The organism is Polaribacter litoreus (assembly GCF_054584775.1).
In genome coordinates this window covers 173,015-288,357 of record NZ_JBTLRD010000003.1, presented here as the reverse complement: position 1 = coordinate 288,357, position 115,343 = coordinate 173,015, and the positions used below count along the sequence as shown (strand labels likewise).

The following is a 115,343-nucleotide window of genomic DNA, read 5'->3' as shown; positions in this document are numbered from 1 at the left end:
TATATATTTTATTGCATTTACCAAATGAATGATTCCTTTTTGTCTTGTTATTCTACCTACAAAAAGTACATAAGGTTTGGTTTTGTCTATGCTATACTCATCTAAAGTATCTGTTTCTGAAGTGGTATTATATTGTTGAAGGTTTATACCATTGTAAATAACTTGCACCTTATTTTGATCAACATTAAAATGTTTTAAAACGTCTTCTTTGGTTTCTTCTGATACTGCAATTAGAGCATCTGCCATTTCAATAGCGGTTTTTTCAATCCAAGAAGAGGCATCATAACCACGGCCTAATTGTTCTCTTTTCCAGGGTCTTAAAGGTTCTAAAGAGTGGGTTGTGATTACTAAAGGAATACCATAGCATAATTTTGCAATAATACCTGCAAAATGTGCATACCAAGTATGGCAATGTACAACATCAGCATCTATAGCATCAGCATTCATATGAAGTCCTGTGCTTAAGGTTTTAAATACTGCTTTTAATTTATCATCTGCATTATTAAAAACAGGATTCTCGTAAGGAAAGCCTTTAACAGTTAAATTTCGTTGTTTTGAATCTTGGTCTCCAAAACAACGCACATCTATATCAATTAATTTAGATAATTCGTCTGCTAGATATTCTACATGAACTCCTGCACCACCATAAACATAAGGTGGGAATTCTCTAGTATAAAAAAGGGCCTTCATAAAATTTTAAAGTTTAGATTACTTGTTTTTTTAAAAACTAAAAGATAAGAAAATCCTATTAAAATTATAAAAAAGAAAGATTATTTATTTTTTAAGTATAAAATTTATGAAACTGATAATAATAAACTTACATCTAAATGTTTTTTATAAAATTATCACTCATATTGAAAATATGTAGTGAATATATTAACTGCCAATACATAAAAATTAACTATTTCTTGATTTATTAATTTCGTCTTGTAGTTGTCTTCTTAATTTTTGTTCTCTTTCTAATGATTTTTTTCTGTGTTGTTCAAATTCTTGCTCAACATCTAATAAATTATTTTTTGCTTCTTTGGTGAGTACATTACTTCTAAAAAATTTAAAAATAAAATAGAAGAGCAATAAAAGTGATATGACAATAATACTCCAAAGTAACAAGTTGTATTTTATTTTACTCAGTTGAATGCCAAATAAAGAAATTGAGTTTTCTTTTTTGTTAGATGCTACTAAATCTGCTTGAGTTTTAGAAAGTAGTTCATTGGTGTTTTTTACTTTCTCTCTTTCAGATTTTAATAAATTTTCTTTTTCAGTGATTTGAGTTTTTAGGTTTTTTATAGTGTCTAAAACATTTCTTTTTAAAATTTGATATTTATCTTTACTAATAACCTTGTAAACTTGGTAAGTGGTGGAAATTCTATAAATCTCATCAAATTGACCTTGAATAGAAGTGTCTTCCTTAACATCTTCTGTTTCTTGACTTAGAACAGAAAAACTAAAGGATATAAAAAAAATAAATATAAATTTTAATTTCATTATTGTAAATTTTGCAATGTAAATTTAAGAAAAAAACCCAAATGAAAACATTTAGTTTTCAACTAAAAAACAATTATTTAAAACTTTTTTTATTAAGAATTTTTAAACAATTTAGAGGTTGTAAGCTTTACTTTATTTCATTTTCAGTTGAGGTTTTTTATATTTTGATGAAATAAAGGTTTTGATGGGATATTTAGAGCAGTGTAGTAATAAGAAGTAGATTTAACTTTTTTAAGCTTATACAAAACCTAGGATTATTATTTAACAAAAAACCCAAACAAAAAGTTTGGGTTTTAAAAAATAAGCAAGTATTAATATTTATTTTATTTTGTCTACAACTGCCTTAAAAGCTTCTGGGTTGTTTACTGCTAAATCTGCTAAAACCTTACGGTTTAATTCGATATTATTAGCTTTAACTTTACCCATAAACTGAGAGTAAGACATTCCGTTTAAACGAGCTGCTGCGTTAATACGCGTAATCCATAAAGAACGGAAGTTTCTCTTATTGTTTTTTCGGTCTCTGTATGCGTATAGCATACCTTTTTCAACCGCATTTTTTGCTACTGTGTAAACGTTTTTTCTACGTCCAAAGTAACCTTTTGCTGCCTTCAAGATTTTTTTTCTTCTATTTCTTGAAGCTACTGAATTTACTGATCTTGGCATAATTCAAATTGTTTTTTGTAGTAGGCGACTATAAAATTACGAATGACTAATTACGAATTGAATAATTCTTAATTGAAAATTCATAATTCATAATTCTTTTTTTGCCTAACTCCATGGTTAATAATTAAATTCCCTTATTAAACTTATTGTAAGTTTAATTGTTGTTTAATGTTAGCTTCATCAGACTTGTGTACTAAAGTGTGGTGAGTTAACTTTAATTTACGTTTTTTAGACTTCTTTGTTAAGATGTGACTTTTAAACGCGTGCTTTCTTTTTAATTTACCAGTACCCGTAACTTTAAATCGTTTTTTGGCACTAGATTTTGTTTTTAATTTAGGCATTTCTCCTTCGTTTTAACTTGCTTATGTTATGCTGAACGTGGTTCAGTATTTTTTAATTAATTATTATCTTCTTTAAAAAAATATCTTAATTTTTTATTTCGTTTTTTTCGGAGCTATAAACATAATCATACGTTTACCTTCTAGTTTGGGTAGTTGTTCAACTTTACCATAATCTTCTAGTTCTTGAGCTAGTTTTAACAGTAAAATTTGCCCCTGTTCCTTAAAGATAATCGATCGTCCTTTAAAGAATACAAATGCTTTTAATTTAGCACCGTCTTGTAAAAACTTAATGGCATGTTTCTTTTTGAATTCATAATCATGCTCATCGGTTTGAGGTCCAAAACGAATTTCTTTGATAGTAACTTTAGTGGCTTTTGCTTTTAAAGCTTTTTCTCGTTTTTTCTGCTCATACAAGAATTTCTTGTAATCAATTATTTTACAAACAGGAGGTTTCGCTTTTGGAGAAATTTCTACCAAATCTAACTCTTGTTCTTTAGCCATCTGTTTAGCTTTCGCTAAAGGATATACACCTACCTCAACGTTATCGCCAACTACACGAACTTCATCAACATACTTTATTTTGTCGTTAATTCTGTGTTGATCTTCTTTGATTACTCTTAATGGTCTTCTAGACCTACTTCTTCTAATTGCTATGACTTATGATTTTTAAATTTAACTTAATGTTTTTTCTTAAACTCTAATATAATTAAAATTTTCGTAAAGTTTTACTTTCTTCGGCTTTTATTAAAGATTTAAATTCATTAATAGTAAAAGTTCCAATATCTCCTTCTCCGTGTTTTCTAACAGAAACTGTACCATTTTGCTCTTCTTTTTCACCAACTATCACCATAAATGGAATTTTACTAACCTCAGCATCACGAATCTTTCGTCCTGTTTTCTCACTTCTATTATCTACCAAAGCGCGAATTTCGGAATTTTCTAACGATTCTAAAACTTTTTCTGTATATTTTTGATATTTCTCACTGATTGGCAGTATAATAACTTGCTCTGGAGTTAACCAAAGTGGAAAGTTACCACCTGTATGTTCTAACAAAACAGCAATAAATCGTTCCATAGAGCCAAATGGTGCTCTGTGAATCATTACTGGTCTGTGAGATTGGTTATCTGAGCCTGTGTAACTTAAATCAAAACGTTTTGGTAAATTGTAGTCTACTTGAATTGTACCTAACTGCCAACTTCTTCCTAAAGCATCCTTTACCATAAAGTCTAACTTAGGGCCATAAAAAGCAGCTTCACCTTCTTCAATAACGTAATCTAAACCTTTATCTTGTGCTGCAGAAATGATTGCATTTTCTGCAATTTCCCAAGTTTCCACATCACCTATATATTTATCAGGATTATTCTTGTCTCTTATAGAAACTTGTGCTGTAAAATCTTCAAATCCTAAAGATCCAAAAACATATAGAACTAAATCGATAACATTTTTAAATTCTTGATCTAATTGCTCTGGTGTACAGAAAATATGTGCATCATCTTGCGTAAAACCTCTAACACGTGTTAATCCATGCAATTCTCCACTTTGTTCATATCTATACACTGTACCAAATTCTGCAAAACGTTTTGGTAAATCTTTGTATGAATAAGGTTTAAAGTTGTAAACTTCGCAATGATGTGGGCAGTTCATTGGTTTTAATAAAAACTCTTCATCCATTTTCGGAGTTTTTATAGGCTGGAAGCTGTCTTCGCCATATTTTTCATAATGCCCAGAAGTAACATAGAGTTCTTTTTGGCCAATATGTGGTGTCATTACCATTTCGTAGCCCGCTTTTTTTTGTGCAGCTTTTAAGAAATTTTCTAAGCGAGCTCTTAATGCTGCGCCTTTTGGCAACCATAAAGGTAAACCAGCACCAACTTTTTGAGAAAAGGTAAATAATTCTAATTCTTTACCCAATTTTCTATGATCACGTTTTTTAGCTTCTTCTAAAAGTTCTAGGTACTCTTTAAGCATTTTTTGCTTCGGAAAAGAAATGCCGTAAACACGCGTTAATTGATTGTTTTTTTCATCACCCCTCCAATATGCACCAGCTACATTCATAATTTTTACAGCTTTTATGATTCCTGTATTTGGGATGTGGCCTCCTCTACATAAATCTGTAAAATTACTATGATCACAAAAGGTAATATCTCCATCAGTTAAGTTTTCGATTAACTCAACTTTGTATTGGTTGTTTTCGTTTTTATATTTAGTTAAAGCATCCGCTTTAGAAACTTCACGCATATTAAATTCGTGTTTTCCACGAGCAATTTCTAAAAACTTCTTTTCAATGGCTGCAAAATCTTTTTCAGAAATGGTTTCATCACCCAAATCTAAATCGTAATAAAATCCATTATCTATAGCAGGACCAATGGTTAATTTTGCATTTGGGTGAAAGCTTAAAATTGCTTCTGCTAAAACATGGGCAGATGAATGCCAAAACGCTTTTTTACCAGCAACATCATTAAATGTATGTAAAACCAAAGATCCATCAGTAGTTAATGGGGTTTTGGTTTCAACAGTAGTACCGTTAAAACTTGCAGAAATAACGTTTCTGGCTAAACCCTCGCTGATGCTTTTAGCAACATCAATAGGAGTACTATTTGAAGCAAACTCCTTAACACTTCCATCTGGTAAAGTAATTTTTATCATTTAATGAGAACTATTTTAAGCCTGCAAAGATATTAAAAACAATATTTCAAACAATGGTTTAATCAATTAATAATAAACATTGTATTAGGTAGTTTTTTGTAACTGATTGAAGTTTGTGTAAAGATATTTAAAAGAATTTATAAAGCAATTTTTCCTGTAAAAACAAATTCAGCAGGCCCAGTCAAAAATACATTGGTATAAATACCCTTGTTTTCAGTAAACGAAACTTCTAAAAACCCACCTTCAACAGGTAAAGATACGGAGTTGCTTTTTGTTCTTTTAGTTTTATGCATAGCAATGGCAACAGCAGTTACTCCAGTACCACATGCTAAGGTTTCATCTTCCACACCTTTTTCGTAGGTGCGTACTCGAAAAGTGTTTTCATTAATTTGTTGCACAAAATTTACATTAGCACCAGGGCTATTATAACTATTCCTAATTTTTTTCCCGTTTACAAACACAGGATAATTTTCTAATTCATTAACCAATTCTACATGATGTTGAGTGCCTGTATAAGCGAAAACAGAATTTTTATTCACTTTTATTTCATCAACATCTATCATTTGTAAAGAAACCATATCATTATTAATTTCAGCAAAATGAGGGCCGTCAACTGCAGTAAAATTTGTTTTTTCTTTAATAATACCTAATTGTTTTGCAAAAGCTACTGCGCATCTTGCTCCATTACCACAGAAAGTTTGGCTACCATCTGCATTGTAATAAATCATTTTAAAATCAAAGGTTGTATCATTTTCAATTAAAATCAACCCGTCTGCTCCAATACCAAAATGTCTGTCACAAATTTCTGAAATTTTGTCAGTTTTACTTTTTGGAAAGATTTTTGTTCTGTTATCAACCATCACAAAATCGTTTCCAGTTCCTTGATATTTATAAAACGTTAAATTCATGCAACAAAGGTAACGATTTGTATGGTAAAAAGGGTCTGTTAAAACGTGGTTAAAAACCGTTAAAACCAAGTTAAACAGATTTTTTAAAAATGTTAAAATTGTATATTTGATTAAATAAAAATTAGAATTATGAAGAAATTTTTTGGTTTAGTAGGAATGGCAATTTTAGGTGGTGCTCTTACCTTAGGAGGCTACAAATTGCTTTTTAATGAAACTGTTGTGGTAAATAATAAAGCAGCAGATACTACAGGAATTATACAAACAAATTACACGCCCACTTTTGATACAAAATCTACTGCAGTTGATGCGGCTTCTATAGATTTTACACTAGCAGCAGAACGAACAGTACATTCTGTAGTTCACGTTAAAAACACTTCAATCAGAACGCAAAGCAATCCTTTTGCTATTATTTTTGGTAGTGGAAATGGTGAAAGGCAGTTTGAGCAAGTTGGCACAGGTAGTGGGGTAATTATCTCTGCAGATGGTTATATTGTTACTAACAATCATGTTATCAATAATGCAACATCCATAGAAATTACTTTAAACAATAAGAAAAAGTATGAGGCAGAAATTATTGGAACTGATAAAAATAATGATATTGCGCTGTTAAAAATTGATGCAGAGGTAGATTTGCCATATACGCCTTTTGCTAATTCAGATACCATTAAAATAGGAGAGTGGGTTTTGGCAGTAGGTAATCCGTATAACTTAACATCAACAGTTACAGCAGGTATTGTAAGCGCAAAAGGTAGAGATTTAGAAGGGAATAGAAATATTGAATCGTTTATTCAAACTGATGCAGCTGTAAATCCAGGAAACAGTGGTGGAGCCTTGGTTAATACTAGAGGTGAATTGGTTGGAATTAATACTGCAATTACATCTAAAACAGGTTCTTTTATTGGATACTCTTTTGCAGTACCCTCTAACATCGCTAAAAAAATTGTAGATGATTTGTTGGAGTTTGGGGCTGTACAAGAGGCAATTTTAGGTGTGGGTATAGATAGAGAATATGATGATGAGGGTGTAAAAATTGGTGAAGTTTATTATGATGAAAGTGCGAATAATGCACAACTGAAAAAAGGGGATATCATCAAAAAAATAAACAACGTTAAAATTTCTAAATTCTCTGAGTTAAAAGGACAATTAACAGCGAAAAGACCTGGTGATTATGTAGATGTGCTTATTGAAAGAGATGGCGAATTGATCAACAAAAAAATAGTTCTAAATAAAAGAGATACTTTTATTTCGAGAGTTTTAGGCGTTTCTTTAAAAGATTTATCCGAAAAAGAAAAGAAGAAATATAACTTAAAAGGTGGCGCAAAAATTATTGAAAATGCTAACAGAAGTTTAAGTTATTATGGTGTTGAAGAAGGTTATATTATTACGCAAGTTAATAAAAAGCCAGTATTATCTGCAGCTGAAGCTAAAAGTATGATTGATGATAGCGATTTTGGAAGTGGAAGACCTTTGTTTTTAGAGGTGATTAATTTAGAAGGTGAAATCGAAAGATATGCGCTAAAATAAAAAAGATAACATCCTACGTATGAAATCCTGATAGAAATATCAGGATTTTTTTTGGTTAAAATTTTTAACGAAATCGATTTCGTATTCTCAAAAAAAGAAATACTTTTGTGCAAACCTTAAATTAGTTATTAGCTATGTCAACAACCCAAAATTACGAGAAACAAGTTGTTTCTCAAGCACAAACCAGCAGAGCCACAGTAGAATTTATTAATATTGTTTACGATTTATGGTACGATAAATCTATTGAATTGGTGCTTTTTAGAAATCCTTTAATAGATAAAAGAGCAGGAGAGGTGCTAAATTTAATTCGTTATGCAAAAGAGTTTGTAAATAAAAAAATCTCTATTGAAGATGTGCTGAGTATTGCAAAGGCCATTCAACAAATCGATTTGCCATCTTCTAAATTAGACATTGGTAAATTGGCCTACGAGTGTTATTTAAACCCAAAAAGATGTGAAGATAAAGTTGCCTTTGTACAAAAACAACTTAAAGACGCTAAAGAGGCCAAAAACATAGTTCCTAAAGATGTGGTTTTGTACGGTTTTGGTAGAATTGGGCGTTTGTTAGCCAGAGAGTTGATGACTAAAATGGGTACAGGAGCTCAATTACGATTAAGAGCTATTGTAACACGTGGAGAAATTACACAATCTGTTTTAGAAAAAAGAGCTTCACTATTACAAGTAGATTCGGTTCATGGCGATTTTTTAGGTACTGTACATACTGATATAGAACACAAAGCGCTAATTATAAACGGTACAACAGTACACGTAATTTCTGCCAACAATCCTGAAGATATTGATTATACACAATATGGAATTAAAGATGCTTTAATTATTGATAATACTGGTGCTTTTAGAGATGATGTAGAGTTAAGTAGGCATTTAAAAGCAAAAGGTGCAAGTAAAGTATTGTTAACTGCCCCTGGTAAAGGAATACCAAATATTGTGCATGGTGTGAATCATAAAAAATACAATCCAGATAACACCGATATTTTTTCGGCAGCATCTTGTACAACCAATGCTATTACGCCTGTTTTAAAAGTTTTAGAAGATAATTTTGGAATTAAAAAAGGACACATAGAAACCATTCATGCTTACACAAACGACCAAAACTTGGTAGACAACATGCACAGCAAATACAGAAGAGGTAGAGCTGCAGCATTAAATATGGTGATTACAGAAACTGGTGCTGGAGAGGCTGTTGCCAAAGCCATACCTGTTTTAAAAGACAAATTAACCTCTAATGCAATTCGAGTTCCTGTACCAAATGGATCTTTAGCAATTTTAAGCTTACAATTAAGAAGACCCGTAAATACAGAAGCTGTAAACGCCATTTTAAAACATAATGCCTTAGAAGGTGATTTGGTAGAACAAATAAAATATTCGTTAGATAACGAAATGGTTTCTTCAGATATTATTGGCTCAACAGCACCTTCAATTTTTGATAGTAAAGCCACAATTACAGACAAAGAAACTATTGTTGTTTATGTTTGGTATGATAATGAATATGGCTATTCTCATCAAGTAATGCGTTTAGCAAAACATATTTCAAAAGTTAGAAGATATACATATTATTAAAATATTAATGTTGATGATAAAAAACAAAACTTTTAAAATATTTATGTTGATGAATACCTTGTAAAAAATAAAATAGCTCTCCAATTTTTGAGAGCTATTTTAATTTTTCTTTTTTTTTAGAGGATACAAAAGCTACTTTTTAGGAAGGTATAATTTCATTTCGCCAATTTCCAATTCGTCTAAATGCCCCATTTTTGTTTCATCCTTAGTAATTAAATGCATGTGTACAAATGAGTCGTGATGTGTAAAAACACCTTGATGCTCTGTTGAGAAAAAACCAATTATTTCGCAGTTTGTATTAGTTATGGTAAAATTTGTCTGTCCTTGATGTGCTTCATCAGGAGAGCTTACTTTGCTGCCTTGTGGTAAATTTTGAATATGAACAACTGCTTTAGAAACTTGTCCTATTAATTTAAAAGCAAAAGGTTTTTTGAAGTTTGTAGCTTGGTTTTTAGTAAATTTTTCAACGTCTTTAATTGTTTTTACATTAGTGGGTAGTTTTATTTCATGCCAGTTGTTGATGTTGCTGTAAACAAAAAAAGGTGCAGAAATATCAAAAGATTTTTCAACGATCATTGTGGTGTCGTTAATTACTTTTGATACGTAACTTTTACCGTTATTAATCAGCAATTCACCAGTTAAATAACTCACAGGTCCAAGGCCATAAAGTCCTTTTTTATCAGCAATAGTATCCAGGTTTATACTACTACCTAATTTTCCTTTCCACATTACGTTTTTCATGGCACCAACAATGTTTACATTTTGTTTTTCTTGGACTTTTGAAGTGCAACGAACGAATACTAAAAGCGTAAAAAGGAATACAATTTTTTTCATCGTTTTTTTCTAATTATTTGAGTAATGTTTCTAAAATAGTCTCAGAAAATTAACAATTGCTAATTTTGTAAATATCAAGAGCTGAATATCACTATTTTTTGATAAAATTATCATTTTTTGATGAAATAAAACAGTTATAAATTTAAAAAAAAGCTGTCTGAAAAGTAGATCTGTATGTCATTTTAGCGAAATTGAAAAATCGAACTATTTGATGATTAAAAAATAAGATTTCTCCATTTCAGTCCAAATGACAGGGATTTTATACTTTTCAGACAGCCTCTTTATATAACTATCAGCAAACATATTCTACATATAATCTTCAATAGGATTACAAGAGCAAATTAAGTTTCTATCACCAAAAGCATCATCAACTCTTCTTACTGTTGGCCAAAATTTATTGTCAGCAATATACGCTAAAGGAAAAGCGGCTTGTTTTCTACTGTATGGAAAATTCCATTCATCTGCAGTTAGCATTTGTTGAGTGTGAGGTGCATTTTTTAAAGGATTATTTGCATCCTCTTTCGTTGCATTTTTAATTTCTTCACGAATGGCAATCATAGCATCACAAAAACGATCAAGTTCAGCAATAGACTCAGATTCTGTAGGTTCAATCATCATGGTTCCACCTACAGGAAAAGAAACTGTTGGAGCATGGAAACCATAATCGATTAAACGCTTGGCAATATCTACCACTTCAATCCCTTTTTGTTTAAAGTCTCTACAATCAATAATCATTTCATGAGCTGCACGTCCTTTTTCGCCTGTAAATAAAGTCTCATAATGCCCTTGCAAACGTTCTTTAATATAGTTGGCATTTAAAATGGCATTTTTTGTTGAGTTGGTTAATCCTCTAAAACCCAGCATTTTTATGTATCCGTAAGAAATTAAACACACTAAAGCAGAACCCCAAGGAGCAGATGAAATGGCTGTAATTGCATTTTCTCCACCAGTTTCAATAACAGGATTTGTAGGTAAAAAAGGTACTAGTTGAGGTGCAACACAAATTGGCCCAACTCCAGGGCCACCTCCTCCATGAGGAATGGCAAAAGTTTTGTGTAAATTTAAATGACAAACATCTGCGCCAATTGTTGCAGGATTCGTCAATCCAACTTGAGCATTCATATTTGCACCATCCATATACACTTGCCCTCCATTATCGTGAATAATTTTGGTGATTTCTTTAATTTCACTTTCAAAAACTCCATGAGTAGAAGGATAAGTAACCATTAACGCAGCCAAATTATCGGAATGCAATTCTGCTTTTTCACGTAAATCAGCAACATCAATATTTCCATTTTCGGCAGTTTTGGTTACAATCACTTTCATACCAGCCATAACAGCAGAAGCAGGGTTTGTACCATGAGCAGAAGCAGGAATAATACAAATATTTCTATGTGATTCGTTTCTAGATTGATGATAAGCTCTAATCGTCATTAAACCAGCAAACTCACCTTGAGCACCAGAATTTGGCTGTAAAGAAGTACCTGCAAAACCCGTAATAATATTTAGTTGATGTTCTAATTTTTTAAGAACTTCTTGATATCCTTGTGCTTGATTTAAAGGCACAAAAGGATGAATATTTCCCCAATTAGGATTGCTTAAAGGCAACATTTCTGAGGCAGCATTTAATTTCATGGTACAAGATCCTAAAGAAATCATAGAATGATTTAAAGCCAAATCTTTACGTTCTAGTTTCTTTATATAACGCATCATATCTGTTTCTGAATGATACGTGTTAAAAATCTCGTTTTCTAAAAATGATGTATTTCTTGAAACAGCATCTTCAATAACTTCAAAATCCGAATGAAAAGGTTCTTGAGTTAAAATTTGAGAAAAGGTATCGTAATTTTCTTCTTTTACAGGATTTGGACGTTTTTTTAATTGTCCAAAAATGGTAAACAAAGTCATTAAATCTTTTTGAGTTGTTGCTTCGTTTAAAGAAATAGAAACCAAATTATCAGAAACATAATTAAAGTTTACCTCAAAAGATTCTGCAATTGGTTTTAATCTGATAGCATCAATTTCTACTAAAAGTGTATCAAAATAAGAAGAGTTTAGTTGTTTAAAACCAGCCTTTTCTAAAAAATCTGCAACTAATTTTGTTTTATTGTGCACTGTATCAGCAATATAATGCAAACCGTCTTTTCCATGATACACTGCATACATTCCAGCCATAACAGCTAATAAAACTTGCGCAGTACAAATATTACTAGTAGCTCTTTCACGCTTAATATGTTGTTCTCTAGTTTGTAATGCCATACGCAAAGCACGTTTACCATTCATGTCTTTGGTTACTCCAATTATACGTCCAGGAATACTTCTTTTGTATTTTTCTTTGGTAGCAAAATACGCTGCATGAGGCCCTCCATAACCTAAAGGAATTCCAAAACGTTGCGTGGTTCCTACAACTACAGAAGCACCAAATTCACCAGGAGCTTTTAATTTTACAAGGGATAAGATATCAGCAGCCACTGCTACTTTAATATCATTATCATTGGCTTTGGCAACAAAACTTTCATAATCATAAATCTGACCAAATTTACCTGGATATTGTAAAATTGCACCAAAAAAATCATCATCAAAATTAAATGCTTCGTGGTTACCAATTACTAACTCAATACCAATAGGAGTAGCGCGTGTTTGTAATAAAGATAAGGTTTGTGGCAGAATTTCATCAGAAACAAAAAACTTATTGGCACCCGCTTTTTTCTTAGCACGTTCTCTAACATCAAACAACAAAGCCATGGCTTCTGCAGCAGCTGTAGATTCGTCTAATAAAGAAGCATTTGCTAGTTCCATTCCTGTTAAATCACAAACCATAGTTTGGAAATTTAACAAGGCTTCTAGACGACCTTGAGCAATTTCTGCTTGGTAAGGTGTGTATGCTGTATACCAACCTGGATTTTCTAAAATATTTCGCTGAATAACACTTGGTACAATCGCTTCATGATACCCTAAACCAATATAGCTTTTAAACACTTTGTTTTTATTGGCAAGTGTATTTATGTGTTGTAAATATTCATATTCGCTCATTGCTGGCGCTAAATCTAAATCTTCTTTTAAAAGAATGTTGTCTGGTACAGTTTCAGTAATCAACTGTTCTAAACTATCAGCTTTTATAGTTTTTAGCATCTTTTTTTGCTCCACTTTATTTGGGCCAATATGTCTTAATTGAAACGAATTTGTGTTCATTAAATAGAGTTTTTTTAGACTTTTTTTAATAGATTTAAGTCGGCTTGTACCGCAAACCTAACAATCTGTAATTTAATTTTGCAAAAATACGTATTCTTTGTTTTAATTTTGATGATAATGCCCTCGCAAAACATTTAATTATTAACTAAATAGAATAATTATAAACAATAAGTTACTTTTGTGTAATGAACATTTTTAAGTCCGTTTTTAACTTTTACATCAATGCAAGTATTCATGTAGCTTTAGCAGTATATGCGTTACTTAGAATTACAGAAATGTATTTTGATTTGCCTTACAATCAAAATTTGTATTATTTTATTTTTTTCGGAACTATAACAGGCTACAATTTTGTAAAATATGCGGGTGTTGCTAAGCTGCATCATAGAAGTTTGACAGATAGTTTAAAAGTGATTCAAATTTTCTCTTTTTTTTGTTTTTTAGCCATGTGCTATTTTGCTTATCAATTGCAATTATCAACATTGTATTATAGTATTCCTTTTGTAGTGCTAACCATTTTATATGGAGTTCCTTTTCTAAGTGGTTTTGATAAAAATTTACGAGAGGTCAGTTATTTAAAAATTGCTGTGGTAGCTTTAGTTTGGGCAGGATTTACAGTGTTAATTCCTATTGTAGATGCTAACGCACACATTACTTATACAACCTATGTATTGCTATTGCAACGGTTTTTAATTGTAGTTGTATTAATATTGCCTTTTGATATTAGAGATGTGCAGTACGATGCTATTTCATTGCAAACCATCCCCAGAAAAATTGGCATAGAAAAAACCAAACGATTAGGGTTGATATTAATGATTTTTTGTTTGATTTTAGAGTATTTGGCTTCCACCTCAAATACAATGCAAACTCCGTTTATGGTATTCTTTTTTATTGTGATTATACTCTTAATGAGAGCAAAAACAAAACAGTCTAAGTATTACAGCTCTTTTTGGGTAGAATCGTTACCTATAGTTTGGTGGTTGATTCATTTAGGATTTCATAATTTTTAGGATCTAATACTGGTTTTATTATCAACTTTTTGAAGAATATGAACAAATAAAACAGATATCGTAAAACTCTAAAAAGGCTTCTTAAATGGCTACTATATTTGTAGATTTACCCACTTAAATTCAACCAAGATTTAAAGAAAATGATTACCACAAAAAGAAATTATATTTTCGATTTTGACAGTACACTAACTCGTGTAGAAGCTTTGGATGTTTTGGCAGAAATTACCTTAAAAAACAATCCAAAGAAAGATGAAATTATTCAAGAAATCATTGACATTACCAATTTAGGGATTGATGGAGAAATTTCATTCACAGAATCTTTAGAGCGTAGAATTCAATTATTAGAAGCCAATGCATCTGATTTAGAAGCTTTAGTTGCCGCATTAAAAAAGCAAGTATCAAAATCTATTGAAAGCAATAAAGAGTTTTTTGAAAAATTTGCAGATGATATTTATGTAATTTCTTGTGGTTTTAAAGAATTTATAGATCCTATTGTAGCAGCATACAATATTCCATCAGAAAGGGTATATGCCAATACTTTTGAATTTGATGCGAACGGAAAAATTGTAAGTTTTGATAGTGCAAACCCACTATCACAACACAATGGAAAAATCAAGTGTTTACGAGATATGAACCTTGAGGGAGAAATACAAGTTATTGGTGATGGTTATAGTGATTATGTAACTCGAGAAGCTGGTGTAGCAGACAAGTTTTTTGCGTATACAGAAAATGTTTCTAGAGATAAAACCACAGAAAACGCAGACCATATTGCACCGAATTTAGATGAATTTTTATACGTTAACAAGTTGCCAAGAAATATAAGTTACCCAAAGAACCGAATTAAGATTTTATTATTAGAAAATATACATCCAGATGCTTTTACAAAGTTATCTTCAGATGGGTTTTCTGTAGAAACAATTTCTAAAAGTTTGTCAGAAGATGAATTGATAGAAAAAATTAAAGATGTACACGTTTTAGGAATCCGTTCTAAAACTAACGTTACCCAAAAAGTAGTAGATGCCGCAGAAAAGTTAATGGTGGTAAGTGCATTTTGCATTGGTACCAAACAAATTGATTTAGACGCTTGTAAAGAAAAAGGGATTGTGGTGTTTAACGCACCTTACAGCAACACTCGTTCTGTGGTTGAGTTGGCAATTGGCGAAATTATTATGTTATTGCGTTCGGTTTTTCAACGAAGTACAGAAATTCATAATGGTCAGTGGCAAAAAACAGCAGCAGGTTCTAGAGAGGTTCGTGGTAAAAAACTAGGAATTGTAGGCTATGGTAATATTGGTAAGCAATTATCGGTTTTGGCAGAAGCTTTAGGTATGCACGTGTATTATTATGATGTGGAAGACAAGCTGGCTTTAGGAAATGCTACAAAAGTGAGTACTTTAAAAGAACTGTTAGCAATTTCTGATGCCGTAAGTTTACATGTAGATGATAATGCTGCCAATAAAAATTTCTTTGGTGCAGAAGAAATTTCACAAATGAAAGATGGTGCTGTTTTGGTAAATTTAGCACGTGGTTTTGTAGTTGATATTCCTGCACTAGTTGCCGCTTTAAAAAGTAAAAAACTATCAGGAGCAGCTATAGATGTGTATCCTTCTGAGCCAAGAAAAAACGGAGAGTTCAAAACAGAATTACAAGGTTTAGACAATGTAATATTAACCCCTCATGTTGGTGGAAGTACAGAAGAAGCACAAAGAGATATTGCCGATTTTGTACCAAGTAAAATTATGGCATACATCAATTCTGGAAATACGGTAGATGCTGTAAATTTCCCAAATATTCGTTTACCAAGACAAACAAACGCACATCGTTTTTTACATATTCATAAAAATGTGCCTGGTGTTATGGCTAAAATTAATAAAATTTTGGCTAAATACGATTTAAATATCAATGGCCAATTTTTATCTACAGATCCAAAAGTTGGGTACGTAATTACAGATTTAGATAAAGAATACAACAAACAAGTAATTGATGAGTTGAGAGCTGTAGAAGGTACAATTAAGTTTAGAGTTTTATATTAGCATTTTATCAGCTTTATAATATTTTAAACCCCACAGTTACTAAAATTGTGGGGTTTTTTTGTTGAAATTTGTTTTAGGTTATCAAAAAATGTATTTAAAAATCTCAAGCGATACTTTTATAAAGGATGGGTATCAATCTATTTTTGGTCAAATACACTAAAATACAAAGTAGGTATTTAGTTAGTATACCTTTTCACCATTTAAATAAGTGGCAATTACTTTTGTATTTGGAATTTTGTCTCCAGAAATAGTCATAATATCTTGATTTAAAATTACAAAATCAGCAAATTTACCTATTTCTATAGTACCTTTTTCTTCTTCTTCAAAATTAGAATAGGCAGCCCAAATAGTCATTCCTTTTAGGGTTTGATTTCTGTTTAAAGCATTATTCATTTGAAAACCATCTTTTGGAAATCCTTCTAAATCTTTACGAAAAGTAGACGCATAAAAAGTTAAAAAAGGATTTACTTTTTCTACAGGAAAATCTGTACCTAGGGCAATTTTTCCATACCTATTTAATAAATCTTTAAAAGCATACGCACCTTTCATTCGTTTTTTTCCAATTCTTTCTTCTGCCCAATACATATCTGATGTGGCGTGTGTAGGTTGTACAGAGGGCATAATATTGTTAAAACTTTTAAAATCTTCAGAAGATATTATTTGAGCATGTTCAATTCTCCATCTTCTATTTTCTTCATTTTTTAGAACCTCGTTGTAGGTTTTTAACATCCAAGTATTAGCAGAATCACCAATGGCATGTGTGTTCATTTGAAATTCTGAGGCAGCAATTTGCTTTGCAATTTCTCTGTAACGTTCAGCAGGATAAATTAAAGCACCAAAATGATTTTCTCTATCTGAATATGGTTTACGCATGGCTGCACCTCTAGAGCCTAAAGCGCCATCACCATAAACTTTAAATGAACGCACGTTTAATTTATCCGTTTTATAAATTCCTTTATTGATGTAATAATCAATTTGCTCTTGTTTATCACCAGACACCATGGCGTAAATTCGCATTTTTAATTGATTTTTTTGCTGTAATTCATCAATTAATTCTATAGTACTTCTATCTAAACCAGCATCATCAACCGTTGTTAAACCATAAGAAAAACATATTTTTTGAGCATCTAATAAACCTTGAATAGCTTCTTGTTTAGTGGGGTCAGGTATTTTTATAAAATCCATAGCAGCATCAATTAACACACCAGTCATTTCGCCGTTTTTGGTGATGATTTCTCCACCAGAAACAGGAGTGTTTTTAGTGATTCCTGCTAAATCAATAGCAGCTTGGTTAACTAATAATGCATGGCCATCTACGCGTCTTACAGCAACAGGAGTTGTTGGGAATAAAGAATCTAACTTATCTTTTGTGGGAAACTCTTTTATGGGCCAATCGTTTTGATCCCATCCACGACCTGTAATAAAATTGGTGTTTTTTACGTTTTGAAAAGAATCTATTCTTTTAATAACATCATCATAGCTTTTTGTACCTTCTAAAGATACTTTTTGCTGCTGTAAGCCCATTCTGTAAAAATGGCAATGTGCATCAATTAAACCAGGAACAATGGTTTTACCATGGGCATTAATGGTGTCTAAAGCGCTGTACGAATTAAAAATTTGTTCATTTGTGCCTATTGCAACAAACTTACCATCTTTAATAGCAAAGGCCTCTGCTTTTTGAAAGAGGTTATTTACGGTATAAACATTTGCATTATAAACAAGGATATCCACTTTTTTTTGTCCGCAAGAAAATAAAGAGAGGAAAACAATAAATTGTAATAGATTTTTTTTCATTTTTTAAATGGTATTGGTGTAAACAAAATATACTCCGTACATAAGTACAAACTGAAATGGGATTCTAATAATGGCTATTTTTTTTGAACCTATAGCAGGCCTTTTTTTAGTTACATCCCAAATATGAATGGGCAAAAGTAATAGTAGTAGAATAAAAATGCCTATTGAAGCTTCTTTTGTTGTTTTAGAAACAAACATACCAAACCCTAATATAAATTCTATAAAACCAACGATGTAGTTTACCAGTTTTTTATTTAAAAAATGAGGTATAAAATGCTTAAAGAGGTCCATTTTTATAAAATGCATTATTCCTGCAAAGCAGAAAAATGCACCATAAATTATTCGTAAAATTAGTGCAAAATCTTTCAAAATGTTAAGGTTTTATAGGAGTGTCTGCATATAAATATTTATCCATTAAGTAAATAATACTAGCCATAGATGCACTGCCCAATTCTAATTCGCGTTTGTTTACTTTATCAAAGGTATCTCTACTTGTGTGATGATAATCGAAGTAACGTTGAGAGTCTGGTCTGTAGCCAACTAGAGTTACGTTTTCGCCTTTTAACGGACTAATATCTGCTCCAGATCCACCTTTATCTAAGTCATGTAAACCATAAGGAGATAATAGCTTTTTCCAGCTTTGTAAAAGTTGAGTATTTACTGTATTTGCATCAATAGAAAAACCTCTAGGCGTATGACCACCAGCATCAGATTCTAAACCACCAATATGATTTTCTTTGTTCAATTTTGCCAACTCAGCATATTTTTTTGCACCTCTTGTTCCGTTTTCTTCATTCATAAAAAACACAATTCTAATGGTGTTTTTTGGTTTGATATTGTTTTTCTTAAAAAGATAAGCTACTTCTAAAGATTGCACTATCCCAGTACCATCATCATGAGCACCTTCACCCAAATCCCAAGAATCTAAATGTCCGCCAACTACAAAAATATTTTTTGGGTTTTCAGTACCTTTAATTTCGCCAACAACGTTAAAAGAAGGGGCGTCTGGTAAGGTTTTACAACTTTGTTTAAAGTAGAATTTTAAATCAGGATTTTTTTGTAAATCGGCACTTAACATTTCAGCAGCTTTACTGCTAATAGCTGCAGCAGGAATGTATTTTTCTTTTGGTAAATTTCCATAACTCATGGTTCCTGTGTGAGGGTAATCGTCTATTGCGTTTGTCATAGAACGTACAATTACGCCTTTTGCTCCAAACGCTCCACAAACTGTAGCGCCTCTTACACGTTGATCTACACAACCTCCATAGGCTTTAAAAGTATTAATGAGTGTATCATCGAAAGGACGGTTAAAAAAAACAATTTTTCCTTGCATTTTGCTGCCTAATGCTTTGGCTTCTTCCAAACTTTTTACTTCAATTACTTCTGCTAAAATACCTTCATTTGGTGTAGCAATAGAGAAACCTAAGGCACAAATAGCTACATTTTTTGTTGTTCCATTTATAGTATAACTGGCTGTTTCTTTTTTACCACGAATCCAATGTGGTACCATTACTGGTTGTAACCAAACAGAATCTAAACCTACATCTTTCATTAATTGCTCTCCCCATTCTACCGCTTTTTGAGCTTCTGGAGAACCAGATAAACGACCACCAATATTTTGTGTTAAATCTCTTAACCATTCATAAGATTTACCATCAGTTAATGCCGAATTAAAGATGGTTTTTATATAAGTAGAATCTGTTTTTTCTTGTGTAGAAAGTGTATTTAATGTTTCTTTTTTTGTAGCTTTTTGATTACAAGAAATCATCATGGTTATCATAAAGACTAGCAGTAATAGTTTTTTCATGGTTTTGTTGTTTATTTTGATAAAATTACAAAAACGAGATGACAATTTACTGTATTGAAAATGAATATGTTCATCATGCCTTGCAGCTTGGCATCCTTTACACCTTAGTTAAGGAGGTATTGATCTGAAATTTTCTTTTTAATGAGGTTTAACAAAAACTTTATACTTAGTTCTGTTTGCTTGTACAATTTCAATAAGTCTTTTTGTTGCTTTTGTAAATGTTGGTTGGATGTAATTTGTTTTTTGGGTTTTCAGAAACATCATAACCACTATTTGAAGGTTTTAGGTTAGTTACTTAAATGTATGTTTTTAGCTTTATAAATAAATGACAGATCAATTTTTTTACATCACTATAACTGAGTTGCCATTACTACTAAAAAACTTTGTAAACTAAATGATTTGTGATGACTCTGTAATTACAAATATAAAGTTATGGAAATAGCAATTATAAAAATCGGAAATTTTAAAGGTCTGCGTTTAAGCAAAACTGTTTTGGAAAAGTATAACATAAAAGACAAAGTCGAAATGATTTAGAAAAAAGTACAAATAATCCTTAAACCAATTAGTAGTCTGAGGAAAAACTGGGGAAAGCATTTGAGGAAATGCGTGAGAATAATGATGACCGATTATTATTTAATGATGTATTCGAGGACGAAAATTTTGAGGAACGGAATTAGAACAATATACAATTATACTCGTAAATCTTGACCCAACAATAGGTAGTGAAATTAAAAAAACGAGATCTTGTGTAATTGTTTCACCAAACGAAATTAATACGTTTTTAAGGAAAATCGTAGTTGCACCAATAACAACGAGCTTGAAAAACGATCTGACTAGAATTAAAGTAAAACATAACGAAAAAAAGGGAATGATGGCAATCGACCAAATTCGAACAATTGACAAGTCTTGACTATTAAAAACGTTGGACAAATTATCCAAATCTGAAATACAGAATTGTAAAGAAATTATAAGAGAAACTTTTGTAGCGACATAGATTAAAATATGATGCTTTTGTCAATAATACAATTACATCGATATAAATTATTCCACCAAATTGGGGCAAATTTTTAGGAATATCATAATAAAAAGCGTTGGGTAACTTTTTTAAAACTAAATGTTACGCATAAGCAACTTAGATTCTTTATAAATATATTTATATTTTCTTTGATTGGTTTCAATCATATTGTTAATCTCACTAATCACATCGTTTAAAACCGTTTTTGCAGCCTCTTTTTGATCTGTTCTAATTAAAAATCGCGATAGTTCAAGGCGTTCAGGGTAATTAGAATATCTTATATTTAACTTTTTAAAGTGAATTTCGGCTTCATCTAAAAAATCACATTTTTCTAAAGCAATGGCATAAAAACATAATGAATCTTTAAATGTTTTTTCGATATCAATTTTTCTAGCATATTGAATTACTTTTTTAAAGTTTTCAATTTTAAAATAACATTTTAACGCTTTATTTATGGTGTATGGATGTTTAACGTATTTGCCTTGTAAAGCCTTTTCATAAAATTCAATGGCTTTTTCGAAATTACTGTTGTCTAAATGTGCATCTGCAAGATTAATTTTATTCTGAAAACTTTCAGAAAAAGCAAGTTTTTGTTCTAAAGCTTTAATTTTTTTAGAGGGGTTTACAACAGTAGTAATGGATTCTATTGTATTGTTAATATTATTTTTATTTAATATTTGAGTAAATAAATACACTGCTCCTCCAATAATTGGTACAAAAAATATGACAAAATACCAGTAATAATCATTTTTGGTTTTGTATACATGAAATATACAAAAAGCCTGAAAAGCAATTAACAAATAATACAACATAGATTGTAAATATATGAAAAATGTGATTTTAAGTGGGTGGTTTTTAGATAATATGAAGATATTATATCGTTAAATGACTCGTTTTAAAAGTCAAATTTATACGTTATGCCTCCTAAAACTTGAAAACCTTGCACATTAAAGTTGGCAAAGCGTTGGTAATCTGTATTTAAAATATTATTTAGTCGTAAAAATGCTGAAAATTTATCGTTAAAATGATAACCACCATTGGCATTAATATCTACAAAAGCATCTAAGGTTTCAGTACTATTTATATTAGAAGGAAAAGTATTTGCGTATAACACGTCTTTTCGTTCGCCCACATAAAAAACACTTGTAGTTGCATACCATTTATTGCTTTTGTATTTGCCTGTAAAACCAGCTTGAATTGTAGGTAAATTCCAAGCTTCTTTTTGGGTTTGCATGGTAAAACTATTAAACTGAAAATTGGTGGTTAATACAATTTTTTTTGTTAAATCGTAAGCTAATTCTGCAGTAACGGATGTTGTTTTAACATCATCATAAATCACTGAAAATGAATTTCCATATTCATAGCCTTTTAAAGCAATTCCGTTAATGTTATTGTTTACTCCACTAGATTTTGAATTGTTTCTAACAAACAACGCTTTATCTTCTTCCTCTTTTAGGCTGGCAGAAACATTAAAACTAAAATCATTAAACATAACTCCGTTAAAACCTAAAAACACATTATATTTTTCTGCAGTTTGTGTAATAAATTGTGTGGGAGAAATAAACTGATTATCTTCAGTAAAATTTTTATAAGTATTGGTATGAAAATCACCAAAAATACCTGTGTAAATATTTAGTTTTTCTGGTAGTATAGATTGCTGTAATTGAATATCTGGATATACTAAAAAGTGATTTGTACTATTTTCTGCATCAAAAGAAGCAATTATTTTAGCACCAAGATGTGCTGTGAAACCGCCAAAAGTATCTTTATACTGTGGATTGATGTTTGCCGTAAAAATAGAATAATTCAATTCGTTATTATTACTGTAATTTGTAGCAAAATTACCAACTAAATACTCTACCCCTGTTTTTACTTTTAGGTTGTTTAAACGTCTGCTAATAAAATCTATAGGAAAATCAAAATTGGTATTTAAGTTGATGAGAAATTCGCTACTGCTATAATCATCTGTAAAATAAGAAAGTGATAACACACTTTGATCTAAATAAGCATCAAGAAAATCAATTTCTCCTGTAGCATTAAAATAACTGTATTTTTGATTTTCTTCAATATTATCAATAATATTTGGTACAAAGGTGTTTTCTTCTAAACCATACCAATTATAATTATTTTGTTCTGTATTTAGTGTTATTTTCCAATCAAAATAACGTTCTTCTCTCTTGTAAAAAACAGTGGCTAAAAAATTCGAAAAATCGCTATTTAACAAAGTGTTATTAATGTTATTTTGAGAAGTTTGGTATTTTGATGATATTCCATATTCACTCTGAAAACGAGTGTAATTATGAATATAAATTTCTGCAAAAGTAGATTTATAGTTGCCAAAGCCAAGTGCAGCGTAATTATCATAAATACGTTCTTTTACGCCTACATCTATACCTTTTACAACCCCGCTTTTGGGAATAAATGTAGAGGCAACAGGAGCCGAAAAAATAGCATAGTTTAATGTTTTCTTTTTGTTTTTATCAGATAGTTGAATTACCGGATTTTTTTTAATTTTATTTGCATCAGCAATTTCAGGGTTGTAAGCAGTAATTACTTCTACAACCTCTGTTTTTACTGTGTCTTTTACACTAACAGGTTTTTTTTCTTGAGCAATACTACTCATACAACCAAAGAAAATTACACATATAAGAACACCTTTTTTCATTAATTTTTATTTTGAGGAGTTACAGAATTATTGGTTTTGGCTTCGTTGGTTTTTATGGTATTAAGTTCTATTTCAGCTTCTTTTATAATATCATCAAACTGGGTAAAATTTTTAATAACATTTTCTAAAATAAAAGTAGCCTGATAAGCGTCTTGTAAACTGTAGTAATTTTTAGCCATAATTACATAGCTTTTTACACCCCAATATTTATAAGCAGAATAATTGGCAATTAATTCTTGAACTACTTTTGTAGAAGCCTCATACTCTTTATTTACATTTTTAAAGTAAGCACTGTAGTATAAAGCCTCTGCTTTTAATTCTCCTGTAGCTTCTTCTTCAACTTCGGCGTAAAAAGCTTCTGCTACATCAAATTCTTTAGTTTTAAAAGAACTCCTAGCCATGGTTTTTTTAGCATCTAAACGCAAGCTTTCGTCTAATTTGTTTTTTTCTAAAATCTTTTTAGCATATTCCATAGATGCATTAAAAGCTTCTGTAATAGTATATGCTTTCATTAAATTACTTTGAGCAAACAAAATGTTTTCTTTAGAGTAAGCTTCTTTTTCTAATTTTAGTAAAAAAGGTATTGCTTTTGCAAACGATTCTTCTTGTAGATAAATTTGAGATAATTTTGCAAGAGAGTCTTCGCTAAATTCACTTTGTCCAGCATCTAAAACGTTCTTGTAATAAGCTACAGCTTGTGTAAATAACTTTTCTTTAAATAAAATATCAGCCAGATAATAATTTGCTTTTAAACTGTTTTTGCCATCAGGAAAACTTTTCAAGTACTTTTTTAAACTTAATATCGCACTACTATTTTTACCATCAAAGTATTTACGTTGTGCAATAGAAAAAGTAGAGCTTTCTAGTTCACTATCAGAAACATTTACAAATTTTAAGGTTTTGGTCCAAGCTACATACTCATTTAAGTTATCTTCATCAATATATATGTTTTTGGCATTTCTAACGGCCTCTATAGCATCAGAAGAATTTGGGAATTTTTGTACAGTTAGTTTAAATTTTTCTAAAGCCTTTTTGTTTTTATTTTCATTATAATACAATAGTCCCTGACGCACTAAAGCTCTTGGTAAAAAAACACTTCTTTGGTGTTTGCTGAGTAAACGATCATAAGCTTGATGTGCTTTTTGATTGTTTTTAATTTTTGTGTATGTATTTGCTAATTGATATAAAGCATCATCTTTTAGTGTTGAATTGTTATAATCATTCAACACTTTAGTTAGAGCTTTAATTTTAGCTTTGCTATCATTTCTAAACCCAAAACTCATACCTACTTGATATTGTGCATAGTCGGCTTCAGCACCATTATTAGCAATTACAATTGTGTAGTTTTTAATGGCTTTATCATAGTTTCTCGTTGCAAAATAACTATCTGCTAAACGAATATAAGCATCGTTTTTAATACTATTAGCAACATTTTTTTTCGCTAAGAAAACGGCAAATGTTTGTGCTGCTTTCTGATAGTTTTTCAATTTAAAATGAGTGTAACCGATATTGTATTCTAATAAAGGAAAATCGTTTTTATTTCTAGTTCTTAAGGCATTATTTAAATTGATGAATTTTGTTAAAGCATCATTATAATTTTCTAATCTATATAAAGTTTCTGCCTCCCAATATTTCCCCTTTAATACTATTGCTGTTTCTTGAGAAGATTGAGAAGTACGAAAATAAGAAAGTGATTCTGAGTATTTTTGCTTATTGAATAACTGCATTGCCCTGTATAAGGCAACCTCAAAAGTTAATGCCGAGTTTTCTGGTGATTTTTTCTTTTTTAAATAGTCTAAAGCTCCTTGATAATCTTGTTGATGTATAAAAGAAGAGACCACTAATTCGTTAATTTCGCTATATGCGCTAGAGTTTGGATAGTTCTTTAAGTAGTTTTGCAGTACATCAGAAACATTTTCAAACGGGTTGCCCTCTTCGTAACTCAATTTAGCATAATTTAAAGCGGCATCTTCTTGAATTTTACTGTTAAAAGACATAGCACTAGCAGTTTTAAATGCGTTTAAAGCTTCACTTTTTTTATTGGTATTTAAATAACATTCTGCTAGGTGATAATAGGCATTTTGAGAAACTTCGTTTTTCTGAGAGATAATTTTGTTAAAATAACTAATGGCGTTTTCAAAATCGTTTTGCTTAAAATAAGCGTATCCTAACTGATAATAATCTGTGTTATTCCATTTTTTTCGTTTGCCTTGATACGCTTTTAAAAACGGTATTGCATCTTCATATTTTTTTAAGTTAAAATAACTTTCGCCTACAATTTTAGAAATTTCAGAAACATCTTTTTTCTTAGCAGTTTTTAATAATTCTTGCCCAACTGTTATACAACGCTCAAATTGACCAGATTTAAAACTAATATCTAGCAAGTAATAAGAAATTTCTGTTTTGTAAGATGTATTGTCGGCAATTTCTTTTAGCGTAGTTGCTGCAATGCCATAATCTTCTAATTTATAAGAAATATAACCATAATAATATCTAGAGTCATTGCCATATTTTGCATCATTAATTAAAGGTAAAAATTTGTCTTTTGCCAAATCTAGGCGTTTGGCTACTAAAAAACCATAACCCATTTTAAAATTAAGTTCTTTTCTGTTTTCTTCTGATATTAAATCGGTATTCACTTTTTGATACCATTTTAATGCGTATGCAGCCTTTTTATTTGCAAAATAATAATTTCCAACGTTAAAAAAAGCCTTGTTTTTTTTGTTGCTAGTTGGGTTTTCTTCAACAAACGTTAGCACCTTTTCATCAGCATTGGTTTGGTTTAGCTTTACAGCACACATGGCATCGTAATAAGATGCATCTGCTTTTAAAGCAGTGTTTTGTAAGGATTCTTTTTTTACTTTTTCAAATGTTTTTTGCGCTGCTCTATAGGCTTTAGTGTTGTATAATTTTAAGGCATTGTTAAAATCAGTTCTCATGTTTACATCAACAATAGATTGCTGCGCAAAAGCAGTGTAGCAAATTATTGTAAAAGCAAATGATAAAATATGTTTTTTGCAAAAACGAAATTTCATATCATAGTATTTATTATATTCTAATTAACGAATATTTTTTGAATTTGTTGGATAAAGACACAAAAATAAATGAAAATAATTACGATTAAACTTAAGAATTATTTAAATTTTGTATGTTAAAATCGTTAGAAACTAATAAGTTTGTAAAAACGACTATTTTTATGGAAAAACCAGTTTTGTATTTAGAGCATGCAGATATTTATCAGAGAGATAATTTGGTGTTATCTAATGTTAATTTAACCATTGAAAAAGGAGGGTTTTATTATTTAATTGGTAAAACAGGTAGTGGTAAAAGTAGTTTAATGAAAACTTTGTATGGCGATTTACACTTGCAAAAAGGCTCAGGAAACATTGTAGGCTTTGATTTAAAAAAACTCAAAGAAAAAGATATACCGTTTTTAAGAAGAAAAATTGGTATTGTTTTTCAAGATTTTAAATTATTAAATGATAGAACTATTTTTGGAAACCTAGAATTTGTTTTAAAAGCTACAGGTTGGAAAAACAAAGAAGAAATTAAAAATAAAATTAACGAGGTTTTAGAAAAAGTAGGAATGCAATCTCAATACTACAAAAAAACATTTGAACTTTCTGGTGGCGAACAGCAAAGAGTTGCTATTGCAAGGGCGCTGCTTAATGACCCAGAATTAATATTAGCAGATGAGCCTACAGGTAACTTAGACCCAAAAACCTCTTTAGAGGTAATGCAACTTCTAAATAAAATCCATAAAAGCGGAAAAACAATTTTAATGGCAACACACGATTATCAACTAATTGTAAAGTTCAGACAAAAAACGTTAAAAGTAGAGGCAGGTGAGCTTTTTGAAGTTGCGCAACAAAAAACAATATAGTGCTTTCTGTTCTTATACCTACATACAATTATAATGCTTTACACCTTGTTAAAGTTATTCATAAACAACTGATGAATGCAAAAATTGATTTTGAAATTATTTGCTTTGATGATGGCTCAAAATCAGAAATAAACATTCAGAATAATAAAATAAATACTTTAGATCACTCCAAATTTATAGCATTAGATAAAAATATTGGCAGAAGTGCCATTCGAAATTTACTGGTTAAAAACGCAAATTTTAATTGGTTACTTTTTTTAGATGCCGATGTTTTGCCTAAAAACAATCATTTTATTACGAATTATGTAGCTTTTTTAAATCAAAAAAATAAAATTGTTTGCGGCGGATTATTATATGAAAATATAAAGCAAAATAAAGGTTTTTTAAGATATAAATTCGGAAAAAAGAGCGAAGAAATCGCTGTTGAAATACGAAAGAAACATCCTAATAAATATTTTTTTACTTCCAATTTTTTAATCGAAAAAAGTGTTTTTAATGAGGTAAATTTCGAAGAAGAATTAAAAAATTATGGTCGTGAAGATTTATTGTTTTCCATACAGTTGCACCAAAAAGGATATCGTATTTCTCATATCGAAAACGAAGTGTATCATTTAGGCATAGATGACAATAAAGTTTTTATTTCTAAGACAAAGAAAGCAATTGAAAATTTGTTTTTTTTACAAAAAAGCAATCTAATTACAGATAATGACACTTATTTACTAAAAACAACAGAAAGGCTATCAAAATTTAAACTTTTAAAATTAGTCGGATTTTTTTACCCTTTCTTTGAGTATTTGACATCTAAATTTGTTTCGGTTTTTGCTCTAAACCTTTTAAAAGTAAGCTATATATGTCACTTAAAATCAACAGATAATAAGTGGTTTTTGTTAAAATAATTTTTATGGCTTATAAAAAGCATTATGCTTTAAAAATACGAAGTAGTTTTTCTTCTTGGTGTTCCCAAATTAATACAGATTTTGCTGTTTTGAGTTGAGTAGAAAAGTCTTTTTGAAGCATATTCTTTAATTGATTTGCTATTTGTTCTGGTTTTCTACTAGTTAAAACTTCTCCGACATTAAATTCATTGACAACCTGTTTCATTTCAGGTAGATTCGATACCAAAATAGGCACTTCTGCTTGAATATAATCGAAAATTTTATTGGGTAACGCAAATCTATAATTTAAGCCTAAATCTTCTTCAAAGCTAATGCCAACGTTAGCATTGGGTGTAATTGTAGCAAGTTTTTTAGGTGCTATTTTTCCCATAAAAATCACTTTTTTTTCTAAGGATAACTCTTGTGCTTTATGTTTTAGTTGATGAGAAATATCACCATCACCAATAATTACAAGTAAAGTATCATCCATATATGTCATCGTTTCTATCATCAAATCTAAACCTCTGCCTACATTTAAAGCACCTTGATAAATAATTGTATTTTTACCTTTTGTTTGTAACAGTTCGTTTTCTGGTTGAATACTTTTTTGTAATGGTAAGTTTTTTATTGTGATAAAGTTTGTTTTGTATTTTTTATTGTAATAATTTTTAATGCTATCGCAAACGGTATATGAGTTTTTAATTTTAGGTAGTAAAAAAGATTCTAACTTTTCCCAAGTTTTTTTTACAAGAGGACGATTTACCAATTCTGGTACTTCTGGGAATAATTCGTGACTGTCGTAAACAATTTTTTTACGCTGTATTTTACTCACTAAAAAATTTGGCAGTAAAGTATCTAAATCATTAGATAATAAAATATGTTTCTTTTTAAAGATTAGCACAAAGAATAATCTCAGATTAAATTCAGCATAGAACAGAAAGCCTTTAGTAAAAAGTAATTGCAGTCTTAGGGTGTTGTAGCTTCTTTTTAGGGCAACACTATTTTTTAGTTGACGGCCAATCAGTAAAACATCAAACCCATTATTATGTAAAGTAGTACAAACTTTATGTACTCTTTGATCGGTAGTTAAGTCGTTTGTGACTGAAACAATTATTTTCAAACCATAACTTTTGTTGCAATATAAAACAAAAACCCACTTCTTAGATAAGAAGTGGGAAAAATTGCTATGAAAAAGAATGATAAGTAAAAACTCATCACTTTATGTTAGACGTTGTATTTTTAATAAGCTTGCAAAAAAAAATCATTTTAACAAATAATTAAGAAGTACGGTTTCATTTACTTTAAAAAACACAAAAATAATTTCCGTAATTTTTTGTAAAAACTCCAGCATCACTAAAAAAAAATACTAGCCATATTTCTATTCTGATTTTAATAGCGTTAATTCTAAACGTGTTTTTTTATGCAGATACCATTAATTAAATTTGTGTTTTTATGAATTATGATAAATTATAAAAAGCTGCTTTTTTAGAACTAAAAAAAATAAATGAAACAATAGGATGCTGATATTTATATGTTTACTTAACGCTGTGTAGAAAAGTGTTTTTTATAGTATTTGCAGTATTTTTAAAGATTATCTTATGACTTAATTTATTAATCAAATTAGACCTCATTACTTTGTACTTATTATCATTTTTTTAGTGTACTATTTTGAAATGTTAAATATCAGATTTTGTTGAAGTTAGGACCTTTATTTGTTGCAAAGAAACAGAATTGATTTCATCAAACTATTTCAAAAGGTTAAGTTTAAATAGTGATTTCAAAACACAGTTGTTCTGGGAATACTTTATTATTTTGTAGTATCAAAATTGTACTTTTACAAAAAATATATTAAGAATGAATGAAAAGTTGGTTTTTTCAGGTCATGAGACTTTTCACTGCAAAAGTATGTGGTTGAAAAAAGGATATGATTTTGTAGAGAATGATGGAAAGTTTATAGATGAAGCTTGTATTGATTTAGGAGTTGGTAGAAATATGGTGAGTTCTATTAGGTTTTGGCTAAAGGCTTTTGGAATTATTGACTTAAAGACAGAAAAGACGACTGAATTTGCTAACTTTCTATTTGATGAAAATGTAGGGTATGATAAATATTTGGAAGATGAAACTTCTTTATGGCTTTTACATTATTATCTAATAGTTACAAACTATTCGTCTGTCTATTCAATTATCTTTAACAGTTTTAGAAAACTAAAACCTGAGTTTGATAAAAGTAATTTCATAACTTATATTGAAGAATTAGATTCATCAATAAATCAAAATACATTATCTAAAGATTATTCGGTGTTTTTAAGAACCTATCATTCAAAAGATAGTAAGAATAAAGAAGATAGTTTTTCTGGGATTTTTTCTGATTTAGAATTAATACACGAGGTAAAAAAGAAAGAAGGAACATCAAAGTTTTCTATATCTAATAATAAAAATATAGCGATAGAATTAATCCTATTCATTATTTTAGAGAATAAGAATTACGGACTGTCAATTAGCTTTAAAGACTTATATAGTGATTTTAATAGTGTGGGTAATATTTTTGCATTTAATAATAACCAACTTGAAAAGAAGTTAATTGAGATATCAGAAAAATACCCATACATAATATATTCAAATGAAGCAGGTATAAAAGAATTACAATTCAAAAAAGAGAAACCTAATTCTTTTCAAATATTAAAAGAATATTATGAATAAGCTAAAGCAATCAACATCTATTAATATTTTAAGAGATCAAGATAAAACTTTTGATTATATAGCTAGTGATAATACTACAAGGATTGCAAATTTTATAGTAAACGAATTTAAAAAAGGGATACACAGTTTTAACTTAATTGGTTCTTATGGAACAGGTAAATCTTCTTTTTTATGGGCTTTTAATAAAAGTATATCAAGTGCAGAAAATCTAAACTATTTTAATTTCCCTAGTAAACAATTTAGTCAAACTGAATTTATAAATATCGTTGGTGAATTTAATTCACTTATTGATTTTTTTAAAAATTACTTTTTAATCAAAAATAATTTAAAAGGAAATCAAGAAATTTTTGATTGTATTTATCAGAAATATGAAACAATTAAAGATAATGAAGGAGTATTAGTTATTTGTATCGATGAATTTGGTAAGTTTTTAGAATATGCATCTAAATATAATCCTGAAAAGGAGATGTATTTTATTCAGCAACTTGCAGAATTTGTAAATGATGCTAATCGAAACATTATACTTATAACTTCTGTACATCAAGCTATTGATGCTTACTCACTTCATTTAAGTATTTCTCAAAGGAATGAATGGAAAAAGGTTAAAGGTAGATTTAACGAAATTACTTTTAATGAGCCTGTAGAGCAATTATTATTATTAGCATCAAAATTTCTTAGAGAAAAATATGTAAGTATAGAGAAAAACAACGTTTATTTAAAAAACTTAATTTCTTTAAATGAAAAACATCATTGTTTCTCTTTAGATAAAAACTATTTAAAAAAAATAGGTAATAACTTATTCCCTTTAGATGTTTTCTCTGCTGCAATTTTAACCAAATCATTACAAAAATATGGACAGAATGAAAGGTCTTTATTTACCTTTTTACAGGCCTCAGATCATTTAGGTTTAGACAGCATAAAAAAGAATGAATTATTTGATGTAGCAAAAGTATACGATTATTTATTTGTGAATATGTATGCCAATTTGGTTAGCAAACGTAATCCAGATTATTCTCAATGGGCGCTAATAAGAGACGCTATTGAAAGAGCAGAGTCTATTTCAGACTCTAATCAGGTAATGGTCATAAAAATAATCAAAACAGTTGGTTTAATTAATTTATTTGCAAGTAAAGGAGCTAGTATTAATGATGATTTTTTGATAGCTTATTTTTCTTTAGAATATAATGCCAAAGAAGTAAGAAAGGGAATTGATTTTCTAGATAAATTTAGAATTATAAGGTTTAATCAATTCAATAAATCCTATAAACTTTTAGGAGGTACAGATTTAGATATTGAAGATGCCATTTCAAAAATAGAAAGTTCAATAGATACTTCTATAGATATAGTTCCTAGGTTAAAAGAAGCTTTTGAGTTTCCTATTATTACAGCAAAAAAAGCTTTTTATGAAACTGGAACTCCACGTTTGTTTGAATTTGTAATTTCAGAAAAACCTACTTTTCAAAAGCCAGTTAATGAAATAGATGGCTTTATTAATTTGGTTTTTAATGAAAATATTACAATTAAAAACCTCGAAGAGCAAACTTCAGGTAAAAACGTTGCAATACTATATGGGTTGTATAAAAATACATCAACCATAAGAAAAACATTAGTTGATATCATAAAAACAGAACAAGTTTTAGCTACTATTGAAAATGATGATAAGTTTGCGAAAGAGGAATTAAACACTATTATCAATAGTCAAAAGGCACTTTTAAATCATTATGTGTTAAATTCATTATACTCTGATAAGATTCAATGGTTTTTTGATGGTAAAAAAATAAAACTAAACAGTAAAAAGAAATTAAATAAGTTTCTTTCCGAAATTTGTTTTAGAATTTATCCTTTAACTCCAAATATTAATATGGAGTTGATAAATAAGCATAAAGTCTCAGGTGCTATTAACAGTGCCAGAAAATCCTATTTAAATAGATTAGTTAATAATTGGTCAGAAAAAGACTTTGGATATCCAAGTGATAAATTCCCGTCTGATAAAACTATTTATTGGAGCTTGATAAAAAATAAAGGAATTCATCATTTACAAGATGGTAATTATGTATTGACCAAACCAAATGCAGAAAATGAAAATTTTTTAAAAGTTTGGGAGGCTTGTGAGTTGTTTCTAGAAAGTGCAAAAACAGAAACAAAAACTATTACAGAACTTATTAATATTTTAAGTGAGAAGCCTTTTAAATTAAAGCAAGGTGTTATAGGTTTTTTAATTCCTACATTTCTATTTGCTAAAAAAGGAGATTTTGCTTTGTATGATGAAAGAGGTGGGTACATTCCTTATTTAAATGAGACTGTTCTGTATTTAATGAATAGAAACCCGAAGCAGTATTCTGTTAAATCATTTGAATTGAATAATCTGCGATTGAATATGTTCAATAAATATCGTAGTTATCTGAATCAAGAAAATAAAACTAGTTTTTCCAATGAATCTTTTATTGAAAGTATTAGACCATTTTTAGTACTTTATAAAGGATTAACACCATATTCTCAGAAAACAGAAAAATTAAGTAAGGAAGCTTTAAATTTAAGAGAAGCCATTTCTCAGGCAAAAGATCCTGAAAAAATATTCTTTGAGGAATTCCCAAAAGCATTGGGTTATGAAATTAAAAATTTAATTGAAAGTGAACAGCTTTTCGATGAATATATTTTAAACTTCCAAAAGACCATTTTAGAAATTAAAAATTCTTTTGATGAGTTGTTAAATCGTTTTGAAAAATATTTAACACAAGAAGTCTTAGGAGTAAAAGCTCAATTCCCAGAATATAAAACTATGCTACAAAAACGTTTCTCTGCTTTAAAAGAACATCAGTTTTTGCCAAGTCAAAAAACATTTATGCTTCGTGTCAATTCTAATTTAGATGATAGAAACAGTTGGTTAATTTCAATTTGTTTTGCTATATTGGGTAAATCTTTAAATAACATTACAGATAAAGAAGAAAAAATACTAAAAGATAAGCTAAGTCATCTGGTTAATGAATTAGATAATTTTTCTGAAATAAATAATGTTATATTTGATGAAGGAAAAGAAGAAGTTTATAAAGTAGATTTTACTTCGCAAAAAAATGGATTGCAAAAACACTTAATTCGTATTTCTAAACAACAAAATACTAAAATTGAAAAATCAATTTTAGAGATAGAAAATACGTTAACTGATGATAAAAAGTTAAGAATTGTAGCTTAAAAAAGTTTTTAAGAAAAGAGTTAGACCGTGAGTAACATAAAACACGTTTTGGGAATTTCTGGAGGTAAAGATAGTGCTGCATTGGCAATTTACCTGAAAGACAAGCATCCAAATATGGAGTTTGATTACTATTTTACAGATACAGGTAAAGAGTTAGATGAAACCTACCAATTAATAGAAAATTTAGAAAGTTATCTTGGCGTTAAAGTAAATCGTTTAGAGGATGAGAAAATAGAAAGCACCAATGAAGATCCTTTTGATTTTCATTTTAAATCTTTTAGAGGATACTTGCCTTCTCCACAAGCAAGGTGGTGTACATCTTTAATGAAATTAAAGCCTTTTGAGAATTTTGTGGGCGATAGCCCAACTGCTTCTTATGTTGGTATTAGAGGAGATGAACAACGTGAAGGTTATATATCAAAGAAAGACACCATTCAATCTATTTTTCCTTTTAGAAAAAACATTTGGAGTCAGGATGTATTATACAAAATATTTCACCCAGAAAATCAAGCCCAATTATTAGACTATTACAGCCAATATTTTAATGGTAATACATTAGATAAAATTAATAGTATTTTTTCTAGTCCAATTTCTTTTAACAGAAATTATCGATTAGAAAAAGAAAGAATTGTTAAAGAAAAATTAGACGGTTTATTAAAATTCGGAATTACTGAGTACAATAAAATTGTGTTCCAATATTTAAAAACAACGAGTTATCCTTTGTCTTTTGAAGAAAATTTCCCTTTACTAGAAAATGAAGACAATTTGGTAAGAGACGATATCTTTAGAATTTTACGAGAAAGTGGTGTTGGAGTTCCTGAATATTACAATAAAGTTGAATATGAAGTTGATGGGCAAAAGGGCGAATATGCTAGAAGTAGATCTGGTTGTTATTTCTGTTTTTTTCAACAAAAGATAGAATGGGTTTGGTTGTATGAACAACATCCTGAAAAGTTTAAAGAAGCTATGACGTATGAAAACGAAAAGGAAATGTTTACTTGGATTCCTAACGAATCTTTAAAAGAACTAATGCAACCTGAAAGAATAAAAGAAATTAAATTAAATCATTTAAAGCGTTTAAACAGAGAAAAATCTAAAGATTCTAAATTTTTATTAGATATTTTAGATGACACTGAAAGTGATGCTTGTACTGCTTGTTTTGTTTAATTATCTTAAAAAATGTTTTAAAAATCATTATTTGATTTTACCAATATTAAATTCTATAATATTCTTTATTATGCCAATCTAAAGAAATTGGTGAGGGATAATATTTATCATTTTCTGGGAGAATTATCTGCTTTCCATCAAATTGTGAAATTGAATATGGACTTTTATTTTCTATAATAATTGGAGAAACTCGTACAATATAATTCTTATTTATAGTTATAAGTCCTCTATCAAAAGCTCGATGCAAATTAGGAGATAATGACAAACCATTTGTAATTGTATCGTCTTTTGAAATACTAAAAGGGATTATATGACAAGCGTCTACCATTTGAATATTTGATAAGGATTCAATTCTCATTTCTGATATACAGCAAGTATAATTGTATAATTTAGGTATTGTTCTTTTAAATAAACCACCTCTAACGAATATTTCTTCTTCATATTCATCGTCAGAAAGGTTGAACTTTAACTCAGTAATTAATTTTTGATAAGTTTCACCATCCTCTTTTAATATTTGATTTTGAATATTACTTTCTATATCATTACCCTCGTTTAAAAGAAAATTAGATTTTTGATTAGGAAAATATAAATCCACTAATAATTCTATAAAAAACGCTAAAGACTTTTCATCACTTAAGAGTTGAAATAATTCTTTATCGATTTCAGCAAAAGCAACTGTTTCATTTAAGCTTTTAAAACTTTTGACACTATTAGAACTTGTCAATTCAAGCGACTTGCCATTTTTTGATACTAAAAACCAGAATGGTTCACTTCTCAAATGAAAAAAAGGTAGATAAAATTTACAGGTATGTTTTGTTTCTACTAATTTATTCCAGTTATTTTTAAAAGATAAAAGTAAATCAGCATTGATATAAATTCTGTTGCTTGTTATAAAGCCTTTTTTTATTAGCAACATTATTGACAATAATAAAATGGGTTTATGTGGTGCTTTTCCCAAAAGTTTATTGCTACTTCTCCTTAAATTTTTAAAATAATCAACATATTTATAAATTATTTTTTCATCCATAATTTTCACTTATTAAGCTACATTTTTTCCGTAATCGTTATTTTTTGTAAAGTAATCATTCTCATAATTGGTGTTAAAACGTATTGTTTTTTCTACATTTAAAGGAATTTTCGCAACTTCTGTATCCCCTTTAGCTTTTGAGTTTATTTTAAATTGAGAAGGGTAACGTTGAGGTACGAAGGGAATCTCTTCTTTTTTATGCTCAGATTTTTTACTGCCTTTTGTATCCTTTTTCTCTTTTTTCAAATCGAGTTTAAAAGTATCGCCTAACAACTTCATTAAATCAGAATTTAAAGGTAAATTCTTTGTGAAATTTTTGAGTAGTTGATTTGTGTTTGTTGAAGTGTCAATATTAACAGCTTGTTTTCTAAACTTTTGAATTTCACTTAACCTTCCATCTTTAGCACTTAATTTGGTTGCTAAATAACGCCTTAATTGTTGGGTTTCTTCTCCATCTTTTAATCGATCTCTAGAAGCCATAAATAATTCTTTACGGAACTCATACTTCATATCAGTACAATCTACGTGAATTAATAAATGATTCTTAAGTAGGTTAAGTTTTAGAGACCTTGTAATAAACTCAGAAGTATAAAAACCGTGAACTTGTCCGTTCATAGAAAACATTACATTCATTCCATTTTTAAAGTATCTTCTTCCTATTTCGTCCTTTGTTTTCTTTAAATCAAAGTCTTTTACTTTTACCTTAAATACAAAGCAAGAAACTTTCATTTTACCAAACAGTTCATCATTATAATTTTCAGAAAATTGTTGGTCAATATAAGTATCTTCTTCTTTGAGTAATCTTCTTTTCAATCCAAAGAGATCATTTGATATCACTTTATTGTTAGGATACCTTTCTTTAGTATCTTTGGTCAACATTGGTAATGCAGGACTGAATAGAAACTCATTAATACTTTGGTTTAAATCTTGTGCAAAACCAGAATATCCTTTAGGAAACTGATAAGAGTACATTTTAATTACTGTTCCTGTTTTAAATTGTCTATTTTCTAAGCCTAAATCAAGAGTTTCTATAGGAAAGGATGGTATTTTACCATCTATTAATAAATACTCATACCAAGTTTCTTTAGCTTGGTCATTTTCTGTTTTTGGGTGTTCTCTTATAAGTGTAAATCCAAAATCTCCTGTATTATCAAATCTTTTAGATGCAATGAGTTGATATCTTTTTTTTCCACAAAAAACGATAGCACCACTTCCTCCCATATTGTATTTACCTTGTACAAAATGAACATTATTTTTATTCCCTCTAAGAAGCGATAAAAATGTGTCTTCAAAATTTTCTGGGTGTTGACCTTCTCCATTATCATAAATAATTACAGAAGTTGGATATTGTTTTTTTTGATTTCTTGGACCTTTTCCATCAGCAATAATTTGAATTTCTTCGGCTTGTGCTTTTCTAAATTCTCTTAAATCCCAATTATTATTAGGGTAAAAAGTTTCAATGGCTTCATCCATTGATTTCGGTGCAATATCAGATTTAGGATCAATACCTAATTCCCAACATTTTTTAGTTAATAAAGCATCTATCGAGTTCGTTGTTTTTTCAATAAGTGCAGCTATGGGATTAGATTGTTGATTTTTGACAACACCATAATTGCTTTTGTTGTTTCCAAGTGGTTTCCAGTTTTGGTTTTCGAAAATATTATGATTATAATCAATAATAACTTGAAGTTCATTTTCGTCTTTTGAATTAAAAATAGCGAAGAATAATTCTGATAGTTTTTCTTTATTCATAAATTAGCAATGTTTACACACAAATTTAATGAAATAATTATTGATTTTGGGTTTCTAATACTTTCAAAATAATGATTAGAATATTTTATAGGTGATTCATGATCTTGATTAAAAGTTTAAATGCATGTTTCTGTATTCATAGGTATAAAAGAGAAGAACTCGCTATATATTAAAAATTAAAACATCTATAGTCCAAGTATAAGAAGAAAGTAGTGGATGTATATATGAAAATGAGAGGCAACTACTCACATTTTCACGGCTAAAGCCTTTAAAATGAGTGGTTTTATTAATAAAATTTGCAGAAGTTATTCACTTTTTATTGTTGATATTTCTTTAAGGTGCTAAAAATCAATAAATTGTGGTTTGCTGTGAATAACTGTAGGCCAAAACTGCCAAAATATAAAATTTAAAAATCTTATATTTACATACGTAAAAAGTCTTATCAGCTGTGGCTTTTAAGACTTTTATAATTGGTAACACTATAAGAAAAGTGTTGTTTAAATGTGGTGTTTAAAATTACAATACTTCTTATAGCTTACCAAACAAAAAATGTTAATTTTTAAAGCAGTACCACAGACTGCGTTTGGGTAAGTATGATTTAAGTTTTCTTTTTGCAACTCCTTTAAAAAAATGTCTATTATTTTAAAGTAATCTCCTTTCAAGTCGTTTAGGGTATTGGCAACGCTTTGCTGAGTTTTTTAGAAACGCAAAAGAGGTTTTCTTATAAACCGCTTAAAAATTTTATAAGAAGTATTTTTTTAAATTTTAAATTTTTTAACGATGATATCATTAGTTTCAATAGAGCGTCCTAATCCGCAAAACAGATTAGAAGAGAATAAATTTTATGCAAAAGCCGTAGCAAATGGCAAAACAGATCTAGAAAGATTAGCGTTTTTGGTGTCTAACCAAAGTACGGTAAGAGAAGGAGATTGTTATGCTGTAATACTTTCTTTATTACACAATATTTTAGACGAACTAAAACAAGGTAAAATTGTAAAATTAGACAAGTTGGGTTCTTTTCAAATTGGGGTAACTTCAGAAGGTGTAGCAACGCCAGAAGAGTTTAATCCTAGTATTGTTAAAAATGTGCATATTAATTTTAGACCCGATAAAAGGGTTAAAAATGCCATTAATATTAAAACTTTAGGCTTTACTACCGTATAAATTTTTAATAGTTGTTTTTACAAAACCTCAATAGCTTGGCTATTGAGGTTTTTTTATGGGCAAACCGAAAAAAAGAAAGGTTTCTTTTTGTAAAAGTATGGTAACTTTCACCTAAAAGTAACGTTTCTTTTTACCAAAAGTATGGTAACTTCTATCTAAAAGTATGGTAACTTTTTAAAAAAGTAACTAATAAATTTTATAAGGTTACTTTTAAAAGGACATTTGTAAAGATTTACCCAAAATTGAACTATATTTACTAGTGATTATTCGAAAAATTATGGTAATCAGGCGCTCAATGGACTAAAAATATGTAATAATTTACAATAAAATACTGTGTTTTTATTTCGGATATATTTACAAACTATCAGTTCTCTCTTAAAAACAAGTGTTTAGAGATAATGCTGCTTTCTTTTACTATTATAATGTTGTAAATATAAGATCTACTTTAGAAACTCATCTTTTAAATACTTATGAATTCATTTTTAACCGCAGTGTAGGTATTGATTCGAAAAAGTTTACAGTTTTTAATAAAACTTTCTGCGCACTATTTTTTTTAAGATTGATAAAATAAATGGATGTATATCAATTCTTTAAGAATCGGATAGCGTCAGGAGTTTTTCTGTTTACAAAATAGATGATCCTACTTTTTGATCTTTTATTGCCATTGCTTTTTTAAAAATGATGCTTAGCGAAGCTGTTTATTTATTCGTCTAAACTTTAGCCGCTTTAATCGAACTTATTCTGTTGCACGCCATAAAACTTTTAAATTTGTAGTGTTCTTAAATAATTAATACCCTAGATATGAAGTCAATACAAAAAACAGCAGCCCTAGCCATCCTTTTAATCGCAATTTTTTCTTTTGCTAAATTAAAAAGTAAAACAGTAAAATCAGCTGTGAACTTAGCAGAAATAAATGTGGTAGCCTTGCTCTCAAAACAAGAATTAGGTTGCAGACCATCTAATGCAGTACTGTTTTATGTAGATACAGAAATTATAAAAAAGTACCGTGGTTTTTCTGAAATTAAAGCTGAGGTATTTATGGTAGATCGAGTTTCTGGAGCAAAAAAGGCATTAACCAATGGTCATATTTTAGTACCACATCATAAAGACGCCATGATTAAAAGCCATGGAGAAATTGCTAATAATAAATGGATAGCACTAAAAAATGGAGATAAAATAAAGGAAAGTGCAAATTCATCTTCTTATGATTTTACAAAATTGATAAAATACGAAGTAATTTATAACAGCTACATTAGAGCTACCAATAAATTATTAAAAATAAATAGAGTTTAAAATTCAATAGTAAGTTAGTTGTTTGGTTAAGTTAAAAAGAGGTTGTCAGAAAAGTATCAAAACCTGTCATTTCTATTGTAGTAGAAAAATCGTATTTGTAAGTAATCAATTATATATATTTCAACTTTATGACCTATAAATCTACTTTTCAGAGGCCTCTTTTTTTATTTTTTAGGATTTTAAACTCCATCATTCATTGGTGTATTAAGTAGTGAGATTTCAGGTAAAAATGTAATCGCAAAAAAAAAGAATACTTTCTGACGCTTTAACTGCTATGCCCTTTTTTACTTGTTTATCTTTTCTTTCCTTTTGATGTAGTGCTTTTGTTTGGTAGAAAATTAGGAGATTTTATAAAATTGGCAGCTCATTGAATAGGTCTAATCAATTGATGTACCGAGTTTTTTTAAGTTAAAGAGGATTTTAAAATAATCAAAAAAATCATCAGTATTGATGTTGGATTATAAATAGATATAAAATTTAGAATTTTGTTTACAAAAAACATTAATAACAACATACAATATAAAGCTTTGAACAGTAGGTGTAAAAAAAACTCAAGTCAATATATAGTTTACTATAGAACATAAAATTATAATAGAAACCAGACAAAAGTGAAGTATATCATAGATTGGTTGAGTGTTGATTTTTAAAAATTTTGAGATCAAAGCAAACTTTTGGTTGTGTGCCTTAAAAAAGTATCAACCCTTTTCACATTCACCATTAGCTAGCATCCATTTATCGACAACAAAAATGAAGTCACCTATTTTTTAATTTATGACTTCTGTATGCACTTATATTTGTATTGTATTATAGATGAAAGAAATACACAACAATCTCAGAAACACATTTTCGAAGAGCATTGTTAATAATAACCTAATATTTTGTAAATTACGATGAATTTAACTCATAAAAGTCCCCAAAATATGAATCCCTCACTATCCTCTCTTTTGAGATACGCCTTTATTTTATTGTTATTAAACAGCTGTGGTTTCGATGAACCTGAAGTATCAGATGATATTTTAGAAGAAGAACTAGGAGAAGTACTATCTATACCAGATGGTTTTGATTTTAGCACCGCTCATGATGTTAAAATTAATATAACTGATAATGGAAATTATGCAAAGTATGATATTTATGCATACACAGATGAATTGTATGATGCAGGTTTAGAAACCTATGAAAATGAATATGGAGAAACTGTTACAGAAACGGTTTATAAGTCAGATGTATTAGAAAAGTTAATTTTCTCTGGTGTAGCAAAAAATGGTTCTTTAGAGCAAACAATAAATCTGCCTAAGTTTTACAATAAAGTTTTAATTCGTAGAAATGAGAACTTGCAATTTACTTCTAGTATAAAAGATATTATAAACCAAGAGGTAAATTTTAATGCTGCTGAAGCTAAAAAATCAGTAAAATCGAGTGAATTAAAAAGTACAACAGATTATTTATATTGTGTAAATGGTTCTGCTCAATTATTTCAAGTAGATCCTGTAACAGGTTTACTTACTGATTTATCTCAAATGCCAATGGGTAGCTATACTTGCGCTATTGATCAAGAAAATAAAGTATTATATTCTATTGGAAGATCGAACCCTTTTCCTTTAATGAAATATTCAATTGAAAATGATAGCTGGGAAACTGTGGCAAATTTAGGAATAGGAGGTCCTAGATTAGATTATAATACCAATGACGGATTGCTTTATTTTTCTAAAAACGGCAAGTTGTATACTTTTAATCCTGCAACTGGAGCAAAGTTAAATACATGGAATATTGAAGGTTTAGATAGTACTGCAGGAGGCGATTTAGCTTTTGCCGAAGATGGTACCTTATTTTTATGTACTTTTTCAGGATTATATCGTTTAGAATTGGATGCCAATAATACATATCAAAGTACAAGAATAAGTGCAGACAGCTTGCCTTTTTCACCAACCTCAATGACTTTTGATTCAAACCAAGAGTTATGGCTTGCAAATAATGGGTCTAGCAGTAATTTAATTATAATGGATACACAAACTGGTGGCTGGGCATATAAATATGGGCCTAATGCAAATAACGATTCAGATTTTGGAAGAACAATTAACGATTTAACTACTTTTCGTGTAATATCTGATGATGTAAATGATACAGATACAGATGGAGATGGTATTCCAGATGTAGATGATGCGTACCCTGAAGATGAAGAAATTGCATTCGAGTATTTTACACCTAGTAAATACGGTCAAGGTACAATTGCTTTTGAAGATTTATGGCCAACAACTGGAGATTACGATTTTAACGATGCAGCTTTAACTTATCAAGCAATTGCTAAATTAAATTCAGATAATATGGCTGTTGAATTAGAATTTACATGTAATATTAAAGCTAATGGAGCAGGTTTTACAAATGGTATAGGGTTTCAAATCGATAACTTATCACCTTCTGATATAGAGAGTGTAACTGGTTCAGTTTTATCGCAAAACTTTATAAGCTTAAACCAAAATGGTACTGAAGCAAACCAAGATAAAGCTGTAATTATTTTAGCTGATGATGTTGATAATATTTTAAATGAAACTAAAATAATCATAAGATTTACAGCACCAATAAGCACAGAAAAATTAGGAGTTGCACCTTTTAATCCTTTCTTAATTGTAAACATGGAAAGAGAAAAAGAAATTCATTTACCTTATATGAGCGCTACAAGTTTAGGTGATAAAAGCACTACTTTTAGTGGAACAAATAGAGATGCAGATGGCAACTATATTTCAGATACAGGATATCCTTGGGCAATAAGTATCATTCACGATTTTAAAGTACCAAAAGAAAAAGTAGCAGTTACAGAGGCTTATAATTACTTTAGTCTTTGGGCAGAATCTGGAGGGACAGATTATAAAGATTGGTACAAAGATTCAGCAGGAAATAGAAATGAAGAACTTATTGATAAATAATTTTAACAAATAAGTAGATTATATTTTATTAAATAAAAGAAAAGATTCTGAAGATATTTCTTCAGAATCTTTTCTTTTTAAGTTTTAAAAAAATAACATAATTTACAATTAGTTATTTTATATAAATATTAAAACCCTGTAAATGAAATATTTACAGGGTTAAAAGTGGAGACGCCGAGAATCGAACTCGGGTCCAAACAAGCAGCCAAAAAGCTTTCTACATATTTAGTTCTTAGTTGATTTTCGTTTAAAAGCTGATTAAGAACAACCCACTTTTAACTTAGCTTTTTTAGTTTCGAAAACTTACCAAAGCGTTAAGTTTTCTATGTTTATTTTTACGATGCCCAAAAATGAAACGCCATAAACCAAGGCTTTTCGTGGACATAAAGCTTGCTCACCTTGTGAGCCGAGGCTTAATCTTACTATAATTCAGATTAGGCAGCTAAAGCGTAGTTATCTTCGCCGTTTATAAAGTTGAAATTAGGTTTAACGAGTGTTATTTCATAACTCGATATGCTTACCAATTCACTGACCTTGCTGTCAAAACCAGTCGTCCCCTTAATGAGATAGCTAAACTTGTTTAGCGTAATCAAATTAACCCTGAACTTGTTTCAGAGTCTCAAATCTCATTCTATTTTTTCAAAGAACTATATCATCATTTTAAAAATGATATAAATTTGGGCGTTACTTTTCGCCAAAAGCATTTGGCGATAAAGTCAGGCTTTCACTACTCGTTTTTTATTCCATTATCATTACATAAAAGAACTCAAACAAATCATTCAATCCTTAACGCGATTTGCAAAAGTATAAAAAATACAATTGCTAATCTCTTTAAAATCTAATATCTTCGAACAAATATTATACCATCTTTTACAACAGTAGTTTCAGTAACCTTTAAAAACATTTATTATGAAGTTTGGCATCATTAAAGAACGTAAAAATCCACCTGATAGAAGAGTCGTGTTTTCACCAGAGAAGTTGCAAGAATTTAAAAATCAGTTTGCTACAGCAGAAATTAAAGTAGAATCTTCTAATATTCGAGTTTTTTCTGATGAAGCATACAAAAATGTAGGAGTAGAAGTAACTGATAATATGTCAGATTGTGATGTTTTATTAGGAGTAAAAGAAGTGCCTATTGATGCTTTAATTCCGAATAAAAAATATTTTTTCTTTAGTCATACCATCAAAAAACAACCTTACAATAGAGATTTGCTCAAAGCAATTTTAGAAAAAAACATAGAATTGTACGATCATGAAACGATTGTAAAAGAAAACGGAATGCGTTTAATTGGTTTCGGACGTTATGCAGGTATTGTTGGTGCTTACAATGGTTTTAGAGCAATTGGTTTAAAAAATAAAACTTTTAATTTGCCAAAGGCAGAAACTTTAGATTCTCAAAAAGAATTGATTTCTGAATTAAAAAAAATAACACTACCTAAAAATTTTAAAATTCTTTTAACGGGTAATGGAAAAGTGGCTTATGGAGCCAAAGAAATGTTGGATGCAATACATATTATAGAGGTTTCTGTTAACGAGTATTTAGAAAACACCTATGATGAACCTGTGTATTGTTTGGCTGATGTTTTAGATTACAATAAAAGAAAAGACGGAAAAGTAATTGATAATTTCGATTTTTACAATCATCCAGAAAATTACGAATCAGATTTTATGCGTTTTGCAAAAGTGTCAGATTTCTTTATTGCTGGTCATTTTTATGGTAATGGAGCTCCTTATTTGTTTACCAGAGAAGATGCAAAATCGAAAGGTTTTAATATAAAATTTGTAGCAGATATTTCTTGTGATGTTGATGGTCCTGTTGCATCAACCCTAAGAGCATCAACTATAGCAAACCCAATTTATGGTTATAATCCAGCCACTGAATCTGAAATAGATTATACAGATGAAAACGCAATTGTAGTTATGGCTGTAGATAATTTACCTTGCGAATTGCCAAAAGACGCAAGTGAAGGTTTTGGAGAAATGTTTCTGAAAAATGTAATTCCTGCTTTTTTAAATAATGATAAAGATGGAGTTTTAGCAAGAGCAAAAATGACAGAAAACGGAAAACTAACCCAACGATTTTCTTATTTACAAGATTATGTTGATGGAAGAGAATAATTTTCAGAATCAGCAATTCTTATTAGATTTAGCTAAAGCGAAAATGCCTTTTGGTCAGTTTAAAAATCGATATTTAATAGATTTACCCGAACATTATTTGGTTTGGTTTAAGAATCAAGGCTTTCCTAAAGGTAAATTAGGCTTACAAATGGCAAGTATTTATGAAGTAAAATTAAATGGATTAGAAGATATCATCAGAAAAATAAAAAATGATAATACTTGATTTTTTATATAAGTAGCTAAATTTTAGTGATGTATAAAAGTTTGAAATTTAGTCTTTAACCACCAAACCATAAGTTATATGGGCAATTCCTAAAATTAAGAGTGATGAATACCAATAATTAGGAATTAAGAAACAAATTATTGCTAAAAACAAAGAAACACCTGCTAAAATAAAAAGATTTTTACTGTTTTTAAGTTTTAAAAAGAGTAGGGTTACAGCATATAATAACAAGAAAAAGGGTGCTAAATAATCACTGTAATTAAAGAATATTAGATAAGAAAGTACTAAGAAAATAACAATAAAACTCAACAGATATTTCCATAAAATAGTCTTTGTTGTAGCATTCCATAGTTTATATTCTAATTTTTTTGATTTTGATTTTCCGTTGAAAAATAGGGTTACAGAAGAGAAAATAAAAGTTATAAAGATTATGGTAAGAATAAGAATTTCTATAATTTGAGGAGATAAAGCACCTAAAGGATTCCCATCAACTAAAAAGCCCATTATTAATTTTTTTATTAAAAATGTAGCGCACAAAAAATAGATGCCTATTAAAATACTTGAATAACCTTGTAAAGAAAAATTTGGCTGAATATGATTTTGTTTCTCCATAAATATTTAAATTGGGCAAATATACAACAAAATGAAACCTGCAGAAGAATACATTTTAAATCAGCCAGAACCCTTCAAATCTATGTTAATGCATTTGCAGATTTTAATTGAAGGTTCTTTTCCTGAAGTAGACTTGCAATTTAAATGGAAAATTCCCTTTTATTATTTAAATGATAGACCTTTTTGCTATTTAAATCCGTCTAAAAAGAAAGGTTATGTAGATGTAGTTTTTTGGGTTTCTGCACACTTAACAAAGTATAATGAGTACTTAATTTCGGAAAACAGAAAAGTAGTAAAATCGTTAAGATATTTTAAGCTAGAAGATATCAATGAAGAAATTTTACGAACAGTTCTAGACGAAGCGCATCAACTAAAAGACAAAGGATTTTATAAAAGAACTTAGAAAATATTTTAATATAATTTACCTTTCAGGTTTTTAAAACCTGAAAGGTTTTGTTTAAAACAAGTAGTGTAAATCAAGCAATATTATTGTACCCTAACCTTAAAATGCAAAGCATCTTCTTTGTTGATGAACAAAACCAAATCTGTATTTCTATTTGGGTTTTTTAAAGTTAGTGTAGTTATTCCGTTTGTTGTCTGTATAGTGGGTTTTTGCGCATATTTATGCCCTTTAAAATTGTAAATAATCAGTGAGGTTGTATCTAGATTTTTAAATTTTAACGTGATGTTTTCTGATGATTTTAAGTTGATAATTCCTGTTTTTGGTGCAATTAATTCAGCTTGTAAACTCAAAAAAGTCTGACTATAAATTGGTTGATTATAAAACTCTTGAATGCTCATTCTACCAAAACGCAATACCCAAAGATTGTTATCAGGATAATGTGTTTTAAACATTTTTTGCTTTGGCATATTAAAAAAGTAGTTGTTAAATTTTCGTATCCATTTGCCATTATATTCGTAACCAGCAGCCCAAGTTGCATCTAAAATAATCCAATTACCATTAAGTTTTACAGCATTCCAAGCGTGATTTGTGGAGTTTTGTACTTTGCCAATTTCTCTGGCATCACTTTTAACATTGCCTTTTATTACGGCTGCTTCAATATTTAATAAATCGCATATTTTTTTAAACGATTGCGCATATTCTTCGCAAACTCCAGTTTTATTTCTGAATGCATCTGCAATTAATTTGTCTTTAACCGCTTGTAATTTTTGTTGTTTTTCGGTTTCAGTTGTATAACTAAAACGATAATAACGTTGCCTAGGATTGTAATATTCTTTTAAATTATATCTAATGTTTTTTGCTAACCAAAAAAAAGCGGCTCTTACTTTATCAACATCCGAAGAAAAATCGCTTTCAATTTTATTGGCTAAATCATCAACCTTAGAAAATCGTGGATATTGTAAAACTTTGGCATCAACTTTTTCAAAATCTTGAGAAAAAGTAGCTGCAGACATTAAAAGAAAAAATAGTAATTGTTTCATTATAAATGATTAAACAATTTTGTAAACCAAATATTGTGCCTTTTCTGCAAGGTTTCCAAAATCTTAAAGGTATTTATTCTTAAAAACAGAAAACCTACAAGGTTTTGGAAACCTTGCAGGATATATATTTCTGTTTTGTGGAATTGAGTGAGCGCGTTAAGGATTGAGCGGTCTGTTTGAGCTCTTTTTTCTTTTTCAGAAAAAAAGCGAGTAGCGAAAGCCTGTTAAAACGCCCAAAAACTATTTTAAAATAAATTGTATTTATAAATTATTAATCGTTTTTCGAATGGCAACCAAATTACTTAGAAGACCTTCTAAATTGTCTAAATGTAACATATTTGCACCATCAGATTTTGCGTTTGCAGGGTCAAAATGGGTTTCTATAAATAAACCATCAACATTATTTACCACTCCAGCTCTTGCAATAGTTTCTATCATTTCTGGTCTTCCACCTGTAACACCTGCAGTTTGATTTGGTTGTTGTAAAGAATGGGTTACATCTAAAACAGTAGGTGCAAATTCGCGCATTTCAGGAATTCCTCTAAAATCTACAATCATATCTTGGTAACCAAACATGGTACCTCTATCAGTAATCCAAGCTTTGTGGTTACCAGCATCTTTTACTTTTTGCACAGCGTGTTTCATGGCTGCAGGACTCATAAATTGTCCTTTTTTTAAGTTGACCACTTTTCCTGTTTTTGCAGCAGCAACTACCAAATCTGTTTGGCGTACTAAAAACGCAGGAATTTGCAAAACATCTACATATTCTGCAGCCTTTGCAGCATCAGTAACTTCGTGAATATCTGTAACTGTAGGTACATTAAAAGTTTCTGAAACTTTACGTAAAATCTTTAATGCTTTTTCATCTCCAATTCCTGTAAAACTATCAATTCTACTTCGGTTTGCTTTTTTAAAACTCCCTTTAAAAATGTAAGGTATTTCTAATTTATCAGTAATTGTAATTACTTTTTCAGCAATTCTTAACGCCATTTCTTCGCCTTCAATGGCACAAGGACCACAAAGCAAAAAGAAATTATTTGCAGTTGTATGTTTTATATTCGGAATTTCAGATAATATCATTGGTAAAATTTGCACAAAAATAAGAAATTAATTTACCTAACAGTAAATACTAGTAATTTATAAAACACGCAGTTTAGTTTAATTATTTAAAGGGTTTTGATTAGCTATTAAATTAAAAATGAATAATTTTTACTTGAATTAAGTATTTGTTTTAAAACCATAAAAAAGACATCTAAAAAAAATGAATTTTTCAAAAATAAGTGACTATAAGTTAATATAGTGTTTAAAAAAGGTAATATTGTCTATGTATTGAAAATAAATGTCTATTCATTCAGTAACAGAAAGTAGTAGTTTTAACAAACTTTTAAAATTTATTATAATGATGAAAAAAACTATGTTTTTCTTATTTATGTACTGTTCTTTATACATGTATAGTCAAACTGACATAAATAATTTTGAACCAGGGGATGAAGCTGTTACAATACAAGGTGGTAACTTAACATTATCAACAGAAGCAAATCCAAGTATTTCTGGGTTAAATACCTCTGCTAATAGTCTTAAAATAGGTAGAGCATCTGGTTCCACAGCTTGGTGGGCTTTTGCAACTATCGATGTGGTTCCAGACATAGCAATTGCAGCAGCACCAACAGATACTAAATATTTAAGTATGCTAGTCTACTATGCAGCTCAACCAGATATTGGAGTAAGAACTTCAGCTGGAGAAAGTGATAATGGGGGAAATGCTATGATTACTAGAGCTTTAAACGAGTATAATGCAAGTGAGTCGAATACTTGGCAAAGAATTGTTTTTGAAGTGAAAACAGATGGTGATGGGGTGCATAGTTTTACAACGGGTACCATGTATAAGATTTTATTTCATCCAGACATGGGGTTTAACAACACACCTTCAGGTCAATTGTTAAGTACTTCTGCTTTTGGATACATAGACAATATTGTACTACATGATACGAATCCTTTAATTAACACTTGGATAGGAACTACTTCTGATTGGAATACAGCATCTAATTGGTCTAGAGGAACTGTACCTTTAATTAATGACTTTGTTACAATTCCTTCAGGAACATCTAATAATCCAGTTATAAGTAGTACATCAGGTGTAGTTATAGAGAGGTTAACTGTAGATTCTGGAGCTTCTTTAATTATAGAAGATGGTGGTTCTTTAATTGTTCACGGTACTTCTACTGGTAATATAACGTATAAGAGAACACTAACAAAAGATGCAGATTTAAGCAATGCTTGGTATTCTGTTTCAGCTCCTGTTGCAGGAGCAACTGTTACAACTCTGCAAGCAGAAAATAATTTTGCAGCCGGTTCTGGAGGAGATAGAATTGGTTTGGCTACATATGCAAATGATGGTTCTGCTTGGAATTACTTTACAACCTCTAGTAGTGACGTCATAGCTTCCGGTACAGGTTTAATTGCTAAAATAAATAATGGAGCAGCAAATAGTAATTTGTTAATGACAGGGACTTATGTAGGAACAAATGTAGAGCCAACAATAAGTCAAAGCACAAATAACTTTAACTTTGTTGGAAATCCTTTTACTGCGTATTTAAATTTAGGTACTTTTTTTACTGATAACAATGCAGCTGATAGGTTAACAGAAGAAACGATTTGGATTTGGGATGAAAACAAAAACGGAGTAGATATGGGAGGATATGTTTCAAAAACTTCTGCATTAGACGGATCTTTTGAAATAGCACCTGGTCAAGGATTTTTTGTGAGTTCTGGAAATGCTGCAGATAATAAAGTTACTTTTAATGTAGCCAATCGAAGTCATAAATCAGATTCTTTCTTAAAAAATGCAAATGATAGAATAGAAATAAGTTTATCAATTATGCAAAATAATAAAGCCTTTAGTACAGATTTATATTACTTAGATGGAGCTTCAGTAAATTTTGATAATGGTTTTGATGCATCTATGTTTACGGGGGTAACCTATGATTTAGAAATTTATTCGAATTTAGTTTCAGGAGATAATAAATCTAAAATTGAAAGACAGTCTTTGCCAAAAGCTAATTTTGAAGATATAGTTGTCCCTTTAGGTATTAAAGCATCAAAAGGAGTAATTGAAATCGCTGCAATTAGTAAAAATTTACCAAAAGGAATTAGCGTTTTCTTAGAAGATAGACTTACAAACACATTTACAAATGTAACAGAGTCAAGTTTTAAAGTAAAATTATCTGAAAATGTTGATAATTCAGGAAGATTTTTTCTAAGAACCTCTTCGCAAAATGTATTATCTACAAATAACTCTAAATTAACAGGTGCTAGAGTTTTTCTAAATAATCGAAGTCTTACGGTTACAGGTATAAATCAATCTACAGGTTCTGTATCTATTTACAATATGCTAGGAAAGCAAATTATAACTAAGAGGTTTACTTCTAGTAATGGTTTTAATGTTGGGGTACCTGTTTTATCATCAGGTATTTACATTGTTAAGTTAAATACTTCAGAGGGATCATCAAATAAAAAAATAATTTTAGAATAATTTCTAATATGTAAACATAAAAATATATAATGAACACAGATATGCATAAAGACAAAGATATAACACGCAAAGATGCCTTAAAAAAAATAGGTAATTACAGTAAATATGCAGCACTTACTGCATTAGGAACTTATACGATTTTGAATCCGCAAAAATCACAAGCACAGAGTCCTGTAGCACCAGGTACAGGATTCTAATTTAAATTTTGTGTTTAATACAAAAGGCTATTTGAAAAGGTAGCCTTTTTATTTTTTGTGAAATTCACTAAAATTGATAACATCTCCGTAAATTCTTGTATCAATAGTAAAACCGATGCAGCTATTAACATCAGTATATCAATTAAATTGTTAGTTCATTGGTAAAACATAAATCAACTTCTTATTTATCAGTAATTGTAATTACTTTTTCAGCAATTCTTAACGCCATTTCTTCGCTTTCAATGGCACAAGGACCACAAAGTAAAAAGAAGTTATTTGCAGTTGTACGTTTTATATTCGGAATTTCAGATAATATCATTGGAAAAATTTTACATAAAAATAAGCATTTAAATTAGTTATATTTATGCATTAAAATTTGATAAATATTATGACCAAAACATTTAAAATAATAGTTGTATTAGGATTGTTTATATTGGGTAGCTGTAAAGTAGCTGTTAAAGGAAATAACGGTAAAGATGGAGTAGATGGAACATCACCTTCTAAAAGTGAGGAGGTTAACAAATTAGTTTTGCCTTTTTTTATAGATTCTACAACCGTTAAAAAACATTTGTATACCCTAGCTTCTGATGATATGCAAGGTAGAAAAGCGGGTACAGCAGGTATAGAAAAGGCGGCAAAATATATAGAAAATGAGTATAAAAAAATAGGATTAACTACTTTTAACGGATTAGATTCTTATAGACAAACGTTTAATTTTACGCCAAGAAGAGCTAAAGAAGAAATTACAAGTGCAAATATTATTGGAGTTTTAGAAGGTAAAAGTAAAAAGGACGAATATGTAATAATTTCCGCACATTATGATCATTTAGGAATTAGAAATAAAGAGGGCGAATTAGATAGTATTTATAATGGTGCAAATGATGATGCTTCTGGTGTAACAGGTGTTTTGGCTTTGGCAGAATATTTTAAGAAAGTGGGTAATGAAAGAACCATTATTTTTGCTGCTTTTACTGCAGAAGAAATGGGTTTGGTGGGTTCTACTCATTTTGGTAAAGGTATTGACGCTAGTAAATTTGTTGCAGGAATCAATTTAGAAATGATTGGAAAAATTCCAAGTTTTGGACCTAATACAGCTTGGTTAACTGGTTTTGAACGTTCTGATTTTGGGAAAATTGTGCAAAAGAATTTAGAAGGTTCAGGGTATCAATTATTTCCAGATCCTTACAAGAAGTTTAATCTGTTTTTTAGATCAGACAATGCGTCTTTAGCAAGATTAGGTGTGCCTTCGCATACATTTTCTACAACTGCAATAGATGTAGATAAAGATTATCACAAAGCTTCTGACGAAGCAGAATCTTTAAATATGACTGTAATTACACAAACCATTCAGGCAGTTGCAAAAGGTACAGCAAGTATTATTAACGGAAAAGATACACCTACAAGAGTAGTTTTAGAAGAAGTTAAAAAATAATGATAATGAAACAAATTCAGTTTCTTTTTTTGTTTTTATTGATGAGTTGCTCATCATCTAAAGTGATAGCAGATTACGACTCAAAAATCGATTTTAACAATTTTAAAACCTATCATTTTTTTGAAGATATAGGTAAAGGTTTAAATGATTTTGATGTAAAAAGAGTACTATCAATCTTAAATTTAGAGCTACAACAAAAAGGATTAGAGCAAAATGATAATCCTGATTTTTACATTAATGCAATTGCCAATTATTCAGAAGCACGGAATTCGAATTCTATAGGAATTGGTATTGGTTCTGGAAATAGAAATGGCGGTTTTGGAATTTCTGGAGGAATACCTATAGGAAGTAAAAAATTAAATGAAGAATTTACTATTGAGTTTGTAAATGCTAAAACAAATGAAATTTTTTGGGAAGGAATTTTAAATTCTACCATTAAAGAAAAACGAGAGCCAGAAGACAAGGAAAATCATTTTCAGGAAATTATTAAAAGAATTTTAGAAAAATACCCACCTCATTAAATGAGTTAGATCTCACTAGTTCTATATGATACAGGTTAATTTATTAAAAAATTACTGTGTAATGATGTTGTTAAGGTATAGAAACCTCAACTTTAAGCTAAGATTTTTTCATTTTAATAGCAATTGCATTCTTATCGAACACTAAAAAGGAGTTAATTGTTCATCAATGGTTTTTGTTGCATTTTAATCAGTATAAGACAGACAAAATCCAATTCAAAATATAGAATGCTTCAACTATAATTCACTTTTTAAACAACCGATATTTAATTAACACTAAACGTCCATACACGACCAATAGATTTTGCCCCATGTTGATCTTTTACATCAACTCGCCAAGAATAAGTTTTACCCGATGCTACTGAAACTGAATATGATTTTACAGCCACATTATCATCTTGTAAAGATAAGTTATTAGCTTCACCAAAGTATACTTCATAAGTTAGTGTATCATTTGAATTTACGTCTGCAGCATCCCAAGTTAAATTTACGGAACCCGAATTAATTTGGCTGTTGTTTTCTGGTGTTAATGGTGCTGATGTAAATGGTGCGTAGTTTGTAACAATATCACCCTGAGTAAAAAAAGCGTAGGTTTCAGATGCTGTGCCTTGATTATTGTTTACGTCTAAAGCATCAACTTTCCAATAATACGCGGTTTCTTGCTCTAAATTTATAGTAACTTGAGTATTAGATATTATTCTATTTTCAATAACATTTGTTAAAGCCCTATCTTTTGCAATGATGATATTGTACTCAACTTCGTCATCTTCAGGATCAATAGCTGTGCTCCAATTAAAAGCAATGGTATTATCAATACATAGCAAATTTTCACTTGGATATATGAGTGATACTGCTGTTGGAGCTTGATTAGTTGCCTTTTTTGAACATTGAAATGCTATTAAACAAAAGCAAATTAAAAGTAAGGTGTTTAATTGCTTCATTGTTTTAAAATTTTAATTGGTTTAGCATCTTTAAGAGATAGTTTTAAAATATAGATTCCTTTGGCAAAAGTATTGAACGGAATTTTTATGATATCTGATGTTGTTTTATGATTTTGATGATAAATAAGTTTACCTGTGATATCAAAAATATTTGTTTCAATATTTGGATTGTTGATGTTAGAAGATAAGCGCAGTTCAATAAAATCTTTTACAGGATTTTTGATAACAATAACTTGAGGTGTACTATTATTACTAGACAATAAATCGTTAATATTTTTTTCAAAAACACCCTCACATGCTATGGCTGTTTTTACAGTTAATATTCCTGATTCGTTGATATTCAAATCAAAATTTTTGCTACTCGAAAGTCCAATTAACTCATTATTTAAAAACACTTCAAATGGTGGTGTACCTTTTAAAATTTCAAAAGAATACGTGTTAGATTCGTTTTTAGCAGCTACTTTTAAGTCTATTTGTTGAGCTTCTTCGACAATAACTTCATAGCAATGGTTAGTATTTAGCGCTACAGTTTCTATACATATTTGATAATTACCAGGGGCTAAATTAGCAAGTTCAAAACCTGAGCTAGGTATGTTTTCTTCGATATTTGTGTTAGTGCCCAAAATTGTTAAGGTATAGCTATGCGTTGCATCTAAAATATTTACAGTAATTATTCCGTCATTTAAGTCTTGACAAGACTCAGCAGTTGTTTTTATAACAAAGTTGTTATCGCCAATAGCTTCAACAATAGTTATGGTATAATCTTCGGTTTCTCCCCATTCTGTAAGATGATCAGCATCGCAAGCACCTTCACCAAATCCGTTTGAGGGATCATCATATTCTAAAACAACTCTCATTCTTGTTTCGCCAACCCTAGCATTGTTAGGTACAGTTATACTTAATAAAGCAGTAGCAATATCTTCGGTTCTTGTACCTAAATTATATCGTTCTGTATCAATATCAAATTCAAAATCTTGATTCCAATCTATAAAAACGTAGCAATGGTCTTGATAACCAGCAGTATCAAAAGTAACACTAATTTGTGTTTCTTTGCCTTTAACCAGTACAGTATTTATTGCTGTAAAATCTTGATAACCATCTTCTGTATCGTTACCAGAGTTATTATTAATATTACCAAAAGTAACGTTAGATATGTATTCAGATCCACCAGCTTCATCTGTAAAAGTAGATGAACAGTACACGCCTAGTTTTGTGGTGAAGTTAAACGTGTCAGAAAAAACACCTTCACCACATTTATTTTTGGGTTTTACTCTCCAAAAATATTGCGTAACACTAGAAATATTATTGGGCGTATAAGTGTTGGTAGCAACAGTTGCAGCTGAAATAATATTAGAAAATGAAGCATCTGTAGCCACTTCAACCTCATAAGAAGTAGCATTGTTATCTAAGGTCCACATTAATGTTTCATTTAAATTTGTTGCAGTTGCACCATTAGAAGGCGATGTTAGCGTTAAGGGGTTGAATTCAGGAGAAATCAGTTTAAAATTAACATTTAATGGCTGTGTTACAGATGCTGATGTACCAATAACGTTTATTTCATAATCACCCACTGTTTTTTCGTCAAGGTTAGAAACTATCATGCTGATATTACCATCTGCACTAATTGTAGAAGAACTGAAAGTTACGTTAGCACCTTCTGGTTGTCCTGTTGCAGTAAGTGTAACTACTTCAGAAAAACTATTTATAAAATCGAAACTTAAAGTATACGTCACACTTTCATTACCAGTATTACAAGCGCTTTGAAATCCTGTTGTATTATTCATTACAAAAGTTGGAGCAGTAGATCTTATGGTAAAATCTATTGCATTTACATTGTAAAAAATATTATCAGCAGCTTCTATCATTATTCTTGCTGAGTCTGTGGCATTGTTTGGTATTAATACTTCTTCTGTACCATCGTTTGGAGAGTTGGATTTTAAAGTGATTGGAAATGTTACACCTCCATCAACAGAGAGTTTAATATTTACTAAAGAACAATTAATAGGTGAGGTATCAGTTTCACCTTTATTCCAAGTTATGGTTTGTGTAGAACCTGTATTCCAAGTTACAGCAGTAGTAGGAGCAGTAACCGAAAAAGGAGTTGCATCTACAACCTCAATTTTTACATCATCTCTAGCAGTGTTTCCTCCTCTAGAATCATTGTCTCTAACCGTAAACGCAAAATCAAGTTGTCTAGCCACGGAAGGCAAAACCTCCCAAGTAGTAGAGGTGTTTCCTGCAACGATAGTAGCTAAATCAGGAAAATACCTAACAGGAACATCTTTTGAGGGTAGTGACCTAAAAAGTGGTCCTACTGCATTTGTTGCCACTGGAGGCATTGTAGCAGATTCATTATCTATTTGTTCCCAATTGTAGGTTAAAGAACTTGTACCATCAACATCTGTTGCTGTACCTGTTAATTTAAACGGAGTTGATTTGGGAATTGAAAAATCAGCCCCTGCATTTGCAGTTGGAGCTGTATTATTGGTTGTTGTTACTGTAGCACAACTCGCAGAAGTGTTTAAGAGATTTAAAATTTGTGCAATACTTACTGCGTGAAAATAATCATCACTATTACCATTTGAATTTCCTGATTTTACATCTGGCGAACAAATTCCTGCATATCCCATAATAGTTGAACCACTACCAGGCTCTACAGCTGTTGCATCTGTTCTGTTACAATCGTTATTTTGAGTGTGAGTAGCACCAAATTGATGTCCTAATTCATGTATTACTAAATCTATATCATAAGCATCACCAACAGGAGCACCCAAACCAGTTACACCTCTTGCTTTTTGGTTGCTTATGCAAGCACTACCTAAAATTGCAGCACCGTCTAAAGAACCACCACCAGTACTAAACACATGGCCTACATCATAATTAGCATCACCAACATTCGAGTCTATAATAGCTTGTATCTCATTAATAAGTGTACCTGTAGATTCATCTGTCATCCCATCAGTTTCAGCATCTAAAAAAATAATTGCATCATTATTGGCTACTAACTCTAATTTTATGGCAATTTCTCTTCCTAAAACGCCATTAATTCTTGTCATAGAAGTATTCATAGCAGATAAAACTGCGGCTTTTTTTTCTTGATCTGTAGCTGAATCTGAAATATTCTGTTGAGTTGGCCCTAAATGAAATTGTGCATATTCACCAGTACAGGCTAACGCCATTCTAAACGTTCTAAATGTACCATCGTTTGTTTTTTGTTGATTGTTTGATGAAAATGCTGTTTTAGTATGAGATTCTACCAAGCATTTAAAATCTTCATCTGCTTTTGGTAAATTTATGCTTTGATAAACAATATAATTTTTATTGTTTTTTGTATAAGGATCGATGTATAAATTCGGTTTAGTCTTAGAAAATACAACCCCATGAAATCCATCTGTACCCCAGCTAATTTTAGCAATTGTATTCGGATTTGTAATACTTTGAGCAGTATAAGAGGTTATATTTGGATATTTTTGTTGTAAGATAATATCAAAATTAGAATCTTCTTGAATGCTAAAAAGTGCTAAATTACCATTAGCATCCGGTAATTCTATAAATTTTTCTTTTGATGATTTATTACGAATACTATTCTCAAAAATTTCTTTATTGAAACTTACTATTTCGTATTTCGTAGGAAAGTTTTTTTTGTGATAAATTTCTTTTTTAGAAAGTGTAAAACTTGCTTTTTTTTGTTTTGTCCATAATTTTTGGGCTAAAATTACGTGTTGACCTAAAAATATGAATCCTAAAAAAAGAAAAAGGGGTAATCTATTTTTCATAAAAGTGTATTTAACATACATTATAGTTTCAAATATAATGAAATATTTACCTTTGTAATTACTATTATGGCTAGAAATATACTGTTAAAAGACTTGTCTTTTAAAGATTTTAAAGAAACTTGGGATTATCAAACTGAACTTTTACAAGAAATTGTAGATGTTAAGATTTCTAATCGTAGAAATGACTTGCAAAAAACTACTAAAAATCACTTTTTGTTTGTTGAGCATCCGCATGTGTACACCTTAGGCAAAAGTGGTGATATGAGTAATTTACTGTTGAATGAAAATCAACTTAAAGAAAAAGGAGCTACTTTTTACAAAATTAACAGAGGTGGAGATGTTACTTATCATGGCCCAGGACAAATTGTAGGTTACCCAATTTTAGATTTAGAAAATTTCTTTACAGATATTCATAAATACCTGCGTTTATTAGAAGAAACCATTATTTTAACCATTGCAGAATATGGAATAAAAGGCACAAGAAGCGAAGGTGAAACAGGTGTTTGGCTTGATGTTGGTACCCCTTTTGCTCGTAAAATTTGTGCTATGGGGATTCGTTCTTCTAGGTGGGTAACTATGCATGGTTTTGCTTTAAATGCAAATGTGAATTTAGGCTATTTTGACAATATTATTCCTTGTGGAATTAAAGGTAAAGCAGTTACTTCTATGGAAGCTGAATTGAATAGAAAGGTTGATTTAGAAGAAGTAAAAACTAAAATTTTAAAGCATTTTAAAACACTTTTTGAGGTTGATGAGTTTTTGGTTGATAGTTAATGGTTAGTGGTTGATGGAATTATATGATTTTCCTTAACTAACAACTAACAACTAACAACTAACAACTAACAAACAAACCTATTTCTCTTCGTTAAAATACACTTTGTAATATTTCATTTTCTTCTCTTCATCATAACCTCTTTCTAAATATTCTGAGGCTGCATCTGGTGCATCTACATCTAATTTTATACTGATATTTGTATCTAACTTTATTTCTGTTTTTAACTTGCTTTTTTCTTTCTTTAAAACAACTCCAGAAACATCAAAATTATTACGGATTAAAACATCATTTAAATCTTCATAGTGTTTTTTATAATCTTCGAACAAATCTTTGTGTTTGTCTTCTTCAAAAATTTCGTCTTTAAATTCGTGATAATCTACAGCTTCATGCTCTTTAAAATAATCTACTGTATTTGCTAAGAAATTACCTTGTTCGTGTTTCCCAAATTCTGGTTTTATAACCTCTTCAGAAAACTCTTTACACAACTCTAAATAGTTCTGAGTATGTGAGTTATAATCATCTGCTAATTTTACAGATAAGAAGTTTTTAATCCAATATTGGGCATCGTAATTGTTGTTATCTACAGAAAAAACAACTGTACCTTCTGTATCTGATGTATTTAAAATTAAACAACCTTTGTCTATTCTTTTGGTTGATATTCCTTTTTGAACCACAACATCAAAACTATCATTATCATCTAAATAGGTCTGAAAAAAATCGACCTTATTTTCGATTTTAAAAACTCCAATTGCCTCTGTTAAAACATCTTTATACTCTAAACCTTCTATAAAAACTACAATTACATCTCCTGTTTTAATTTGAGCAGAATTCGATTGTTCGTACAAATGATTCACAATGTTTTTAGAGTATTCTATAAACGTATTTTCGTCTTTAAAAACTTCTGATGCATAATTATTTAACTCATTTAAACGCACATCTGCATGATGAGAAAAACGATAACTTTGTGTTAAACTACCAAATGGTTTTAATAAAAAACTCTTCATTAAATCGTAACCTTCTTGATCGAAACGAATTAAATCTTCTGAAAGCACATTTTGACCGCTATTGAATTTATTAGCGACTTTGTGTAAAATGCATTTGGTGATTTCGGCTCTTGTTTTTTTAATCATCATCTAGAAATTTGGAGCGTAAAAATAGTTGAACTTTTTTAAATAATTTGAAGTTATTTACTAAAGTTTGCAAACAAGTTTAGCCCTGATTGAACGACTTGTTTGAGCTCTTTTTTGCTTTTTGGAGCAAAAAAAGCGAGTAGTGAAAGCAGGAAATAGCTTCTAAAAAAAATTATAACTTCAACTTTAATTGTTCTGGCAACAACTTAAATGTTTTTCTATGGTATTTTGTGGCACCAAATTCACGAATGGCATTTCTGTGTTCTTTGGTTGGGTAACCTTTGTTTTTTTGCCAATTGTACATGGGTAATTCTTGATGAATTTTAGCCATATACTCATCTCTATAGGTTTTTGCCAACACAGATGCTGCTGCAATACTTAGATATTTTGAATCGCCTTTTACAATAGTTTTGTGTGGAATGTCTTTATAATTACGAAACTTATTGCCATCTATAATGATAAATTCTGGCGTAATTTTTAGTTGATCTAAAGACCTGTGCATACCTGTAATTGAAGCTTGAAGTACGTTTATTTTATCAACTTCTTCTTGCCAAATAAAAGAAACCCCAAAAGCCAAAGCATTTTGTTCTATAAAAGGTCTTAATTCGTCTCTCTTTTTTTCTGACAATTGCTTGGAATCATTTAAAAATGGATGTGTAAAATCTTTAGGCAAAATAACAGCTGCAGCCACAACAGGACCAGACAAACAGCCTCTACCAGCTTCGTCTGTACCTGCTTCTAAAGTAAAACCACTAAAATTTGATTGTAACATTTTACAAAGAAAAGAAAGTTTTGTAAAGGTTTGTTTTTTTTGATAAAAATTCTGTAAAGAATTAACAGATTTCATTAAATTTATTAACGAATCTTTTCGTTTTATTATTTTACATTTGCTACGCAGATTTTTACTATGTTAAGACACTCTTTTTTATTTTTTTTATTAGTTGTTATTGTAAATCATGCGCTGTGCGCTCAACAAATTAGAGGTGCTAGTGGAGGTGGTTTCTCTTCTAATCAAAAAACGGATAGCCTTTCTTTAGAAACTAAAGTAGTTTTATCGGGTAAAACAAAATATACCGATTATAAAATTATTTCTCATAATAGAGATACATCTTATGTAGACACCACGCTTACTCTACAAAAAGAATATAAGTTTAATTATTTAAGAAAAGATAATTTTGAGTTTTTAGAATTCCATAATCAAGGACAAACACACAATAAATTAGGCTATACTTTTAATGATTTAAATAAGTTGCCAGATATTGGATATACTGCAAAACAAGTTAGTTATTTAGAGGTTGATGATATTAAATATTTTAAAGTACCCACACCAACCACAGAAATTTTATACAGAACAGGTTTACAGCAAGGGCAGGTAGTTGATGCAATTTTTACCGTAAATTTTTCAAGAAGATTAAACTTTTCTATGTCTTATAAGGGATTACGATCTCAAGGAGCTTATAGAAGAACTTTGGTTAGTAATGGAAATTTTAGAGGAACTTTTAACTATAGAACAGAGAATAATCAATACGAAGTTAGGGGGCATTATGCTTCTCAAGATTTTTTTCATCAAGAAAATGGTGGGCTAACTCCAGAAATGCTAGAAAATTTTATTAATGAGGATGAAAATTTTGATCAACGTTCTCGATTAGATGTAAACTTAACAGATGCCGAAAGTCAGTTTGATAGTAATCGAATATATTTAGAACATAGTTACAAGTTAATTGCTAATAAAGATACCATTAACGATAAAGATTTTAGCAACTTAAAAGTAGGGCATGTTTTTACAAATGAAAATAAAAGTTTTCGTTTTGACCAATCTACTACTACAACTGCCATTTTTGGCTCTGCTAATGCCATAAGTGAGGTTGATAAAACTGCTAAAAGTAAAATTACTAACAATGAATTGAATCTAGAATTCAATTCGAAATATGTCTTAGGTAAATTTAAAGCTAAAGCTAACTTAACTAGTTATTCTTATGGATATGATACTATTTTAAATAGCAGCGAAAAAATAGATAAGTTAAAATTAGAAGGCAATGCTATTTCTTTTGGGGCAGACTGGAAAGCCAAAATTAAAAACTTTCAGTTAAATGCAGATGCGTCTATAACTCCTGGTTTAGGTAGGTTGTCTGGTAATTATGTTAGGGGAGAGGCTGTTTATAATAAAGATAGCATTTTTGCTGTAAAAGCAAGCATTTTGTTGAATTCTAAATCGCCAAATTTTAATACGCTTTTGCATCAAAGTGGTTATGATGATTACAACTGGCTAAACGATACGTTTAGCAATGTAAATACAAGAAATTTAGGGTTTGCTTTTACCTCTAAATGGTTAAATGCTGATGTAAACTTTACCAACATAGATAATTTTACTTTTTTTAATGCAAATAATACTCCTCAACAATTTGAAAACCAGATTGTATATTTAAAAGCAAAGGTAAATCGCGAGTTTAAATTTTGGAAATTAGCTTTAGACAATACTGTAATGTATCAAAATGTTAGTAGCGGAAGTTCTGTTTTTAGAGTTCCAGAATTGGTAACAAGAAATACCTTTTACTATGCTGATGATTGGTTCGAAGGCAAGCCAATGTTGGTAAATATTGGAATCACCTTTAAATATTTTACCAAGTACTTTGCAAATGCTTACAATCCGTTATTAGGTGAATTTACTTTACAAAATTCAGAAGAAATTGGTTTTCCTACATTTGATGTTTTTTTTAATGCAAGAGTTCGTAGAACACGCTTGTATTTAAAAGTAGATAATGTAACCTCATCCTTTTCTAAAAAGAACTATTTTTCAGCGCCAAACTATCCTTATAGAGATTTTACAGTACGTTTTGGCTTGGTTTGGAATTGGTTTATTTAATAACTGGAGCTTACTTTTAGAATATTCATAAAACAAAACAGCCTTTTTTAAATTTTAAAAAAGGCTGTTTTTATGTCTTAAATGAAAATGTTACCCATTCATAGAAATTAAAAACTCATCGTTGTTTTTAGAGAATTTAATTCTATCGTTAATAAATTCCATTGCTTCTATAGGGTTCATATCTGCCAAATATTTACGCAACACCCACATTCTTTGTACGGTTTTATCATCTAACAATAAATCATCACGTCTTGTAGAAGATTTAATTAAATCGATAGCAGGATAAATACGTCTATTAGAAATATTACGATCTAACTGTAGTTCCATATTACCAGTTCCTTTAAACTCTTCAAAAATAACTTCATCCATTTTAGAACCAGTTTCTGTAAGTGCAGTGGCAATAATTGTTAAAGATCCACCACCTTCTATATTTCTTGCAGCACCAAAGAAACGTTTTGGTTTGTGTAATGCATTAGCATCTATACCCCCAGAAAGTATTTTTCCTGATGCAGGAGCAACAGTGTTGTAGGCTCTTGCTAAACGTGTAATAGAATCTAAAAGAATTACCACATCATGCCCACATTCTACCAAACGTTTTGCTTTTTCTAAAACAATATTTGCTACACGAACGTGTTTATCTGCAGGTTCATCAAAAGTAGAAGCAACAACTTCTCCACGAACACTTCTTTGCATATCTGTAACCTCTTCAGGTCTTTCATCAATTAACAAAACAATTTGATAAACTTCTGGATGATTCTTAGCAATTGCATTTGCAACATCTTTTAAAAGCATTGTTTTACCCGTTTTTGGTTGGGCAACAATCATACCTCTTTGTCCTTTTCCTATTGGCGAAAATAAATCGATAATTCTTGTTGATAAAGAACTACCTCTTTCTGCCAAATCGAACTTTTCTTGCGGAAACAAAGGTGTTAAATGCTCAAAAGAAACACGATCTCTAACAATGTTAGGGTTTAATCCGTTAATTTTTGAAACTCTAATTAAAGGGAAATATTTTTCGCCTTCTTTTGGCGGACGAACATTACCTCTAACAGTATCTCCAGTTTTTAAACCAAATAATTTAATTTGAGATTGAGACACGTAAATATCATCTGGTGATGATAAATAATTATAATCAGAAGAACGTAAAAAACCATAACCATCAGGCATCATTTCTAAAACACCTTCACTTTCTATAATACCATCAAACTCAAAATCAGGATCTTTATACCTATTGTTAGATTTATTACCTCTACTAGCTACAGTTTTTTTATCTCTACTATTGTCTTTAGATCTTGGTTTGTTATTTTGTTGAGAATTATTTTTATGTTGACTATTGTTTCTAGATGTATTCTTACTGTTATTATTGCGTTGTTGGTTGTTTTTTTGAACTGGATTTTGTTCTTTAACCTCTTTAACGTCAGTATTTTTTTCAGTTTCGGTTGCTGCTTTTTGTTCTTGAACAACCTCTTTTTTAGGTGTTCTTTTTGGTGCAGGTTTTTTGGTTGTTTTAGTTGCTTCTGATGAAGTTTCTTTAACAGACTTTACTTCATTGGCAGTTGCTTTCTTAACAACTCTTTTTCTTTTCGGCTTTTCTGCCTTTGGCTTTTCTACCTTTGGCTTTTCTTCAGTAGCTGCAGTTTTTTGTGCAGCTGCAGGATCAGCAGCTTGTTTATCTAATATTTGATACACCAAATCTAACTTTTTTAATTGGCTTGTTTTGGTAAGGCCAATAGATTTTGCAATTACTTGTAATTCAGTAAGTTTTTTTGCTTTTAGTTCAGAAATTTCGAACATTTATATATTAATTAAGTTATAGTAAGTCTTATACACTTAAGACGTTTAACAATTCTTTGTTTGAGTTTATAGTATTGTATATAGCACTATACAATATTTTTGTGCGGTTATTATGTGACAAATATATACTTTTTTTTTCACTTTTAACTTTTCTTTTTTTGAAAAAGAAATTCTACTTTTGTTTTATAATACATATATATGATTCAAAGAATACAAACCATTTATTTATTATTAGCTTCAATAGTTTCTGGAGGTTTAATTTTTGTATTTAATTTATGGAATACAACTAAAGAAAAAATATTTGTTGTAAATTTGTTTTCGAAAGAGGATGTTATGTTAAAAATAATTCCTTTTACGTTCATCATGTCTGCTATTTTATCAATTGTAACTGTTTTTCTATACAAAGACAGGAAATTACAATTTGTTATAGGACGTATTATTATATTGATAAACCTTTTTTTATTAGGATTATTGATTTATTTGTCTCTAAATTTATCTGGAGAAACCGCAGTTTCAGAGAAAGGTATTGGGATGTTTCTACCAATTGTAGCTATTTTGCTTATTGTTTTGGCAAACAAAGCTATTAAGAAGGATGAAGATCTTGTAAAATCTGTAGACAGATTGAGATAAAACTAACAAATAGTATATTTAGTGCGAAAAAAACCGAGATATTTCTCGGTTTTTTGCGTTTTTAAAAATAGCAGTTTTTACAAAATCTATAAAAAGCACCAAAATCTATAAAATTTGCTGTTTTTTAAAGTGCTGATAAATAGCTATTTAAAAGAGTGCTCTCCCCATAAATGGGGAGGCGCCTCCCCATTTATGGGGAGAGAAAAATTTCACCATAAATGGGGATTGTGTAATCTAAATTAGTAGTATAAATTTGTAGTGTAACAATGAAAGAAAAGATTTACGTTCACGTAGCTGATGATCACAAGATAGTAATTGATGGTATCAAAGCTGTACTAAATACTGATAAGGATATAGAGTTTAATGGATACTCTTTAACTGGCAAGCAAGTATTAAATTGGTTCGATAATCCAGAAAATAAGGCAGACGTTTTAGTATTAGATATTACAATGCCTATTATAGACGGAATTGGAGTTTTAAAACACTTTAAAGATAATAACATCAGTCAAAATGTTGTAATCGTGTCGAGTTATGATGATATTAAGATTGTACAAGAAATGTTAAATCTTGGTTGCAATGCTTACATCACCAAAAATAACGCTGGAGAATTTATTATTGATGCCATAAAAGCGGTAGTAAGAGGAGAACAGTTTTTTACGCCAAGTATTCAAAAAGAACTAATAAAAGCCTTATCAGGGCAAAAAGTATCAGATCGCGATTTACCAGATAAGTATTTGATAGAAAGCTTAAGCGATAGAGAATTAGAAGTATTAAAATTAATAACAGAGCAGTACAGTACTCCAGAAATTGCAGAAATGCTTAGTCTAGGTATTAGTACTATAGATTCACACAGAAAAAATTTATTAAAAAAATTAAAAGTAAAAAACTCAGTAGGTTTAGCAATGTATGCGGTAAAACATAAAATCGTCTAAATTATTATTTCAAATTTTTGACTAAGATTTTAGTTAACCCCTAAAAAATTTGAAAGGTTTTCCCCAATATTATTTACCTTTTATTGTATGCATTGTAGAACCTGCCTGTAGTTACGTAGTTAAAATAGTCTAAATTTAAAATTAAAACCATGAAAAAAAATTGTGTATTAGCATTAGCAGTAGCCGTTAGTGTAGCATTTTCTTCTTGTTCTAACGAAGAAACAACTAGCTTAGAAAACAACTCGTCGGGTTTGTTAAAAACCTATCAAATTAAAAGGGATGCAACAGGAGCTTATTCCGTTGATTTTGATGTAGAAGATTATACCAAAGTAGATAAGTTTACAGAGGGTAATAATAATGAATTTTTACTATCACCAGCAAAAGTAGCACAAACAGCTAAAAGTATCTCTCAAGAATTAGTTATAGATAATAGTAACTTAAAAGTTAGTTTTGTAGATGCAAACTCAGATAAAAGTGCATACATTTCTATTACTGATGATAATATAAGTCTTCAAAGAAAAGAAAATGGAATTAAACTAGCATCTTACAGTGTAGAAGGAAACCAAGATGGTACATATGATTTATTTTTCGATGTAAAAAATGATGTAGATGTTTCTTTTGTGTATAATGAATCAATTAGTACTTATGAGGTGCATTTGAAAGATGGTGCTGGAAGTGAAACTAGTTTTTCTAGAACTTTAGAAAAAGAAGAAGGGAAACCATTAAAAATTGATTTTGTAAATTATATTAGTAATCCAAACGCAAAATCTTCTGATTTTTTAATGGTAACAAGAAAACCTGAGGTTATAATTAATTAAAAAAAATATTAATTGATAACATTTAAAAGTATACTTCTATCAATTACTATTCTTTTTCAAGCTTTACCTAGTTTAAAATCTTATAAAGGATTAGCATCTTCGTATAAAATTTTAAATAAAAAACAAGATAGTGTTACATATAAAAAATTAGTTGAAATTGATAGTATCTATAAGGAAAAACAATTTGATTTAGCTCTAAAAAAAGCTTTTCAAATTCTAGATTCTGTTGGTCAGGACGAAATAGATATTAACCTAAAGACTAATTTTTTAATAGGTAATATATTTTATGAAACGCTAAGTTTTAAGAATGGAATAAAGTATTTCAAGAAAAATGTTAACTTAATTTTAAAAGATTCTTTATTAAAAGAAGATGATAATTTTAGTAATAAATACAATCTTCATTTGGTAGAGAATCTTCTTAGATTGGGTAGTTCCTATCACAAATTAAAAGAGAGAGATTCATTACAGGTTTATAAAGATAGTACTCTATTTTTTTATAAAAAGGTTATAAGTTTTGATGAATATAATCCGTTAGTGTTAGATACGAAAGCTATTGCGTACAGTAACTTATCTGCACTATATATCAATGATAGTTTGTATGATAAAGCTGAAATTTATGCTAATAAATCAATAGAAATTCATAAATCTAGAAATGATAATGTTAACCATGCAGCTGCTCTCGGAAACTTAGCAAGTATTTATTTAATTCAAAAAAAATACAACACAGCTAAAGATTATTATCTAAAAGCCCTTGATTTAATAAAAAATAACGAGAGTTCTAAATCAATAAGATTCAAATCAAGTTTATATTTTAATTTGGCTTGGGCTTTAAGAAATTTAAAAGATTACAAGGCATATGATTTTCAAGAAATTTCCTATGAAATAAGAGATGAGCTAAGAGATAATGAATTTAGAAGTGCAATAAAAAAAATAAATGCTGAATATAATGTTGATGTCGCAAAAAAAATAGTAAGACAAGAAGAAGAAAATAAAAGATTAAAGCAACAACGTACCTTTTGGATTTTAGGCGTTGTAGCTTTATTAATTATTTCATCCTTAACCTATATCATCAATTTAAATAAATTAAAACAGAAAAATTTGGCATTAAGTTTTTCACAAAAAGAACTACTTAAAAACAAAGAAATTGAAAAAATTAAAGCAGAATCTCAAGCAAGAATTTTAAACGCAACTATAGATGGTAAAGAGTCTGAGAGAAAACAAATTGCAGAAATTTTACATGATAGTGTAAGTGCCTTGTTATCTTCAGCAAATTTACATTTACAAGCTACAAGAAAACAATTTAATGGTAAAACCCCTGTAGAAATTGATAAAACTCAACGAATAATTGAAGAAGCATCAGATAAAGTAAGAGGCTTGTCTCATAATTTGGTGTCCTCCGTTTTATTAAAATTTGGTTTAATGTTTGCAATAAGAGATCTCGCAGATAAATTCTCTAATTCAGAATTAACCTTAGATACGGATATTAGTGAAATTAGAAGGTATTCGCAAAATTTTGAAATTAAAGTCCACAATATAATTTTAGAATTTGTAAACAATGTAATAAAACATAGCAAAGCAAACAACGCACTCATACAATTAAAAGAAGAAAATAAGGTTCTTTATCTTAAAATTTCTGATGATGGCATAGGTTTCGATAAAAATAAAATCGATGTAAAAGATGGTTTAGGAATCAATCAAATTAAAGCTAGAATACGAATGATGAAAGGTAAATTTCATATCAAGTCCTCAAACAACAACGGAACACAAATATCAGTAGAACTTCCTGTTTTAGAAATCGAAGAATTTAACCACGTTTAGCCAATTCTATAATTTCTAAATTTTTTATTTCTCCTTTTTGCAGTTCAAAACGAAGCATAGTTCTTATTTTATGAAAACCATGATTGCCTGCAGCTCCAGGATTTAAGTGTAATACATTTAGTTTTTTATCAAATTGTACTTTTAAAATATGAGAATGTCCAGCAATAAATATTTTTGGAGGATTTTTACTGAGCTCTTCACGAATTCTTAAATTATATTTATTAGGATATCCACCTATATGAGTCATCCAAACAGAAACATTTTCAATATTAAATTTGTTGTCTAAAGGAAATTCAGCCCTAGCATCTTTATCATCAATATTGCCATAAACTGCACGTAAAGGTTTTATTTTTTTTATAGCATCAGTAACCTTTAAATTCCCAATATCGCCTGCATGCCAAACTTCATCCGCTTGTTTTACAAACTTTAAAATTTGATCATCAATATAACTATGTGTGTCAGATAATAATAAGATTTTTTTCACATTTCAAAAGTAATCATAACAAAATAAATTATGTAATTTTGGTCTCTTCAAAAACACATTTTCTTGAGATATTTTATAGAGCTTTCTTACAATGGAAAAAATTATCATGGTTGGCAAATTCAGCCAGATGTTATTTCTGTGCAAGAAAAATTAAATAATGCACTAAGTACAATTTATCAAGAAAAAATAGAAGTTGTGGGTGCAGGAAGAACAGATACAGGTGTGCATGCAACACAAATGTTTGCTCATTTTAATATTGATACCCCATTAAAAGATAAAATTGTATTTAAATTAAATTCAATTTTACCAAACGATATTTCTGTACAGCAGGTTTTTTTGGTTGATGATGAAAAACACGCAAGATTCGATGCTAAATCTAGAAGTTACGAATATAAAATTTGGTTAGGTAGAAATCCGTTTTTGTTAGATTTTTCTTGGCAGATTCATTCTCAAAAACCAAATGTAACTTTAATGAATGAAGCCGCAAAATTACTTTTAGAATACACAAATTTCCAAACTTTTTCTAAAGTAAAAACTGAAGTGTACACTTTTAATTGCGATGTTACAGAGGCTTTTTGGCAACAAAAAGGAGACGAACTAACGTTCCATATTTCTGCAAATCGTTTTTTAAGAAATATGGTAAGAGCAATTGTTGGTACTTTAATTGATGTTGGTTTAGGTAAATTATCTGTAGATGATTTTAGAAAAATAATAGAAAGTAGAAATAGAGGAAATGCAGGATTGTCAGTTCCTGCAAAAGGATTATTTTTAACAAAAATAAAATATTAAGTTTTGGCAGAAAAAACAGGGAATGCTTTTGATATGCAAATTTTTTCGAGACTAATGTCTTTTGCAAAACGCTATCGTTTGTATTTTTTTATTGCATCTTCATCAACTATATTATTAGCCTTATTTTCGGTTTTATCACCTTTGGTTTTAATAAATACGGTTAACGATTATATTTTATCTAATGATAAAGTTGGTTTGCGTAATTATGCCTTAATCATGTTGGTTATTTTGTTGATAGAAGTTTCGCTTCAGTTTTCATTCATTTATTTTGCAAATTGGGTTGGGCAACATATTATTAGAGATATAAGAGCAAAAATATTCAGACATATTTTACAGTTTAAAATGTCTTATTTCGATAATAATTCTGTGGGTAAATTAGTAACAAGAGTTGTTTCTGATATCGAAACCATAGCTGCTTTTTTTAGCAATGGTGTGTTTACCATTTTAAGTGATATTCTAAAAATGTTAGCAGTAACTGTAGTAATGTTAGTGTTAAATTGGAAATTAGCATTAATCACTTTATCAATTTTACCCATTTTAATTTATGCTACAAAATTGTTTCAAGTGGCAATTAAAGCTACTTTTCAAGAAGTTAGAAATCAAGTTGCCAATTTAAACGGATTTGTTCAAGAGCGAGTAACAGGTATGAAAATTGTACAATTGTTTAATCGTGAAAACATTGAATATCAGAATTTTAAAGAAATTAACGATAAGCACAAAAAAGCAAATATTAAAACCATTTGGTATTTTTCAATCTTTTTTCCGATTGCAGAAATTTTATCATCCATAGGTATTGGACTAATTGTTTGGTTTGGTGGTGGACAAGTTGTGCAAGATTCTGGTATTTCTATTGGTATGATAATGGGTTTTATACAATTTGCACAAATGTTATTTAGACCTTTACGCCAAATTGCAGATAAATTTAATCAATTACAAATGGGTATTGTTGCTGGCGAACGTGTTTTTAAAGTGATAGATACTGATAGCAGCATCACCAAAAACGGAACAATTAAAGCTGAAAAATTAAAAGGTGATATCAGTTTAGATGATGTTAAATTTAGTTATGTTAAAGACGAACTTGTTCTAAAAGGGGTTTCTTTAGAAGTTAAATCTGGACAAACTATTGCCATTGTTGGTGCAACTGGAGCAGGAAAATCGACCATTATTAATTTGATAAATCGCTTTTACGAAATAGATGGTGGTAGTATAAAAATAGACGGAATTTCTGTAGACGATTATACTTTAGAAAGTTTAAGAAATCAAGTTGCCATTGTATTACAAGATGTTTTTTTATTTTCAGATTCTATTCTGAATAACATCACTTTAAAAGATGAAAACATCACTTTAAAAGAAGTTGAAAAAGCCGCAAAACAAATTGGTATTCACGATTTTATAATGACACTTCCTGGAGGTTATCATTATAATGTAAAAGAACGTGGAGCAATGTTATCTTCAGGACAAAGACAATTAATTGCTTTTTTAAGAGCTTATGTTAGCAAACCAAGTATCTTAATTTTAGACGAAGCTACTTCTTCTGTAGATGCTCATGCAGAACAAATGATTCAATTTGCAACAGAAACCATTACCAAAGACAGAACATCAATTGTAATTGCACACAGATTAGCAACCATACAAAAAGCAGATCAAATTGTTGTAATGGATAAAGGATTGATCGTAGAACAAGGTTCGCATCAAGAGTTGTTAGAAAAAGAAAATGGCTACTATAAAAATTTGTACGACAAGCAGTTTAGTTTAGATGTAGCTTCTTAAAATACTTCGCAAAACCATCAATTTAAACACAATTACTTTTTAAACGAGTTAAAAAAAGATTTTTTAGAGATAAAAAACAGTTTATCATACCTCTATTTTTGTATCGTAATAAATTATTAATCAATACAAAAACATAAATTATGAAAAAACTAGGAATATCAATATTGGTAATTGCAGCTTTAGTAATCACATCTTGTAAAAACGAAACCAAAAAAGAAATTAATGAAGAGACTACTGAAATAGGAAACGAAATTAATGAAGGATTAGAAGAAGCTGGAGACGAGTTAAATGAATTTGGAAATGATGTAAAATCTGCTTTCGATGATATTTCAATTCCAGAATTTGATGATGAAAAAGCAGAAGCGCATTTAAAATCTTACGCTGCTTATGTAAAAACACAAATGGATAAAGGCGCAGAAAATATTAAAAACTCTGAGTTTGCAAAAGAAACTGAAGAGTTTGCTGAGAAAAGCGAAATGTACATTAAAAATTTAAGTGCAGAAGCCAAAGCCTCTTTTAAAGCTACAATGGATAAAATTGATGCAAAAGTAAAAGAAATTGAAAATGATATGGAATCCTAATTGGATATCATTAAAAAAATATAAAATTAAAAAGCTCTCAAATTTTGAGAGCTTTTTTTTATTTTAAATACTGTCTTTTTTTATTTTTTCTATCAATTCATCTTGGGTGGTGTACAAAACAAATTCACCATCTTTAATGTAAGAAATTTCGCCTGTTTCTTCAGAAACCAATAAACAAATAGCATCTGTTTTTTCGGTTACGCCAATTGCAGCTCTGTGTCTTAAACCAAATCTTGCTGGTATTTTTGTGCTATCAGAAATAGGTAAAACCACTCTTGTAGCCACAACATAATTATCTCTAATAATGGTGGCACCATCGTGCAAAGGACTGTTTTTAAAAAATATACTTTCTAAGATCACCTCATTTACTAAAGCATTCATTTGGTCTCCAGTATTCACTAAAAAGTCTAAACTATTGGTGCGTTCAATAACAATTAAAGCACCAGTTTTGTTTTTAGACATGTTGTTGCAAGCTCTTACAATTTTTTCAGCTTCAATTTCAGAACCAATTTCGGTTTGTAAAAACTTAAGTTGCTTTAAAAAACTTTTTTTGTTAGAGAAGTTTGTCGTACCAATCATCAGCAAAAATTTACGTATTTCTTGCTGAAAAACTATAATTAAAGCAATAACACCACCAGAAAGTAAGTAGCCTAAAATACCACTTAGCATTTCCATTTTTAAGGCTTGTGTTATTTTCCAGATTAAGAAAATTAATGCAATACCAATAAAAATATTAATGGCAACAGTACCTTTTAATAATTTATAAATATAGTAGAGTAGTATTGCTACTAGCAAAATATCTAAAATATCTAAAAAAGAAAATTCAATAAAATCTAACACGTAAAAGATACATTTTAGGTAAAAGTACTAATAAATTCTGTGAGTACCATATCAGTTTTTTATATCTGCATCAGATAATAAAAGCGGATATTTTTCTCGAATTAATTTAATTTTCGATTCAAGTAATTTATCTTGATGATTCGTTTTTTTATAATCTTCTAATAAGCTTACATAATTTCTGTTGTACAATTTTACCGCCAATTTATTTCTTAAATGTGTGTAAGCCGCATTTAAATGATCTATTGTTAAAATATAAGTTTCGTAATTGGTGTTTCTATCTGTTTTTACAGAGATAAAAGCTTTTGTTGGATGATCTGATGAGGTTGATAATTGTTGTCCTTGGCACCAATCACAGGGTTTGTTTTGGGTATCTAAACCACCACCATTATCTATAAAATCGATAGCAATTTGTTTTAAAGTTTTTGGTGATACAATTTCACCTTCTACAAAAATTTCGTTTTTAAGGTTGATGTTTACCTCTAAAATGTTCTTGTCTTTAATGGTTAATGCCGCTGCTGATGGATCTTTCTTCGGAATTTTTCTGTTAATTCCTGCATCAACATTCATAGTTGTTGTTACCAAAAAGAAGATTAATAATAAAAATGCGATGTCTGCCATAGACCCTGCATTAATTTCTGGAGATTCTTTTCTACTCATAATACCTAGTTTTTAAAAGTTAATAAATTTGATTTTTTTTCCTCTTGATAAATTCAAGAAGCTTATTAAAGTTTAGGTAAGTTGAGTTAACATTTTTTTAACAAAAAGAGTGCCAAAGAATTAATTACTAGAATAGTTCTATTTTGATATTTAGAAAATTATAATAATAACCAAAATTCATTTTAACAATGGTTTCTTTTCCAAACTCTTTTTGTTTTGTAAATTTATAACAACAAATCAAACACCATTATGAAAACAAAATTACTAGTATTCTTTTGCAGCATTTTTATTTTTATTTCTTGTAATTCATCCTTAGAAAAGGAAGAGAAAAAAGAGAATTATGTAGCAGACAATTACACCAAAAAAGAAGTAGATATTACAATGCGAGATGGCATAAAACTGCATACTACAATCTATTCGCCTAAAGATACTTCTAAAAAATATCCAATTTTAATGCAAAGAACGCCTTATAGTTCTAAACCTTATGGAGATGGAATGAAAACTAAAATTGGACCAAATATTCATTTAATGAAAGAAGGTAATATTATTGTTTATCAAGATGTTAGAGGTAGATGGATGAGTGAAGGCGTTTACGATAATATGCGAGCGTACAAACCCAATAAAAAAGAAAATGAATCTGATGAGGTTTCTGATACTTATGATACCATTGATTGGTTAGTGAAAAACGTAGAAAATAATAACGGAAATGTGGGTACTTGGGGAATTTCTTATCCTGGGCATTATGCAACAGTTTCTGCAATAGATGCGCATCCTGCATTAAAAGCGGCTTCTCCACAAGCTTGTATTGGCGATTTTTTCTTTGACGATTTTCATCATAATGGAGCTTTTTTATTAAGTTATTTTAGAGCCATTTCTTTGTTTGGTACTTATAAAGATACTCCAACAGACACTTCTTGGTATTCTTTTCCAAAGATGAATTCGCAAGATCAATATCAATTTTTCTTAGATAAAGGACCATTAAAAAATTTAAATGAGTTTTTTCAGTATGATAAATTAGACGTTAATGCAACAGCTTCGAAAGATAGAATTGATGATTTTTTCTGGAAAGAAATTGTAGAGCATCCAAATTACGATGAAAATTGGAAGAGTAAAGGAATAATACAACACATGGATAAAGTACCAAGTACTGTAGCAACTATGATTGTTGGGGGTTGGTTTGATGCTGAAGATTTATACGGACCTTTAGAAACCTATAAAGGGATAGAAAAAAACGGAAAAGATAATTACAATACTTTGGTTTTCGGGCCTTGGGATCATGGGAAATGGGCAAGAAATACCGTAAAAAATACAGTTGGTAATTATTATTTTGGCGATTCAATTTCTTTAAAATTTCAATCAGAAATAGAAACAAAATTTTTTAACCATTTCTTAAAAGGTAAAGGTGATAAAAATTCAGGTTTACCAGAAGCTTATGTTTTTGATTCAGGTAAAAAAGAATGGAAATCTTACGATTCATGGCCACCAAAAAATGTAGTGAAAGAAGATTGGTTTTTGTCTGAAAATCAAGAATTAACTTCGGATAAAAAATCAACATCAAAAATTAATTTTATTAGTGATATCAAACGTCCTGTACCTTATTCTGAGGATATTAAAACCGTTTTTACACCTAGAAAATACATGACAGACGATCAGCGTTTTGCAGCGAGAAGACCTGATGTTTTGGTTTTTGAAACGGATGTTTTAACTGAAGACTTTACATTAGCTGGAGATATTTTAGCGAAACTAAAAGTAGCAACTACAGGAACTGCAGCAGATTGGATTGTAAAGGTGATTGATGTTCATCCATCAGATACAAAAGAAGATAATGAAGGCTTACAAGATCATTTAAAAATGAGTAATTATCATTTAATGGTTAGGAGTGAAGTTTTAAGAGGGCGTTTTAGAAACAGTTTCGAAAAACCAGAACCTTTTACACCTAACAAAAAAACAGCTGTAAATATTAAATTGCAAGATGTTTTTCATACGTTTAAAAAAGGACATAAATTACAGATTCAAGTGCAAAGTACTTGGTTTCCTTTAATCGATTTAAATCCGCAAACGTATGTAGATAATATTTACAAAGCAGATGAGGCCGACTTTAAAACACAAACGCATACTGTTTTTACAGATTCTAGTATCGAGTTTTCTGTACTTAAAAATTAAAGATGAAAAAAATAATCATACTCTCATTACTAGTTCTATTAAGCTGTACTAAAAAAGTAGTTTTTACCGAACAAGAACGTTGGCAACAGCATGTCAAAAATACAGAAATTATTAGAGACGATTTTGGGGTGCCACATGTTTACGGAAAAACAGATGCAGATGCTGTATTCGGGTTGTTATACGCACAAGCTGAAGACGATTTTAATCGCATAGAACGCAATTATATTTGGGCAATAGGAAGATTGGCAGAGGTAGAAGGAGAAAAATATTTGTATAGCGATTTACGTGCTCGTTTGTACATGACTGAAAAAGAAGCCAAAGAAAATTTTGAAAACAGTCCTTCTTGGTTACAAAAGTTGTGTGTAGCTTTTGCTGATGGATTGAATTACTATTTGGCAGAAAATCCAGACGTAAAACCAAAATTAATAACCCATTTTGAGCCTTGGATGCCTATGTATTTTAGCGAAGGTTCTATAGGTGGTGATATCGAAAGAGTTTCTACAAAAAAAATTAAAGATTTTTACGATGGTGATAATAAAATGGCAGTGGTAAATGAAGGGTTAATTCGTTTAAAGGACAATGAGCCTAGAGGTTCTAACGGATTTGCAATTGCAGGTTCCAAAACAAAATCGGGTAATGCGATGCTATTGATCAATCCTCATACTTCGTTCTTTTTTAGAGGAGAAGTCCATATGGTAAGCGAAGAAGGTTTAAATGCTTATGGAGCTGTTACTTGGGGGCAGTTTTTTGTGTATCAAGGATTTAATAGAAAAACAGGTTGGATGCATACATCAACAGGTACTGATATTATTGACGAATTTGAAGAAACGGTTGTAAAAAATGGCTCAAAGACTTCATACAAATATGGAGAAGACATTAAACCAATGGACTCTATAAAAGTAAATTTAAAATATAAAACTGTAAACGGATTAAAAGAAAAATCTTTTATGACCTATAGAACGCATCGTGGGCCAATTACACATGCAAATGAAGATAAATGGGTAACAACTGCATTAATGTGGAGTCCAATAAAAGCTCTAGAGCAATCATTTACCAGAACAAAAAAATCAAATCATAAAGAGTTTTATGAAATGATGAATATAAGAACAAATTCTTCCAACAACACAGTATATGCTGATGCAGATGGAACTATTGCGTATTACCATGGAAATTTTATTCCAAAACGAAACCAAAGCTTTGACTATACCCAACCTGTAGATGGAAGTAACCCAAAAACCGATTGGCAAGGATTACATCCTTTAGAAGACAATATTTTAGTTCTAAACCCTCCAAATGGATGGATTCAAAATTGCAATTCCACACCGTTTACGAGTGCTTTAGAATATAGCCCTAAAAAAGAAGATTATCCAGCTTATATGCATTCCTTTCCAGAAAATTTTCGAGGAATTCACGCCATTCCATTACTAACAGAAGCAAAAAATTTGACCTTAGATTCATTAATCGATTTGGCTTACGATCCATATTTACCAGGTGCAGAGATGTTAATTACAGGCTTATTAGAAGCAGCAAAAGCCTCTAAAGTTAACAATAAAGAAGCCAGAGAAGCAATAGCACTTTTAAAAAATTGGGATTTTAAAGTTTCAGTAAGTTCAATAGAAATGACCTTAACGCAATTTTATTTAAGAGCATATTATCGATCTGGAAAAATACCAAGAATGGTTGGAAATAAAAGAATTTCTAGATTAGGTAGATTTGAGTATATGAGTAAAACTTCCAGTTATTTAGAAAGATTAGAGATTTTTCAACAAGCGTTAAACAACATAAAAGAAGATTTTGGGTCTTGGAAAACTCCTTGGGGAGAGTTTAATCGTTATCAAAGAAATGATGGTGAAATTCAACAAGATTTTAACGATGCGAAACCAAGTATTCCAGTTGGTATGGCTTCTAGTTCTTGGGGAGCATTGGCTTCATTTGGAACTCGATTTGGAAAGGATACAAAACGCCAATATGGAACTTCTGGTAACAGTTTTGTGGCTGTTGTAGAATTTGGCAATAAGGTAACCGCAAAAACATTATTAGCTGGAGGTCAAAGTGGAGATCCAAAATCTCCTCATTTTGCAGATCAAGCTCAAAGATACGCTGATAAGCAATTTAAAGATGTTGCTTATTATAGAGAAGATGTTTTAAAAAGAGTAAAATCTAGATATCACCCAGGAAACAAAAAATAAACTACATACTATTATTACAACTTAAATAAAGGTAACTTATGAAAATAAAAATTTTAATTTTTACATTCTTATTTATAGGATTAAAAATACATGCACAAGATCAAGCAGTTCCTGTTTTTAAAGATGGTGAAGCACAAATTGTAGCGGCTTTTAAAGATCAATCGAAATGGATTCGTCACGATTTATGGGTAGAAACTACTTTTGATACTGATGGTGATGGAAAAATGGACAGAATGCATGTAGATGTAACAAGACCAGCACAAACCGAAAACGGATTAAAATTACCTGTGGTTTATGAATCTAGTCCTTATTATGCTGGTACAGCAGGAAATGCACCTATTTTTTGGGATGTCAAACACGAACTCGGAGAGAAACCAAAGCAAAGAAATCATGCAGAAGTTAAAAGAAGAGGTAAGCGTCCTATAATTTCCAATTCTCAAATTAAAACCTGGGTACCTAGAGGTTATATTGTTGTACACTCTTCCTCACCAGGTACTGGTTTGTCTGATGGTGCCCCAACAGTGGGTGGAGATAATGAATCGTTAGCACCAAAAGCAGTTATAGATTGGTTAAATGGAAGAGCTAAAGGATATACATCTAGAACAGGAAACGAAGAAGTTAAAGCATTTTGGTCTACAGGAAAAGTAGGTATGACAGGTACTTCTTATAATGGAACCATTCCCTTAGCAGCTGCAACAACTGGAGTTGAAGGTTTGGAGGCTATTATTCCTGTTGCACCAAATACATCCTACTATCATTATTATAGATCCAATGGGTTGGTGCGTTCTCCTGGAGGATATTTAGGAGAAGATATTGATGTGCTATATGACTTTATACATAGTGGAGGTGAAGATTTAATACCAAATACAGGAATTTTTAAGGATAGTAATTCTAAGAAATTTATTCGAAAAAGAGACTATGCCAATGCTACTGTTCGAGATAAAGAAATGATAAATGGTATGGATAGAATTACTGGAGATTATAATGATTTTTGGGCAGGTAGAGATTATTTAAATGATATGAAACCTATGAAAGCCGCATTGCTGATGTCTCATGGTTTTAACGATTGGAATGTGATGCCAGAACACAGTTATCGTATTTATAAAAAAGCATCAGAAATGGGTTTACCAACTCAAATTTATTATCATCAAAATGGTCATGGAGGCCCACCACCAATGCAAATGATGAATCGTTGGTTTACCAAATATTTACACGGAATTGAAAACGGAGTTGAAAATGATCCAAAAGCTTGGATTGTTAGAGAAGATGATAAAAGGAGTGAACCAACAGCTTATGAAAATTATCCAAATCCGTTAGCAAAAGAGGTAACGCTATTTTTAAATGCAGGTGCACCAAAAATAGGAGGTTTATCTTTAAGTAGTACAAAATCAAAAGGAAAAGAAACCCTAGTAGATAATTACTCTTTTTCTTCAGAGGCATTAGCTCAAGCAGCCTACACCAATCATCGTTTGTTGTATGTTTCTCCAATTTTAAATGAAGATGTACACATTTCTGGAGTGCCCTCAATTACTATAAAAGCTGCTAGTTCTGCAGAAGCCGTAAATTTATCTGTGTATTTGGTTTCTTTACCATGGAGCAAGGGTAGAAGAACAAAAATAACTGATAATATCATTACTCGTGGTTGGGCAGACTTACAAAATTACAAATCATTAACAAAAAGTAAACCTTTGCAACCAGGTAAATTTTATGAAATGACTTTTGATTTGCAACCAGATGATCAAATCATAAAAAAAGGACAGCAAATTGGATTAATGATTTTTTCTTCTGATAATAATTACACCTTGTTACCTGAACCAGGAACTGAGTTAACTGTAGATTTAGAGAGTACAACAATCACAATCCCGATTGTTGGTGGCACAACAGCTTATAAGAAAGCCATTGATTAACACAATAAATTTATGCTTAAAACAACTTTATTTTGGTTTTGCTTTTATGCATTTGTAATACAATCTTACAGCCAAGATTTAACAAGAATGCAATGGAAAAATAGAGTATTATTGGTTTTTTCTGATGATAAAAGTGATGAAAAATTGCAACAACAAATCAAAAATTTATCAAAAGATAAAAAAGGTCTTGTAGAGAGAAAAATAAAAGTTTATCAGTTTGTAAAAAAGCAATATAAGATTGATTTTGATTCTGATTGGTCAGCATCAACAATAAAAACCAAGAAATTTAAAAAAGCATCAGAAAGTTTTAAAGTTGTTTTAATAGGTTTAGACAGTGGTGTTAAGTTAAAGCAAAATACTGTATTAAATACTAAAAAATTATTTACAGTTATTGATAGAATGCCTATGAGAAAAAGAGAAATCAGAAATAATAACTAATCTAGAATATCAGTTTTTAAAATATTACTTTTACGATATGTTTACACCAAGAATAGAATTAGAGCCAGACGATTTTTATATCAACAAACAAGGCTATAAAGTTTTTACAGAAAAATACCACCTTAAACGAGGGTATTGCTGCAAAAGCGGCTGTAAACACTGTGCTTATGGGTATGATAAAAAAACGGATAGTTTTAAATAGTGACTTTTTACCGATTTAAGTGTCGAAAAAAGTAGATAATAAATCAACAAAAATGATAAAAAGATTCTTAGTATTCGTTATTGCAGTTCAGTTTGTAAGTTGTGCAGAATTGCAAAAAATAGCAAGTCAATTGCCAAATGGGGCAGAAGGTGTATTGTCTCAAGAGCAAATAGGTAAAGGTTTGCGCCAAGCTTTAGACAATGGTATACAAAATCAAGTAACTAAATTAACCGCTAAAGACGGTTTTTATAGAAACGAAATGGTTAAAATATTGCTGCCAGAAGAATTACAAGCAGTAGATAAAGGTTTACGTAAAATAGGTTTAGGTAATTTAGCAGATGAAGGTATAAAAGTATTAAACAGAGCTGCTGAAGATGCTGTACAAACAGCAACACCAATTTTTATAAATGCTGTTAAAGAAATTACATTTAACGATGCTAAAAATATATTATTAGGCCAGCAAAATGCTGCAACAAGTTATTTACAAACCAAAACAAAAGATAAATTATACCAAAGTTTTAGTCCGGTAATTAACAACTCTTTTACAAAAGTAGGAGCAGATAAAATTTGGAGTAATTTAATTACAAAGTATAATGCAATACCGTTTACAAAAAATGTAAACCCAGATTTAACCGCTTACGTTACAGAACAGGCTTTAAAAGGGGTTTTTACAATGATTGAAGTTGAAGAAAAAGGAATTAGAGAAAAAGTAGGGCTAAGAAATACAGCTTTATTGCAAAAAGTTTTTGCCTTACAAGATAATAGGTAGTTGTAATTTTTTGATAATTTGATGAAATTAAAAATGGGTAATACATTGTTTATCATTTGTATATAGTTCATTTTTAAGAAAATTTTAAGAAAAGTGCTTTGTCAAAAAGTTTATATTTGATTTATAAATTCCTCCACCATATGTACTACAAAAAGCAATTATCTCAACTTAAAGAACATTTACACCAACAATATCATCGTCTTATTGAAGCATCCAATAGTTACCGATTTTTAGACGAAACCTTAAGTGATTTGGCTGCATTTAAAGCGATGAAGCTTTTACAAAAACTAAATAAATTACAATATTTAGATAAAGAGGCTACTGCATAAAAGGTCTTATTTTAATTTCGTTAAATAGTAAAGAGAAAATACAATATTTTTGTAATCCTATAAAAGGAGATGACTATTTTTTGTAATAAAAGTATGAAATCAAAAACACTTCTTATGTTTAACAATATTTAAACCCCTTATCATTGATTGGGGATCAATGAGGTCTAAGAAATTATTATAACTTTTTTATTTAATTAATAATTTCTTAGACTTTTTATCGAATATAGTTGAAAGAAAAGCGGTTTAAGCATATACATATTTCAAAGGCTTACACAAAATAGTAACTTAACGAAGTTGTATTTATCGTAACAAAACTTCCATTTGCAATTGCAGTTCTTTCGCTTTTTCAGCAGCAGCTAAAGCAAAATTTTCTGAGTTTGATGCATAAATTATTCCTCTAGAAGAATTAATTAATAAGCCAATATTTTCAGACAATCCATATTTACAAACATCTTGTAAACTACCACCTTGAGCACCAACTCCAGGTACTAGTAAAAAAGAATTTGGTACAATTTTTCTAACCTCTTTAAAATATTCTGCTTTTGTAGCTCCAACAACATACATCAAATTTTCTGAATTTTTCCAGTCTTTAGATGTTTCTAAAACTTGTTGATACAACTCTTTATCATCAACTTTTTTCGTCTGAAAGTCAAAAGCACCTTTGTTAGAAGTTAATGCCAACAGAATAGTATGTTTGTCTTTAAAAGCTAAAAAGGGTTCTACAGAATCTTTACCCATATAAGGAGCAACTGTAACAGAATCAAAAGCTAGATCTTCAAAAAAAGCTTTTGCGTACATTGTTGATGTGTTGCCAATATCACCACGTTTAGCATCTGCAATTGTAAAAATTTCGGGATGATTTTTGTTGATATAACTTATTGTTTTTGCAAGTGATTGCCAACCTTTTATGCCATAAGCTTCATAAAAAGCAGTATTCGGTTTATAGGCAACACATAAATGATGTGTAGCATCAATGATGGCTTTGTTAAATTCAAAAATAGGATCTTCTAAAGTTAATAAATGCTTAGGTATTTTAGTTAAATCAACATCTAAACCAATACATAAAAATGACTTTTTTAGATTTATTTGTGATACTAGTTGTGCTGTTGTCATTACTTTTGTTTAAAGTTTTACAAAAATACTATTTTAAATTTTTAAGATTTGTAAGAAGCAAACTTTTTAATGGACAAATTAATATGAAAAAAATCTTTATACTATTTGCTGTTTTATTGTTGTTTAGTTGCTCAGAAGATCAAAAACAATTTTCTGAAGAGGCCAACCTAGAAATGTTAGTGGGTTTAGATAAATCTAAAACTACCTTAAGAGAAGTTTTACATCAACATAAAGGAAAAAAAATTATGATTGATGTTTGGGCTTCTTGGTGTAAAGATTGTATTGTTGGTTTCCCAAAAGTAAAAGCTTTGCAAAAAGAATTTCCAGAGGTGGTGTTTTTATTTTTATCTGTTGATAGAAGTAATCCTTCTTGGAAAAAGGCAATAAAAAAATATAATTTAAAAGGCGAACATTATAATTTACCAAACGGTATGAATGATGGTGATTTTGTAGATTTTATTAACCTAAGTTGGATTCCGAGGTATATGATTGTTGATGAAAAAGGAGAGATAACGCTATTTAAAGCTACAAAAGCAACAGATAAAAACATCAGAAAAGCCTTACAAATGTAGTAAGTAAAACGTTTTAGTAACTATTTTTTTTTCTGAGTTTTATTTATGTAACATTTCTTAAATTTACAGGTAAATAAATTTATAATTATGAGACAAAAGATAGTAGCTGGAAATTGGAAAATGAACAATGATAAAGAAGAAACTAAAACTTTAATTGACGGTGTAAAAACTGAAATTGAAAATTTATCATTAGAAAATACAAGAGTTATTGTTGCACCTTCATTCGTAAATTTAGAATCGGCTGTAAATCTGGCAGAAGGTTCTAGTATCGAAGTTGTTGCACAAAATATGCATCAAGCAAAAAGTGGTGCTTATACAGGTGAGGTTTCAGCAGATATGTTAAAATCAATCAGTATAAAAACGGTTATTTTAGGACATTCAGAAAGAAGAACTTATTTTGGTGAAACAGATGAGTTACTTGCAGAAAAAGTAAATGCAGTTTTAGAAAATGATTTAGAAACTATTTTTTGTTTTGGTGAGTTGTTAGAAGATAGAAAATCTGACAATCATTTTAATGTTGTAGAAAGTCAGTTAAAAAATGCTTTATTTCATTTAGAAGCTAAAGATTGGGCAAGTATTGTTTTAGCATACGAGCCTGTTTGGGCAATTGGTACAGGAGAAACTGCAAGTGCAGAACAAGCACAAGAAATGCATGCATTTATTAGAAGTATTGTTGCTGAAAAATACAATGCAGAAGTAGCAGAAGCTGTTTCTATTTTATATGGTGGTAGTGTAAAACCTGCAAATGCAGAAGAAATTTTCTCTAAACCAGATGTAGATGGTGGTTTAATTGGTGGTGCAGCGTTAAAAGCAACAGATTTTTCTGCAATTATAAAAGCGATTTAAAAGAACTTAAATTTAAAACCAATAAATTTGCGTCAAGATTTAATTCTTGACGCTTTTTTTATGATGGATAATATTTATATAGAATACAATTTTACGATAACACCTAAAGAACCTGCAACAGAAATTTTAATTGCAGAATTAGGTAATGTGGGTTTTGAGAGCTTTGTAGAAAATGAAATTGGAGTTACTGCTTACATTCAAAAAGACGAATATTTTGACGGTATTTTAAACGATATTTTTGTTTTAAATTCAGATGAATTTCAGATAGATTATCAAAAGAAAGAAGTGGCACAAACCAACTGGAATGCAGAATGGGAAAAGAATTTTACACCTATACAAGTGGATGAACTAGTGAGTGTAAGAGCTCCTTTTCACGAGAATCCTAATCTTACATACGACATTGTAATTGAACCAAAAATGAGTTTTGGTACTGGGCATCACGAAACCACACATATGATGATTCAGCATTTATTACAATTAGATTTAGAAAATAAATCTGTTTTAGATATGGGATGTGGAACAGGTATTTTGGCCATTTTTGCGGCGATGAAAAAAGCGAATCCTATAGATGCCATAGATATTGATAATTGGTGTTTTGAAAATTCTTTAGAAAATGTAGAACGAAACAATTGTAAACACATTGCTGTTTTTAAGGGTGATGCATCTCTTTTAGGTGATAAAAAATATGATGTTATTATAGCCAATATCAACAGAAATATTTTGTTAAATGATATGGAAATTTACACAAAATGTTTGAATGAAAAAGGCACTTTATTATTAAGTGGTTTTTATAAAGAAGATATTCCTGTTATTGACAATGAGGTTGTTAAGTATAATTTAACACTAGAAAACCATATAGAAAGAAACAATTGGGTTGCATTGAAATATAATAAATTGTAATTTTGTTAATATGAGTACAAAAGAAAAAATACAAGAAGAAGTTGATGTTTTAGAGCAAGAAACTCACCAACACGAAATTGTGTTACATAACGATGATGTAAACACTTTTGATTTTGTAATAGAATCTTTAATAAGCGTTTGCGATCATACCTTAGAGCAAGCAGAACAATGTACTATTTTAGTGCATTATAAAGGAAAATGTACTGTAAAGTCTGGCGAATACAAAGATTTAGAACCAAGATGCTCTAAATTATTGCAATTAGGCTTATCTGCTGAACTGGTTTAACCCATGGAAAATATTTTAAAATACTACGAGTTTTCCGCTTTTTTTACTGATAGTTCAAACATATTTTCAGGTAACGAAATTGCCTATTCAGAATTAAACGATACGCATTTTTTAATTTTCGAAAAACATTTAGAAACATTTAATTTATATGTTTCTAAATATGCTCATAAAAATGAAATTGGTAACAAACCACCCATAATTTTAGAGTTATTGGTAGAAAACTACAATAAGAGTATTCCAGAACATAGGATGGCTATAAAACAGTATTTAAACTAGAGGCTGTCTAAAAAGTAGATTTATATGTTATTTTGACCGAAGTTATATAATACATATTCGATTATTAGCAAAAAAGTTTTTTATTACAGTAGAATAGAAATGTTGTAATACTTCTCAGAAACCCTATTTATTTTATAATATGACCATATTATATGCTGTTTTGATGATGTTAGAATAGTAACGAGAATTTCATATTGCTTTTAGGTTGATATCGATTTATTTTCTGAAAAACAGCAGATTGTCACTTAAAACATTACTGAGATAAAAAAATAAATTTTTATTAAAAGTAGCCTTCGAAGCAAATAGTTTTATTGAGAAATCTTAAATTTTAATTAAGATTTCTCTATTTCAGTTGAAATGACATTCGTTTCAAAGAATAAAATATATTGATAATCAGCGGTTTTTAAATGTAGCTCCTATTTCATTAATTGCTGTCTTCAATAAACTGCTTCACCATACCGTAAATAAGTGTATCCTTATTATTTTCTATTTGTCGCCATTTCACTACTTCCATAAAAGCTTTTTTTCCATCAACATTTATAAAACCGTCTTTTGAGTGCAGAATTTCTCCAGTAACTGCAACAGCCATATCTTTCTCATAATATTCTTGGGCATGTTTTTTATCAAATAAATCAAAATTATTTTTGCCAATATGTGCATAGGTATCATAAGAAAATAAATGACCGAATTTACTAGTATAAGAAGGGTTTACATACTGTGTAATAAAATGTTTTCCTCGTTTAACTTTTTGCCAAACAGGTAGAGGAAAACCTTCGTAATTTCTATTAAAAATCACCATATTTTCTTTTAAACCTTTACTTCTTTCTTGTAAAGTGGCATATTTAATTTTTACATTTTGATTTTCAGTTCTTAAAAAATAGGTAGAAATTGTTAAAAATAGTAGTGATGCATAGGTAACAATTTTATGTTTTTTTTCAAGATTAGACACCTTGTACAAAATGTTTCTTGAGTTTAAAGCTAACTTTTTCATAATAATTATAGTTTTATATTGTTGAAATAAAAATTATGAACAAAGTCGTTTTCTTTAGTGATAAAAGAATTACAACTGTTAGCTGAATATATACATAACGTATACAACATCAAAATTAAGGGTGCAGATACAACATGAGTTGTATTGCTCAAAGCAAGTGTTTTTTTTAGATCCATTGATTGGGGGATTTGGATTATTTAAAGTGATTTAATATTCTACATTATTAGTTTAATTTTATATTACTTTCAGGTAAGGTTTCTTTAACCATTCCATAAATTAAAGTATCTCTATTGTCTTTTATATCTCTCCATTTAAGTACTTTAAGTTGTATAATTTTACCTTCTTTATCAATTGATTTCTCTACACTTTCTATTTTCTTACCAATTATAGCAACAGCAATATCACTCTCATAGTGAGATTGTGCAATTTTTTCTGGATAATTGGCAAAGTTGTTTTTACCAATTAGAGAATATTTATTGTATTGAAACAAATGTCCAAATTTTGATACATATATGGGGTTTACATATTGCATGATAAACTGGTCTCCTCTTTTAACTTTCTGCCAAATTGCAAGTGGAAAACCTTCATAATTTCTATTAAAAATTACCATATTCTGTTTTAAGTTTTCATTTCTTTCTTGCAACATGGCAAAATCTATTTTTATATTCTGGTTTTCTGTTCTTAAGAAATAAGTAGATATGGTTAAAAAAAGTAAAGAAACATACGTAATTATTTTATGTCTTTTCTCTAAATTAGAAACCGTAAACAGTATTTTTTTAGAATTAAACGCTAATCTTCTCATAATATTCATATTTAGGGGTAAATAAAAAACAAAGATTGTAAGTTATCTTACTTTTGTAAAAAATACCATCAAATAAGCAGTGAAAGTTATTCTTATTCCATATGGCATGTGTCCAAATTGAACACCTCTTTAAATATGCGAATATGTACCAAAGACAACTACATTTAAAGAAGGAGAAATAAACAGGGTAAGATTTTTGTGATGTTGTTTTTGTTTTGCAAATAATGTTAAAACAAAATTTAACACATGCAAACAAAAATTTAATAAAATTAGTTTTTATGATATCCATGATTGGGGGAATTTTGGATTATTAAATAACTAATTATCTATAGTAAAACAGATAAGTACAAAACAAATATATGAATTAAAGCTTTTTTTAGCAACAAAAATTTTTGTTATTAATGTTAATTTTTTTTATTTTAAAGTTTATGTTTAAAAAATAAAAAAACTTACCCATCATTTTGAGTAAGCTTTTTGTGACTCCAGCAGGATTCAAACCTGCAACCCTCAGAGCCGAAATCTGATATTCTATTCAGTTGAACTATGGAGCCTTTTGTATATTATATGGTATTAAAAAAAATTAATTCAATAAGTTCTTTTTTACTAAAGTTGATATGATTTTACCATCAGCCTGTCCAGCCAATTCTTTAGATACAATACCCATAACTTTTCCCATATCTTTCATGCCAGATGCACCTATTTTTTGAATGGTATCTTTAACAACTTCCTCAATTTTTTCTTCGGATAAAGCCTCTGGTAAAAATTGTTCCAATACTTTTATTTCAGCTAATTCAGGATCAGCCAAATCTTGTCTACCTTGTTGTATAAAAACAGCGGCACTATCTTTTCTTTGTTTTACCTGTTTTTGAATAATTTTCATCTCTTGTTCTGCTGTTAAGCCTTCTTGAGCTCCAGTTTCGGTTTTTGCCAATAAAAATGCAGATTTTACAGCTCTTAATGCTTGTAAAGCAACTGTATCTTTTGCCTTCATGGCTTCTTTCATTTTAACCATTATTTCTTTTTGCAAACTCATGTGCTATTCTCTTTTTAATTAATTATTTCTTTGTTTTTTTTAAGTACAATACGTTTTTATTATAATCTATAAACGCTTTTCCTTTTTGTAAAATATCAGCACCAATAATACCATGAACTTCCTTGGCATTATGTTGTACTAAGGCTGTGTTTACATGAGACAAATTAAATAAAACTAAATGACACTCTTTAGTTTTCCAATTACCAATTTTAAGTAAATTGTTTTCAGATTGTTGAGTATCCATATCTGTTGCTCCTGCTCCAGCTGCTTTGGTTTCACTTTCTTGAGCATCTAATTTAAAATATTCAATTAAATTAGAACTTACACAAGAGTTAGAGGCGCCTGTATCCAAAATAAAACGACCTTTTACGCCATTAATTTTACCTTTTAGCTCTAAGTGGTTAGTAGCAATTTTTTTAAGTTTTATAGTAACGTATTTATTCTTCTTAAGTATTTTACGAATTCTTTTCATTTAGTAGAAATCTAAAAACCAAAAATACGATATAATAAGATGATATAAAACCATGCTTCATCTTATTTGTTTTAATTCTAAAAAACTGTTATTATTTTTTTCATTTGATGTAATCATTATAATTTACTATTTTTAGATGTATTTTAAATGAATTGATGATGAAAACTACAAAAAGATTAGAAAATGCTCTTATTAAGTTATACAACGCTTATCATAATAATAGATTAAATCCTGAAGATTGTACAGCATGTGCAGTGGGTAATATATTAGACAATTATGATAGTTGGAAACATTTGTCAGATAAACATGGTTCTTTAGAATTGAGTTATGTGGGTAGAGTTCATCAAAATTTGGGTAGAAAATTTAACGGTTACACCCCACAAGAATTATTGCATATAGAAAAAGTGTTTTTAGACGCCTGCGGATTTAAAACTCCTCTTTGTCATTATAACCAAAAACCTATTAATCCAACTTCAAAAGATGTGTTATTTAATGGTTTGTCTGCTGTTGTTGATATTTTATGTCAATTAGATAATATTGATAATGTTATGGATTTTTCAAAACTTTTTGAACAAGAGAATGGAACTCCCGTTTATCATATTGAAACTTTTTTAGCCTAATAATTATTTAAATAAGTTTTATTCAAATAAAAAACCGATTCAAAATATTGAATCGGTTTTTGTTTTTTATGGTTTGATGAAATTCTGAAACAAGTTCAGAATGACGTTTTGCTATCCTCCAAAGTCATCAAAACGTATGTTTTCATCTGGAATTCCAAAATCTTCTCCCATTTTCTGAACGGCTTTGTTACGTTTAACTTTTTATGTTTTAATATTAGTGATTTTAATAAAATTTTTTTACCGTACTTATTAAATTCTCTTTGTTTGATTTAAATATTTCTATATTGATAAATCTTTAGATTTTTTTTAAAAACCTGCACCTCCACTACCAGGTCTAATAGGATTAGCTGAGGATGCCTGAGCTGTTTTTGGGTTTAGAATCATATAAGTACCCAATGCTGTTAAGGCAGCATACTTACTATAGTTTCCTATTTTATGCATGGCTTCTTTTCTAGTGATTGTATCTTGCGTTTTTTGGTTTGTCTTATTTTTCATTTTATTTGATGTTTGAAGGTTATAGTATAAATACTTTTTTGTTGATACTACCTGCATTAGCATTAATGTTAATAATGTAAGCACCTTTGGATAAATTTGGCAAGGGTACAGTATCAGACAACCTACTTTCTATAGTTGTTTTAAATACTTCTTTACCTAGTATATCATATACACGTATTTTAGTATTTCCATTTGGTATACCATTAATTTGTAGCGCATGGTTATCTATTAAATATGCATTGATATTTTCATTGGTAAACGTATCTGTAGCTAAAACACTCGTTTTAGTGTGCAAGTAAAAACGTCCAAACCCATCAATAGGAGTATTTAATGTAACTTGATGCGAGGTATTTGCACTTAAATCGATAAAGTTGTTAGTGGTTTTATCTTCTAAAAATACGTTATAGCCATCAGGTAAGTTTTGTGAATTGATGGCAAAATCAATAGTTCCTGCAGGAGCAGTTAGACCAACAGGAATAACCGTTTCTTTATAATTGCTGTTTGGCAAAGACTGTATGCTTAATTTTTCTCCATTACTATCAGTTACTAATGCAGTATATACAGCCAAATCATCTGTAGCTCCACCAAAAATGTTACTATCATAGCCATTATCAAAGTCAGTAGTGGTGCCATATATATAATAGATATTGGCATCTCTATTGTTTTTACCATTGCTAATTTGGATATTAATTTCTGGTCTTGCACTTTTTTGGAAGGTTTCAGTTTGATGCGATTGCATGGCTTCTGTAATAGTAAATGTATTAGCATCACCTCCAGCTTTTACAAAGAAGCCTTGAGTAGGAGCAATATAAAAATTAGAGGCGAAATTATACGTGTCATAGGTATCTCTACTTTGGTTCCATACCCAAATTGTAGCTTCCGTTAATAAATCATTTGTACCTCCAACATTGGCATTTAATAGATCATTGGCAGAAATAAAGGAAGGATAGGGGTTACCGACCAAATTAAAAGCACTACCAGTACTCGCAGAATAATCTAATATGCTTAAAGTAGTATAATCTTCAGTAGGCATTGTACCTGTGTATTGCACGTTACCAGCAGCATTTAATTTAATAATATGCCCAACACCTGTTAGAAAATTAGAGTTAATTGGTGTACCATTTTGGTAATAGCTCCAAGCATTAAGCATAGGATTAAAAGTTCCTAAAGCCACATTATTGCCTTGCCCTGTGGCTAGGTTAGAAGCTGTTACATAGGCATCTATATCTTGCCCAATTACAGGTGAAGCTAAGGCGAACCAATTGGTAGTTGTTAGGCTTCTAACATAAGAGATATTTCCAGTAGCTGCACCATTTACAATTAACGAACCTCCAGAAGTAATGGTTAATGCCTCTCCATTATTGGTTACATCTCTATTTACGGTTAAGCTACCACCTGCAATGGTAAGAGAAGCACCAACATCTATAGTAATAATATTTGCCAAAGCACCAGTAGTAGCGCTAATTACAGGTTTATTGGTTACGTTTGGAATGATTACTTTATCTAATGTTAATGGCACTGCAGCAGGACTCCAGTTACTTGCAGTAGCCCAGTCTCTGTTGGTAGCACCTGTCCATGTCGTTGCAGGACAAGAGCCCCAAACAGGTTTATTACTTGTTATTAAAAAAGAACCATTTGAAAAGAAACCTGGTTCAGTTGTAATGTTGCTAACGCACCATTTGCTTAGGTTTTGGTTAAAGTTTTCGGTGTTAGTAAACATTCCATACATATTAGTTACGTTAGCCACATTCCAACTCCCAATATCTTGGTTAAAGTTTTCGACGTTAGTAAACATTCTCTTCATATTAGTTACATTAGATACATCCCAACTTCCAATATCTTGGTTAAAGTTAGTAGCGTAATAAAACATAAATGACATATTAGTTACGTTAACTACATTCCAACTCCCAATATCTTGGTTAAAGTTAGTAGCGTAATAAAACATACTTCCCATATTAGTTACATTAAATACATCCCAACTTCCAATATTTTGGTTAAAGTTGGTGGCCTCATTAAACATATATTTCATATCAGTTACGTTAGCCACATCCCAACTCCCAATATCTTGGTTAAAGTTATTGGCATAAGCAAACATAAATGTCATATTAGTTACATCAGATACATCCCAACTCCCAATATCTTGGTTAAATTTAGTAGCCGAATGAAACATATTTGCCATATTCGTTACATTAGATACATCCCAACTTCCAATATCTTGGTTAAATTTAGTAGCCGAATGAAACATATTTGCCATATTAGTTACATTAGATACATCCCAACTTCCAATATCTTGATTAAAGTTTTCAACACCAGCAAACATAACTGCCATATTAGTTACATTAGATACATCCCAACTCCCAATATTTTGGTTAAAGTTTTCAGCCCCATTAAACATATTTGACATATTCCTTACGTTAGATACATCCCAACCTGAAATATCGTCATTAAAACTAGTTTCATCGAAAAATAAGTTTCTCATATCAGTTACATTAGATACATCCCAGTCTTTTATGTGTCCATACGTGGTTGTTGCTGTTGTGGGGTTAGCTATCCAAGCATTTACTGCTGTATGTATGTTGGCATTTGTAATTGGGGTTACTACTACACAAGTACCCCAAATAGGTTTGTTACTTGTTGTTAAAGGAGTATTATCTGAAAAGAAATCTGGTTCAGTAGTAATGTTGCTAACGCACCACTTGCTTAGGTTTTGGTTAAAGTTTTCAGCATCAAAAAACATAGCATACATATTAGTTACGTTAGCTACATCCCAGCTCCCAATATCTTGGTTAAAGTTATTGGCATAAGCAAACATTAATCTCATATCAGTTACATTAGATACATCCCAACCACCAATATTTTGATTAAAGTTAGTAGCGTAATAAAACATACCATACATATCAGTTACGTTGGCTACATCCCAACTCCCAACATCTTGGTTAAAGTTAGTAGTATTACCAAACATAATACGCATATTAGTTACGTTAGCTACATTCCAACTCCCAATATCTTGGTCAAAATTAGTAGCCGAACGAAACATTTCTGACATATCAGTTACGTTAGCCACATCCCAACTGTCAATATCTTGGTTAAAGCTAGTGGCTCCAAAAAACATAGAACTCATATCAGTTACGTTAGCCACATTCCAACCTCCAATATCTTGGTTAAAGTTTACAGCATCACGAAACATAGCATTCATATTCGTTACGTTAGCCACATCCCAACTCCCAATATCTTGGTCAAAATTAGTGGCTAAAATAAACATACCATTCATATCATCTACGTTAGCCACATCCCAACTGCCAATATCTTGGTTAAAATTAGTGGCAGCAGCAAACATACCTGCCATGTTAGTTACGTTAGATACATCCCAACTCCCAATATCTTGGTTAAAGTTAGTAGCTCTAAAAAACATTAAAGATATATATGTTACATTAGCTACATCCCAACCTGAAATATCTTGGTTAAAGTTTTCAGCCCCAAAAAACATTCTCGTCATATTAGTTACGTTAGATACATCCCAACTCCCAATATCTTGGTTAAAGTTTTCGGCACCATGAAACATACTATACATATTAGTTACGTTAGATACATCCCAACTTGAAATATCTTGGTTAAAGTTAGTGGCATAATCAAACATATTTGACATATTAGTTACGTTAGATACATTCCAACTTCCAATATCTTCATTAAAATTATCGTATTCAGCAAATAATGCTGACATATTAGTTACCTTAGACACATCCCAGTCTTTGATGTGCCCATAAGTAGCTTCTGCATCTGTTGAATTTGCCACCCAAGCATTTACAGCAGCATGAATATTTTCCTGTGTAATTGGAGTTGTAGCTACATTTGCTGCTTTTATATTTTGATAATTATAGAGCAACACAAATAAGCCTACTAAAAAGGTAGTTGTTTTTTTCATTTTATTTTTTTATTAGTTATAAAATTATTAAAGTGTTGTAGATTTTCAAAAAAAACATAAAAAAAACCTTGATTTTCTTACAAAAAAAAAAAGGTTTTTCCTGTTAATTTTGTTTTTTTATACCGCAAATAAAATTAATGAATAGAGTAAATATTTAGTTTAATAAATTCTAATAAAAATGTAAATAAATTTACTAAAACCTTTTTAAATGATTTGTTTATAGGATTTTAGAGTTTTGAATTTTTTAATTGAAATGTCATTTTTAATACTTCTGAAATCAACATTAGTTTTAATTGAAAGTATCTTTCAAAGCATGCAGCGTCGTTGAGAAATCTAAAATTTAGACCAAGATTTCTCCATTTCAGTCGAAATGACATTCGTTTCAAATAATAAAACGTAACGAACAAATAAACTGTAGTTTTTAAGTGGTACTCATGTTAATAATGTATTGCACTGTAAGTTGGCTTTAGTACCAATTTTAATCCCTAAAATCTGAAGCTTATTAATCTTTAAGAATTACTTTTGCTAAGTTTTAGAAGAATGATACATTAAAAAAACCGATTCAAAATGTTGAATCGGTTTTTGTTTTTATTGTTTGATGAGATTCTGAAACAAGTTCAGAATGACGCTTTGCTATCCTCCAAAATCGTCAAAACGTATGTTTTCATCTGGAATTCCAAAATCTTCTCCCATTTTTTGAACGGCTTTGTTCATTAATGGTGGTCCACAGAAATACAATTCGATATCTTCTGGAGCATCATGATGATTTAAATAGTTTTCGATTACACAATTGTGAATGAAACCTACAAATCCATCACCTTCTTTATCATTAATATCTTTTTTAACTTTCCAATTATCCTCTTCCATTGGCTCAGATAAGGCTAAATAAAACTTAAAGTTAGGAAAGTCTTTTTCTAATTTATAAAAGTGATCTAGATAAAACAATTCTCTTTTAGAACGACCTCCATACCAGTAAGTTACTTTCCTTCCTGTTTTTAATGTTCTGAATAAATGATATAAGTGAGATCGCATTGGAGCCATACCAGCACCACCACCTACATACAGCATTTCTGCATCTGATTCGTTGATGAAGAATTCTCCATAAGGTCCTGAAATTACACATTTATCGCCCTTCTTTAAATTAAAGATATAAGAGGAAGCTACACCAGGATTTACATCCATCCAGCCGTTTTTAGCTCTATCCCATGGTGGAGTAGCAATACGAACGTTAAGCATAATTTCTCTGCCTTCTGCTGGATAAGAAGCCATAGAATACGCACGCTCTACTAATTCGTCATTCTTCATTACTAATGGCCATAGTCCAAATTTATCCCATTCAGCTTGAAACTTGTCTGGTGTATCATGTTCTTCAGGATGTGCTGTAATGTCTATGTCTTTATAGTTTACGGTACAAGGAGGAATTTCAATTTGAATATATCCACCTGCTTTGTACCCCATATCTTCAGGAATTTCCACTACAAATTCTTTAATGAAGGACGCTACATTGTAATTTCTTACCACAACTGCATCCCATTTTTTAATTCCGAATACTTCTTCAGGAATTGTAATGTTCATGTCTTGTTTAACTTTGACTTGACAAGCCAAACGTGCACCTGCTTTTAATTCTTTTTTTGTAAAGTGCGGTACTTCTGTAGGTAATGCTTCACCACCGCCTTCAAGTACATGACACTCACATTGAATACAAGATCCACCACCACCACAAGCTGATGGTAAAAAGATTTTTTCATTTCCTAAAGTAGTTAAAAGTGTACTTCCAGAACCCACTTCTATTTCTTTTTCTCCATTAATGGTAATTTTAACTGGACCAGAAGGAGATAGTTTTTGTTTTACGAATAATAGTAATGTAACTAGTATCAGCGTAATTAATAAAAAAGCTGCTACTGTTGCAATTACTGTACCTGTTGTACCTGCTGCTAATATCATCTGCCTAATTATTTAAGTTTGTATTTTCTGCTACAACTTTAGCATCTTTTTCTTCATCTAACTCTTTGTTTTCTTCAATTTTAGCTTCTGTTGCAGGTGCTTCTTCTTTTTCTTCATCACCACCTGTTAACATTCCACCAAAACTCATAAAACCGATAGCCATTAAACCTGTAATGATAAAAGTAATTCCTAAACCTCTTAGTGCTGGAGGTACTGCAGAATATCTAATTTTTTCACGAATAGCAGCTATGGCTAAAATTGCTAAAAACCATCCAATACCTGAACCCACTCCATATGTTACTGCTAATCCAAAAGTTGGAATTTCACGAGATTGCATGAATAAACTTCCTCCTAAAATGGCACAGTTTACCGCAATTAATGGTAAGAAAATACCCAATGAGTTGTATAAGGAAGGAGAAAATTTTTCTACTATAATTTCAACCAATTGTACCATGGTTGCAATTGTTGCTATAAACATGATAAATGACAAAAAGCTTAGATCATAGCTTGCATATTCTTCACCTAACCAAGATAAAGCGCCTTCTTGTAAAATATATTGATCTAACAACCAGTTTAAAGGAACTGTTACTGTTAATACGAAGATTACAGCTGCACCCATACCTACAGATGTAGAAACTTTTTTAGATATTGCAAGGTAAGAACACATTCCTAAGAAAGTGGCAAATACCATGTTATCAATAAAAATCGATTTAAAAAATAATTCAATGTGCTCCATAATTTCTATGCTTCTTCGATTAATGCTTTATTTTTAGATCTCTGAACCCAAATAATGATTCCCACCACTATTAATGCCATTGGCGATAATAACATAAACCCGTTATTTTCATATCCAATTGCGTATAAACCTGTTTTTTCAATAGGATCTCCTAAAACTTTAAAACCTAATAAAGTACCAGAACCTAATAACTCTCTAAAAAAACCTACAATGACTAAAATTAATCCATAGCCTAAAGCATTTCCAATTCCGTCTAAGAAAGATTTCCAAGGTCCATTCCCTAAGGCAAAAGCTTCAAAACGTCCCATAATGATACAGTTGGTTATTATCAATCCAACAAAAACAGATAAGGTTTTACTTAACTCGTAAGCAAAAGCTTTTAAAACTAAGTCTACAATAATTACTAAAGTTGCTACAACAATAAGTTGTACGATAATTCTAATTTTTGACGGAATGATGTTTCTCATTAAAGAAATTACTACATTACCTAAGCCTAACACAAACATTACAGAAAGTGCCATTACTATGGATGCTTTTAATTCTGCAGTAATTGCTAAAGCTGAACAAATACCTAATACTTGAATTGTAATTGGATTATTGTCAAATAAAGGGTCTTTAATTAAACCTGCATCTTTTTTTGATAAGATTCCCATAAATTATTTTTTTAATGATTTAAAGTAAGGTACATATAATGATAAATCAGACTTAATCATTGCAGATACACCATCGCCAGTAATTGTTGCACCAGCAATTGCATCTACTTCGTAGTCTGTTTTATCTTCGTTTTTTGGGTCGTTGTTACCTTTGGCTACTGTAATACCCTTAAAAGCTCCGTTTTCAGTTAATAGATGTTCTCCGTAAAAGTCATCCATAAAATAACGCTGCTTTATGTTGGCTCCTAACCCAGGAGTTTCTCCTTTATGATCAAAATAAGCACCTTGTACAACCATATTTTCATCCATAGAAATATATCCCCAAATGGCATCCCATAATCCTTTGCCGTAAATAGGTGCTACATAATATGTTTTGCCATTTTTTTGACCAACAAATAAAGGTAATTTTCTAGTTTTACCTGATTTTGCTTTGGCTTTTTCTTTCTTAATATCAATTAAATAAGCATCATCACTTTCAGAAATATTATTACCTTCTATAACTATTTGTTTTGTGATGTATTTTTTAAATTCGTCGCCAGCAACATCAGTAGATACAAAATTTGCGCTAGATTCGTCATTTTCATTTACACCCATAGCATATAAAATGTTTTGTTGCTTTTCTATTCTTTGATTTTCTTTAATATTTGGTTTTAAAGATGAGGCCATAAAAGCCAACAAAGAACCAACGATTAACACCATTACTACAGCGAAAATCATTGTATAACCATTACCATCTGTTTTCTTACTCATAACTAAGCAGTTTTAAGTTTAGCGCGTTTCATTCTTTTTTTAACATTTCCTTGAACAACATAATGATCAATTGTAGGAGCAAATACATTCATCAATAGAATTGCTAAAAATACTCCTTCTGGATAAGCAGGATTAAACACACGAATCATAATAGAAATAAAACCTATTAAGAAACCGTAAATCCATTTTCCTTTATTTGTTTGCGATGCAGTTACTGGATCTGTTGCCATATAAACAGCACCAAATGCCAAACCACCAATAATTAGATGTTCCCAAAATGGAGCACTCATTAATCCGTAGAATTTACTACTGTCTGATATAACACCTGAACTTGCTACCCAATTAAAAATTAAACCCATTGCTGCAGCTCCAATAAAAGTAGAAACGATTATTCTCCAGCTTCCAATTTTAGTAAAAATTAAAAATGCAGCACCTAGTAAAATTAATAAGGTAGATGTTTCACCCACTGACCCAGGAATAAAGCCCATGAATTTATCCCAAGTAGAATAAATAACTTCTTGGTTTTGTGCATAACTACCTAAAATTGTTTCACCAGAAATTGCATCAGCAGTTCCAGCTCTGTTTACTGCATCATGTACCCATACTTTATCTCCAGACATCCAAGTTGGATATGCAAAAAATAAGAAAGCCCTAATGGTTAGTGCAGGGTTTAAAATATTCATTCCTGTACCTCCAAATACTTCTTTACCAATAATAACTCCGAAGATAACAGCAACTGATAACATCCAAAGTGGAGTATCTACAGGAACAATTAACGGAACCAACATTCCAGTAACCAGATACCCTTCTTCTACTTCGTGCCCTTTGATTACTGCAAAAACAAATTCTACAGCTAAACCAACTCCATAAGATATAATTACTAGTGGTAACACTTTAATGATACCAATCCATAAATTATCCCAAGTAAAAAAGTTTGCTAAAACGTCTGTTCTTAAACTTGGGTCTATTGCAGCATAATGTTGATAACCGGCATTAAACATTCCGAAAATTAGTACAGGAATTAAAGACATAATTACTGTATTCATTGTACGCTTTAAATCGTCTGCTGCTTTAATATGAGTTCCTCCATGAGTAACTTCATTTGGTAAGTATAAAAAGGTATGAATTGCGTTAAACGCAGGTGCCATTTTTGTGCCTTTATACTTTTCTTTTAAATTGTGTAAGTTTTGTTTTAAGCTCATAATCTTATCCTAATTCTTCTCTCATTAAATCTAAACCTTCACGAATAATTTTTTGATGTGGTTGTTTAGATACACAAATAAATTCTGTTAGTGCAAAATCTTCTGGTGCTACTTCGTAACCACCTAAAGCTTCCATTTCATCTAAATCTTTATACATAAATGCCTTTAATAATTGCATTGGATAAATATCTAAAGGAAAAACATCTTCATAAGAACCAGTAACTACGAATGCTCTATGTTCACCATTTGTATTGGTGTTTAGATCGTATTTTTTCTTTGGGTTTAACCAAGAAAAGGTTAAAGCTCTAGAAGTTGAAATTTTATTGAAAACGGGCTTGTTCCATCCAAAGAATTCGTAATCATCGCCTTCTGGAATTGCAGTAATTTGGTTGTCGTAATATCCTAAAAAACCATCTTCTTTTACTTGAGTTCCAGACAATACATTACCACTTATAATTCTTGTATTATCATTATTCAAATTCCCTTTAGTAAGCTCAGCAATATTTGCACCAGCAATAGCAGTAATATATTGTGGGGTATTGAATTGAGATCCTGTTAAAGCCACTGTTCTTTCTGCATTAAATTTACCAGTTAATAATAACTCACCAATGATAACTAAATCTTGTGGAGTTACAATCCAAACTACTTCGCCTTTGTTAATAGGATCGATGTTAGCAATTTGAGTACCAACATTTCCAGAAGGATGTGGTCCAGAAACTTTGTGAATTTCTATACCAGTTAAATTGGCTAAAGGTGAATTACTATTAGCACCTACAGAAACATGAACTCTACCTTCTGTTAATTTAGAAACAGCAGTAATTGCAGCTTGCAATTCAGCTTCTTTACCAGCCAAAGTGTAATCTAAATCTGCAGCTAAAGGTGCACTTGCATACGCAGATACAAAAATGGCCTTAGGCGTTTGACTCGGGTTCGCCACAACATCGAAAGGACGTTGTTTAATAAATGGCCAGCATCCTGAAGTGAATAAGTGATTTTTCACCTCATCAGCAGTCATTTTTGCAGCATCTTTTTTACCAAAATCAGCATAGGTTTGTTTTGAATCAGCAGTAATTTTTATTGCTAATATTTTTCTTCTTGCTCCACGTACTACCTCAGTAACTTTACCAGCAACAGGACTAGGAAATAAAATGCGTTCGTCACTTTTTGAATAAAAAAGTGTTTCTCCTGCTTTTACCTCTGTACCTTCTTTGGCTACAAGTTTTGGTGTAATTCCGTGAAAGTCTTCTGGTTTAATTGCATAAACACTACTCAAAGAACTGTTTGTAGTTGTTTTTTCTGCAGTACCAACAAGCTTAATATCTAAGCCTTTTTTAATACGAATGTCTTTTGACATAGTAAATTCGGAATTTTAGTTATCTAAAAAAATCAAGCAAATTTACGGCTTTTAGCAAATATTTCTGACATAAAACATCTTATAAGTTTGGGAAAGAATCTTATTTATAATAATTCTAAATAAATAAATTTATGAAAACGTTATAGTTGTTTGCTTTTGGCTTACATTTTGATTGCTATTGCTTAAGATTACTTATTTTTGTGATATGACAAAAACATTTTTAACTTATTTATTTTTAATTTTTGGTAGTATTGTAAACGCTCAAAACATAAAATCTATTCAGTTAAGACCTTTAGAGGAGAACAATTTTTCTGCAATTGTGCCTTTAGGAACTGTTTTAGAACTGTCTTTTGATGATTTAGATGCCGATAGTAAAGATTATATGTATAGAATTGAGCACATGACTCATGATTGGAAGAAGAGTAGGTTGCTATCTAGTCAGTTTATTGATGGTTTTGATGAAAATACCATTATTGATGTTACAAACTCTTTCAATACCTTTCAGAGCTATACTCATTATTCGGTTAGAATTCCTAATGTAAACACCATTATCACTAAAAGTGGTAACTATTTATTATCTGTTTTAAACGATGCAGATGAAGTACAGTTTACTCGTAAATTTGTGTTGTATGAAAATGCGACTACCATTGGAGTACAGGTTTCTAGAAGTAGAAATGCTAAAACTGTGAATACACAACAAACTGTAGAATTCACCATAAATCATCCTAATTTACGAATCAACAATCCATCTCAAGAAGTAAATGTAGTTTTGCTTAAAAATGAAAACTGGAATGATAAAATCACCGATTTACAACCTACTTTTTTTAAATCTAATCAGTTAAAATATACCTACACCAATAAAACCAACTTTTGGGGAGGTAACGAATATTTAAATTTTGATACTAAGTCTGTCAGAAATAAAAGCTTGAATGTAGTTAAAATTGAAATGAAAGACATTTTTCATCATTATCTATATCCTTATACTTACAATCCTTTTTTAACCTATCGCTTCAATCCTGATATTAATGGCCAATTTGTGATAAGAACTTTAGAGGGCAATGATCCAGATACAGAAGCAGATTATGCAATGATGCATTTTACTTTATATGCAGATGAGCCATTTTCCGATAAAAAAGTACATGTTTACGGGGCGTTTAATAATTTTTTTATTGATGAAGAAACCGAAATGCAGTACAATTTTAAAAATAGCAGTTATACAGCCGCTATTTTATTAAAACAAGGTTTTTACAATTATACGTTTGCAACAATAGACAATTACGGAAATGTAAACACTAATGATGTAAATGGTACTTTTTTTCAAACCGAAAATCAATATACAGTTATTACTTATTTTAAGCCATTTGGTGGTTTATATGACAGAGTTGTAGGAGTTGGAACAACTTTTTTTGATCAAAATAGATAATTAAATTTAGGCTTGTATTTTTTAATCAAAAAAACTACATTTACCAGCAATGGTAGAACAAATAACAAAAGGAATTCGAATTGCAGTAAAAACAAAATTTAATGGAACCAGTTATAGAAATAACAGGTTGTATTATGTTTTTGCTTATTTTGTTACTATTGAAAATCATTCTTTGCAAACGGTACAGCTCACTGATCGCTATTGGAAAATCTTCGATTCTTTAAATAAAACAGAAATTGTAGCGGGTGAAGGTGTTGTTGGCCAAACACCTATTTTAAAACCAAACGATACGTATTCTTATAGTTCTGGTTGCTTTTTAGAATCTACTATTGGTGCAATGAAAGGTTTTTATACCATGCAAAACGTAACTACTTTACAAACTTTTAAAGTATTTATACCTACCTTTCAACTCTCAACACCAATCCTATCAAACTAATAAAAAAGAAAAATAAAGTTGCTAAAATTAAAGATCCAGCTTGTTTAAATTGTGGTCATCCTTTTTATGGTAACGAAAAATTTTGTCCAGATTGTGGTCAGGCCAATAAAGGCAATAGCATTACTTTTGTAAGCTTTATACATGAAGTTTTTAATGGGTTGTTTAATTTTGATGCTAAGTTTTGGACAACTATCATTCCGCTTTTAATACAACCGGGTAAAGTGTCTAAAGATTATATTGATGGAAAAAGACAACGTTACTCCAATCCATTTCGATTTTATTTAACAGTATCCATAATCTTTTTTCTGTTGATTGGACTCTCAAAAACAAAAGATAAATACGAAGCACTTACAAAAGAAGCAGGACAGGAAATTGCAAAAGTAGAGCAACAAGACGCTATTAAAAACAAAAAAGAAGTTTTAACTCAAGCTAAAATAGATTCTATAAAAGAAAAATTAGATAAAGATTTAAAAAAATCTTTTATTCCAGAAATAGCTAGAGAAAAGATTTTAGCAGAAGTAGAAAAAAGTGCAAAAGACTCTGTAGCTTTAAATAACGATGGCAATCGAATAGATTTTGGAGGCACGCGTTTAGACGATTTTGCTAAATATGTAAAAAAGTACCCAAATTCTAAAATTGATGCAGCATTAGATACGCTTGGATATGAAAAAAATTTTACGAATCGATTTTTATATACCAAAGCTAAAAGAATCAACTCGTTTACAGAAAGTGAAGAAAGCAGAGAAGAATTTTTAGGAGAAGTACTGTCTTACGGTTCAGTGGCACTATTTGTGTTTTTGCCTTTTTTTACATTGTTTTTACGTCTGTTTTACATCCGAAGAAAATACACCTATGTAGATCATTTGATATTTGTTTTTCACATACAAACCGTGTTTTTTATGCTTTTTTCAATTTTTGTACTATTGCAAATATTTGAAATAGAACCAAGTATTGGCGTGTTTCTGTTGCTCTTTTTATTGTATTTAATTATTGCAATGAAAAATTTTTATCAACAAAGCTTTATCAAAACGTTTGTAAAGTTTATTCTTCTAAATATCAGTTATTTCTTTGTGGGTGTTATAGGGGTTGCCTTGGTTTTTATAATTTCTTTTGCCATGTTTTAGTAGATTGATGTTAAAGGAAATCAATATACGTCATATCAATTGCTTTGCCTTTTTTTTTTACACATGTAATACTTAATGTTTCTACAAAATTTCGTTTCATTTTTGGCGAAATTTCAGGGCTACCCAATTGTTCGTTTTTATGAAAGTTTAAAATACGCTCTTGTGAAAAAAATGTGTTTTTATGCAACCATTCTTCAAACCATTTTTTTCTTTGTAGTTGCATTTCTGCTGTATACAACGTAGAAGATGACCATATTTTTGGTTCTTGTGGCAATTTTTTAAAGTGTTTTTTTGTTCCATCCCAAACCAACTCGTAGATTGAAAATTCAGATTTCCAATCGATTAAAATTAAAGTAAACGGTTCTATGTTGTTAAAATCAAAATTATAGATGTAAGCAACTGCATCATCCGTAGCAAGTAAATTTTTAACAATTATACCTCTACTCATTTTATAATGTAGCTCTCTTATATGATTTTTAAATCCGCCATTTAACAAACAAACTAATCTATTTTTATGGCTTGTACCAATCCATGTTCCACCCGCTAATTCGTCTTTTGGGTAGGTTAATGTTACATCATTCTCTATGTACGTTTTTGGCGGAATTGTTTTTCTTAACGGAGTTTCATCTCTATTAGAAGTTAAAATAAAACTATTTTTACCTATAGGAAGATAAGTTACTGTACACATTTACTACATTTCTTAATTATCATAAATAACACATTCTTATAATAATATTGATTATAACTCAACAAAAGTCAATTAATAAGCATCAAAATTATTGAAACAAAAATTGTAACTTTGTTACTTTCAAAATTAGTCGATTCAAATTTAAAAACATACAAAATGACAAGAGGATTTTTTAATGTTCCAGTTGCAGTAAATGAACCTGTAAAAACTTATGCTCCTGGCTCTCCAGAAAGAGAAGAATTATTAGCTACATATAAAACAATGTACAATAGTTCTGTTGATGTGCCTATGTATATAAACGGACAAGAAGTTAGAACAGGAAACACAAAAAACATTACACCTCCTCACGATCATCAACACGTAGTTGGGCAATATCATACAGCAGAAAAAAAACACGTAGATGAAGCTATAGAAACTGCATTAGCTGCAAGAGAAGCATGGTCTTCAGTTTCTTGGATGGAAAGAGCATCGATTTTTCTAAAGGCAGCTGAATTACTAGCTGGTCCTTACAGAGCTAAAATGAATGCTGCAACTATGATTGCACAATCTAAAAATGTACACCAAGCAGAAATTGATGCAGCTTGCGAAATGGTAGATTTCTTTAAATTTAATGTACAATACATGACAGATATTTTTAAAGATCAGCCTGCATCTGCACCAGGAATTTGGAACAGAGTTGAGTACAGACCTTTAGAAGGTTTTGTGTATGCAATTTCTCCTTTTAACTTTACTTCTATTGCAGCAAATTTACCTGCAGCAGCAGCTTTAATGGGTAATGTTGTAGTTTGGAAACCATCTGATCATCAAGCATATTCTGCACAAGTTATTGTAGATTTATTTAAAGAAGCTGGTTTGCCAGATGGTGTTATTAATGTAGTTTACGGAGATCCTGTAATGATTTCTGATACTTGTTTAACATCTCCAGATTTCTCTGGATTACACTTTACAGGTTCTACCACTGTATTTAAAAACTTATGGAAACAGATTGGTAACAACATCCACAATTATAAAACTTACCCAAGAATTGTAGGAGAAACTGGTGGTAAAGATTTTATTTGGGCGCATAATTCAGCAAATCCATTACAAGTAGCAACCGCAATTACAAGAGGTGCGTTTGAATATCAAGGTCAAAAATGTTCTGCAGCTTCACGTGCTTACATTCCTGCTTCTATTTGGGATGATGTTTTAAAACACTTAAAACAACAAACATCAGAGTTAAAAATGGGTTCTCCAGAAGATCCATCAAACTTTATAAATGCGGTAATTCACGAAGGTTCTTTTGATAAAATTGCAAAATATATTGATGAAGCTAAAGCTGATGCTGATGCAGAGGTTATTATTGGCGGAAATCATGATAAATCAAAAGGATATTTTATTCAGCCAACCGTAATTTTGGCAAAATCGCCAACTTATGCAACCATGACAACAGAATTGTTTGGCCCTGTAATTACCATTTATATTTATGAGGATGCTGAATGGGAAGCTTCTTTAAAATTAGTAGACGAATCTACAGAATATGCTTTAACTGGAGCTATTTTTTCTACGGATAGATATATAGTAGAAAAAGCATCTAAAGCATTAGAAAATGCAGCTGGTAACTTTTATATTAATGATAAACCAACAGGAGCAGTTGTAGGTCAGCAACCTTTTGGAGGAGCTAGAGCTTCTGGGACCAATGACAAAGCGGGTTCTGCACAAAACTTATTACGTTGGACATCTGTTAGATTAATTAAAGAAACTTTTGTAACACCACAAGATTACAAATATCCGTTTATGGGATAATCAATAGATTTTAAACAAAAAAAACTCATCATTTTATTTTGATGAGTTTTTTTTGTTTGTTAAGGTTTAAAACTGATATCTGACAGATAAAGCAGCATCAGAATTCACACCACTTAAACCGCCTGCAATACCAATTTCAGGTCTATAATCAATAGACAATATAATAGGTTCGTTAAAATTATATTCAATACCTATAACTCCTGCACCATAAATTCCTGTTCCGTCAGCAGAAACAATTCCACCACCAAAACCTGCATACCAATTGAATTTATCTTCTAAATTCCAAACCCATTGATACAAACCTGTTGCTTTAAAGTTGGTAAACTCATTAGCCAAACCTAAGTCGATTTCTAATCTATTATTGCTACCCAAGGCTTTTTGATATGAAATTTCTCCACCAACTCCATTTCCACCACCAAAACGTAAACCGATTGCATGCTCAGAAATATCTTGAGCATTTATGGTTAAAATAGTAGTTAATAATAATCCAAAAGTTAAATAAATTTTTTTCATAATGATTGTTATCTTGTATTAATAGTAGTGCAAATTTATGAGTAATTTCTCATTTACTTTAACTCCTATGATTGAAATACTATCAAAATCGATTGAATTCATCATTTATTTTTAGACGAATTCCTTCAGAATGACTGCTAAATTCTGGTGCGTACATACTTTGAATGGTTGAAATTCCGTTGCTAAAAAAACCAGCATTGTTTACACGTACATCATACTCAAATACATACACGCCTTTTGGCAATCGATCAAAAAAGAAGTTGGTAGATGCATCTTTTGTACTTTCATAATACCCTAAATTATCTTGCCATTTGTATTTAGAAATTACATTGATGGGTTCTAGTCCAGATGCTCTCATATCTTTTAAATGAATAAATTCTAAATCTCTATCTGAATGAAGTTCGATTCTTACCGTAACTAAATCGCCAACTTTTAAACTGCTGTTTTTGTTGATTTCTTGCAGTTCTTTACCCGTATCTGAGTTTACTTTTTTGAATAATTTTTTGTTTAGTTTTAGTGGAGTTTCTGCGGATGTAATTTTATCTAAATCTTCAAAATATTGCCAATACAAAGCACCCCAAGCAATGCCTTTTCCTTTTTTACTGATGGTAACCTCTGCCATTTCTTTTTGAATTGTATTGGCATTCCAAGAGGTTTTAAAATAGCCAGATCCAGCTTCAACTTTTGCACCTTTTATTTTTGATGGGTCAACAATATTATTACCTATTTTAATATCAACCATTTCTGTAACTGATAGCCAATCAGAACCATTCAACAACAAAGCATACACAGCTTCTGTTGTTGCTTTTGTAGTTTTCCAACTATTGGTTTGCTTGTTTTTTAACAACCACAGGTTTAGATTATCTATTATAGTTAGTTTGTTCTTATCAACACTAGCATCTAAAATTTCTGAAAATGCTTCAATAAGCAAAGCATGCGTTTCTATAGGAGCTTGGTAATAGTAATAACCAGCAGTATTAGATTTCCAGTACATGCCCAATTCATCAGAAGTAATACTATTTTCTTTAAGAGATCTTACAATTTTTTTTGCAGTTTGTTTTTTATCAGTTCTAAATAAAGACAAGGCTATTTGTGCTTTTGCATACAAATTATATGTATTCCAAAACACTTTGGTTTGATTTTGATAATACAAAACGGCCTCTTTTAATGCATCACCTTTAGCCATATCTACATAAAAACTTCGCATATACAAATACTGAATGGTTGCATAATTGAGATGGTTTTGTCTTAAAAACGCTTTGTATTTTTTGTTGCCTTCTTTTGTAGTTTTTGATTTTTCTTTGAGTATTGTGGCTTTTTTCAATAACTTTTGATACTGAGCCAAAATTTCATCATCTAAAAAGCGAACGGATTTTTGCATCATTTTTTGTGTTGATTTGTCTAAATCAGTTATCCTTAATTTTTGCAAATGACCAAAACCGGTGGCAATATGTTGGGTGATAAAATTACTTGCATACTTGCCACCTTTAAACCAAGGAAATCCGCCAGAACTCAATTGAATGTCTTGTAATTTGTTGATGGCTTTTTGTTGCTCGTTTTTCATTTTTGTTAAATCAAATAGTAATGCAATTCGTTTTTTTTGTTCGGTTTCGGATTGTGCATCTCTTAGCCAAGGTGTTTCTTGAATGAGTAACGATTTTAATTCCTGATTTTTTTCTAAGTTAGACACTAAAGCATCAGAATTATGCCAAGCATGAAACACGTCTTGAATTTTAGGATTGGCATTCACCACAAAGTTCGCCAATGTATTAGCATAATATTTAGAGAAAGTTTGCTCAGCACATTCGTAAGGATATTCCATTAAGTAAGGTAAAGATTGTATGGCATACCAAGCAGGATTGGATGTCATTTCCAATGTCAACTTATGGTTTTTTAATGTTGATGAAGCATTATTTTTTAATTTATCTAAGGTAAATGTCTTGGTGTTCTTAGAGCGAATCCACATAGGCAGCGTTTCTGTAACCAACATTCTATTGGTTAAAACTGGTAATACATTTTGCTCGCCATCAGAAAAATTACCAGCTTTGGCCACAATTTTGTACTGCACAGCTTGAATATTTTCAGGAATTGCTAAATTCCAAGAAACAGTTGCATTTCCATCCTTATCAACCGTAAATCCCACTCTGTCAGTTTCTGACATCTCTCTCAAAGGGAGAGCGCCACTCTTACTCAATAAATTTTGCTTAATTTCTTTTCCTGAAATAGGGTTTGTTAAAATTAATTTTGCAAAACCAGATAATTTATTGTTGGTTAAGTTGGTAATTTTTGCACTTAAGGAAATCGTATCTTTTTCTCTTAAAAAACGAGGCGCATTGGGCACAACCATTAACTCTTTTTGAGTTACAGTTTGTAAGGTTTTAGATGCCGATTTTAAATTTTTTGTATGTGCTAATAATTGTAATTTCCATCTGGTTAAGGCTTCTGGCATTGTGAATGTAAAACTTACTTTTCCGTTTTTATCTGTTTTTAATTTTGGAAAAAAGAAAGCCGTTTCTTTAAAGTTTTTACGTGCTTGTACTTTTAATAAGGCTGCATCGATTTTTTCTTGACCCGATTTTGTAGTGATGATAATCACTCCGTTTGCACCTCTTGATCCGTAAATTGCAGTTGCTTCATCCTCTTTTAAAATTGAGATATTTACCAAATCGCTACTATCTTTATCAAAAGAATCTACAATTACACCATCAACTACATATAAAGGTTGATTATTTCCTTGTGCTGTGGCAGCTCCTCTAATTTTTATTGATTGATTAGATGCTGCTTGCCCTGAAATACCAGTGATAGAAACCCCAGCAACTTTGCCAGATAAAATGCTAGTTACATTAGCATCGTATTCAGTTTCTTTGGCTGTAACTGTTCTAACAGCACCAGTTACAGATTTCTTTTTCATGCTTCCATAGCCAATAACCACAACCTCGTCTAAATGTTCTGCGTTTTCTTTTAAAGCAACATTTAACTCTGAAAAATCTAAAATTTTTACAATAAGAGATGAAAAACCGAGATAGTTAAAAACTAAGGTTTTTCCTTTTTCAACAGGTATAGAATATTGTCCGTCAAAGTTGGTAATAACCTTGTTATTGGTTCCTTTTATGCCAATACTTACGCCAGGAAGAGGTTCATTGTATTCATCAGTAACAATTCCATTAATTTTACCATTAAATTGTCCTGACTTACTAACCAAAACGTTTAGTTTTTTTGCTTTTCGTTTTTTGTAAATACTCAATAAATATTCATTTTGAAATCGCTCTTTATTGTTTAAACTAAACCCAAACCAATTGTATTTATCATTTTGAATATTTGGAAATCGATAATAATTTCTTTGAATATTATGAATCTTAAAATTGCTGTTTTTAAAACTTTTGTTGGCATTGCTAGTTTGGTAAGAATAGTAGGTTGGTTTTGGTGTAGTCGGATTAAAATACCAATTATGATTTTTAAATTCATCTAAAGAAGCATCATACATACTTGCTAAAACTTCTGCAGCAATGGCATTATTTTTATCATCTTTAATGGTAAAACTCCAAGTTTCGTCTTGCCCTGGTTGTAACTTATCTCTAAAAATATTGGTTTCTATATCTAGTTTTTTTTCTTGTGGATGAGGTACATTTATTAACAAGCTACCACTTTTAAAATCATTATAATTTACAAAGTGATATTTAATGGCAAACCCACCAACATCTTTTTTATCCACAGGTATTTTAATGGTTTTTGTGGTATTATTTATATGAATGAGTTTTGTGTCTACTATTTTATGGTTCTTCTCAATTTGTAGCACCACTGTAATATTTTTTGATGCAGAACCAATTTGTAGTTCAACCACATCATCAATAGCATACCATGTTTTATCAGTATTAATAGCAAACAATTTTGAATCGGCTACTTTTTTTTCTTTGGATGAGAATAACTCGATTCTTTTTTCGTCTTTAACTGTTTGGTTGAATTTGTCTTTGGTTTCTAAAACCACAAGATATTTACCAGAAATCCAGTTTTTAATAGCGTTTAATTTTATTTTTTTGGCTTTTGATGTGTCAAAATTGTAAGACGCTACTAATGCCTCTTTTGCCCAGTTTTGTTCATTGGCTTCCTCATTGGTATAAGGATCGTTTGGGAATAATGTTCTAAACGTATTTTTAGAAATATCTTGATAATCTGGTGCAGGCCAAGGTCTTTTTCTTAAGGGGTTTTTAGGCGCTTGTAACTTGTATATTTTAAGGGTTCCTTTTGCAGATACAAACTCGTTATTCAAATTTTTTGTATCGACTTTAATGGTGGTTTCATTGTGCGTTTTATCAATCTTATTAGCTACACCAATAGAAGCTATTAAAGAGTGGTAACCTACTTTTATGATGGTAGTTGCAGAACGGGTCTCTCCATTTATATCGGTTACATCTGCTGTTATTTCATATTTAAAAATGGGTATACTTTCTTTGTCAACACTTTCATCAGGAATAGCTTTAAAATGGATAGAAAAATTACCTGTACTGTCTGTAATAGTCTCTCCACTAGTAATTTCTTGCGAACTAGAATTTGGATTTGGTCTGCGCCAATAATACCAACTAGGATATTGTACTTTTCTATGCACTCTGTACACTACATTGGCATCTGATATATTTGCACCAGAAAAAGCCTTTGCAAAACCGTTGACTTTTATAGAATCATTTATAGTATAACTATTTGTAATGGGGTTAAATTTGGTTTTAAACTTGGGTCTTTTGTACTCTTCTACTAAAATTTCTGCATAATTGTCATCGAAATACACATCGTCATAAAAATCTACATTGTGTTTTTCACTTTCATCAACATAAATGGTAAACTCACCAGTTAAACCATTATTAGGTAGTATAAATTTGCCAGCAACAGCACCAAATTCGTTCAGTTTTAACGCTACACTATCAATATCTTTACCATTAACATCTTCTAAATACACAGTTATAAACTTATCTTTTACAACTTTAGATGTATTACCTTGTTTTTTAATAACAATAGCTTTAAAATGTACAGTTTGTCCAGGTCTGTATATGCTTCTGTCTGTAAAAACAAAAGGTTTTATGGTGATATCATCAACCGCATCATTTCGTTTATTTTTATCATATTGATGGTAGAAATACTGATTTCCAAAAGAGGCAAAATCATTGGTAGTATGCACTTCTACGTTTACATTATTATAACTGTCATCGCTTTTAAAAGAGGCAAATCCGTTTTTATCGGTAGTTAGTTTTTTGTGGATGTATTTACCCGTGTTTCGTTCTTTGTTTTCAAGTTTAAGTTTGGCATTTTTAATAGGTTGTCCTGTGTACCTATCAACTACTTGGTAATTGTACATATTGTTAAATGTATTTTTTACCAAAGCTAAATTGGTTACTTGTAGGGTAGTGGTTCCGTAAACAGAATCTTCTTGCAATCTTTCACTTTCAGAAGCAACAATAAGATATAGGCCACTTTTTAATTTAGGAACAATAACTTCTGTAGAATGCTGTATGTAATCGTTTTCATTTCTTAAAATATGATGCCAAGTTGTACTTTGTTGTAACGTTTGGATCAGGTTTTTACGATCCTTAAAAGCATAGGTTGTATGGAGTTTTTCTTGTTGTTTTTGATTGATTTTATATGCCGTAAAATATAACGTGTCTGTGTTTTTATAGCGAACTAAAAGGCGAGAATTTTTATCTATAGGAATATATTTTTCTGCCTTTATGGCCAGCGTTTTTTGTTTGATTTGTTTTTGGAGTATTTCGCACTTTTGTTGTCCTAAACTTTTCGGAAAATCTTTGATAATTTGACGACAAACTGCAAGTGCTTTTTGATTACGCGCTTTGTTTTTATAGATTTCAGCAATTTCAAAGGCATATAAACCACTTGCTTTATGATTGTTTATATTTGCTTGAGCAGTTTGTAAGGTTTTTAATTCAACATTGTTTTTATCTTTAAAAATTGCATGTTGATGTACAAAGTTGATGCGTTGAATATCTATATTTGCTAAGGCATCTTTATTACCCGTTTTTAGGTGGAGTTCAATTAACTTTTGATAGGTTTGTAACGCATGTAATTGTAAGGAACTACGATCTTTTGATGTAATTTGTAAGCCAGAAAAAGGTATAGCATCACTTAAATAAATCGCACTGTCTATCCTAAATTGATTAGCAGGTTTGGTAATGGAGTGCTCTGATGTTTTGTAAAACTGTAAGGCATTATTGGCAAGAAAATCAAATAGGGTAGGCGTATAGGTGCTTGATGTTTTTTCAAGTTGAAGAATGTCCGAAAATTCATGGATATCCATCTTCTGAAGTATAGTTTCATCTGCTAATGATGCTTTAAAATAGCTGTGAATTTCTTGAAACAACGTTTCCAGATCCCAAGATCTAAAATCATTAATATTTACTTTATGCGCAGTTTTTGTTCTATTGTAAAATTGATAGCGATGCTGTTTAAAATACTGCCAGTACAAATTGGCAAGAATGTTTTGTAACACGTTTTTAGTTGGTGTTGTACTTGCAGCAATCTGTTTTTTAAAACGTTCAATTACTTTTAATTGCGCATTTTCTTCTAAAGTTAATGCAAATTTACTTTTATAAAAAAGAGATTTTATAATTTGAGGACTGTTGTTTTTCTTTACCGCTTTTTTATAAATGTCTTCCACAACTGTTAATGCCGATTTTGGCAAACCATCCAGTTCAAATTGTTCTACTTTGGTCCAAAGTTTATCTAACTTTTTTTGAGCAGTTGCACGAGGCGTATATAAAAATATAAGGAGTACTATTGTAATAATTTTTTTCATAATCGGTTGATTTAACAAGATAAAATTCGCTTAAATCGTTTTAAAATACCATCTAAAATTAGCGAAAAGGCTTTTTGAGTGCGTAAACCTAATATTTAGCTGAGTTATGTTCTAAAGATAATTCATATTGCAGAAAGCTTTTGTATTTTTACTTTTTTAATTTTTTTGATATGAACATCCATTTTATAGCCATAGGAGGCAGTGCAATGCACAATTTAGCCATTGCTTTACACCAAAAAGGATACCAAGTTTTTGGTAGTGATGATACTATACACGATCCGTCAAAATCTAGGTTAAAAAAATATGGGTTATTACCACAAGAATTTGGTTGGTTTCCTGAAAAAATTACACCAGCATTGGATGTAGTTATTTTAGGGATGCATGCTAAAAAAGATAATCCTGAGCTGTTAAAAGCTCAAGAATTGGAATTAAAAATTTATTCGTATCCAGAATTTTTGTACGAACAATCTAAAGATAAAACACGCGTGGTAATTGGTGGCTCTCATGGAAAAACAACCATTACTTCTATGATTTTGCACGTATTAAATTATCACGAAAAAGAAGTAGATTACATGGTAGGCGCTCAATTAGAGGGTTTTGAAACCATGGTGCATTTAACCAACGATAACGAATTTATAGTTTTAGAAGGCGATGAATATTTAAGTTCGCCTATAGATTTGCGTCCTAAGTTTCATTTGTACAAACCCAATATTGCTTTGTTGAGTGGTATTGCTTGGGATCATATCAACGTGTTTCCAACTTTTGAAAATTATAAAGAACAGTTTAAAATCTTTACAGATTCCATGATAAATGGAGGAAGTATGGTGTATAATGCAGAAGATGAACATGTAGCTGCCATAGTTGAATCTTCAGAAAATCATATTAAAAAATATCCTTATAAAACTCCAGATTATTTTATTGAAGATGGCATAACGTATTTAGAAACTGCAGAAGGAGATTTACCTTTAGAAATTTTTGGCACTCACAATTTGCAAAATTTAGCGGGCGCCAAATGGATTTGCCAACACATGGGTATAGACGAAGATGATTTTTATGAAGCTATAGCCAGTTTTTCTGGCGCAAGCAAACGCTTAGAAAAGATTGCAGAAAGTACTTCAACGGTTATTTTTAAAGACTTTGCACATAGCCCGAGTAAAGTTGCTGCTACTACAAAAGCTGTAAAAGAACAATATTCTGAAAAAACGCTATTGGCTTGTTTAGAATTACATACCTACTCTAGTTTAAATGCTGAATTTTTAGCAGAATATAAAGGTGCTTTGAATTTTGCTGATAAAGCTGTGGTGTTTTATTCACCACACGCAGTAAAAATTAAAAAATTAAAGGAAGTAACACATCATCAAATTGCCAATGCTTTTGAACGTGATGATATACGTGTTTATACGAATCCTGCTGAGTTTAAAGATTTTTTATTTGCTGAAAGTTTAGCGAAAACTGCTGTGGTTTTAATGAGTTCAGGCAA

91 protein-coding genes, 1 tRNA gene, 1 other RNA gene and 3 pseudogenes (2 of these 96 running past the window's edge) are annotated in these 115,343 nt (G+C 30.3%); 48 read left to right on the top strand and 48 right to left on the bottom strand.

What is annotated here, in order from left to right:
* The 7 genes from glgA to dapF all read right to left on the bottom strand — a co-directional run.
* Window positions 1–690, bottom strand: the 5' portion of a protein-coding gene (glgA, locus tag ACW9UN_RS03800) for a glycogen synthase (RefSeq protein ID WP_459484010.1). 522 nt of this gene lie to the left of the window's left edge; 690 of the gene's 1,212 nt are visible here — the first part of the coding sequence; the start codon lies at window positions 688–690; its stop codon lies beyond the left edge, outside the window.
* A 207-nt stretch (window positions 691–897) separates the two neighbouring features.
* Complete coding sequence (locus tag ACW9UN_RS03795; RefSeq protein WP_459484007.1) at window positions 898–1,485, bottom strand: hypothetical protein; 588 nt, start codon at window positions 1,483–1,485, stop codon at window positions 898–900.
* 318 nt (window positions 1,486–1,803) lie between these two features.
* A complete protein-coding gene (gene rplT / locus ACW9UN_RS03790) occupies window positions 1,804–2,148 on the bottom strand; it encodes a 50S ribosomal protein L20 (protein WP_068355457.1) in 345 nt (114 codons plus the stop codon).
* 143 nt (window positions 2,149–2,291) lie between these two features.
* Window positions 2,292–2,489, bottom strand: coding sequence for a 50S ribosomal protein L35 (rpmI, locus tag ACW9UN_RS03785; protein WP_459484005.1), 198 nt, complete (start codon window positions 2,487–2,489; stop codon window positions 2,292–2,294).
* 93 nt (window positions 2,490–2,582) lie between these two features.
* Complete coding sequence (gene infC / locus ACW9UN_RS03780) at window positions 2,583–3,101, bottom strand: translation initiation factor IF-3 (RefSeq protein ID WP_459484039.1); 519 nt, start codon at window positions 3,099–3,101, stop codon at window positions 2,583–2,585.
* 94 nt (window positions 3,102–3,195) lie between these two features.
* A complete protein-coding gene (gene thrS / locus ACW9UN_RS03775) occupies window positions 3,196–5,136 on the bottom strand; it encodes a threonine--tRNA ligase (RefSeq protein ID WP_459484003.1) in 1,941 nt (646 codons plus the stop codon).
* A 137-nt stretch (window positions 5,137–5,273) separates the two neighbouring features.
* A complete protein-coding gene (gene dapF, locus ACW9UN_RS03770) occupies window positions 5,274–6,044 on the bottom strand; it encodes a diaminopimelate epimerase (protein WP_459484001.1) in 771 nt (256 codons plus the stop codon).
* A 129-nt stretch (window positions 6,045–6,173) separates the two neighbouring features.
* On the opposite strand from dapF, the gene ACW9UN_RS03765 reads away from it, so the two are divergent.
* Together ACW9UN_RS03765 and ACW9UN_RS03760 are read left to right on the top strand one after the other, a co-directional pair.
* Entirely contained in the window at window positions 6,174–7,568 is a 1,395-nt protein-coding gene (locus tag ACW9UN_RS03765; RefSeq protein ID WP_459483999.1) for a trypsin-like peptidase domain-containing protein, read from the top strand.
* Between the two features lie 134 nt (window positions 7,569–7,702).
* On the top strand, window positions 7,703–9,145 hold the full coding sequence (locus ACW9UN_RS03760; protein WP_459483997.1) for a glyceraldehyde-3-phosphate dehydrogenase: 1,443 nt from the start codon (window positions 7,703–7,705) through the stop codon (window positions 9,143–9,145).
* A gap of 132 nt (window positions 9,146–9,277) precedes the next feature.
* Here ACW9UN_RS03760 and ACW9UN_RS03755 read toward each other — a convergent pair whose 3' ends face one another.
* A complete protein-coding gene (locus tag ACW9UN_RS03755) occupies window positions 9,278–9,979 on the bottom strand; it encodes an acetolactate decarboxylase (RefSeq protein ID WP_459483995.1) in 702 nt (233 codons plus the stop codon).
* Window positions 9,980–10,285: 306 nt separating this feature from the next.
* A complete protein-coding gene (gene gcvP, locus ACW9UN_RS03750) occupies window positions 10,286–13,171 on the bottom strand; it encodes an aminomethyl-transferring glycine dehydrogenase (RefSeq protein ID WP_459483993.1) in 2,886 nt (961 codons plus the stop codon).
* A gap of 185 nt (window positions 13,172–13,356) precedes the next feature.
* On the opposite strand from gcvP, the gene ACW9UN_RS03745 reads away from it, so the two are divergent.
* Together ACW9UN_RS03745 and serA are read left to right on the top strand one after the other, a co-directional pair.
* Window positions 13,357–14,178, top strand: coding sequence for a UbiA prenyltransferase family protein (locus ACW9UN_RS03745; RefSeq protein WP_459483991.1), 822 nt, complete (start codon window positions 13,357–13,359; stop codon window positions 14,176–14,178).
* 140 nt (window positions 14,179–14,318) lie between these two features.
* The gene (serA, locus tag ACW9UN_RS03740; protein ID WP_459483990.1) at window positions 14,319–16,211 is read left to right on the top strand and encodes a phosphoglycerate dehydrogenase; all 1,893 of its coding nucleotides are present in this window, start codon (window positions 14,319–14,321) and stop codon (window positions 16,209–16,211) included.
* A 180-nt stretch (window positions 16,212–16,391) separates the two neighbouring features.
* Here the strand turns inward: serA and ACW9UN_RS03735 are convergent, their stop codons facing one another.
* Genes ACW9UN_RS03735 through ACW9UN_RS03725 form a run of 3 tightly spaced genes read right to left on the bottom strand, consistent with a single transcriptional unit; the run spans window position 16,392 to window position 19,812 of the window.
* Entirely contained in the window at window positions 16,392–18,005 is a 1,614-nt protein-coding gene (locus tag ACW9UN_RS03735; RefSeq protein WP_459483989.1) for an amidohydrolase, read from the bottom strand.
* Between the two features lie 3 nt (window positions 18,006–18,008).
* Window positions 18,009–18,374 (bottom strand): DoxX family protein, encoded by a 366-nt coding sequence (locus ACW9UN_RS03730; protein ID WP_518525013.1) that lies wholly within the window; start codon window positions 18,372–18,374, stop codon window positions 18,009–18,011.
* 4 nt (window positions 18,375–18,378) lie between these two features.
* Window positions 18,379–19,812 carry a M20/M25/M40 family metallo-hydrolase gene (locus ACW9UN_RS03725; protein ID WP_459483985.1) on the bottom strand — a complete coding sequence of 478 codons (1,434 nt, stop codon included), beginning with the start codon at window positions 19,810–19,812 and terminating at the stop codon, window positions 18,379–18,381.
* 432 nt (window positions 19,813–20,244) lie between these two features.
* Between ACW9UN_RS03725 and ACW9UN_RS03720 the strand changes: the two are divergent.
* Together ACW9UN_RS03720 and ACW9UN_RS03715 are read left to right on the top strand one after the other, a co-directional pair.
* Window positions 20,245–20,489 (top strand): annotated as a pseudogene (locus ACW9UN_RS03720) (AbrB/MazE/SpoVT family DNA-binding domain-containing protein).
* Between the two features lie 11 nt (window positions 20,490–20,500).
* Window positions 20,501–20,806, top strand: a pseudogene (locus ACW9UN_RS03715) (type II toxin-antitoxin system PemK/MazF family toxin).
* Window positions 20,807–20,922: 116 nt separating this feature from the next.
* Here the strand turns inward: ACW9UN_RS03715 and ACW9UN_RS03710 are convergent.
* The 3 genes from ACW9UN_RS03710 to ACW9UN_RS03700 form a co-directional block, all read right to left on the bottom strand.
* A complete protein-coding gene (locus ACW9UN_RS03710; protein WP_459483983.1) occupies window positions 20,923–21,639 on the bottom strand; it encodes a hypothetical protein in 717 nt (238 codons plus the stop codon).
* Between the two features lie 83 nt (window positions 21,640–21,722).
* Window positions 21,723–23,492: a TonB-dependent receptor gene (locus tag ACW9UN_RS03705; protein WP_459483980.1), complete on the bottom strand. Its 1,770-nt coding sequence runs from the start codon at window positions 23,490–23,492 to the stop codon at window positions 21,723–21,725.
* A complete protein-coding gene (locus ACW9UN_RS03700; protein ID WP_459483979.1) occupies window positions 23,492–26,527 on the bottom strand; it encodes a tetratricopeptide repeat protein in 3,036 nt (1,011 codons plus the stop codon). The genes ACW9UN_RS03705 and ACW9UN_RS03700 overlap by 1 nt, the downstream gene beginning before the upstream one ends.
* Before the next feature lie 161 nt (window positions 26,528–26,688).
* On the opposite strand from ACW9UN_RS03700, the gene ACW9UN_RS03695 reads away from it, so the two are divergent.
* Entirely contained in the window at window positions 26,689–27,375 is a 687-nt protein-coding gene (locus ACW9UN_RS03695) for a cell division ATP-binding protein FtsE (RefSeq protein WP_459483977.1), read from the top strand.
* Complete coding sequence (locus tag ACW9UN_RS03690) at window positions 27,375–28,271, top strand: glycosyltransferase family 2 protein (protein WP_459483976.1); 897 nt, start codon at window positions 27,375–27,377, stop codon at window positions 28,269–28,271. Before ACW9UN_RS03695 ends, ACW9UN_RS03690 begins: the two co-directional genes overlap by 1 nt.
* A 22-nt stretch (window positions 28,272–28,293) precedes the next feature.
* Here the strand turns inward: ACW9UN_RS03690 and ACW9UN_RS03685 are convergent, their stop codons facing one another.
* A complete protein-coding gene (locus ACW9UN_RS03685; protein WP_459483973.1) occupies window positions 28,294–29,370 on the bottom strand; it encodes a glycosyltransferase in 1,077 nt (358 codons plus the stop codon).
* A 734-nt stretch (window positions 29,371–30,104) separates the two neighbouring features.
* On the opposite strand from ACW9UN_RS03685, the gene ACW9UN_RS03680 reads away from it, so the two are divergent.
* Genes ACW9UN_RS03680 through ACW9UN_RS03670 form a run of 3 tightly spaced genes read left to right on the top strand, consistent with a single transcriptional unit; the run spans window position 30,105 to window position 35,307 of the window.
* Window positions 30,105–30,950 (top strand): DUF4007 family protein, encoded by an 846-nt coding sequence (locus ACW9UN_RS03680; RefSeq protein ID WP_459483972.1) that lies wholly within the window; start codon window positions 30,105–30,107, stop codon window positions 30,948–30,950.
* Window positions 30,943–34,140, top strand: coding sequence for a hypothetical protein (locus ACW9UN_RS03675; protein WP_459483971.1), 3,198 nt, complete (start codon window positions 30,943–30,945; stop codon window positions 34,138–34,140). Before ACW9UN_RS03680 ends, ACW9UN_RS03675 begins: the two co-directional genes overlap by 8 nt.
* A gap of 27 nt (window positions 34,141–34,167) precedes the next feature.
* Complete coding sequence (locus tag ACW9UN_RS03670; RefSeq protein WP_459483968.1) at window positions 34,168–35,307, top strand: phosphoadenosine phosphosulfate reductase domain-containing protein; 1,140 nt, start codon at window positions 34,168–34,170, stop codon at window positions 35,305–35,307.
* 46 nt (window positions 35,308–35,353) lie between these two features.
* Here the strand turns inward: ACW9UN_RS03670 and ACW9UN_RS03665 are convergent, their stop codons facing one another.
* Both ACW9UN_RS03665 and ACW9UN_RS03660 read right to left on the bottom strand, forming a co-directional pair.
* Entirely contained in the window at window positions 35,354–36,334 is a 981-nt protein-coding gene (locus tag ACW9UN_RS03665) for an HNH endonuclease (protein WP_459483967.1), read from the bottom strand.
* A gap of 12 nt (window positions 36,335–36,346) precedes the next feature.
* Window positions 36,347–38,086 (bottom strand): hypothetical protein, encoded by a 1,740-nt coding sequence (locus tag ACW9UN_RS03660; protein ID WP_459483964.1) that lies wholly within the window; start codon window positions 38,084–38,086, stop codon window positions 36,347–36,349.
* Window positions 38,087–38,866: 780 nt separating this feature from the next.
* Here ACW9UN_RS03660 and ACW9UN_RS03655 point away from each other — a divergent pair.
* From ACW9UN_RS03655 to ACW9UN_RS03645, 3 genes are all read left to right on the top strand, one after another.
* Window positions 38,867–39,250, top strand: a complete 384-nt coding sequence (locus ACW9UN_RS03655) for an HU family DNA-binding protein (RefSeq protein ID WP_459483963.1) — start codon at window positions 38,867–38,869, stop codon at window positions 39,248–39,250.
* A gap of 801 nt (window positions 39,251–40,051) precedes the next feature.
* Window positions 40,052–40,543, top strand: coding sequence for a hypothetical protein (locus ACW9UN_RS03650; protein WP_459483962.1), 492 nt, complete (start codon window positions 40,052–40,054; stop codon window positions 40,541–40,543).
* Between the two features lie 920 nt (window positions 40,544–41,463).
* The gene (locus ACW9UN_RS03645; RefSeq protein ID WP_459483960.1) at window positions 41,464–43,464 is read left to right on the top strand and encodes an LruC domain-containing protein; all 2,001 of its coding nucleotides are present in this window, start codon (window positions 41,464–41,466) and stop codon (window positions 43,462–43,464) included.
* Between the two features lie 163 nt (window positions 43,465–43,627).
* On the opposite strand, the gene ssrA is transcribed toward ACW9UN_RS03645, so the two are convergent.
* Window positions 43,628–44,022: a transfer-messenger RNA gene (ssrA, locus tag ACW9UN_RS03640) on the bottom strand.
* Window positions 44,023–44,373: 351 nt separating this feature from the next.
* Between ssrA and ACW9UN_RS03635 the strand changes: the two genes are divergently transcribed.
* Entirely contained in the window at window positions 44,374–45,582 is a 1,209-nt protein-coding gene (locus ACW9UN_RS03635; protein WP_459483959.1) for an NAD(P)-dependent oxidoreductase, read from the top strand.
* The gene (locus ACW9UN_RS03630; RefSeq protein WP_459483958.1) at window positions 45,569–45,805 is read left to right on the top strand and encodes a DUF3820 family protein; all 237 of its coding nucleotides are present in this window, start codon (window positions 45,569–45,571) and stop codon (window positions 45,803–45,805) included. The genes ACW9UN_RS03635 and ACW9UN_RS03630 overlap by 14 nt, the downstream gene beginning before the upstream one ends.
* Before the next feature lie 48 nt (window positions 45,806–45,853).
* Here the strand turns inward: ACW9UN_RS03630 and ACW9UN_RS03625 are convergent, their stop codons facing one another.
* Window positions 45,854–46,309, bottom strand: a complete 456-nt coding sequence (locus ACW9UN_RS03625) for a hypothetical protein (RefSeq protein WP_459483957.1) — start codon at window positions 46,307–46,309, stop codon at window positions 45,854–45,856.
* Between the two features lie 139 nt (window positions 46,310–46,448).
* Between ACW9UN_RS03625 and ACW9UN_RS03620 the strand changes: the two genes are divergently transcribed.
* Complete coding sequence (locus ACW9UN_RS03620; RefSeq protein WP_459483955.1) at window positions 46,449–46,820, top strand: DUF1801 domain-containing protein; 372 nt, start codon at window positions 46,449–46,451, stop codon at window positions 46,818–46,820.
* 83 nt (window positions 46,821–46,903) lie between these two features.
* Here ACW9UN_RS03620 and ACW9UN_RS03615 read toward each other — a convergent pair whose 3' ends face one another.
* Both ACW9UN_RS03615 and kdsA read right to left on the bottom strand, forming a co-directional pair.
* Complete coding sequence (locus tag ACW9UN_RS03615) at window positions 46,904–47,860, bottom strand: transglutaminase domain-containing protein (RefSeq protein ID WP_459483953.1); 957 nt, start codon at window positions 47,858–47,860, stop codon at window positions 46,904–46,906.
* 261 nt (window positions 47,861–48,121) lie between these two features.
* The gene (gene kdsA / locus ACW9UN_RS03610; protein ID WP_459483951.1) at window positions 48,122–48,940 is read right to left on the bottom strand and encodes a 3-deoxy-8-phosphooctulonate synthase; all 819 of its coding nucleotides are present in this window, start codon (window positions 48,938–48,940) and stop codon (window positions 48,122–48,124) included.
* 319 nt (window positions 48,941–49,259) lie between these two features.
* Here kdsA and ACW9UN_RS03605 point away from each other — a divergent pair, with 319 nt between their 5' ends.
* Window positions 49,260–51,392 carry a DUF8693 domain-containing protein gene (locus tag ACW9UN_RS03605; protein WP_459483949.1) on the top strand — a complete coding sequence of 711 codons (2,133 nt, stop codon included), beginning with the start codon at window positions 49,260–49,262 and terminating at the stop codon, window positions 51,390–51,392.
* 29 nt (window positions 51,393–51,421) lie between these two features.
* Window positions 51,422–51,589: a hypothetical protein gene (locus tag ACW9UN_RS03600; protein WP_459483947.1), complete on the top strand. Its 168-nt coding sequence runs from the start codon at window positions 51,422–51,424 to the stop codon at window positions 51,587–51,589.
* Window positions 51,590–51,773: 184 nt separating this feature from the next.
* On the opposite strand, the pseudogene ACW9UN_RS03595 reads toward ACW9UN_RS03600, so the two are convergent.
* Window positions 51,774–51,908: pseudogene (locus ACW9UN_RS03595) on the bottom strand (3-deoxy-8-phosphooctulonate synthase); the annotation flags it as partial.
* A 69-nt stretch (window positions 51,909–51,977) separates the two neighbouring features.
* Between ACW9UN_RS03595 and ACW9UN_RS03590 the strand changes: the two are divergent.
* Both ACW9UN_RS03590 and ACW9UN_RS03585 read left to right on the top strand, forming a co-directional pair.
* Window positions 51,978–53,021 (top strand): M28 family peptidase, encoded by a 1,044-nt coding sequence (locus ACW9UN_RS03590; protein WP_459483944.1) that lies wholly within the window; start codon window positions 51,978–51,980, stop codon window positions 53,019–53,021.
* Window positions 53,022–53,026: 5 nt separating this feature from the next.
* A complete protein-coding gene (locus tag ACW9UN_RS03585) occupies window positions 53,027–53,542 on the top strand; it encodes a DUF4136 domain-containing protein (RefSeq protein WP_459483942.1) in 516 nt (171 codons plus the stop codon).
* A 263-nt stretch (window positions 53,543–53,805) separates the two neighbouring features.
* Here the strand turns inward: ACW9UN_RS03585 and ACW9UN_RS03580 are convergent, their stop codons facing one another.
* Window positions 53,806–54,480, bottom strand: coding sequence for a glycoside hydrolase family 78 protein (locus ACW9UN_RS03580; RefSeq protein WP_459483941.1), 675 nt, complete (start codon window positions 54,478–54,480; stop codon window positions 53,806–53,808).
* Window positions 54,477–58,256: a reprolysin-like metallopeptidase gene (locus tag ACW9UN_RS03575; protein WP_459483939.1), complete on the bottom strand. Its 3,780-nt coding sequence runs from the start codon at window positions 58,254–58,256 to the stop codon at window positions 54,477–54,479. Before ACW9UN_RS03575 ends, ACW9UN_RS03580 begins: the two co-directional genes overlap by 4 nt.
* A 66-nt stretch (window positions 58,257–58,322) precedes the next feature.
* Here ACW9UN_RS03575 and lipB point away from each other — a divergent pair, with 66 nt between their 5' ends.
* The gene (gene lipB, locus ACW9UN_RS03570; protein WP_459483937.1) at window positions 58,323–59,030 is read left to right on the top strand and encodes a lipoyl(octanoyl) transferase LipB; all 708 of its coding nucleotides are present in this window, start codon (window positions 58,323–58,325) and stop codon (window positions 59,028–59,030) included.
* A 78-nt stretch (window positions 59,031–59,108) separates the two neighbouring features.
* On the opposite strand, the gene ACW9UN_RS03565 is transcribed toward lipB, so the two are convergent.
* Window positions 59,109–60,161, bottom strand: a complete 1,053-nt coding sequence (locus ACW9UN_RS03565; protein WP_459483936.1) for a nucleoid-associated protein — start codon at window positions 60,159–60,161, stop codon at window positions 59,109–59,111.
* A gap of 172 nt (window positions 60,162–60,333) precedes the next feature.
* Window positions 60,334–60,933, bottom strand: coding sequence for a ribonuclease HII (gene rnhB, locus ACW9UN_RS03560; protein WP_459483934.1), 600 nt, complete (start codon window positions 60,931–60,933; stop codon window positions 60,334–60,336).
* A gap of 135 nt (window positions 60,934–61,068) precedes the next feature.
* Between rnhB and ACW9UN_RS03555 the strand changes: the two genes are divergently transcribed.
* A complete protein-coding gene (locus tag ACW9UN_RS03555) occupies window positions 61,069–63,024 on the top strand; it encodes a putative porin (RefSeq protein ID WP_459483932.1) in 1,956 nt (651 codons plus the stop codon).
* A gap of 90 nt (window positions 63,025–63,114) precedes the next feature.
* On the opposite strand, the gene rho is transcribed toward ACW9UN_RS03555, so the two are convergent.
* Window positions 63,115–64,818, bottom strand: coding sequence for a transcription termination factor Rho (gene rho, locus ACW9UN_RS03550; RefSeq protein ID WP_459483929.1), 1,704 nt, complete (start codon window positions 64,816–64,818; stop codon window positions 63,115–63,117).
* A gap of 198 nt (window positions 64,819–65,016) precedes the next feature.
* On the opposite strand from rho, the gene ACW9UN_RS03545 reads away from it, so the two are divergent.
* The 4 genes from ACW9UN_RS03545 to ACW9UN_RS03530 all read left to right on the top strand — a co-directional run bounded on the left by ACW9UN_RS03545 (window position 65,017) and on the right by ACW9UN_RS03530 (window position 69,016).
* Entirely contained in the window at window positions 65,017–65,448 is a 432-nt protein-coding gene (locus tag ACW9UN_RS03545) for a DUF4293 domain-containing protein (protein ID WP_459483927.1), read from the top strand.
* Window positions 65,449–65,714: 266 nt separating this feature from the next.
* Window positions 65,715–66,380, top strand: a complete 666-nt coding sequence (locus tag ACW9UN_RS03540; protein WP_459483925.1) for a response regulator — start codon at window positions 65,715–65,717, stop codon at window positions 66,378–66,380.
* Window positions 66,381–66,529: 149 nt separating this feature from the next.
* Entirely contained in the window at window positions 66,530–67,198 is a 669-nt protein-coding gene (locus tag ACW9UN_RS03535) for a hypothetical protein (RefSeq protein WP_459483924.1), read from the top strand.
* 12 nt (window positions 67,199–67,210) lie between these two features.
* Window positions 67,211–69,016 (top strand): tetratricopeptide repeat-containing sensor histidine kinase, encoded by a 1,806-nt coding sequence (locus ACW9UN_RS03530; RefSeq protein WP_459483922.1) that lies wholly within the window; start codon window positions 67,211–67,213, stop codon window positions 69,014–69,016.
* On the opposite strand, the gene ACW9UN_RS03525 is transcribed toward ACW9UN_RS03530, so the two are convergent.
* Window positions 69,003–69,500, bottom strand: a complete 498-nt coding sequence (locus tag ACW9UN_RS03525) for a metallophosphoesterase family protein (protein ID WP_459483920.1) — start codon at window positions 69,498–69,500, stop codon at window positions 69,003–69,005. The genes ACW9UN_RS03530 and ACW9UN_RS03525 overlap by 14 nt on opposite strands.
* Before the next feature lie 63 nt (window positions 69,501–69,563).
* Here ACW9UN_RS03525 and truA point away from each other — a divergent pair, with 63 nt between their 5' ends.
* From truA to ACW9UN_RS03510, 3 genes are all read left to right on the top strand, one after another.
* On the top strand, window positions 69,564–70,289 hold the full coding sequence (truA, locus tag ACW9UN_RS03520; RefSeq protein ID WP_459483917.1) for a tRNA pseudouridine(38-40) synthase TruA: 726 nt from the start codon (window positions 69,564–69,566) through the stop codon (window positions 70,287–70,289).
* A gap of 3 nt (window positions 70,290–70,292) precedes the next feature.
* Window positions 70,293–72,059 carry an ABC transporter ATP-binding protein gene (locus tag ACW9UN_RS03515; protein ID WP_459483915.1) on the top strand — a complete coding sequence of 589 codons (1,767 nt, stop codon included), beginning with the start codon at window positions 70,293–70,295 and terminating at the stop codon, window positions 72,057–72,059.
* 140 nt (window positions 72,060–72,199) lie between these two features.
* Window positions 72,200–72,640 carry a hypothetical protein gene (locus tag ACW9UN_RS03510; RefSeq protein ID WP_459483913.1) on the top strand — a complete coding sequence of 147 codons (441 nt, stop codon included), beginning with the start codon at window positions 72,200–72,202 and terminating at the stop codon, window positions 72,638–72,640.
* A gap of 63 nt (window positions 72,641–72,703) precedes the next feature.
* Here ACW9UN_RS03510 and cdaA read toward each other — a convergent pair whose 3' ends face one another.
* Together cdaA and ACW9UN_RS03500 are read right to left on the bottom strand one after the other, a co-directional pair.
* Window positions 72,704–73,480: a diadenylate cyclase CdaA gene (cdaA, locus tag ACW9UN_RS03505; protein ID WP_459483911.1), complete on the bottom strand. Its 777-nt coding sequence runs from the start codon at window positions 73,478–73,480 to the stop codon at window positions 72,704–72,706.
* 51 nt (window positions 73,481–73,531) lie between these two features.
* A complete protein-coding gene (locus ACW9UN_RS03500; RefSeq protein ID WP_459483910.1) occupies window positions 73,532–74,137 on the bottom strand; it encodes an ExbD/TolR family protein in 606 nt (201 codons plus the stop codon).
* Between the two features lie 249 nt (window positions 74,138–74,386).
* Here ACW9UN_RS03500 and ACW9UN_RS03495 point away from each other — a divergent pair, with 249 nt between their 5' ends.
* The 7 genes from ACW9UN_RS03495 (at window position 74,387) to ACW9UN_RS03465 (ending at window position 82,134) form a co-directional block, all read left to right on the top strand.
* Window positions 74,387–76,300: a CocE/NonD family hydrolase gene (locus ACW9UN_RS03495; protein ID WP_459483908.1), complete on the top strand. Its 1,914-nt coding sequence runs from the start codon at window positions 74,387–74,389 to the stop codon at window positions 76,298–76,300.
* A gap of 2 nt (window positions 76,301–76,302) precedes the next feature.
* Window positions 76,303–78,489, top strand: coding sequence for an acylase (locus ACW9UN_RS03490; RefSeq protein WP_459483906.1), 2,187 nt, complete (start codon window positions 76,303–76,305; stop codon window positions 78,487–78,489).
* Between the two features lie 38 nt (window positions 78,490–78,527).
* Window positions 78,528–80,396, top strand: coding sequence for a Xaa-Pro dipeptidyl-peptidase (locus ACW9UN_RS03485; protein ID WP_459483905.1), 1,869 nt, complete (start codon window positions 78,528–78,530; stop codon window positions 80,394–80,396).
* Window positions 80,397–80,408: 12 nt separating this feature from the next.
* Window positions 80,409–80,834 carry a DUF4174 domain-containing protein gene (locus tag ACW9UN_RS03480; RefSeq protein WP_459483904.1) on the top strand — a complete coding sequence of 142 codons (426 nt, stop codon included), beginning with the start codon at window positions 80,409–80,411 and terminating at the stop codon, window positions 80,832–80,834.
* Window positions 80,835–80,871: 37 nt separating this feature from the next.
* Window positions 80,872–81,036 carry a C1orf53 family protein gene (locus ACW9UN_RS03475; protein WP_459483901.1) on the top strand — a complete coding sequence of 55 codons (165 nt, stop codon included), beginning with the start codon at window positions 80,872–80,874 and terminating at the stop codon, window positions 81,034–81,036.
* 52 nt (window positions 81,037–81,088) lie between these two features.
* Complete coding sequence (locus ACW9UN_RS03470; protein ID WP_459483899.1) at window positions 81,089–81,805, top strand: DUF4197 domain-containing protein; 717 nt, start codon at window positions 81,089–81,091, stop codon at window positions 81,803–81,805.
* A gap of 140 nt (window positions 81,806–81,945) precedes the next feature.
* Complete coding sequence (locus ACW9UN_RS03465) at window positions 81,946–82,134, top strand: hypothetical protein (protein WP_459483898.1); 189 nt, start codon at window positions 81,946–81,948, stop codon at window positions 82,132–82,134.
* Between the two features lie 300 nt (window positions 82,135–82,434).
* On the opposite strand, the gene pyrF is transcribed toward ACW9UN_RS03465, so the two are convergent.
* Window positions 82,435–83,247, bottom strand: a complete 813-nt coding sequence (pyrF, locus tag ACW9UN_RS03460; protein ID WP_459483896.1) for an orotidine-5'-phosphate decarboxylase — start codon at window positions 83,245–83,247, stop codon at window positions 82,435–82,437.
* Between the two features lie 83 nt (window positions 83,248–83,330).
* Between pyrF and ACW9UN_RS03455 the strand changes: the two genes are divergently transcribed.
* The 5 genes from ACW9UN_RS03455 to ACW9UN_RS03435 all read left to right on the top strand — a co-directional run bounded on the left by ACW9UN_RS03455 (window position 83,331) and on the right by ACW9UN_RS03435 (window position 86,127).
* Window positions 83,331–83,819, top strand: coding sequence for a TlpA family protein disulfide reductase (locus tag ACW9UN_RS03455; RefSeq protein ID WP_459483894.1), 489 nt, complete (start codon window positions 83,331–83,333; stop codon window positions 83,817–83,819).
* An 87-nt stretch (window positions 83,820–83,906) separates the two neighbouring features.
* Entirely contained in the window at window positions 83,907–84,665 is a 759-nt protein-coding gene (gene tpiA / locus ACW9UN_RS03450; protein ID WP_459483892.1) for a triose-phosphate isomerase, read from the top strand.
* 63 nt (window positions 84,666–84,728) lie between these two features.
* Window positions 84,729–85,565 carry a 50S ribosomal protein L11 methyltransferase gene (gene prmA / locus ACW9UN_RS03445; protein WP_459484037.1) on the top strand — a complete coding sequence of 279 codons (837 nt, stop codon included), beginning with the start codon at window positions 84,729–84,731 and terminating at the stop codon, window positions 85,563–85,565.
* 10 nt (window positions 85,566–85,575) lie between these two features.
* Window positions 85,576–85,851 carry an ATP-dependent Clp protease adaptor ClpS gene (locus ACW9UN_RS03440; protein WP_439130436.1) on the top strand — a complete coding sequence of 92 codons (276 nt, stop codon included), beginning with the start codon at window positions 85,576–85,578 and terminating at the stop codon, window positions 85,849–85,851.
* Window positions 85,852–85,854: 3 nt separating this feature from the next.
* Entirely contained in the window at window positions 85,855–86,127 is a 273-nt protein-coding gene (locus tag ACW9UN_RS03435) for a hypothetical protein (protein ID WP_459483889.1), read from the top strand.
* Window positions 86,128–86,551: 424 nt separating this feature from the next.
* On the opposite strand, the gene ACW9UN_RS03430 is transcribed toward ACW9UN_RS03435, so the two are convergent.
* From ACW9UN_RS03430 to ACW9UN_RS03410, 5 genes are all read right to left on the bottom strand, one after another.
* Entirely contained in the window at window positions 86,552–87,118 is a 567-nt protein-coding gene (locus ACW9UN_RS03430) for a hypothetical protein (protein ID WP_459483887.1), read from the bottom strand.
* A gap of 223 nt (window positions 87,119–87,341) precedes the next feature.
* Complete coding sequence (locus ACW9UN_RS03425; protein ID WP_459483885.1) at window positions 87,342–87,920, bottom strand: hypothetical protein; 579 nt, start codon at window positions 87,918–87,920, stop codon at window positions 87,342–87,344.
* 477 nt (window positions 87,921–88,397) lie between these two features.
* A tRNA-Arg gene (locus ACW9UN_RS03420) sits at window positions 88,398–88,471 on the bottom strand.
* 29 nt (window positions 88,472–88,500) lie between these two features.
* Complete coding sequence (locus tag ACW9UN_RS03415; protein ID WP_459483883.1) at window positions 88,501–88,953, bottom strand: GatB/YqeY domain-containing protein; 453 nt, start codon at window positions 88,951–88,953, stop codon at window positions 88,501–88,503.
* Between the two features lie 22 nt (window positions 88,954–88,975).
* A complete protein-coding gene (locus tag ACW9UN_RS03410) occupies window positions 88,976–89,425 on the bottom strand; it encodes a retropepsin-like aspartic protease (protein ID WP_459483881.1) in 450 nt (149 codons plus the stop codon).
* Between the two features lie 158 nt (window positions 89,426–89,583).
* Here ACW9UN_RS03410 and ACW9UN_RS03405 point away from each other — a divergent pair, with 158 nt between their 5' ends.
* Window positions 89,584–90,045: a Na(+)-translocating NADH-quinone reductase subunit F gene (locus ACW9UN_RS03405; protein WP_459483879.1), complete on the top strand. Its 462-nt coding sequence runs from the start codon at window positions 89,584–89,586 to the stop codon at window positions 90,043–90,045.
* A 306-nt stretch (window positions 90,046–90,351) separates the two neighbouring features.
* Here ACW9UN_RS03405 and ACW9UN_RS03400 read toward each other — a convergent pair whose 3' ends face one another.
* The 8 genes from ACW9UN_RS03400 to ACW9UN_RS03365 form a co-directional block, all read right to left on the bottom strand.
* Window positions 90,352–90,540 carry a hypothetical protein gene (locus tag ACW9UN_RS03400; RefSeq protein WP_459483877.1) on the bottom strand — a complete coding sequence of 63 codons (189 nt, stop codon included), beginning with the start codon at window positions 90,538–90,540 and terminating at the stop codon, window positions 90,352–90,354.
* 19 nt (window positions 90,541–90,559) lie between these two features.
* Window positions 90,560–94,462: a BspA family leucine-rich repeat surface protein gene (locus tag ACW9UN_RS03395; RefSeq protein WP_459483875.1), complete on the bottom strand. Its 3,903-nt coding sequence runs from the start codon at window positions 94,460–94,462 to the stop codon at window positions 90,560–90,562.
* 633 nt (window positions 94,463–95,095) lie between these two features.
* The gene (gene nqrF / locus ACW9UN_RS03390) at window positions 95,096–96,406 is read right to left on the bottom strand and encodes an NADH:ubiquinone reductase (Na(+)-transporting) subunit F (RefSeq protein ID WP_459483872.1); all 1,311 of its coding nucleotides are present in this window, start codon (window positions 96,404–96,406) and stop codon (window positions 95,096–95,098) included.
* Window positions 96,407–96,410: 4 nt separating this feature from the next.
* Entirely contained in the window at window positions 96,411–97,142 is a 732-nt protein-coding gene (nqrE, locus tag ACW9UN_RS03385; RefSeq protein ID WP_459483869.1) for an NADH:ubiquinone reductase (Na(+)-transporting) subunit E, read from the bottom strand.
* 5 nt (window positions 97,143–97,147) lie between these two features.
* Window positions 97,148–97,795 (bottom strand): NADH:ubiquinone reductase (Na(+)-transporting) subunit D, encoded by a 648-nt coding sequence (locus ACW9UN_RS03380; protein WP_459483868.1) that lies wholly within the window; start codon window positions 97,793–97,795, stop codon window positions 97,148–97,150.
* Window positions 97,796–97,798: 3 nt separating this feature from the next.
* Window positions 97,799–98,545: a Na(+)-translocating NADH-quinone reductase subunit C gene (locus ACW9UN_RS03375; RefSeq protein WP_459483866.1), complete on the bottom strand. Its 747-nt coding sequence runs from the start codon at window positions 98,543–98,545 to the stop codon at window positions 97,799–97,801.
* Window positions 98,546–98,547: 2 nt separating this feature from the next.
* Complete coding sequence (locus ACW9UN_RS03370) at window positions 98,548–99,747, bottom strand: NADH:ubiquinone reductase (Na(+)-transporting) subunit B (protein ID WP_459483864.1); 1,200 nt, start codon at window positions 99,745–99,747, stop codon at window positions 98,548–98,550.
* A gap of 4 nt (window positions 99,748–99,751) precedes the next feature.
* Window positions 99,752–101,101: a Na(+)-translocating NADH-quinone reductase subunit A gene (locus ACW9UN_RS03365; RefSeq protein WP_459483862.1), complete on the bottom strand. Its 1,350-nt coding sequence runs from the start codon at window positions 101,099–101,101 to the stop codon at window positions 99,752–99,754.
* Between the two features lie 205 nt (window positions 101,102–101,306).
* Here ACW9UN_RS03365 and ACW9UN_RS03360 point away from each other — a divergent pair, with 205 nt between their 5' ends.
* From ACW9UN_RS03360 to ACW9UN_RS03350, 3 genes are all read left to right on the top strand, one after another.
* Window positions 101,307–102,524 carry a type IX secretion system plug protein gene (locus ACW9UN_RS03360; protein WP_459483859.1) on the top strand — a complete coding sequence of 406 codons (1,218 nt, stop codon included), beginning with the start codon at window positions 101,307–101,309 and terminating at the stop codon, window positions 102,522–102,524.
* Window positions 102,525–102,573: 49 nt separating this feature from the next.
* Complete coding sequence (gene apaG / locus ACW9UN_RS03355) at window positions 102,574–102,960, top strand: Co2+/Mg2+ efflux facilitator ApaG/CorD (protein ID WP_459483856.1); 387 nt, start codon at window positions 102,574–102,576, stop codon at window positions 102,958–102,960.
* 158 nt (window positions 102,961–103,118) lie between these two features.
* The gene (locus tag ACW9UN_RS03350) at window positions 103,119–104,084 is read left to right on the top strand and encodes a DUF3667 domain-containing protein (RefSeq protein WP_459483854.1); all 966 of its coding nucleotides are present in this window, start codon (window positions 103,119–103,121) and stop codon (window positions 104,082–104,084) included.
* A 10-nt stretch (window positions 104,085–104,094) separates the two neighbouring features.
* Here the strand turns inward: ACW9UN_RS03350 and ACW9UN_RS03345 are convergent, their stop codons facing one another.
* The gene (locus tag ACW9UN_RS03345) at window positions 104,095–104,772 is read right to left on the bottom strand and encodes an NRDE family protein (RefSeq protein ID WP_459483853.1); all 678 of its coding nucleotides are present in this window, start codon (window positions 104,770–104,772) and stop codon (window positions 104,095–104,097) included.
* A 156-nt stretch (window positions 104,773–104,928) separates the two neighbouring features.
* Between ACW9UN_RS03345 and pruA the strand changes: the two genes are divergently transcribed.
* A complete protein-coding gene (pruA, locus tag ACW9UN_RS03340; RefSeq protein ID WP_459483851.1) occupies window positions 104,929–106,554 on the top strand; it encodes an L-glutamate gamma-semialdehyde dehydrogenase in 1,626 nt (541 codons plus the stop codon).
* 66 nt (window positions 106,555–106,620) lie between these two features.
* Here the strand turns inward: pruA and ACW9UN_RS03335 are convergent, their stop codons facing one another.
* Both ACW9UN_RS03335 and ACW9UN_RS03330 read right to left on the bottom strand, forming a co-directional pair.
* Window positions 106,621–107,067: a hypothetical protein gene (locus ACW9UN_RS03335; RefSeq protein ID WP_459483849.1), complete on the bottom strand. Its 447-nt coding sequence runs from the start codon at window positions 107,065–107,067 to the stop codon at window positions 106,621–106,623.
* Between the two features lie 82 nt (window positions 107,068–107,149).
* On the bottom strand, window positions 107,150–113,863 hold the full coding sequence (locus ACW9UN_RS03330; RefSeq protein ID WP_459483846.1) for an alpha-2-macroglobulin family protein: 6,714 nt from the start codon (window positions 113,861–113,863) through the stop codon (window positions 107,150–107,152).
* Between the two features lie 170 nt (window positions 113,864–114,033).
* Here ACW9UN_RS03330 and ACW9UN_RS03325 point away from each other — a divergent pair, with 170 nt between their 5' ends.
* On the top strand, window positions 114,034–115,343 hold the 5' portion of the coding sequence (locus ACW9UN_RS03325) for a UDP-N-acetylmuramate--L-alanine ligase (protein WP_459483844.1). The gene runs 43 nt beyond the window's last position; only the first 1,310 of its 1,353 coding nucleotides appear in the window; it begins with the start codon at window positions 114,034–114,036; the stop codon falls past the right edge of the window.

Coding starts and splice junctions, on each gene's coding strand:
- ACW9UN_RS03795 (WP_459484007.1), bottom strand. CDS start 1,485: ATGAAATTAAAATTTATATTTATTTTTTTTATATCCTTTAGTTTTTCT.
- rplT (WP_068355457.1), bottom strand. CDS start 2,148: ATGCCAAGATCAGTAAATTCAGTAGCTTCAAGAAATAGAAGAAAAAAA.
- rpmI (WP_459484005.1), bottom strand. CDS start 2,489: ATGCCTAAATTAAAAACAAAATCTAGTGCCAAAAAACGATTTAAAGTT.
- thrS (WP_459484003.1), bottom strand. CDS start 5,136: ATGATAAAAATTACTTTACCAGATGGAAGTGTTAAGGAGTTTGCTTCA.
- dapF (WP_459484001.1), bottom strand. CDS start 6,044: ATGAATTTAACGTTTTATAAATATCAAGGAACTGGAAACGATTTTGTG.
- ACW9UN_RS03765 (WP_459483999.1), top strand. CDS start 6,174: ATGAAGAAATTTTTTGGTTTAGTAGGAATGGCAATTTTAGGTGGTGCT.
- ACW9UN_RS03760 (WP_459483997.1), top strand. CDS start 7,703: ATGTCAACAACCCAAAATTACGAGAAACAAGTTGTTTCTCAAGCACAA.
- ACW9UN_RS03755 (WP_459483995.1), bottom strand. CDS start 9,979: ATGAAAAAAATTGTATTCCTTTTTACGCTTTTAGTATTCGTTCGTTGC.
- gcvP (WP_459483993.1), bottom strand. CDS start 13,171: ATGAACACAAATTCGTTTCAATTAAGACATATTGGCCCAAATAAAGTG.
- ACW9UN_RS03745 (WP_459483991.1), top strand. CDS start 13,357: ATGAACATTTTTAAGTCCGTTTTTAACTTTTACATCAATGCAAGTATT.
- serA (WP_459483990.1), top strand. CDS start 14,319: ATGATTACCACAAAAAGAAATTATATTTTCGATTTTGACAGTACACTA.
- ACW9UN_RS03735 (WP_459483989.1), bottom strand. CDS start 18,005: ATGAAAAAAAATCTATTACAATTTATTGTTTTCCTCTCTTTATTTTCT.
- ACW9UN_RS03725 (WP_459483985.1), bottom strand. CDS start 19,812: ATGAAAAAACTATTACTGCTAGTCTTTATGATAACCATGATGATTTCT.
- ACW9UN_RS03710 (WP_459483983.1), bottom strand. CDS start 21,639: ATGTTGTATTATTTGTTAATTGCTTTTCAGGCTTTTTGTATATTTCAT.
- ACW9UN_RS03705 (WP_459483980.1), bottom strand. CDS start 23,492: ATGAAAAAAGGTGTTCTTATATGTGTAATTTTCTTTGGTTGTATGAGT.
- ACW9UN_RS03700 (WP_459483979.1), bottom strand. CDS start 26,527: ATGAAATTTCGTTTTTGCAAAAAACATATTTTATCATTTGCTTTTACA.
- ACW9UN_RS03695 (WP_459483977.1), top strand. CDS start 26,689: ATGGAAAAACCAGTTTTGTATTTAGAGCATGCAGATATTTATCAGAGA.
- ACW9UN_RS03680 (WP_459483972.1), top strand. CDS start 30,105: ATGAATGAAAAGTTGGTTTTTTCAGGTCATGAGACTTTTCACTGCAAA.
- ACW9UN_RS03675 (WP_459483971.1), top strand. CDS start 30,943: ATGAATAAGCTAAAGCAATCAACATCTATTAATATTTTAAGAGATCAA.
- ACW9UN_RS03665 (WP_459483967.1), bottom strand. CDS start 36,334: ATGGATGAAAAAATAATTTATAAATATGTTGATTATTTTAAAAATTTA.
- ACW9UN_RS03660 (WP_459483964.1), bottom strand. CDS start 38,086: ATGAATAAAGAAAAACTATCAGAATTATTCTTCGCTATTTTTAATTCA.
- ACW9UN_RS03655 (WP_459483963.1), top strand. CDS start 38,867: ATGATATCATTAGTTTCAATAGAGCGTCCTAATCCGCAAAACAGATTA.
- ACW9UN_RS03650 (WP_459483962.1), top strand. CDS start 40,052: ATGAAGTCAATACAAAAAACAGCAGCCCTAGCCATCCTTTTAATCGCA.
- ACW9UN_RS03645 (WP_459483960.1), top strand. CDS start 41,464: ATGAATCCCTCACTATCCTCTCTTTTGAGATACGCCTTTATTTTATTG.
- ACW9UN_RS03635 (WP_459483959.1), top strand. CDS start 44,374: ATGAAGTTTGGCATCATTAAAGAACGTAAAAATCCACCTGATAGAAGA.
- ACW9UN_RS03630 (WP_459483958.1), top strand. CDS start 45,569: ATGGAAGAGAATAATTTTCAGAATCAGCAATTCTTATTAGATTTAGCT.
- ACW9UN_RS03625 (WP_459483957.1), bottom strand. CDS start 46,309: ATGGGCTTTTTAGTTGATGGGAATCCTTTAGGTGCTTTATCTCCTCAA.
- ACW9UN_RS03620 (WP_459483955.1), top strand. CDS start 46,449: ATGAAACCTGCAGAAGAATACATTTTAAATCAGCCAGAACCCTTCAAA.
- ACW9UN_RS03615 (WP_459483953.1), bottom strand. CDS start 47,860: ATGAAACAATTACTATTTTTTCTTTTAATGTCTGCAGCTACTTTTTCT.
- kdsA (WP_459483951.1), bottom strand. CDS start 48,940: ATGATATTATCTGAAATTCCGAATATAAAACATACAACTGCAAATAAT.
- ACW9UN_RS03605 (WP_459483949.1), top strand. CDS start 49,260: ATGATGAAAAAAACTATGTTTTTCTTATTTATGTACTGTTCTTTATAC.
- ACW9UN_RS03600 (WP_459483947.1), top strand. CDS start 51,422: ATGAACACAGATATGCATAAAGACAAAGATATAACACGCAAAGATGCC.
- ACW9UN_RS03590 (WP_459483944.1), top strand. CDS start 51,978: ATGACCAAAACATTTAAAATAATAGTTGTATTAGGATTGTTTATATTG.
- ACW9UN_RS03585 (WP_459483942.1), top strand. CDS start 53,027: ATGAAACAAATTCAGTTTCTTTTTTTGTTTTTATTGATGAGTTGCTCA.
- ACW9UN_RS03580 (WP_459483941.1), bottom strand. CDS start 54,480: ATGAAGCAATTAAACACCTTACTTTTAATTTGCTTTTGTTTAATAGCA.
- ACW9UN_RS03575 (WP_459483939.1), bottom strand. CDS start 58,256: ATGAAAAATAGATTACCCCTTTTTCTTTTTTTAGGATTCATATTTTTA.
- lipB (WP_459483937.1), top strand. CDS start 58,323: ATGGCTAGAAATATACTGTTAAAAGACTTGTCTTTTAAAGATTTTAAA.
- ACW9UN_RS03565 (WP_459483936.1), bottom strand. CDS start 60,161: ATGATTAAAAAAACAAGAGCCGAAATCACCAAATGCATTTTACACAAA.
- rnhB (WP_459483934.1), bottom strand. CDS start 60,933: ATGTTACAATCAAATTTTAGTGGTTTTACTTTAGAAGCAGGTACAGAC.
- ACW9UN_RS03555 (WP_459483932.1), top strand. CDS start 61,069: ATGTTAAGACACTCTTTTTTATTTTTTTTATTAGTTGTTATTGTAAAT.
- rho (WP_459483929.1), bottom strand. CDS start 64,818: ATGTTCGAAATTTCTGAACTAAAAGCAAAAAAACTTACTGAATTACAA.
- ACW9UN_RS03545 (WP_459483927.1), top strand. CDS start 65,017: ATGATTCAAAGAATACAAACCATTTATTTATTATTAGCTTCAATAGTT.
- ACW9UN_RS03540 (WP_459483925.1), top strand. CDS start 65,715: ATGAAAGAAAAGATTTACGTTCACGTAGCTGATGATCACAAGATAGTA.
- ACW9UN_RS03535 (WP_459483924.1), top strand. CDS start 66,530: ATGAAAAAAAATTGTGTATTAGCATTAGCAGTAGCCGTTAGTGTAGCA.
- ACW9UN_RS03510 (WP_459483913.1), top strand. CDS start 72,200: ATGAAAAAACTAGGAATATCAATATTGGTAATTGCAGCTTTAGTAATC.
- ACW9UN_RS03500 (WP_459483910.1), bottom strand. CDS start 74,137: ATGAGTAGAAAAGAATCTCCAGAAATTAATGCAGGGTCTATGGCAGAC.
- ACW9UN_RS03495 (WP_459483908.1), top strand. CDS start 74,387: ATGAAAACAAAATTACTAGTATTCTTTTGCAGCATTTTTATTTTTATT.
- ACW9UN_RS03490 (WP_459483906.1), top strand. CDS start 76,303: ATGAAAAAAATAATCATACTCTCATTACTAGTTCTATTAAGCTGTACT.
- ACW9UN_RS03485 (WP_459483905.1), top strand. CDS start 78,528: ATGAAAATAAAAATTTTAATTTTTACATTCTTATTTATAGGATTAAAA.
- ACW9UN_RS03480 (WP_459483904.1), top strand. CDS start 80,409: ATGCTTAAAACAACTTTATTTTGGTTTTGCTTTTATGCATTTGTAATA.
- ACW9UN_RS03475 (WP_459483901.1), top strand. CDS start 80,872: ATGTTTACACCAAGAATAGAATTAGAGCCAGACGATTTTTATATCAAC.
- ACW9UN_RS03470 (WP_459483899.1), top strand. CDS start 81,089: ATGATAAAAAGATTCTTAGTATTCGTTATTGCAGTTCAGTTTGTAAGT.
- ACW9UN_RS03465 (WP_459483898.1), top strand. CDS start 81,946: ATGTACTACAAAAAGCAATTATCTCAACTTAAAGAACATTTACACCAA.
- pyrF (WP_459483896.1), bottom strand. CDS start 83,247: ATGACAACAGCACAACTAGTATCACAAATAAATCTAAAAAAGTCATTT.
- ACW9UN_RS03455 (WP_459483894.1), top strand. CDS start 83,331: ATGAAAAAAATCTTTATACTATTTGCTGTTTTATTGTTGTTTAGTTGC.
- tpiA (WP_459483892.1), top strand. CDS start 83,907: ATGAGACAAAAGATAGTAGCTGGAAATTGGAAAATGAACAATGATAAA.
- prmA (WP_459484037.1), top strand. CDS start 84,729: ATGGATAATATTTATATAGAATACAATTTTACGATAACACCTAAAGAA.
- ACW9UN_RS03440 (WP_439130436.1), top strand. CDS start 85,576: ATGAGTACAAAAGAAAAAATACAAGAAGAAGTTGATGTTTTAGAGCAA.
- ACW9UN_RS03435 (WP_459483889.1), top strand. CDS start 85,855: ATGGAAAATATTTTAAAATACTACGAGTTTTCCGCTTTTTTTACTGAT.
- ACW9UN_RS03430 (WP_459483887.1), bottom strand. CDS start 87,118: ATGAAAAAGTTAGCTTTAAACTCAAGAAACATTTTGTACAAGGTGTCT.
- ACW9UN_RS03425 (WP_459483885.1), bottom strand. CDS start 87,920: ATGAGAAGATTAGCGTTTAATTCTAAAAAAATACTGTTTACGGTTTCT.
- ACW9UN_RS03415 (WP_459483883.1), bottom strand. CDS start 88,953: ATGAGTTTGCAAAAAGAAATAATGGTTAAAATGAAAGAAGCCATGAAG.
- ACW9UN_RS03410 (WP_459483881.1), bottom strand. CDS start 89,425: ATGAAAAGAATTCGTAAAATACTTAAGAAGAATAAATACGTTACTATA.
- ACW9UN_RS03405 (WP_459483879.1), top strand. CDS start 89,584: ATGAAAACTACAAAAAGATTAGAAAATGCTCTTATTAAGTTATACAAC.
- ACW9UN_RS03400 (WP_459483877.1), bottom strand. CDS start 90,540: ATGAAAAATAAGACAAACCAAAAAACGCAAGATACAATCACTAGAAAA.
- ACW9UN_RS03395 (WP_459483875.1), bottom strand. CDS start 94,462: ATGAAAAAAACAACTACCTTTTTAGTAGGCTTATTTGTGTTGCTCTAT.
- nqrF (WP_459483872.1), bottom strand. CDS start 96,406: ATGATATTAGCAGCAGGTACAACAGGTACAGTAATTGCAACAGTAGCA.
- nqrE (WP_459483869.1), bottom strand. CDS start 97,142: ATGGAGCACATTGAATTATTTTTTAAATCGATTTTTATTGATAACATG.
- ACW9UN_RS03380 (WP_459483868.1), bottom strand. CDS start 97,795: ATGGGAATCTTATCAAAAAAAGATGCAGGTTTAATTAAAGACCCTTTA.
- ACW9UN_RS03375 (WP_459483866.1), bottom strand. CDS start 98,545: ATGAGTAAGAAAACAGATGGTAATGGTTATACAATGATTTTCGCTGTA.
- ACW9UN_RS03370 (WP_459483864.1), bottom strand. CDS start 99,747: ATGAGCTTAAAACAAAACTTACACAATTTAAAAGAAAAGTATAAAGGC.
- ACW9UN_RS03365 (WP_459483862.1), bottom strand. CDS start 101,101: ATGTCAAAAGACATTCGTATTAAAAAAGGCTTAGATATTAAGCTTGTT.
- ACW9UN_RS03360 (WP_459483859.1), top strand. CDS start 101,307: ATGACAAAAACATTTTTAACTTATTTATTTTTAATTTTTGGTAGTATT.
- apaG (WP_459483856.1), top strand. CDS start 102,574: ATGGTAGAACAAATAACAAAAGGAATTCGAATTGCAGTAAAAACAAAA.
- ACW9UN_RS03345 (WP_459483853.1), bottom strand. CDS start 104,772: ATGTGTACAGTAACTTATCTTCCTATAGGTAAAAATAGTTTTATTTTA.
- pruA (WP_459483851.1), top strand. CDS start 104,929: ATGACAAGAGGATTTTTTAATGTTCCAGTTGCAGTAAATGAACCTGTA.
- ACW9UN_RS03335 (WP_459483849.1), bottom strand. CDS start 107,067: ATGAAAAAAATTTATTTAACTTTTGGATTATTATTAACTACTATTTTA.
- ACW9UN_RS03330 (WP_459483846.1), bottom strand. CDS start 113,863: ATGAAAAAAATTATTACAATAGTACTCCTTATATTTTTATATACGCCT.